Origin of the sequence: Citrobacter sp. CFNIH10 (assembly GCF_002934585.1) — a bacterium.
Classification (GTDB): Bacteria; Pseudomonadota; Gammaproteobacteria; order Enterobacterales; family Enterobacteriaceae; genus Citrobacter_A; species Citrobacter_A amalonaticus.
In genome coordinates this window covers 4,524,924-4,640,266 of the sequence record NZ_CP026216.1, presented here as the reverse complement: position 1 = coordinate 4,640,266, position 115,343 = coordinate 4,524,924, and the positions used below count along the sequence as shown (strand labels likewise).

Annotated in this window: 105 protein-coding genes and 1 pseudogene (2 of these 106 cut by a window edge); 58 read left to right on the top strand and 48 right to left on the bottom strand. The window is 53.8% G+C overall.

Annotation, left to right across the window (positions count from 1 at the left end):
- The 4 genes from cdd to C2U53_RS26695 form a co-directional block, all read right to left on the bottom strand.
- Window positions 1–871 carry the 5' portion of a cytidine deaminase gene (gene cdd / locus C2U53_RS26710; RefSeq protein WP_043000130.1) on the bottom strand. Its footprint begins 14 nt before the window's first position, so 871 of the gene's 885 nt are visible here — the first part of the coding sequence; the start codon lies at window positions 869–871; its stop codon lies beyond the left edge, outside the window.
- A gap of 129 nt (window positions 872–1,000) precedes the next feature.
- Window positions 1,001–1,696, bottom strand: a complete 696-nt coding sequence (locus C2U53_RS26705; RefSeq protein ID WP_104446721.1) for a CidB/LrgB family autolysis modulator — start codon at window positions 1,694–1,696, stop codon at window positions 1,001–1,003.
- Entirely contained in the window at window positions 1,693–2,091 is a 399-nt protein-coding gene (locus C2U53_RS26700; RefSeq protein WP_043000132.1) for a CidA/LrgA family protein, read from the bottom strand. Before C2U53_RS26700 ends, C2U53_RS26705 begins: the two co-directional genes overlap by 4 nt.
- Window positions 2,092–2,222: 131 nt before the next feature.
- Window positions 2,223–3,131 (bottom strand): LysR substrate-binding domain-containing protein, encoded by a 909-nt coding sequence (locus C2U53_RS26695; RefSeq protein ID WP_042317990.1) that lies wholly within the window; start codon window positions 3,129–3,131, stop codon window positions 2,223–2,225.
- A 126-nt stretch (window positions 3,132–3,257) separates the two neighbouring features.
- Between C2U53_RS26695 and C2U53_RS26690 the strand changes: the two genes are divergently transcribed.
- The 8 genes and pseudogenes from C2U53_RS26690 (at window position 3,258) to C2U53_RS26655 (ending at window position 11,684) form a co-directional block, all read left to right on the top strand.
- On the top strand, window positions 3,258–4,616 hold the full coding sequence (locus C2U53_RS26690; RefSeq protein WP_104446720.1) for an aromatic acid/H+ symport family MFS transporter: 1,359 nt from the start codon (window positions 3,258–3,260) through the stop codon (window positions 4,614–4,616).
- Between the two features lie 11 nt (window positions 4,617–4,627).
- Complete coding sequence (gene gtdA / locus C2U53_RS26685) at window positions 4,628–5,665, top strand: gentisate 1,2-dioxygenase (RefSeq protein ID WP_090049700.1); 1,038 nt, start codon at window positions 4,628–4,630, stop codon at window positions 5,663–5,665.
- Window positions 5,666–5,679: 14 nt separating this feature from the next.
- Window positions 5,680–6,381 carry a fumarylacetoacetate hydrolase family protein gene (locus C2U53_RS26680; RefSeq protein WP_044258653.1) on the top strand — a complete coding sequence of 234 codons (702 nt, stop codon included), beginning with the start codon at window positions 5,680–5,682 and terminating at the stop codon, window positions 6,379–6,381.
- 8 nt (window positions 6,382–6,389) lie between these two features.
- Window positions 6,390–7,034, top strand: a complete 645-nt coding sequence (maiA, locus tag C2U53_RS26675; RefSeq protein ID WP_043000136.1) for a maleylacetoacetate isomerase — start codon at window positions 6,390–6,392, stop codon at window positions 7,032–7,034.
- Between the two features lie 14 nt (window positions 7,035–7,048).
- Complete coding sequence (locus C2U53_RS26670) at window positions 7,049–8,242, top strand: 3-hydroxybenzoate 6-monooxygenase (RefSeq protein WP_043000137.1); 1,194 nt, start codon at window positions 7,049–7,051, stop codon at window positions 8,240–8,242.
- Between the two features lie 92 nt (window positions 8,243–8,334).
- A complete protein-coding gene (gene dusC / locus C2U53_RS26665) occupies window positions 8,335–9,273 on the top strand; it encodes a tRNA dihydrouridine(16) synthase DusC (RefSeq protein ID WP_044266169.1) in 939 nt (312 codons plus the stop codon).
- Between the two features lie 144 nt (window positions 9,274–9,417).
- Window positions 9,418–10,857 (top strand): multidrug resistance outer membrane protein MdtQ, encoded by a 1,440-nt coding sequence (gene mdtQ / locus C2U53_RS26660; RefSeq protein WP_104446719.1) that lies wholly within the window; start codon window positions 9,418–9,420, stop codon window positions 10,855–10,857.
- A gap of 67 nt (window positions 10,858–10,924) precedes the next feature.
- Window positions 10,925–11,684, top strand: a pseudogene (locus tag C2U53_RS26655) (SDR family oxidoreductase).
- A 5-nt stretch (window positions 11,685–11,689) separates the two neighbouring features.
- Here C2U53_RS26655 and C2U53_RS26650 read toward each other — a convergent pair.
- Window positions 11,690–12,259, bottom strand: a complete 570-nt coding sequence (locus C2U53_RS26650) for a DedA family protein (RefSeq protein WP_099433304.1) — start codon at window positions 12,257–12,259, stop codon at window positions 11,690–11,692.
- A gap of 163 nt (window positions 12,260–12,422) precedes the next feature.
- On the opposite strand from C2U53_RS26650, the gene C2U53_RS26645 reads away from it, so the two are divergent.
- Window positions 12,423–13,010, top strand: a complete 588-nt coding sequence (locus C2U53_RS26645) for a Yip1 family protein (protein WP_043000142.1) — start codon at window positions 12,423–12,425, stop codon at window positions 13,008–13,010.
- Between the two features lie 165 nt (window positions 13,011–13,175).
- On the top strand, window positions 13,176–14,123 hold the full coding sequence (gene pbpG / locus C2U53_RS26635) for a D-alanyl-D-alanine endopeptidase (RefSeq protein WP_099433303.1): 948 nt from the start codon (window positions 13,176–13,178) through the stop codon (window positions 14,121–14,123).
- Here pbpG and C2U53_RS26630 read toward each other — a convergent pair whose 3' ends face one another.
- Both C2U53_RS26630 and dld read right to left on the bottom strand, forming a co-directional pair.
- Complete coding sequence (locus C2U53_RS26630) at window positions 14,124–14,678, bottom strand: GNAT family N-acetyltransferase (RefSeq protein ID WP_043000144.1); 555 nt, start codon at window positions 14,676–14,678, stop codon at window positions 14,124–14,126.
- A 112-nt stretch (window positions 14,679–14,790) separates the two neighbouring features.
- Window positions 14,791–16,512, bottom strand: a complete 1,722-nt coding sequence (gene dld / locus C2U53_RS26625) for a D-lactate dehydrogenase (RefSeq protein WP_044258660.1) — start codon at window positions 16,510–16,512, stop codon at window positions 14,791–14,793.
- Window positions 16,513–16,728: 216 nt separating this feature from the next.
- On the opposite strand from dld, the gene bglX reads away from it, so the two are divergent.
- From bglX to C2U53_RS26600, 5 genes are all read left to right on the top strand, one after another.
- Window positions 16,729–19,026 carry a beta-glucosidase BglX gene (gene bglX, locus C2U53_RS26620; protein WP_043000146.1) on the top strand — a complete coding sequence of 766 codons (2,298 nt, stop codon included), beginning with the start codon at window positions 16,729–16,731 and terminating at the stop codon, window positions 19,024–19,026.
- A 141-nt stretch (window positions 19,027–19,167) separates the two neighbouring features.
- On the top strand, window positions 19,168–20,085 hold the full coding sequence (locus C2U53_RS26615) for an ABC transporter substrate-binding protein (RefSeq protein ID WP_043000147.1): 918 nt from the start codon (window positions 19,168–19,170) through the stop codon (window positions 20,083–20,085).
- A 15-nt stretch (window positions 20,086–20,100) separates the two neighbouring features.
- Complete coding sequence (locus tag C2U53_RS26610) at window positions 20,101–21,267, top strand: ABC transporter permease (protein ID WP_043000148.1); 1,167 nt, start codon at window positions 20,101–20,103, stop codon at window positions 21,265–21,267.
- Window positions 21,260–22,207: an ABC transporter ATP-binding protein gene (locus tag C2U53_RS26605; protein WP_043000149.1), complete on the top strand. Its 948-nt coding sequence runs from the start codon at window positions 21,260–21,262 to the stop codon at window positions 22,205–22,207. Before C2U53_RS26610 ends, C2U53_RS26605 begins: the two co-directional genes overlap by 8 nt.
- Window positions 22,191–22,922 (top strand): ABC transporter permease, encoded by a 732-nt coding sequence (locus tag C2U53_RS26600; protein ID WP_043000150.1) that lies wholly within the window; start codon window positions 22,191–22,193, stop codon window positions 22,920–22,922. The genes C2U53_RS26605 and C2U53_RS26600 overlap by 17 nt, the downstream gene beginning before the upstream one ends.
- Here C2U53_RS26600 and C2U53_RS26595 read toward each other — a convergent pair.
- Both C2U53_RS26595 and mlrA read right to left on the bottom strand, forming a co-directional pair.
- Window positions 22,903–23,010, bottom strand: coding sequence for a protein YohO (locus C2U53_RS26595; protein ID WP_042318015.1), 108 nt, complete (start codon window positions 23,008–23,010; stop codon window positions 22,903–22,905). The two genes, C2U53_RS26600 and C2U53_RS26595, sit on opposite strands and share 20 nt — an antisense overlap.
- 59 nt (window positions 23,011–23,069) lie before the next feature.
- Window positions 23,070–23,801 (bottom strand): HTH-type transcriptional regulator MlrA, encoded by a 732-nt coding sequence (mlrA, locus tag C2U53_RS26590; protein WP_043000151.1) that lies wholly within the window; start codon window positions 23,799–23,801, stop codon window positions 23,070–23,072.
- Between the two features lie 223 nt (window positions 23,802–24,024).
- On the opposite strand from mlrA, the gene C2U53_RS26585 reads away from it, so the two are divergent.
- The 3 genes from C2U53_RS26585 to C2U53_RS26575 are packed head-to-tail and all read left to right on the top strand — an operon-like array spanning window position 24,025 to window position 26,942.
- Window positions 24,025–25,713 carry a sensor histidine kinase gene (locus C2U53_RS26585; protein ID WP_043000152.1) on the top strand — a complete coding sequence of 563 codons (1,689 nt, stop codon included), beginning with the start codon at window positions 24,025–24,027 and terminating at the stop codon, window positions 25,711–25,713.
- On the top strand, window positions 25,706–26,425 hold the full coding sequence (gene btsR, locus C2U53_RS26580) for a two-component system response regulator BtsR (RefSeq protein WP_043000153.1): 720 nt from the start codon (window positions 25,706–25,708) through the stop codon (window positions 26,423–26,425). The genes C2U53_RS26585 and btsR overlap by 8 nt, the downstream gene beginning before the upstream one ends.
- Before the next feature lie 46 nt (window positions 26,426–26,471).
- Complete coding sequence (locus C2U53_RS26575) at window positions 26,472–26,942, top strand: DUF1456 family protein (protein WP_043001885.1); 471 nt, start codon at window positions 26,472–26,474, stop codon at window positions 26,940–26,942.
- 44 nt (window positions 26,943–26,986) lie between these two features.
- Here C2U53_RS26575 and C2U53_RS26570 read toward each other — a convergent pair whose 3' ends face one another.
- Together C2U53_RS26570 and metG are read right to left on the bottom strand one after the other, a co-directional pair.
- Complete coding sequence (locus C2U53_RS26570; RefSeq protein WP_043000154.1) at window positions 26,987–27,445, bottom strand: YehR family lipoprotein; 459 nt, start codon at window positions 27,443–27,445, stop codon at window positions 26,987–26,989.
- A gap of 203 nt (window positions 27,446–27,648) precedes the next feature.
- Window positions 27,649–29,682, bottom strand: a complete 2,034-nt coding sequence (gene metG, locus C2U53_RS26565; RefSeq protein ID WP_044266118.1) for a methionine--tRNA ligase — start codon at window positions 29,680–29,682, stop codon at window positions 27,649–27,651.
- A 165-nt stretch (window positions 29,683–29,847) separates the two neighbouring features.
- On the opposite strand from metG, the gene apbC reads away from it, so the two are divergent.
- Window positions 29,848–30,957, top strand: a complete 1,110-nt coding sequence (gene apbC / locus C2U53_RS26560) for an iron-sulfur cluster carrier protein ApbC (RefSeq protein WP_043000156.1) — start codon at window positions 29,848–29,850, stop codon at window positions 30,955–30,957.
- A gap of 212 nt (window positions 30,958–31,169) precedes the next feature.
- Here apbC and rcnB read toward each other — a convergent pair whose 3' ends face one another.
- Window positions 31,170–31,496: a Ni(II)/Co(II) efflux transporter accessory subunit RcnB gene (rcnB, locus tag C2U53_RS26555; protein ID WP_043000157.1), complete on the bottom strand. Its 327-nt coding sequence runs from the start codon at window positions 31,494–31,496 to the stop codon at window positions 31,170–31,172.
- Between the two features lie 729 nt (window positions 31,497–32,225).
- Between rcnB and C2U53_RS26545 the strand changes: the two genes are divergently transcribed.
- Together C2U53_RS26545 and C2U53_RS26540 are read left to right on the top strand one after the other, a co-directional pair.
- Window positions 32,226–32,669 carry a hypothetical protein gene (locus C2U53_RS26545; protein ID WP_246876143.1) on the top strand — a complete coding sequence of 148 codons (444 nt, stop codon included), beginning with the start codon at window positions 32,226–32,228 and terminating at the stop codon, window positions 32,667–32,669.
- Window positions 32,670–33,253: 584 nt separating this feature from the next.
- Complete coding sequence (locus C2U53_RS26540; protein ID WP_104446718.1) at window positions 33,254–34,717, top strand: SEC-C metal-binding domain-containing protein; 1,464 nt, start codon at window positions 33,254–33,256, stop codon at window positions 34,715–34,717.
- A 272-nt stretch (window positions 34,718–34,989) separates the two neighbouring features.
- Here C2U53_RS26540 and C2U53_RS26535 read toward each other — a convergent pair whose 3' ends face one another.
- From C2U53_RS26535 to C2U53_RS26480, 13 genes are all read right to left on the bottom strand, one after another.
- Entirely contained in the window at window positions 34,990–36,216 is a 1,227-nt protein-coding gene (locus tag C2U53_RS26535; protein WP_104446717.1) for a hypothetical protein, read from the bottom strand.
- 318 nt (window positions 36,217–36,534) lie between these two features.
- Window positions 36,535–36,723 carry a hypothetical protein gene (locus C2U53_RS26530; protein WP_104446716.1) on the bottom strand — a complete coding sequence of 63 codons (189 nt, stop codon included), beginning with the start codon at window positions 36,721–36,723 and terminating at the stop codon, window positions 36,535–36,537.
- Window positions 36,720–37,430, bottom strand: a complete 711-nt coding sequence (locus tag C2U53_RS26525; RefSeq protein ID WP_104446715.1) for a phage baseplate protein — start codon at window positions 37,428–37,430, stop codon at window positions 36,720–36,722. Before C2U53_RS26525 ends, C2U53_RS26530 begins: the two co-directional genes overlap by 4 nt.
- A gap of 38 nt (window positions 37,431–37,468) precedes the next feature.
- Window positions 37,469–37,594 (bottom strand): hypothetical protein, encoded by a 126-nt coding sequence (locus C2U53_RS30595; protein WP_256387526.1) that lies wholly within the window; start codon window positions 37,592–37,594, stop codon window positions 37,469–37,471.
- Between the two features lie 25 nt (window positions 37,595–37,619).
- Window positions 37,620–37,853: a hypothetical protein gene (locus C2U53_RS26520; protein ID WP_104446714.1), complete on the bottom strand. Its 234-nt coding sequence runs from the start codon at window positions 37,851–37,853 to the stop codon at window positions 37,620–37,622.
- On the bottom strand, window positions 37,846–38,052 hold the full coding sequence (locus tag C2U53_RS26515) for a hypothetical protein (RefSeq protein ID WP_104446713.1): 207 nt from the start codon (window positions 38,050–38,052) through the stop codon (window positions 37,846–37,848). Before C2U53_RS26515 ends, C2U53_RS26520 begins: the two co-directional genes overlap by 8 nt.
- Window positions 38,053–38,054: 2 nt before the next feature.
- Window positions 38,055–38,384 (bottom strand): hypothetical protein, encoded by a 330-nt coding sequence (locus C2U53_RS26510; RefSeq protein WP_104446712.1) that lies wholly within the window; start codon window positions 38,382–38,384, stop codon window positions 38,055–38,057.
- 149 nt (window positions 38,385–38,533) lie between these two features.
- Window positions 38,534–39,013 carry a hypothetical protein gene (locus tag C2U53_RS26505; protein ID WP_104446711.1) on the bottom strand — a complete coding sequence of 160 codons (480 nt, stop codon included), beginning with the start codon at window positions 39,011–39,013 and terminating at the stop codon, window positions 38,534–38,536.
- A complete protein-coding gene (locus C2U53_RS26500; protein WP_104446710.1) occupies window positions 39,010–39,360 on the bottom strand; it encodes a hypothetical protein in 351 nt (116 codons plus the stop codon). The genes C2U53_RS26505 and C2U53_RS26500 overlap by 4 nt, the downstream gene beginning before the upstream one ends.
- Entirely contained in the window at window positions 39,357–39,824 is a 468-nt protein-coding gene (locus C2U53_RS26495; protein WP_104446709.1) for a DUF5681 domain-containing protein, read from the bottom strand. The genes C2U53_RS26500 and C2U53_RS26495 overlap by 4 nt, the downstream gene beginning before the upstream one ends.
- A 602-nt stretch (window positions 39,825–40,426) precedes the next feature.
- On the bottom strand, window positions 40,427–42,340 hold the full coding sequence (locus tag C2U53_RS26490) for an AAA family ATPase (protein WP_104446708.1): 1,914 nt from the start codon (window positions 42,338–42,340) through the stop codon (window positions 40,427–40,429).
- A gap of 136 nt (window positions 42,341–42,476) precedes the next feature.
- A complete protein-coding gene (locus tag C2U53_RS26485) occupies window positions 42,477–42,680 on the bottom strand; it encodes an AlpA family transcriptional regulator (RefSeq protein ID WP_104446707.1) in 204 nt (67 codons plus the stop codon).
- A gap of 91 nt (window positions 42,681–42,771) precedes the next feature.
- Complete coding sequence (locus tag C2U53_RS26480; RefSeq protein WP_104446706.1) at window positions 42,772–44,043, bottom strand: integrase arm-type DNA-binding domain-containing protein; 1,272 nt, start codon at window positions 44,041–44,043, stop codon at window positions 42,772–42,774.
- A 194-nt stretch (window positions 44,044–44,237) separates the two neighbouring features.
- On the opposite strand from C2U53_RS26480, the gene thiM reads away from it, so the two are divergent.
- From thiM to C2U53_RS26465, 3 genes are read left to right on the top strand one after another with little or no spacing between them, the layout of a single operon-like run.
- Entirely contained in the window at window positions 44,238–45,026 is a 789-nt protein-coding gene (gene thiM / locus C2U53_RS26475) for a hydroxyethylthiazole kinase (protein ID WP_044266115.1), read from the top strand.
- Entirely contained in the window at window positions 45,023–45,823 is an 801-nt protein-coding gene (thiD, locus tag C2U53_RS26470) for a bifunctional hydroxymethylpyrimidine kinase/phosphomethylpyrimidine kinase (protein WP_043000159.1), read from the top strand. Before thiM ends, thiD begins: the two co-directional genes overlap by 4 nt.
- Before the next feature lie 41 nt (window positions 45,824–45,864).
- Window positions 45,865–46,611: a GntR family transcriptional regulator gene (locus C2U53_RS26465; protein ID WP_043000160.1), complete on the top strand. Its 747-nt coding sequence runs from the start codon at window positions 45,865–45,867 to the stop codon at window positions 46,609–46,611.
- On the opposite strand, the gene C2U53_RS26460 is transcribed toward C2U53_RS26465, so the two are convergent.
- From C2U53_RS26460 to C2U53_RS26450, 3 genes are read right to left on the bottom strand one after another with little or no spacing between them, the layout of a single operon-like run.
- Window positions 46,585–47,550 (bottom strand): PfkB family carbohydrate kinase, encoded by a 966-nt coding sequence (locus C2U53_RS26460; protein ID WP_043000161.1) that lies wholly within the window; start codon window positions 47,548–47,550, stop codon window positions 46,585–46,587. The two genes, C2U53_RS26465 and C2U53_RS26460, sit on opposite strands and share 27 nt — an antisense overlap.
- A complete protein-coding gene (locus C2U53_RS26455; protein WP_104446705.1) occupies window positions 47,547–48,551 on the bottom strand; it encodes an ADP-ribosylglycohydrolase family protein in 1,005 nt (334 codons plus the stop codon). Before C2U53_RS26455 ends, C2U53_RS26460 begins: the two co-directional genes overlap by 4 nt.
- Window positions 48,548–49,819 (bottom strand): nucleoside permease, encoded by a 1,272-nt coding sequence (locus tag C2U53_RS26450; protein ID WP_044326947.1) that lies wholly within the window; start codon window positions 49,817–49,819, stop codon window positions 48,548–48,550. Before C2U53_RS26450 ends, C2U53_RS26455 begins: the two co-directional genes overlap by 4 nt.
- A 250-nt stretch (window positions 49,820–50,069) precedes the next feature.
- Between C2U53_RS26450 and fbaB the strand changes: the two genes are divergently transcribed.
- On the top strand, window positions 50,070–51,122 hold the full coding sequence (gene fbaB / locus C2U53_RS26445) for a class I fructose-bisphosphate aldolase (protein ID WP_043000164.1): 1,053 nt from the start codon (window positions 50,070–50,072) through the stop codon (window positions 51,120–51,122).
- Here fbaB and yegS read toward each other — a convergent pair.
- The 8 genes from yegS to C2U53_RS26405 form a co-directional block, all read right to left on the bottom strand.
- The gene (gene yegS, locus C2U53_RS26440) at window positions 51,119–52,018 is read right to left on the bottom strand and encodes a lipid kinase YegS (protein ID WP_043000165.1); all 900 of its coding nucleotides are present in this window, start codon (window positions 52,016–52,018) and stop codon (window positions 51,119–51,121) included. The genes fbaB and yegS overlap by 4 nt on opposite strands.
- Before the next feature lie 283 nt (window positions 52,019–52,301).
- Window positions 52,302–53,663, bottom strand: a complete 1,362-nt coding sequence (gene yegQ, locus C2U53_RS26435; RefSeq protein WP_104446704.1) for a tRNA 5-hydroxyuridine modification protein YegQ — start codon at window positions 53,661–53,663, stop codon at window positions 52,302–52,304.
- A 166-nt stretch (window positions 53,664–53,829) separates the two neighbouring features.
- The gene (baeR, locus tag C2U53_RS26430; RefSeq protein ID WP_043000167.1) at window positions 53,830–54,552 is read right to left on the bottom strand and encodes a two-component system response regulator BaeR; all 723 of its coding nucleotides are present in this window, start codon (window positions 54,550–54,552) and stop codon (window positions 53,830–53,832) included.
- Window positions 54,549–55,952, bottom strand: a complete 1,404-nt coding sequence (gene baeS / locus C2U53_RS26425) for a two-component system sensor histidine kinase BaeS (RefSeq protein ID WP_043000168.1) — start codon at window positions 55,950–55,952, stop codon at window positions 54,549–54,551. The genes baeR and baeS overlap by 4 nt, the downstream gene beginning before the upstream one ends.
- On the bottom strand, window positions 55,952–57,364 hold the full coding sequence (locus tag C2U53_RS26420; RefSeq protein ID WP_043000169.1) for an MFS transporter: 1,413 nt from the start codon (window positions 57,362–57,364) through the stop codon (window positions 55,952–55,954). The genes baeS and C2U53_RS26420 overlap by 1 nt, the downstream gene beginning before the upstream one ends.
- Complete coding sequence (mdtC, locus tag C2U53_RS26415) at window positions 57,361–60,441, bottom strand: multidrug efflux RND transporter permease subunit MdtC (RefSeq protein WP_104446703.1); 3,081 nt, start codon at window positions 60,439–60,441, stop codon at window positions 57,361–57,363. The genes C2U53_RS26420 and mdtC overlap by 4 nt, the downstream gene beginning before the upstream one ends.
- The gene (gene mdtB, locus C2U53_RS26410) at window positions 60,442–63,564 is read right to left on the bottom strand and encodes a multidrug efflux RND transporter permease subunit MdtB (RefSeq protein ID WP_043000171.1); all 3,123 of its coding nucleotides are present in this window, start codon (window positions 63,562–63,564) and stop codon (window positions 60,442–60,444) included. It abuts the gene before it with no gap.
- The gene (locus C2U53_RS26405; protein WP_090049727.1) at window positions 63,564–64,811 is read right to left on the bottom strand and encodes an MdtA/MuxA family multidrug efflux RND transporter periplasmic adaptor subunit; all 1,248 of its coding nucleotides are present in this window, start codon (window positions 64,809–64,811) and stop codon (window positions 63,564–63,566) included. The genes mdtB and C2U53_RS26405 overlap by 1 nt, the downstream gene beginning before the upstream one ends.
- A gap of 278 nt (window positions 64,812–65,089) precedes the next feature.
- Here C2U53_RS26405 and C2U53_RS30145 point away from each other — a divergent pair, with 278 nt between their 5' ends.
- Complete coding sequence (locus C2U53_RS30145; protein WP_105887528.1) at window positions 65,090–65,149, top strand: type I toxin-antitoxin system Ibs family toxin; 60 nt, start codon at window positions 65,090–65,092, stop codon at window positions 65,147–65,149.
- Window positions 65,150–65,247: 98 nt separating this feature from the next.
- On the opposite strand, the gene yegD is transcribed toward C2U53_RS30145, so the two are convergent.
- Entirely contained in the window at window positions 65,248–66,600 is a 1,353-nt protein-coding gene (yegD, locus tag C2U53_RS26400; protein ID WP_104446924.1) for a molecular chaperone, read from the bottom strand.
- Between the two features lie 136 nt (window positions 66,601–66,736).
- On the opposite strand from yegD, the gene alkA reads away from it, so the two are divergent.
- Window positions 66,737–67,606, top strand: a complete 870-nt coding sequence (gene alkA, locus C2U53_RS26395) for a DNA-3-methyladenine glycosylase 2 (RefSeq protein ID WP_043001888.1) — start codon at window positions 66,737–66,739, stop codon at window positions 67,604–67,606.
- On the opposite strand, the gene C2U53_RS26390 is transcribed toward alkA, so the two are convergent.
- Window positions 67,574–70,903: a diguanylate cyclase gene (locus tag C2U53_RS26390; protein WP_054176021.1), complete on the bottom strand. Its 3,330-nt coding sequence runs from the start codon at window positions 70,901–70,903 to the stop codon at window positions 67,574–67,576. The two genes, alkA and C2U53_RS26390, sit on opposite strands and share 33 nt — an antisense overlap.
- Before the next feature lie 326 nt (window positions 70,904–71,229).
- On the opposite strand from C2U53_RS26390, the gene udk reads away from it, so the two are divergent.
- From udk to asmA, 3 genes are all read left to right on the top strand, one after another.
- Complete coding sequence (gene udk / locus C2U53_RS26385) at window positions 71,230–71,871, top strand: uridine kinase (RefSeq protein ID WP_042318055.1); 642 nt, start codon at window positions 71,230–71,232, stop codon at window positions 71,869–71,871.
- Between the two features lie 91 nt (window positions 71,872–71,962).
- Window positions 71,963–72,544 (top strand): dCTP deaminase, encoded by a 582-nt coding sequence (gene dcd / locus C2U53_RS26380; RefSeq protein ID WP_043000174.1) that lies wholly within the window; start codon window positions 71,963–71,965, stop codon window positions 72,542–72,544.
- 21 nt (window positions 72,545–72,565) lie between these two features.
- Window positions 72,566–74,419 (top strand): outer membrane assembly protein AsmA, encoded by a 1,854-nt coding sequence (gene asmA / locus C2U53_RS26375; RefSeq protein ID WP_054176022.1) that lies wholly within the window; start codon window positions 72,566–72,568, stop codon window positions 74,417–74,419.
- 110 nt (window positions 74,420–74,529) lie between these two features.
- Here the strand turns inward: asmA and C2U53_RS26370 are convergent, their stop codons facing one another.
- Entirely contained in the window at window positions 74,530–76,113 is a 1,584-nt protein-coding gene (locus C2U53_RS26370; protein WP_104446702.1) for a TerC family protein, read from the bottom strand.
- A gap of 676 nt (window positions 76,114–76,789) precedes the next feature.
- Here C2U53_RS26370 and C2U53_RS26355 point away from each other — a divergent pair.
- The 24 genes from C2U53_RS26355 (at window position 76,790) to neuC (ending at window position 104,195) form a co-directional block, all read left to right on the top strand.
- A complete protein-coding gene (locus C2U53_RS26355; protein ID WP_043000178.1) occupies window positions 76,790–77,926 on the top strand; it encodes a polysaccharide export protein in 1,137 nt (378 codons plus the stop codon).
- A gap of 5 nt (window positions 77,927–77,931) precedes the next feature.
- A complete protein-coding gene (gene wzb / locus C2U53_RS26350; protein WP_043000179.1) occupies window positions 77,932–78,378 on the top strand; it encodes a low molecular weight protein-tyrosine-phosphatase Wzb in 447 nt (148 codons plus the stop codon).
- Window positions 78,378–80,540 carry a tyrosine-protein kinase Wzc gene (gene wzc / locus C2U53_RS26345; protein WP_104446701.1) on the top strand — a complete coding sequence of 721 codons (2,163 nt, stop codon included), beginning with the start codon at window positions 78,378–78,380 and terminating at the stop codon, window positions 80,538–80,540. Before wzb ends, wzc begins: the two co-directional genes overlap by 1 nt.
- Before the next feature lie 57 nt (window positions 80,541–80,597).
- The gene (gene wcaA / locus C2U53_RS26340) at window positions 80,598–81,440 is read left to right on the top strand and encodes a colanic acid biosynthesis glycosyltransferase WcaA (protein WP_044258698.1); all 843 of its coding nucleotides are present in this window, start codon (window positions 80,598–80,600) and stop codon (window positions 81,438–81,440) included.
- Between the two features lie 2 nt (window positions 81,441–81,442).
- A complete protein-coding gene (gene wcaB, locus C2U53_RS26335) occupies window positions 81,443–81,931 on the top strand; it encodes a colanic acid biosynthesis acetyltransferase WcaB (RefSeq protein WP_104446700.1) in 489 nt (162 codons plus the stop codon).
- Entirely contained in the window at window positions 81,928–83,145 is a 1,218-nt protein-coding gene (gene wcaC, locus C2U53_RS26330; protein ID WP_104446699.1) for a colanic acid biosynthesis glycosyltransferase WcaC, read from the top strand. Before wcaB ends, wcaC begins: the two co-directional genes overlap by 4 nt.
- Complete coding sequence (gene wcaD / locus C2U53_RS26325) at window positions 83,120–84,340, top strand: colanic acid polymerase WcaD (protein WP_043000184.1); 1,221 nt, start codon at window positions 83,120–83,122, stop codon at window positions 84,338–84,340. Before wcaC ends, wcaD begins: the two co-directional genes overlap by 26 nt.
- Window positions 84,341–84,353: 13 nt before the next feature.
- The gene (wcaE, locus tag C2U53_RS26320; protein ID WP_043000185.1) at window positions 84,354–85,100 is read left to right on the top strand and encodes a colanic acid biosynthesis glycosyltransferase WcaE; all 747 of its coding nucleotides are present in this window, start codon (window positions 84,354–84,356) and stop codon (window positions 85,098–85,100) included.
- 16 nt (window positions 85,101–85,116) lie between these two features.
- Window positions 85,117–85,662 (top strand): colanic acid biosynthesis acetyltransferase WcaF, encoded by a 546-nt coding sequence (wcaF, locus tag C2U53_RS26315; protein WP_043000186.1) that lies wholly within the window; start codon window positions 85,117–85,119, stop codon window positions 85,660–85,662.
- Between the two features lie 144 nt (window positions 85,663–85,806).
- Window positions 85,807–86,928 carry a GDP-mannose 4,6-dehydratase gene (gene gmd, locus C2U53_RS26310; protein ID WP_043000187.1) on the top strand — a complete coding sequence of 374 codons (1,122 nt, stop codon included), beginning with the start codon at window positions 85,807–85,809 and terminating at the stop codon, window positions 86,926–86,928.
- Window positions 86,929–86,930: 2 nt separating this feature from the next.
- The gene (locus tag C2U53_RS26305) at window positions 86,931–87,896 is read left to right on the top strand and encodes a GDP-L-fucose synthase (protein ID WP_043000188.1); all 966 of its coding nucleotides are present in this window, start codon (window positions 86,931–86,933) and stop codon (window positions 87,894–87,896) included.
- 2 nt (window positions 87,897–87,898) lie between these two features.
- Complete coding sequence (locus C2U53_RS26300) at window positions 87,899–88,378, top strand: GDP-mannose mannosyl hydrolase (RefSeq protein ID WP_044258703.1); 480 nt, start codon at window positions 87,899–87,901, stop codon at window positions 88,376–88,378.
- Window positions 88,375–89,598, top strand: a complete 1,224-nt coding sequence (wcaI, locus tag C2U53_RS26295; protein WP_043000190.1) for a colanic acid biosynthesis fucosyltransferase WcaI — start codon at window positions 88,375–88,377, stop codon at window positions 89,596–89,598. Before C2U53_RS26300 ends, wcaI begins: the two co-directional genes overlap by 4 nt.
- A 3-nt stretch (window positions 89,599–89,601) precedes the next feature.
- Entirely contained in the window at window positions 89,602–91,038 is a 1,437-nt protein-coding gene (gene cpsB / locus C2U53_RS26290; RefSeq protein ID WP_043000191.1) for a mannose-1-phosphate guanyltransferase, read from the top strand.
- A gap of 193 nt (window positions 91,039–91,231) precedes the next feature.
- Window positions 91,232–92,602, top strand: a complete 1,371-nt coding sequence (cpsG, locus tag C2U53_RS26285) for a colanic acid biosynthesis phosphomannomutase CpsG (RefSeq protein WP_043000192.1) — start codon at window positions 91,232–91,234, stop codon at window positions 92,600–92,602.
- A gap of 54 nt (window positions 92,603–92,656) precedes the next feature.
- Window positions 92,657–94,051 (top strand): undecaprenyl-phosphate glucose phosphotransferase, encoded by a 1,395-nt coding sequence (wcaJ, locus tag C2U53_RS26280; protein ID WP_043000193.1) that lies wholly within the window; start codon window positions 92,657–92,659, stop codon window positions 94,049–94,051.
- A 9-nt stretch (window positions 94,052–94,060) separates the two neighbouring features.
- Complete coding sequence (gene wzxC / locus C2U53_RS26275) at window positions 94,061–95,539, top strand: colanic acid undecaprenyl disphosphate flippase WzxC (RefSeq protein WP_043000194.1); 1,479 nt, start codon at window positions 94,061–94,063, stop codon at window positions 95,537–95,539.
- A 35-nt stretch (window positions 95,540–95,574) separates the two neighbouring features.
- Complete coding sequence (gene wcaK, locus C2U53_RS26270; RefSeq protein WP_043000195.1) at window positions 95,575–96,855, top strand: colanic acid biosynthesis pyruvyl transferase WcaK; 1,281 nt, start codon at window positions 95,575–95,577, stop codon at window positions 96,853–96,855.
- Complete coding sequence (gene wcaL, locus C2U53_RS26265) at window positions 96,852–98,072, top strand: colanic acid biosynthesis glycosyltransferase WcaL (protein ID WP_104446698.1); 1,221 nt, start codon at window positions 96,852–96,854, stop codon at window positions 98,070–98,072. Before wcaK ends, wcaL begins: the two co-directional genes overlap by 4 nt.
- Window positions 98,073–98,083: 11 nt before the next feature.
- Window positions 98,084–99,487, top strand: coding sequence for a colanic acid biosynthesis protein WcaM (gene wcaM / locus C2U53_RS26260; protein WP_104446697.1), 1,404 nt, complete (start codon window positions 98,084–98,086; stop codon window positions 99,485–99,487).
- Window positions 99,488–99,664: 177 nt separating this feature from the next.
- On the top strand, window positions 99,665–100,558 hold the full coding sequence (gene galF / locus C2U53_RS26255) for a UTP--glucose-1-phosphate uridylyltransferase GalF (RefSeq protein WP_044266075.1): 894 nt from the start codon (window positions 99,665–99,667) through the stop codon (window positions 100,556–100,558).
- A gap of 457 nt (window positions 100,559–101,015) precedes the next feature.
- The gene (locus C2U53_RS26250) at window positions 101,016–102,206 is read left to right on the top strand and encodes a UDP-N-acetylglucosamine 4,6-dehydratase (protein WP_104446696.1); all 1,191 of its coding nucleotides are present in this window, start codon (window positions 101,016–101,018) and stop codon (window positions 102,204–102,206) included.
- A gap of 15 nt (window positions 102,207–102,221) precedes the next feature.
- The gene (locus tag C2U53_RS26245) at window positions 102,222–103,367 is read left to right on the top strand and encodes a LegC family aminotransferase (protein WP_104446695.1); all 1,146 of its coding nucleotides are present in this window, start codon (window positions 102,222–102,224) and stop codon (window positions 103,365–103,367) included.
- A 3-nt stretch (window positions 103,368–103,370) separates the two neighbouring features.
- The gene (gene neuC / locus C2U53_RS26240) at window positions 103,371–104,195 is read left to right on the top strand and encodes a UDP-N-acetylglucosamine 2-epimerase (protein WP_172740601.1); all 825 of its coding nucleotides are present in this window, start codon (window positions 103,371–103,373) and stop codon (window positions 104,193–104,195) included.
- Here the strand turns inward: neuC and C2U53_RS30815 are convergent.
- Both C2U53_RS30815 and C2U53_RS26235 read right to left on the bottom strand, forming a co-directional pair.
- The gene (locus tag C2U53_RS30815) at window positions 104,139–104,342 is read right to left on the bottom strand and encodes a hypothetical protein (protein WP_371415048.1); all 204 of its coding nucleotides are present in this window, start codon (window positions 104,340–104,342) and stop codon (window positions 104,139–104,141) included. The two genes, neuC and C2U53_RS30815, sit on opposite strands and share 57 nt — an antisense overlap.
- Complete coding sequence (locus C2U53_RS26235; protein ID WP_086550188.1) at window positions 104,324–105,304, bottom strand: IS5-like element ISKpn26 family transposase; 981 nt, start codon at window positions 105,302–105,304, stop codon at window positions 104,324–104,326. Before C2U53_RS26235 ends, C2U53_RS30815 begins: the two co-directional genes overlap by 19 nt.
- A gap of 53 nt (window positions 105,305–105,357) precedes the next feature.
- On the opposite strand from C2U53_RS26235, the gene C2U53_RS26230 reads away from it, so the two are divergent.
- The 4 genes from C2U53_RS26230 to wzzB all read left to right on the top strand — a co-directional run bounded on the left by C2U53_RS26230 (window position 105,358) and on the right by wzzB (window position 110,176).
- Window positions 105,358–106,047 (top strand): hypothetical protein, encoded by a 690-nt coding sequence (locus C2U53_RS26230; RefSeq protein ID WP_371415047.1) that lies wholly within the window; start codon window positions 105,358–105,360, stop codon window positions 106,045–106,047.
- 192 nt (window positions 106,048–106,239) lie between these two features.
- The gene (gene gndA / locus C2U53_RS26225; protein WP_044327333.1) at window positions 106,240–107,646 is read left to right on the top strand and encodes an NADP-dependent phosphogluconate dehydrogenase; all 1,407 of its coding nucleotides are present in this window, start codon (window positions 106,240–106,242) and stop codon (window positions 107,644–107,646) included.
- 236 nt (window positions 107,647–107,882) lie between these two features.
- Window positions 107,883–109,049, top strand: coding sequence for a UDP-glucose 6-dehydrogenase (gene ugd / locus C2U53_RS26220; RefSeq protein WP_104446693.1), 1,167 nt, complete (start codon window positions 107,883–107,885; stop codon window positions 109,047–109,049).
- Between the two features lie 143 nt (window positions 109,050–109,192).
- On the top strand, window positions 109,193–110,176 hold the full coding sequence (gene wzzB, locus C2U53_RS26215) for an LPS O-antigen chain length determinant protein WzzB (protein ID WP_104446692.1): 984 nt from the start codon (window positions 109,193–109,195) through the stop codon (window positions 110,174–110,176).
- 62 nt (window positions 110,177–110,238) lie between these two features.
- On the opposite strand, the gene hisIE is transcribed toward wzzB, so the two are convergent.
- The 7 genes in view from hisIE to hisD are tightly spaced (each overlapping or abutting the next) and all read right to left on the bottom strand, a layout consistent with a single transcriptional unit that may run on beyond the window.
- On the bottom strand, window positions 110,239–110,850 hold the full coding sequence (gene hisIE / locus C2U53_RS26210) for a bifunctional phosphoribosyl-AMP cyclohydrolase/phosphoribosyl-ATP diphosphatase HisIE (RefSeq protein ID WP_104446691.1): 612 nt from the start codon (window positions 110,848–110,850) through the stop codon (window positions 110,239–110,241).
- Window positions 110,844–111,620, bottom strand: a complete 777-nt coding sequence (gene hisF, locus C2U53_RS26205; protein ID WP_104446690.1) for an imidazole glycerol phosphate synthase subunit HisF — start codon at window positions 111,618–111,620, stop codon at window positions 110,844–110,846. Before hisF ends, hisIE begins: the two co-directional genes overlap by 7 nt.
- On the bottom strand, window positions 111,602–112,339 hold the full coding sequence (gene hisA, locus C2U53_RS26200; RefSeq protein WP_104446689.1) for a 1-(5-phosphoribosyl)-5-[(5-phosphoribosylamino)methylideneamino]imidazole-4-carboxamide isomerase: 738 nt from the start codon (window positions 112,337–112,339) through the stop codon (window positions 111,602–111,604). Before hisA ends, hisF begins: the two co-directional genes overlap by 19 nt.
- On the bottom strand, window positions 112,339–112,929 hold the full coding sequence (hisH, locus tag C2U53_RS26195) for an imidazole glycerol phosphate synthase subunit HisH (protein WP_043000211.1): 591 nt from the start codon (window positions 112,927–112,929) through the stop codon (window positions 112,339–112,341). Before hisH ends, hisA begins: the two co-directional genes overlap by 1 nt.
- A complete protein-coding gene (gene hisB / locus C2U53_RS26190) occupies window positions 112,929–113,996 on the bottom strand; it encodes a bifunctional histidinol-phosphatase/imidazoleglycerol-phosphate dehydratase HisB (protein WP_043000212.1) in 1,068 nt (355 codons plus the stop codon). The genes hisH and hisB overlap by 1 nt, the downstream gene beginning before the upstream one ends.
- A complete protein-coding gene (gene hisC / locus C2U53_RS26185) occupies window positions 113,993–115,072 on the bottom strand; it encodes a histidinol-phosphate transaminase (RefSeq protein ID WP_104446688.1) in 1,080 nt (359 codons plus the stop codon). The genes hisB and hisC overlap by 4 nt, the downstream gene beginning before the upstream one ends.
- On the bottom strand, window positions 115,069–115,343 hold the final stretch of the coding sequence (hisD, locus tag C2U53_RS26180; protein WP_054176356.1) for a histidinol dehydrogenase. Its footprint extends 1,030 nt past the window's final position; the window shows 275 of its 1,305 coding nt (coding positions 1,031–1,305); its start codon lies off the right edge, out of view; the stop codon is at window positions 115,069–115,071. Before hisD ends, hisC begins: the two co-directional genes overlap by 4 nt.

Below are 115,343 nucleotides of genomic sequence, written 5' to 3'. Positions count from 1 at the left end.
CGCGATCGATGTTGCTGCAGCCCAGCGCTTTCAGCGTGGCGGCGGTGGCATCCCACTGGATCAGCGGCGCGTCGGCTTTTTCCGCCAGCACCGCACGCTGAATATCGGCATAACCATAGCCGTTCAGATTCAACATAATCAGCGCGCCCTGTAGCGGTGGGATGGTCGGGTTAAATGCGGCGTTTTCGCCATAGCTTCCGCTAAAGATACGTCCATCTTTGCACTCCAGCGCTACACCGCTCGGTGACTGGCTGTACGGCATATGACTGCGGCTCGCGGCGGCAATGGCCGCTTGCGTCAGCGCATCTCCCTGAGGGGCGAAACCGTGATCCTGTTCGTCCATCAGTAGCGTTTTGATGTCGAGATCTTTCGGCCCAAACGCATCCGGCAAATAGTCGCGCAGCGTATGCGGTTCCCGACCGGGCAGGTGAATGCGCAGATCCAGCCCGCTGTTGAGTTCGTTCATAAACTGGCGGCAGTGGCCGCACGGGGTGTAGTTAACGGTGATTGCGGCGAGACCTTTCTCGCCGCGCAACCAGGCGTGGCTGATGGCGCTTTGTTCAGCGTGAACCGTTTGTTGCATCGTCGCGCCGAGGAATTCCATATTGGCGCCGAAATACCACGTTCCGCTCACGCCGCGCGCAATTGCGCCAACGTTAAAGTTCGACAACGGCGTACAGGCGCAGGCCGCCGCCAGCGGCAGCAGCGCGAATGCCAGTGCGTCTTCGTCCAGTCCCGTTGCGCTTTTAAGCATTGATACCTGCTCAGCCGTCAGCGACGCGGGGAAATGCGTATCTGCCAGAATGGGCGCCAGCGCGGATTGCAGGTTGTCCGCAAGTTGGCTAAACGCAGTGTGAAAACGTGGGTGCATGGCGTTGCCTCATAACAATGTATTGGGATCGTAGTGTACGGGCCTGTTATGGCTATATGTGTGATCTAATTCTCATTGTGTATGCAACTTATGAAACATAAATTAAAAATGCGCGACGTATCGCAAATTTTAGCCCACAACCGCGAGAATAACCGGAAACAGGAACGGGGCGATCAGCGAGGTAATAATCCCGCAAATCACCAGCGCCAGCGAACTGAATGCGCCTTCCTGATAATCCAGCTCCGCACAGCGGGCGGTGCCGAGGGCGTGGGACGCGGTGCCCATCGCCAGTCCGCGTGCGGCTTTGGTTTTAATGCGCATGGCGTTTAACAGGGTATGACCAAAGACGGCGCCGAGTATACCGACGAAAATCACGCACACGGCGCTGACCGCCGGAATGCCGCCGATGCTGCCGCCCACGGCCATCGCAATCGGCGTAGTGACGGATTTCGGTAAGACGGAGGCGGCGATTTCAGGCGTGGCGCCCATCAACAGCGCCACTGTGGTGCCGGTCACCATCGCCACAACGCTGCCAACAAAACAGATAGTAATGATTGACTTCCAGCGGGCGCGAATCTGATGCAGCTGTTCATACAGTGGATAGGCCAGCGCCACGACCGCCGGTTGCAGCAGGTCATTCAGCACTTCGCTACCTTTAAAATAGCTGTCGTAGGAGATGCCGGTCAGCAGGAGGAACGGGATAATCACCGCCATCGCCACCAGCAGCGGATTCAGTAAGGGAAATTTAAACCGTGTCGCCAGTTTGCGCGCACCGAAAAAAACCGCCAGCGTCAGCGGTAAAGACCACCAGATTGACGACATCATTCTTTAGATCCTTCCTGACCCACCACTTTCCGTTCACCGTGAACAAGATGTGAACTCCAGCTCACGACCAGAAACACCACCAGCGTACTGATCGCACACGACACCACCACCGGGCCAAACTGCGCGCGCAGCAGATCGAAGTACTGCATCACGCCGACGCCAATCGGCACAAATAACAGCGCCATATAGCGAATCAGCACATAGCAGCCAGGATTCACCCATTTCGCCGGGATAATTTGCAGCGCCAGCAGCACAAACAGGATCAGCATCCCGATGATGCTGCCAGAAATGGCGACAGGCAGCAGGGACGCAATAAAAATGCCTGCATACAGACAGGCATAAATCAGCACGAAAGCGCGTAAGTATTGCCAGATGATATTCAGTGTCTTGCTCATGTTGAAATTCCTCGAAGCGACGGATTCATCATACAATTAAACTTTAAAACGTGCTATCGATCACATCATGAATTCTTAGCATACTGAACATAGACAGCGGGAACATTGGGCAATATCCCCAATACGTGATGCTAAACTTGTGCCAGCAGTTGCAGAAAACGACTCAGCGCGCTGGACGGCGTCTCATTATTGCGCCAGAACACGCCCACGCTGCCTTTTTGTTCAATCTTCGGTAGGTTGAGGATCACCAGCTGTCCCTGGCTGGCATAGCGCTGCGCCAGCCGTAAAGAAAGGATAGAGATCATATCGCTGCTTTGCAGCAGGTTAGTACTGACGTTCATTGATGCCGACTCGATGGTGTTCTCCGGCAACATCACTCCGTTATCGACCAGCGCGTTATCAATACTCAGGCGGATAGGCGTTCCCGTCGGCCAGACGATCCAGCGCCAGTGCGCTAGATCGGCCCAGCTCAGGGTGTCAAACTTCGCTAATGGATGGTGGGGACGGGCGACAAAGCAAACGGGTTCGGTATACAGCACCTGATAATTGAGCGGAAGCTGCAGCGCTCGCCCACCGACGCGGCCGACCACGACATCCACGGAACCGGCAAGCAGGTCGTGCAGCAGCGGCGTCATGACCTTTTCTTCAATGTTAAGGTGCAGCGTCGGCATCTCCACGAGCAGATTAAGGATCGCCTGCGACACACAGTCGGTCGCCACTGGCGAGCAGCCAATCTTCAGGCTCCCTACCAGCCCGCCTTCTTTAAAGCGTGCCATTTCATACTGTGAACGCTCCATGTCATTGATTAAGCGCTGGGCGTGTTGCAGCAGCAACTTGCCGCCTTCCGAGGGGCGCAGGCCTTTACTGTGACGTTCAAAGAGCGTGATCCCCATCTCATCTTCGAGCTGTGACAGCCATTTCGACAGCGCGGGCTGGGTGATATTCATCATTCGTGCAACGTGCGTGAGATTCCCTTGTTCGCCCAGCGCCACCAGCATTTGCAGATGGTGCAGCTTCAGTTTTTGCGCCCAGTTTGCCATCAGCGATAACCTCCAGGTTATGTCTCTGCATGAAATGCCATTGTACATTTTATCGCCCAGTCTACAAACTCGTAACATACCAAAAACAAAACAACATCTGTCCCTACCTGCACCGAGGCATTCACTATGACTCAACGACGTGAACTACAAGCCCTGATCGATGCTGCTCCTGTCAGCAAGACACAGTGGCGGGTGATCATCTGCTGCTTTCTGGTGGTCATGCTTGATGGTTTTGATACCGCAGCCATTGGCTTTATTGCACCCGATATTCGTACCCACTGGCAGTTAACTGCCGGAGACCTCGCTCCGCTGTTTGGCGCAGGTCTGTTAGGACTTACCGCCGGCGCCTTACTTTGCGGACCGCTGTCTGACCGTTTCGGTCGCAAACGGGTGATTGAGCTCTGCGTGGCATTGTTTGGTGCGCTGAGCCTGATCTCCGCCTTTTCGCCGGATTTGCAAACGCTGGTTATCCTGCGCTTTCTGACCGGTCTGGGCCTCGGCGGTGCCATGCCCAACACCATCACCATGACCTCTGAATACTTGCCCGCCCGCCGCCGCGGTGCGCTGGTCACCCTGATGTTCTGTGGCTTTACGCTCGGTTCAGCGATGGGCGGAATTGTCAGCGCGCAGCTGGTGCCGGTTATTGGCTGGCACGGGATCCTGGTCCTCGGCGGCGTGTTACCGCTGATGCTGTTCTTCGTCCTGCTCGCGGTCCTGCCGGAATCTCCACGCTGGCAGGTCCGTCGCCAGTTGCCGCAGGCAACCATCGCCAGAACGGTCAGCGCGATCACCGGCGAACGTTACGACAATACCCAGTTTTACCTCCAGGAGGCGGCGGCGATAGCCAAAGGCAGCATTCGTCAGCTGTTTGTTGGCCGTCAGTTGCCCATTACCCTGATGTTATGGGTGGTGTTCTTCATGAGTCTGTTAATCATCTATCTGCTGTCGAGCTGGATGCCGACGCTGTTGAACCATCGTGGGATTGACCTGCAGCAGGCTTCCTGGGTGACGGCGGCGTTCCAGATTGGCGGTACGCTCGGCGCGCTGGCATTGGGCGCGCTGATGGATAAATACAATCCCTTCCGGGTGCTGGCTACGAGCTACGCGCTGGGAGCGGTATGCATTGTCATGATTGGCCTGAGCGAAAACGGTTTATGGCTGATGGCGCTGGCGATTTTCGGTACCGGGGTAGGTATCAGCGGATCGCAGGTGGGCCTCAATGCCTTAACCGCCACGCTCTATCCCACTCAGAGTCGGGCGACGGGCGTGAGCTGGTCCAACGCGGTGGGGCGCTGCGGAGCGATTGTCGGTTCGCTTTCCGGCGGCGTGATGATGGCGATGAATTTCTCTTTCGACACCTTGTTTTTCATTATCGCTGTTCCGGCGGCCATTAGCGCGGTGATGTTAGCCGTACTTACGGTAGTTGTCCGCCAGTCAGCCTCTGTCCCTGATGCTATGCCGCACGCAAGCGTCGTGAACGAATAAGGAGAATCCCTATGTCAGACCATAATCAGGATGTTAAAAACAGCCGTCAGCAGTTTTACCAGCATATTTCGGGGCAGAACCTGACCCCGCTGTGGGAATCGCTGCATCATCTGGTTCCACAAACGCCGAATCCGACCTGTGCGCCAGCATACTGGAACTACCAGGAAATTCGTCCGCTGCTGCTGGAAAGCGGCAACCTGATTGGCGCGAAAGAGGCGATTCGTCGCGTGCTGGTACTGGAAAACCCGATGCTGCGCGGTCAGTCCTCTATTACGTCAACGCTCTATGCGGGACTGCAGCTCATCATGCCGGGCGAAGTCGCTCCCAGCCATCGTCATAACCAGTCGGCGTTACGCTTTATTGTGGAAGGGAAAGGGGCATTTACCGCCGTGGACGGTGAACGCACCCAGATGCACACCGGCGATTTTATTCTGACCCCGCAGTGGCAATGGCACGATCACGGTAACCCTGGCGATGAGCCTGTCGTCTGGCTGGACGGTCTGGATCTGCCGCTGGTTAACATTCTGGGCTGTGGTTTTGCCGAGGATTACCCGGAAGATCAGCAGCCGGTTTCACGCAAAGAGGGCGACTATCTGCCGCGCTATGCCGCCAATATGTTGCCGCTGCGCCATCAGAAAGGCAATTCATCGCCAATTTTCAACTATCGCTATGACCGCAGCCGCGACGCGCTGCAAGACCTGACCCGTCTGGGCGATGCCGACGAGTGGGATGGCTACAAAATGCGCTATGTCAACCCGGTAACCGGTGGCTACCCGATGCCATCGATGGGGACGTTCCTGCAATTGTTGCCAAAAGGCTTTACCTCGCGGGTGGCGCGTACCACTGACAGCACCATTTATCACGTGGTTGAAGGGGCGGGTGATGTCACCGTCGGCAACGAGACGTTCCATTTCTCAGCCAAAGATATTTTTGTGGTTCCGACGTGGCACGGCGTGTCATTCAAAACCACCGATGAGACCGTTTTATTCAGTTTTTCGGACCGACCGGTACAGGAAGCCCTCGGGTTGTTCCGCGAAGCCCGCTATTAATTTGGGAGAGAACCATGACTCAGTATGTATTTGCACCACAGGCCCCCGTTACTGTCCCGGTTGTCGGCAGCGATGCGCAGTTCCCCGTCCGTCGCGTGTACTGCGTGGGGCGTAACTACGCCGCTCATGCCCGCGAAATGGGATTTGATCCGGACCGTGAGCCGCCGTTCTTTTTCTGTAAGCCTGCCGATGCGATTGTGCCGGTTGCCGCAGGCGAAACGTTAGCGCTGCCATACCCGGCGCAAACGGATAACTATCATTATGAAATTGAGCTGGTGGTCGCCATCGGCAAAAAGGGCAGCGATATCCCGTTAGAAAACGCTCATGAGTATATCTGGGGCTATGCCACCGGACTGGACATGACCCGCCGCGATCGCCAGATGGAGATGCGTCAGATGGGACGTCCGTGGGAAATCGGCAAAGCGTTCGATCTCTCTGCGCCCATCGCGCCGCTGCATAAAGCGGATGAAATTGCGGATATCACCTCTGCGCCCATCTGGTTACAGGTGAATGGCGACGATCATCAGCGCAGCGATATTCGCCATCTAATCTGGTCGGTAAATGAAACGATCAGCTATCTGTCCGGCTTCTTCGAACTGCAACCGGGCGACCTGATCTTCACCGGCACGCCGGAAGGCGTGGGTGCCGTAGTGAAAGGGGATGTGATCACCGGAGGCGTGGACGGACTGACGCCTATCGCTGTGAAGATTGTCTGAGGTGATGTATGAAGCTGTACAGTTTTTTTAACAGTTCGGCGTCGTACCGCGTGCGTATCGCGCTGGCATTAAAGGGCATCGACTACCACACGGTGGGCGTCAATATCCGTATTGGGCAGCAAAATGAACTGGCCTACCGGCGGATGAATCCGGTGGGGCTGGTACCAACGCTGGTAACCGATGATGGCGAAGCGCTGGGCCAGTCGCTGGCGATTATCGACTGGCTGGACCGGCATTTTCCGCAATCACGCTTGCTGCCCGTCAGCGATCCGGCGCGCACGCAGGTGCTGGAGATTGTCTATGCCATCGCTTGCGATATTCATCCGGTTAATAACCTGCGGGTGCTGCGCTATCTGAGCGAGGAACTGAAGGTCAGTGAAGAAGAGAAAAAACGCTGGTACGCGCACTGGATCCAGCAGGGGTTAAGCGCCGTTGAGCAGCTACTGCGTCAGAGTCAGTCGCAGAACTTCTGCGTGGGTAATGCACCGACGCTTGCCGACTGCTGTCTGGTCCCGCAATGGGCGAATGCGTTAAGAATGGGGTGCGATCTGAGCGGCTATCCGCGCTGCAAAGCCGTGTATGACGCCTGCACACAGCTCCCGGCGTTCATCGCCGCCGCCCCGGAAAATCAACAAGATAAAATCTCAGCCTGAGAAGGAGAATGACAATGGCTAAAGTGACGAGCGCAATTATCGTCGGCGGCGGAATTGGCGGGGCAGCCACCGCGCTTTCGCTGGCGCGTCAGGGTATCAAAGTGATGCTGCTGGAAAAAGCCCATGAAATTGGTGAGATCGGCGCGGGCATTCAGCTCGGTCCCAACGCCTTCTCTGCGCTGGACAGCCTCGGCGTCGGCGACGTCGCGCGTCAGCGTGCGGTGTTTACCGACCACATCACCATGATGGATGCCGTGAACGCGGAAGAAGTGGTGCACATCGAGACCGGGCAGGCCTTTCGCGACCATTTCGGCGGTCCGTATGCGGTTATCCACCGGGTCGATATTCACGCTTCCGTCTGGGAATCCGTACTGACTCATCCAAACGTTGAGTACCGGACCTCGACCAATGTGGTCGACATTCGCCAGACGGCGGACGACGTAACGGTGTTCGACGAGCAGGGGAATAGCTGGACCGCTGATATTCTGGTCGGTTGTGATGGCGTGAAGTCGGTGGTGCGTCAGAGTTTGCTGGGCGATTCGCCGCGCGTGACTGGACACGTCGTTTACCGTGCGGTGATTGACTGTGCGGACATGCCGGAAGACCTGCGCATTAACGCGCCAGTGCTCTGGGCCGGGCCGCATTGCCACCTCGTGCACTACCCGCTGCGCGGTGGCAAGCAGTACAACCTGGTCGTCACCTTCCACAGCCGCCAGCAGGAGGAGTGGGGCGTGAAAGACGGCAGTAAGGAAGAGGTGCTGTCGTATTTCGCCGGGATCCATCCGCGCCCGCGGCAGATGCTGGATAAACCCACGACCTGGCGTCGCTGGTCAACCGCCGATCGCGAACCGGTAGAGAAATGGGGCACTGAGCGCATCACGCTGGTGGGCGATGCCGCGCACCCGGTGGCGCAGTACATGGCGCAGGGTGCCTGTATGGCGCTGGAAGATGCTGTGACGCTGGGTAAAGCGCTGGAGCAGTGCGATGGCGATGCGGCGAAAGCCTTTGCGCTGTATGAGTCGGTACGCATTCCACGCACGGCGCGCATCGTCTGGTCGACGCGCGAAATGGGGCGCGTGTATCACGCAGCAGGCGTGGAGCGTCAGGTGCGAAACCTGTTGTGGAAAGGTAAATCGCAGGCGGAGTTTTATCGCGGCATGGAATGGCTGTACGGCTGGAAAGAAGATAACTGTCTTCTGCCACGCTGAGAATACAGGCGCTTTGCGCCGTCATCCGGCAAAAGGTTTTGCTCATCGCACAGAGGCGCTATGATAGCGCCTCTTTTTTTGCGGATAACGATATGCGTGTTTTACTGGCGCCGATGGAAGGCGTACTTGATTCACTGGTGCGTGAACTTCTGACGGAAGTGAATGACTACGATCTTTGCATCACCGAATTTGTGCGCGTGGTGGATCAACTCTTGCCAGTAAAAGTCTTTCATCGACTCTGTCCTGAACTGCTCAACGGTAGCCGGACCCCATCCGGCACCTTGGTGCGCGTGCAACTGTTAGGGCAGTATCCCCAGTGGCTGGCGGAAAATGCCGCCCGCGCCGTGGAACTCGGTTCTTACGGTGTTGATCTTAACTGCGGGTGTCCGTCAAAAATGGTCAACGGCAGCGGCGGCGGTGCGACGCTGCTGAAGGACCCGGAACTCATCTATCAGGGCGCGAAAGCGATGCGTGAAGCGGTGCCGGCGCATCTGCCGGTGACGGTGAAAGTGCGTCTGGGCTGGGACAGCGGCGACAAAAAGTTTGAGATTGCAGATGCCGTCCAGCAGGCCGGGGCGAGTGAACTGGTTGTACACGGGCGCACCAAAGAGCAGGGCTATAAAGCGGAACATATCAACTGGCAGGCGATTGGCGAAATTCGCGAGCGACTGTCTATTCCGGTGGTTGCCAATGGTGAAATCTGGGACTGGCAAAGCGCCCAGGAATGCCTGGCCGTCAGTGGCTGTGACGCGGTGATGATTGGCCGCGGGGCACTGAACATTCCCAACCTCAGCCGGGTGGTGAAGTATAACGAGCCGCGAATGCCATGGCCGCAGGTTGTCGAACTGCTGAAAAAGTATACCCGTCTGGAAAAACAGGGCGACACCGGTTTATATCATGTCGCACGTATTAAACAATGGCTGGGCTATTTGCGAAAAGAATATGAAGAAGCCACGGACGTCTTCCAGTCTATCCGCGCGTTAAATAATTCACCGGATATTGCCCGCGCGATCCAGTCGATTGAAATTTAATATTATTGAGCTGCATGTATTCTGCTTGGATATATTTTGCCAGGTGTGACTTTTCATTGCTGAAGATGTTATGCCACGCGTAACTAAAAAAGCGCGCACAACAACGGGTAAGCTCCGCGCAACTTTTCTTATCAGAATATTTTAATGACTCGTTACTCTTTTCACGCGCTGAAAGCGGGCTTTCCGCTGGTTATTCTGCTCGCGGGATGTGCTCCCATGCATGACACTCAACAGACGCTGACTCAGCAACTTCCCGCTTCTCACGTAGATTCGGCGCTGCCGCCAGCGTTGAAGAACGGGTGGCCCGGAAGCCAGTGGTGGCACGATTATCATGACGCACAGTTGAACGAGTTAGTGAAGAACGCACTTTCCCGTTCTCCGGATATGCAGGTGGCGGAACAGCGAATCAGACTGGCCGAAGCGCAGGCTAAAGCCGTTGAAGCCCAGGACGGGCCGCAGGTCGATTTCTCCGCCAATGCCGAACGGCAGAAAATGTCCGCGGAAGGCATCATGGGGCCGTTTGCCCTGAACGATCCGGCCGCAGGCACGACGGGGCCGTGGTACACCAACGGTACGTTTGGCCTGACGGCCGGTTGGGATCTCGATTTATGGGGCAAGAACCGCGCGGAAGTGACCGCGCGCATCGGGGCGGTGAAAGCGCGGGAAGCCGAGCGTGAGCAAACCCGTCAACTGTTAGCCAGCGGCGTGACGCGGCTTTACTGGGAATGGCAGACCGAGGCGGCGCTGAGCAAACTGCTGACCCAAATTGAACGGGAACAGCGTAACATCATTGCTAGCGATCGCCAGTTGTACAATAACGGCATCACCTCTTCGGTAGAAGGCGTGGAAACGGATATCGATGACAGTAAAACCCAGCAGCAGTTGAATGAGGTTGCCGGGAAGATGAAGGTGATTGAGGCGCGTCTGAGCGCGCTGACCAACACGCAGTCGGCGGCGCTGAAGCTGCATCCGGTGAGCCTGCCAAAAGTGGAAAGCCAGTTACCGACGCTGCTGGGCTACTCCTTACTGGCGCGCAGAGCGGATTTACAGGCGGCGCACTGGGTGATCGAATCGTCAATGAGCAGCGTGGAGGCGGCGAAGGCGGCGTTCTACCCCGACGTCAATCTGATGGCCTTTTTGCAACAGGATGCGCTGCATCTGAGCGATCTGTTCCGCAGTTCCGCCCAGCAGATGGGCGTGACCGCGGGCCTGACGCTGCCGATCTTCGACAGTGGCAGACTGAATGCCAACCTTGATATCGCTCAGGCGCAGAACAATTTGTCGATCGCCAGTTATAACAAAGCCGTCGTTGATGCGGTAAATGACGTGGCGCGCACGGCCAGTCAGGTGGCGACGCTGATGCAGAAAAATCAGCATCAGCAGCAGATTGAACATGACGCCGATCGAGTGGTCAGCCTGGCGCAGGCGCGCTATAACGCCGGGATTATCGCAGGCTCTCTCGTTAGCAAGGCCAGAATTCCCGCGCTGCGCGAGCAGAGTAACGGACTGATTTTGCAGGGACAGTGGCTGGATGCCTCCATCCAGCTTACCAGCGCGCTCGGCGGCGGTTACCATCATTCCTGATTATTTCGGTTGCTTCGAAGAGAGTTTCTATACTTAAGGCTCAGTTCTGTTGCAACCGGAGGATGATATGGCAAAAGCAGCAATCGTGACGGCTTCCGATTCAGGTATTGGCAAGGCGTGCGCCCTTCAGTTAGCGAAAGCGGGATTTGATATCGGCATCACCTGGCATTCAGACGAGCAGGGAGCGCGTGATACCGCCCGTGAGGTGGAAAGTCATGGCGTCCGGGCGGAGACCCTTCAACTGGACCTGAGCCAGCTGCCGCAAGGTGCACAGGTGCTGGAACATCTGATTGCGCTTTGGCCGGATCGACGTGCTGGTCAATAACGCGGGAACGATGAGCAAATCCGCATTCCTGGAGACCTCCTTTGACGACTGGCGGCAGATATTTACGGTCGATGTCGATGGGGCGTTTCTCTGCTCACAGCTGGCGGCCCGCAAGATGGTGAAGCAGGGACAGGGGGGGCGCATTATCAATATTACCTCGGTGCACGAACATACCCCGTTACCTGAGGCCAGTGCCTACACGGCGGCGAAACATGCTCTCGGCGGACTCACCAAAGCCATGGCGCTTGAGCTGGTCCGCCATAACATTCTGGTTAACGCTGTGGCGCCTGGGGCGATAGCCACGCCGATGAATGATATGGATGACAGTGACGTTAAGCCGGGAACCGAGCCGTCAATCCCGCTGGGAAGACCTGGGTCGACGCGGGAAATCGCCAGTCTGGTCGCCTGGCTGTGCTCGGAAGAGGCGGGTTATACCACCGGGCAATCGTTTATTGTGGATGGGGGATTTATGCTGGCCAATCCCCAGTTCAGGCCGGAATAACCCGCTTACCCCACCTGTTTACGGCTGCGGCGCTTCAACCACCAGCGAACGCTGATCACCAGCACCACCGCCAGAATCAGCCAGATCCAATGTTTGAGATGCTGATCGAGATGATGCAACCATGGCGCGACCACTTCACCTCCTGCATAACCCAGGGTGGTGAAGATCAGCGCCCAGACCAGCGCGCCGAGGATATTCAGCGGTAAAAAAATCTTTGGCGGCAGATGGCTGGCGCCAATCAACAGCGGGCCAATCACGCGAAACCCGTACATAAAGCGGGTGCCGATCACGAACAGATACGGGCGACGCTGGATCATCTTCTGCGCCTGACGAATTTTGTCACGATGACGTGCAAAGCGGCGCAGGATCCTGCCACCAAAGCGGCGTCCCAGCAGATACAGTAACTGATCGCCTATCATGCCGCCTAAGGCCACGGCCACGACCACGAGGGGGAACTTGAGTAATCCCTGATGCGCCGCTACGCCCCCCAGCAGAGTAATGGTTTCGCCTTCCGCCAGACTTCCAACCACCAGCGCGGCATAACCGTATTGCGCAATAAGACTGTTTATATCCATACGTATGTATGACCTCCACAATGGTAAGCATACACCCTCTGAATTCGTGATGCTCAAAAAGGGCCATCAGGCGCGGCGGCATTTCTTTATCTGTACAATAAATAATCGCAAAGCTGAATTATACTTGAAGTGTTAGGTTCACAGCTGACAACAAGGGGGCGGTATGAACCATGTCTGGGGGCTGTTTTCTCATCCCAATCGTGAAATGCAGGTGATCAACAGCGAGAACGAAACGGTTTCGCATCACTACACCCACCATGTGCTTTTGATGGCGGCCATCCCGGTCATTTGTGCCTTCATTGGTACGACGCAAATCGGCTGGAATTTTGGCGACGGCACTGTCCTGAAGCTTTCTCTGTTTACGGGCCTGGTGCTGGCTGTTCTGTTCTATGCCGTGATGCTGGCGGGCGTGGCGATCATGGGGCGCGTGATCTGGTGGATGGCGCGGAGTTATCCGCAGCGTCCGTCTTTGACGCACTGTATGGTGTTTGCCGGTTATGTGGCGACGCCGCTGTTTCTTAGCGGTCTGGTGGCGCTGTATCCGCTGGTGTGGCTTTGCGCATTTGTCGGGACGGTAGCGTTGTTCTATACCGGCTATCTGCTCTATGTAGGCATTCCGACATTCCTGAATATCAATAAGGACGAAGGGCTGAGCTTCTCCAGTTCAACCCTGGCTATCGGCGTACTGGTACTGGAAGTGCTGCTGGCGCTGACCGTCATCCTCTGGGGATACGGCTATCGCTTGTTCTGATTATCGTGCTGCGTTGCTGGTGTAAAAGCCAGCAACGCAGCATTTCCTGACGATTCTCTTCTGGCGGCAAGGTCATTAGCTCGCTATGATTCCACTGCTAGCCTGAGCCATCCTGACTTCGGCGGTGCGTGTCATCACGCGTGAATCATTTTCTGAAATCTCATCATGCTGAAATTCCGAGTTTCCATACTGAGCCTGGCGCTGATGCTGGCTGTGCCTTATGCGCCGCAAGCGCTGGCAAAAACGGCGGCGGCTGCCGCGGCGTCTCAACCTGAGATTGCCTCCGGTAGCGCGATGATCGTGGATCTGAACACCAATAAGGTGATCTATTCGAACCATCCGGACCTGGTGCGTCCGATTGCGTCGATAACCAAATTAATGACGGCGATGGTGGTGCTTGATGCACGGCTGCCGCTGAACGAAAAACTGAAAGTGGATATCAGCCAGACGCCAGAGATGAAAGGGATCTACTCTCGCGTGCGGCTGAACAGTGAAATCAGCCGTAAAGATATGTTACTGCTGGCGCTGATGTCCTCGGAAAACCGGGCCGCAGCAAGCCTGGCGCACCATTATCCGGGCGGCTATAACGCCTTTATTAAGGCGATGAACGCGAAGGCAAAAGCGCTGGGCATGACCCGGACGCGTTTTGTGGAACCAACCGGTTTGTCGATTCACAACGTGTCGACCGCGCGCGATCTCACCAAACTGCTGATCGCCAGCAAGCAGTATCCGCTGATTGGGCAACTGAGCACCACGCGTGAAGATATGGCTACCTTCGCCAACCCGGCGTATACACTGCCGTTTCGCAATACCAACCATCTGGTGTATCGCGACAACTGGAATATTCAGCTCACTAAAACTGGTTTCACCAATGCCGCAGGGCATTGCCTGGTGATGCGCACGGTAATCAACAATAAACCGGTGGCGCTGGTGGTGATGGATGCATTCGGCAAGTACACCCATTTTGCCGATGCCAGTCGTTTACGCACGTGGATCGAAACCGGGAAAGTGATGCCGGTTCCGGCGGCGGCATTGAGCTATAAAAAGCAAAAAGCCGCACAGATGGCTGCAGCGGGCGGCAATGCGGGTGAGCAGACGGCGCAAAACGATTAATTACTCTGGCAGCGTCCAGTCACCTTCGTTGAGTGGGCGCTGCATAATCAACGTATCCCGCCAGTCTCCTTTCTTATACCCGACGCTACGCAATTGTCCGGCAATCTCGAAACCGTGTTTTTTATGCAACCGCAGCGACCCGGGGTTGTTATGCCCGTCGCCAATCACCGCCACCATCTGCCGCCATGGCCCTTCCTCGCAGCGGGTGATTAACGTCTGCATCAGCAGGCTGCCAATGCCGCGTCCGGTCATGCTGGCATCGACATAAATCGACTCTTCCAGGGTATAGCGATAGGCCGGGCGTGGGCGATATTGTGTGGCGTAGCAATAACCGACAACCACGCCGCGATAGAGCGCCACCAGCCACGGCAGACCATACTGCGCGACCGTACGCATACGTCGGCGCATCTCATCGATCGTCGGAGGCGTTTCTTCAAAAGAGGCACGGCCATTCAACACATGCCACGCATATAACGAGGAGATCGCCTCTACGTCGTCGGGCAGCGCGTCGCGCACCGCAATATCGTTATCAGAAAGCGTATCGGCAACAGACATGGTTCTCACCTTTGCGAAGAAAACCGGAGTCCTCACGACTCCGGTACATCTGCTTACTTTTGCACGATATTTCGTGCAAATCCAGCCTGCGCCATTAAGCAGTTTACTGGAGTTAATCAGAAGAGGGGACTTTCCAGAATTTCTGCTTACTGGTCTTGCCTATTCCGGGATTCATACTATTGGTCGGGTCATTTTCGCGATAAAAACGGGTCAGCGCGGGCGGTGCTTCATACAGATGCCCGACGTTATGCTCCGCCGGATATTGCGCACCGCGCTGTTGCAGCAGTTCCAGCATTTGCTCTTTCAACGCGTGAGCATCCACGCCTTTCTTCACGATGTAATCCTGGTGGAAGACATAGCACATAAAGTGACCGTAATAGAGTTTATGTACCAGTTGGCTGTCGATTTCCGCCGGCAAATGTTCATACCATTCGGTGTCATTGCGGCGCAGGGCGATATCCAGCGCCAGAATATCCTCCACCTCATCGGCATGAACCGCCTGGTAGCGAATCGCTGCGCCAGCGGCTGCAAAGCGGTGCAGGAAGGCCTTGCTGCCTTCTTCCGGCGTGCAGGCAAAGAAGTCGCCTTCTGCGGTTTTAAAAAATTCCGTGAGCCAGTTTTGCGCTTCAGCGACGCCATCGCCCGCCATTTTTAACAGCAGATGATGTTCATATTTATCGCGCCAGCTTTTCATGCGCGGCGGCAGATGACTCGGGAACAGGTGACCAAACTTTTGCATCGCGCGGTCGGTAAAGTGCGGACGGAAGAATTTCACCTTTTCCAGCATCGCATCGGTGCGGCCCTTCAGCGTGAAGAAGAACGGCATTTTGTCGGTGCCGAGCTTGTCAATCATCAGGAAGGTGTCTTTGCCGTACTGTTCAGCAATGTCGTAGATATCGCGGTGCATGTATTCACCCGCGACCGGCAGATTGTCGAACGTCGACAGAATATGGCGACGGAGCGCTGTCAGCACCTCGGGTTGGTTGGTGCCAATGTAAAACACCTGCTGGTTTTTTTCCGCTTCAAAGGTGTCGAGACGCACGGCGAAGACCGCCAGTTTCCCGGCGCAGCCGGAGGACTCGAACAGGCGCTCCGGGTCAGCGTTATAGCGCGCGGGGGTGTCGGCATCAATGTCTCTGACGCGGGTGACGTAGTCGTGGTCATGCGCATGACGCCCGTCGTGGCGGACATTTTCCTCTTTGATCCGCTCATCGTCCAATTGACTCAGGATCTGCTCCGGCGTTTGTCCCAGATCGATCCCCAAATGGTTAACCAGTTGCAGCTTGCCGTTTTCATCAATGCGGGCAAACAGGGACATTTCGGTATACGCTGGGCCTCTTTGCACCAGCGAGCCACCGGAGTTATTACAGATCCCACCAATGACCGACGCGCCGATACATGATGAGCCAATCACCGAGTGCGGTTCACGCCCCAGGGGTTTCAGCGCTTTTTCCAGTGAGTACAGCGTGGTGCCTGGATACGCCAATACCTGCTCGCCTTTGCCCAACACGTGCAGTTTGTCGAGGCGCAGGGTGCTGATAATCACAATCTCGCGGTCATAGTCATTGCCGTTCGGCGTGGAACCTTCGGTCAGGCCGGTATTGGCGGCCTGCATCAGGATAATTTTATCGGCGTTGACGCAGGCGTTCAGCACGCGCCAGAGTTCCAGCAGCGATCCGGGAAAGACCACCGCCAGGGCGTCGCCCTGACCGGAACGGAAGCCCTTGCGATAGCGGGCGGTTTTAGCCGGTTCGGTAAGCAGGTGTGAATGTCCCACCAGACGGGCGAGCTCATTCAGGAAGGTTTTATTATCAGTTGTTGTAATGGAAGACATTTTCCACTCCTTGTGGTGGGACAAAATATCAGGTTCAAGCATAGCGCTTTGTATGACAATACGCTTTCTCATTCACGCTGTCTTTGAATTGGCGGCGTTGAAAATTAAGAGAATAACCTTAGCTTTCTGCCGCGCTGCCGTTTAGGCTTATGGCAAAATGCGGTTTTTGCTATATTTTCGCTGCCACGTCGGGCTTTAGAGGAAGAGAGAATCAACATGAAATGGCTATGTTCTGTAGGTGTCGCAGTTAGTCTGGCATTGCAACCCGCGCTGGCGGAGGAGCTGTTCGGAAACCATCCGCTGACGCCGGAAGCGCGGGACGCGTTTGTCACCCAGTTGCTGACGAAAATGACTGTCGATGAAAAGATTGGTCAGTTGCGTTTAATCAGCGTCGGTCCGGATAACCCGAAAGAAGCGATCCGCGAGATGATCAAAGACGGCCAGGTGGGGGCAATTTTTAACACCGTTACCCGTCAGGATATCCGCAAAATGCAGGATCAGGTGATGGAACTGAGCCGCTTGAAAATCCCTCTCTTTTTTGCCTACGACGTACTGCACGGCCAGCGTACCGTCTTCCCGATTAGCCTCGGACTGGCGTCCTCTTTTAACCTCGACGCGGTGAAAACCGTCGGACGCATCTCGGCGTATGAAGCCGCCGACGACGGCCTGAACATGACCTGGGCACCGATGGTCGATGTCTCCCGCGATCCGCGCTGGGGACGCGCCTCGGAAGGCTTTGGCGAAGATACGTATCTGACCTCCATCATGGGAAAAACGATGGTGGAAGCGATGCAGGGCAAAAGCCCGGCGGATCGCTATTCGGTGATGACCAGCGTTAAGCACTTCGCCGCCTACGGCGCCGTGGAGGGCGGTAAAGAGTACAACACCGTCGACATGAGCCCGCAGCGCCTGTTTAACGACTACATGCCGCCGTACAAAGCCGGTCTGGATGCAGGTAGCGGCGCGGTGATGGTGGCGCTGAACTCATTGAACGGCACGCCAGCGACCTCTGATGCCTGGCTGCTGAAAGACATTCTGCGCGACAAGTGGGGCTTCAAAGGTATTACCGTTTCTGATCATGGTGCTATCAAAGAGCTGATTAAACACGGCACCGCCTCCGACCCGGAAGATGCCGTCCGCGTGGCGCTCAAGTCCGGCATTAACATGAGTATGAGCGACGAGTATTACAGCAAATATCTGCCAGGGCTGATTAAATCCGGCAAAGTGACGATGGCGGAGCTGGATGACGCGACGCGGCATGTACTCAACGTGAAATATGACATGGGGCTGTTTAACGATCCGTACAGCCATCTGGGAGCAAAAGAGTCTGATCCGGTGGATACCAACGCCGAAAGCCGTCTGCACCGGAAAGAGGCGCGTGAAGTGGCGCGTGAAAGTCTGGTGCTGTTGAAAAACCGCCTCGACACGCTGCCGCTGAAAAAATCGGGGACGATTGCGGTTGTCGGCCCGCTGGCGGACAGCAAACGCGACGTGATGGGCAGTTGGTCCGCCGCAGGCGTTGCCGATCAGTCCATCACGGTGCTGACCGGTATTAAAAATGCTCTCGGTACAAAGGGTAAAGTGGTGTACGCCCATGGGGCCAACGTCACTAACGATAAAGACATTGTCACCTTCCTCAATCAGTACGAAGAGGCGGTGAAGGTGGATCCACGTTCACCTCAGGAGATGATTGATGAAGCCGTCAAGGCGGCGAAGCAGTCTGACGTAGTTGTCGCCGTAGTGGGTGAGGCGCAGGGCATGGCACATGAAGCGTCAAGTCGTACGGATATCACGCTGCCACAGAGCCAGCGCGATCTGATTGCGGCCCTGAAAGCGACCGGCAAACCGCTGGTGCTGGTGCTAATGAACGGTCGTCCGCTGGCGTTGGTGAAAGAAGATCAACAGGCCGATGCGATTCTGGAAACCTGGTTTGCCGGTACGGAAGGCGGCAACGCGATTGCCGACGTCCTGTTTGGCGACTACAACCCGTCGGGCAAACTGCCCATGTCTTTCCCGCGTTCGGTAGGGCAGATCCCGACCTATTACAGCCACCTCAACACCGGTCGTCCGTATAACGCCGACAAGCCGAACAAATACACCTCTCGCTACTTTGACGAAGCGAACGGTCCGCTCTATCCATTTGGTTATGGTCTGAGTTACACCACGTTTGACGTTTCTGACGTGACGCTCTCTGCGCCAACCCTGAAACGCGACGGCAGCGTGACGGCAAGTGTGAAGGTGACCAACACCGGTAAGCGTGAAGGTGAGACGGTGATCCAGCTGTACGTGCAGGACGTCACGGCTTCCCTGAGCCGCCCGGTGAAAGAGCTGAAAGGCTTTAAGAAAGTGAACCTGAAACCTGGTGAAACGCAAACCGTTAGTTTCCCGATTGATATCAATGCGTTGAAGTTCTGGAATCAGCAGATGAAGTTCGATGCCGAACCCGGCAAGTTCAACGTCTTTATCGGCGTCGATTCTGCCCGCGTGAAGCAGGGATCGTTTGAATTGCTGTAACGGTTACAGGGGGAACTGACCAATGGGTTCCCCCTTGTTGGTCCCGTGAAAATACGGAAATGTCGGGTTAACCGAATACTTTTCGACTATGCTTTCCCCTCAAGTCGCTGAAAAAGTCGGCAAAAAGATGAGGAAAGCTTCATGACAATCTCAAAGATTTGGGCCGGTTCGCTGGCGCTGTTAGCGGCAGTGAGCTTACCCTTGCAGGCGGCGTCGCCGGTGAAGGTCGGTTCGAAAATTGACACCGAAGGCGCGCTGCTCGGCAACATCATTTTGCAGGTGCTGGAAAGCCACGGCGTCAAAACGGTCAATAAAGTCCAGTTGGGCACCACGCCGGTCGTGCGCGGCGCGATCACCTCAGGCGAACTGGATATCTACCCTGAATATACCGGTAACGGCGCGTTCTTTTTCAAAGATGAAAACGATCCGGCGTGGAAAAACGCACAAGCTGGCTTTGAGAAAGTCAAAAAACTCGATGCTGAGCAAAACAAGCTGGTCTGGTTAACGCCGGCGCCAGCCAATAATACCTGGACTATCGCGGTGCGCAGCGATGTCGCCGAAAAAAATAAACTCACCTCACTGGCCGATCTCGGGCGTTATCTGAAAGAGGGCGGTACTTTCAAACTGGCCGCCTCCGCTGAATTTATCGAGCGTGCAGACGCGCTGCCCGCTTTCGAAAAAGCCTACGATTTCAAACTCAGTCAGGAGCAGTTGCTGTCGCTGGCAGGGGGTGACACCGCCGTGACCATCAAAGCGGCCGCGCAGCAAACGTCCGGCGTCAATGCCGCGATGGCCTACGGTACGGATGGTCCGGTCGCCGCGCTGGGGCTACAGACCTTAAGCGATCCTAAAGGCGTTCAGCCCATTTATGCGCCAGCGCCTGTGGTGCGTGAGGCGGTACTGAAGGAATACCCGCAGATGGCGGAATGGCTGCAACCGGTGTTTGCCAGCCTCGATGAAAAAACGTTGCAACAACTTAATGCCAGCATTGCCGTTGAAGGGTTGGACGCCAAAAAAGTGGCGGCGGACTATCTGAAACAAAAGGGATGGGTGAAGTAAACGGACTGAAAAAGGTTGGGTGACGTGTCAAAAGTCAGTATTCAGCGCGTACTGTTGCTGCTGGTTATTCTTTCAGCCGCTGCTGTCGCGCTGCCGTTTGTGAACTATGCGCCGAATCGCCTGGTATCGGGAGAGGGACGCCAGCTCTGGATGCTCTGGCCAGGTTCGGTGTCGATGCTCACCGGCGCGGGTTGCGCCATGTTGACCTTGTGCTTTGTGCCGGGAAGAAAGGGGGCCGTGTGCACGCTGGTGGTGGCGCAACTGCTGGTGATCCTGATGTTGTGGAGCGTCGGCAAGGCGGCGACGTATCTGGCTGAAACCGGGACGCCGCTGGCGCGAACCAGTGTGGGAAGCGGTCTGTGGCTGGGGCTTGCGCTCGGATTGCTCGCCTGCAGCGATGCCATCCGACGGATCACCGTGCAACCTCTCTGGCGCTGGGCGTTACATACGCAGATAGCGATTGTTCCCGTCCTACTCCTGTTGACGGGAACGTTCGACGATCTCTCGTTACTCAAAGAGTACGCTAACCGCCAGGATGTCTTTGATGATGCACTGGCTCAACATTTGACGCTGTTGTCAGGTACCGTATTGCCCGCGCTGGTGATTGGCATTCCCCTCGGTATCGGATGTTATTTTTTCCCGTCCCGCCAGGGACCGGTGTTTACCGTCCTTAATGTGATCCAGACCGTTCCTTCCGTTGCCCTGTTTGGCTTGTTGATTGCGCCGCTTGCCGGACTGGTAAAAGCGTTCCCCTGGCTTGCCACGGTGGGCGTGGCGGGAACCGGTTTGACCCCGGCGTTGATCGCGCTGGTGCTGTATGCGCTTCTGCCACTGGTTCGTGGCGTGGTGGCCGGGCTGAATCAGGTTCCCCGTGATGTTCTGGAAAGCGCACGCGCGATGGGCATGAGCACCGCTCAGCGTTTCCTTCACGTGCAGTTGCCGCTGGCGTTGCCGGTCTTTTTACGTAGCCTGCGGGTGGTGATGGTACAGACCGTCGGGATGGCCGTCATCGCGGCGCTGATTGGCGCTGGCGGTTTTGGCGCGCTGGTGTTTCAGGGACTGCTCAGCAGTGCCGTCGATCTGGTGCTGCTGGGGGTGATCCCGGTTATCGCGCTGGCGGTACTGATTGATGCGCTGTTTGATTTAGGGATCGCTCTGCTGAAGGTAACCCACCATGATTGAATTTAGCCACGTAAATAAAGCCTTTGGTGAGCACAACGCGGTTAGCAACCTGAACCTGCACATTCAGGAAGGCAGTTTCTCAGTACTGATTGGTACCTCGGGCTCGGGGAAATCCACGACCCTGAAAATGATTAACCGACTGGTGGAGCATGACAGCGGCAGGATCCGCTTTGCAGGTGAAGAAATCCGCAGTCTGCCGGTGCTGGAACTGCGCCGACGGATGGGCTACGCGATTCAGTCGATTGGCCTGTTTCCGCACTGGACGGTGGCGCAGAACATCGCCACCGTGCCACAACTGCTGAAGTGGCCGCGCAAAAAAATTGATGAGCGGGTGGCAGAATTAATGGCGTTGCTCGGGCTGGAAGAGGGATTGCGCGAGCGCTATCCGCACCAGCTTTCCGGTGGGCAGCAGCAGCGCGTGGGCGTGGCGCGGGCGCTGGCCGCCGATCCGCAGGTACTGCTGATGGATGAACCGTTTGGCGCGCTGGATCCGGTCACGCGTGGGGCGTTGCAGCAAGAGATGACCCGTATCCACCGTTTGCTGGGGCGAACCATTGTGCTGGTGACGCACGACATTGATGAAGCGCTGCGACTGGCGGAGCATCTGGTGCTGATGGACGGCGGCGAGATAGTCCAGCAAGGGACACCGTTGGCGATGCTGACGGCCCCGACGAATGATTTTGTGCAACAGTTTTTCGGTCGCAGTGAACTGGGGGTGCGACTGCTGTCACTGCGCACCGTGGCGGACTATGTTCGCCGGGATGAGCGCATTGACGGAGAGGCGCTGACGGAAGCGATGACGCTGCGCGATGCGCTTTCAGCGTTTGTCGCGCACGGCCGCGATGTGTTACCGGTGGTCAACCGGCAGGGCATGGTTTGCGGGACGCTGCATTTTCGCGATCTGCTATCGGAGACGCTGACGCATGAAACGACTGCGTGACCCGCTGCTCTGGCTGATCGCACTTTTCCTGCTGATGCTGGCAGGTTTACCGCACAGTCAGGCGATTTTCGCCAGCCTGTTTCCCGAACTTCCACGTCCGGTCTATCAGCAGGAGAGCTTTCTCGCGCTGGCGCTGGCCCATTTCTGGCTGGTGGCCGTGTCGAGCCTGTTTGCTGTGGTGATTGGTGTCGGCGCCGGGATTGTGGTGACCCGACCATGGGGAAGAGAGTTTCGTCCGCTGGTGGAGACCATTGCCGCCGTTGGACAAACCTTCCCGCCCGTCGCGGTATTGGCGATTGCGGTGCCGGTGATGGGGTTTGGTCAGCAACCGGCCATTATTGCGTTGATTCTGTACGGCGTGTTACCCATCCTCCAGGCGACGCTGGCGGGGATAGGATCGATCCCGGAAAGTGTGCGCAGCATTGCCAGTGGCATGGGAATGAGTCCGGGACAACAGTTACGCAAGGTTGAGCTGCCGCTGGCGGCACCGGTGATTCTGGCAGGTGTGCGAACGTCGGTGATTATCAATATTGGCACTGCGACTATCGCGTCGACGGTAGGTGCCAGCACGCTCGGTACACCGATTATCATTGGTCTGAGCGGGTTCAATACGGCGTATGTCATTCAGGGGGCGCTGCTGGTTGCGCTGGCGGCGATCATCGTAGACCGCCTGTTCGAACGGTTAGTGCAGCACCTTAGCCGGCACGCAAAATGAAGGTATAGCCTGCAAGCATCACGCCGCCAATACCGCCAATGGCCATGAGTAAAAAGAGGGTGATGACACCGATTTTCGCTACGCTCATGATGTTCTCCTTATGTTAACCCAGAGATTATACAGAGAAGCGTAGCTGTTAATGAATCATTAAATGCCAAGCGGGTAAATATCATGCCCTTCCGCACGCCAGGCATTCAGTTGCTGTTGCTGCGCCGATGTCTGATTTTCACCGCACCACACCAGTAAGGTGCGCCCTTCGAACAGGTCCGGGCGAAACTGGCTCAGCGAATGGGCCAGAACGTCAACCCGCCATCCCTGCTGACTGGCGACCCAGCCTTCCAGCCACAAACGCGTGGTATCGTGAATATTCCAGCCCACCACCAGCGCATCTTTCCCCTGTTTTTTTCTGGCTGAGGCGAGGCAAATGGCGACGTAATTGATCAGTACGCCATCAAGGATCCCCAGTAGCGCCAGTAGCGTCGGCTGTTGGCACTGCAATCGTCGACGTAGCGGAAGAAAAAGATGGGTGGTCAGCGTTTGCGCGGGGAAATCCTGGCCACGCTCTTTCAGCCAGACCCGCAGGTTGTGCAGATTGTTGTTTTGCAGATAGTGCAACAGGATTTCCTGTTGTTCACGCCAGCCGTTTTGCAGGTCTACGTTCTCATTGCTCAACAGCATTTTGACTTTGCTGACCTGCACCCCGTTATCTATCCAGTGCTTGATTTCGCGGATCCTGTCGATATCCGAATCATTGAACAGGCGATGCCCCCCGTCGGTACGCTGGGGTTTCAATAATCCATAACGCCGTTGCCACGCGCGAAGCGTAACGGGGTTAATATCACAAAGCAAAGCCACTTCACCTATGGTGTAAAGCGCCATTATTTTATCCTTGCTCGCGAGGTCCCAGTCTAACTTTAGTCGCTCTTTTTCGAACCAGGTAGTTTTGTCTGTTTTTTGTTCAGGTGAGGGGTGGTTTTATCAGTACACCGGTACTTTTTGTGTGATATCCCTTACTAATTTCTCATTTTATGCAACAGTTCAAAGACAGATCCCGCGAGTCGATGTATGTTACGCGGTTTTAGTTGATGTGTGGTCTGCAGGTATGTACGAGTTTAATCTGGTGTTGTTGCTGCTTCAGCAGATGTGCGTGTTCTTGGTTATCGCATGGCTGATGAGTAAAACTCGTTTATTCATACCATTGATGCAGGTAACCGTTCGTTTGCCGCACAAACTGCTGTGCTACGTAACCTTCTCCATTTTCTGTATCCTCGGCACCTATTTCGGTCTGCATATTGACGACTCTATCGCCAACACACGGGCAATTGGCGCGGTGATGGGCGGTCTGCTTGGCGGGCCGGTCGTGGGTGGACTGGTGGGGCTGACCGGGGGTCTGCACCGCTACTCAATGGGCGGCATGACGGCGCTCAGTTGTATGATCTCCACCATCGTGGAAGGGTTGCTGGGTGGCCTGGTGCACAGCGTGCTGACGCGGCGGGGACGCACGGATAAAGTCTTTAATCCGCTGACGGCCGGGGCGATCACATTTGTCGCCGAAATGGTACAGATGCTGATCATTTTGCTGATAGCCCGGCCGTTTGACGATGCTTACCGACTGGTCAGCAATATCGCCGCTCCCATGATGGTCACCAACACCGTCGGTGCGGCGCTGTTTATGCGTATTTTGCTCGACAAGCGGGCGATGTTTGAAAAATATACCTCTGCGTTTTCCGCTACTGCGCTGAAAGTGGCGGCCTCCACCGAGGGGATCTTGCGCCAGGGATTCAACGAAGTGAACAGCATGAAGGTGGCGCAGGTGCTGTACAAAGAACTCGATATCGGCGCGGTGGCAATTACTGACCGCGAGCGGCTGTTAGCCTTTACCGGGATTGGCGACGACCATCACCTGCCGGGCAGGCCGATCTCCTCCGGTTACACGCTGCGGGCCATCGAGACGGGCGAGGTGGTTTACGCTGACGGCAACGAAGTGCCGTATCGCTGCTCACTGCATCCACAGTGCAAGCTCGGTTCTACGCTGGTCATTCCCTTACGCGGAGAAAACCAACGGGTGATGGGCACCATCAAACTCTATGAAGCGAAAAACCGGTTGTTCAGTTCCATTAACCGAACGCTGGGTGAGGGGATTGCGCAGCTACTTTCCGCGCAGATCCTTGCTGGACAATATGAACGTCAGAAAGCGATGTTGACGCAGTCAGAAATTAAGCTGCTGCATGCGCAGGTCAATCCGCATTTTCTGTTTAATGCGCTCAACACCATCAAAGCGGTGGTGCGTCGCGACAGTGAACAGGCGAGCCAACTGGTACAGGATCTCTCTACCTTTTTCCGTAAGAACTTAAAGCGCCCGTCGGAGATCGTCACACTGGCCGACGAAATTGAGCACGTGAATGCCTATCTGCAAATTGAGAAAGCGCGATTCCAGTCGCGGTTGCAGGTGAGTTTAAACGTGCCGGATGCGCTGGCGCATCAACAGTTGCCAGCCTTCACCCTGCAACCCATAGTCGAAAACGCCATTAAGCATGGGACATCGCAACTACTGGGCACGGGGGAGGTGTCCATCACCGCCCGTCAGGAAGGGCAGTATTTGATGCTGGATATTGAAGATAACGCCGGGTTGTATCAGCCCTCCGCGAACGTCAGCGGTCTGGGCATGAATCTGGTGGATAAACGCCTGCGTGAACGGTTTGGCGATGATTATGGTATTAGCGTCGTCTGCGAACCGGATTGCTTTACCCGAATAACCCTACGACTGCCCCTGGAGGAGACGCATGATTAAAGTGCTGATTGTGGATGATGAACCGTTAGCGCGGGAAAATCTGCGGATCCTGTTACAGGAACAAAGTGATATCGAGATCGTTGGCGAGTGCGCCAACGCCGTAGAAGCGATTGGCGCGGTGCATCGACTGCATCCGGACGTGCTGTTTCTGGATATTCAAATGCCGCGTATCAGCGGGCTGGAAATGGTGGGTATGCTCGACCCGGAGCATCGGCCGTATATTGTTTTTCTGACCGCTTTTGACGAATACGCAATTAAAGCCTTTGAAGAACACGCTTTTGATTATCTGCTTAAACCGATAGAAGAGGCGCGGCTGGAGAAAACCCTTAGCCGCCTGCGCCAGGAGCGGAGCAAACAGGACGTATCGGTATTGCCGGAAAACCAACAGTCGCTGAAGTTTATCCCCTGTAGCGGCCATAGCCGGATCTATCTGCTGCAAATGGATGATGTCGCTTTCGTCAGCAGTCGCATGAGCGGTGTTTATGTCACCAGCAGCGACGGCAAAGAAGGCTTTACTGAACTGACGCTCAGAACGCTGGAAAGCCGCACGCCATTGCTGCGCTGTCATCGTCAATATCTGGTTAACATGGCGCAGTTACAGGAAATTCGTCTGGAAGATAACGGTCAGGCGGAACTGATACTGCGTAATGGGTTAACTGTTCCGGTCAGTCGCCGCTATCTGAAAAGTTTGAAAGAGGCGATTGGCCTGTAAAACTGATACACTGCGCGCCATTGCATTATCGACAGTTGAAGGCTCTATGCTAAGTAACGATATTCTTCGTAGCCTGCGCTACGCCCTGAAAGCCAATAATAACGACATGGTGCGCATTCTTGCGCTGGCCGACATGGAATCCACCTCTGCGGGTTTCGACACCTGGATGACCAGGGAAGATGAAGAGGGGTTTGTCCGCTGCCCGGATATTATCCTCTCCGGATTCCTGAACGGCCTGATTTACGAGAAGCGCGGCAAAGATGAGTCTGCGCCTGAACTGGCGCTTGAGCGTCGGGTGAACAACAATACGGTGCTGAAAAAGCTGCGTATCGCTTTTTCACTGAAAACGGATGATATTCAGGCGATTATGACCCAGCAGAACGTTCGCGTTTCAATGCCGGAAATCACCGCCATGATGCGTTCTCCGGATCATAAAAACTACCGCGAGTGTGGTGATCAGTTTATGCGTTATTTCCTGCGCGGATTGACGGCGCGTCTGCACGGCAATAAAGGCTGATAGAAAGCGACGACCCGGCTGGATGCCAGGTCGTCGTCGTTTGATTATTTCACTTCTTTAAAGCCAGCGGTTTCCAGCATTTTCTGGCTCTGTTTCATGCTAATGCCGTTGCTTGGGTCACCCGAGAATTGCGTACCCATCACGCCCTGCAGCTTTTTAAAGTCAACTTTTTCCATGTCAACAGAAACGGTTTCTTCCGCGTAGCCATCCTTATAGGTCAGCTTCTCTTCCACGCCAGGAATGTTTTGATATTTTTCGCTGATCGGATCGAGGATTTTCGCCGCATCTTCTTTGGTTTTTACCCCGATAGAGGCGTAGTTGATCTTGTTCTCTGAGGTCTGCTTAATGACTTTGTCACCCTTGTAGGTATAGGTCATTACGATCTCAGTGCCATTGACGTCCGCTTTGAATGTTTTGCTTTCTTCCTTGTCGCCACATCCTGCCAGAGAGAAAACGAGAACTGACGCAAAAACGACCGAAAAAAACGTATTTAATGCTTTCATGTAAAACTCCATTTTATTAAACGTCTGCTGCTCAAAAATAAACCTTGCAGGGTATGTATACCAGAAATGAGGCAGGAGAGGGGAAAATGGCTACTGAATATGTCTGATAATGATCATTGAAAAATCTGAAATCATGCGAGTTATTGCCTGGATTAATATGACGCAAAAGAAAAAGCGCCGTGAGAGCGGCGCTTTAGAGAGGCTTATTTAACCTGGTGTCCAGGCTTTGCGCCTTCATCCGGGGTCAGCAGGAAGATGTCTGTCCCGCCAGGACCTGCGGCCATCACCATCCCTTCTGAGATGCCAAAGCGCATTTTACGCGGCGCCAGGTTTGCCACCATGACCGTATGACGACCAATCAGCACCTGCGGGTCCGGATAAGCAGAGCGAATGCCGGAGAAGACGTTACGCTTCTCGCCGCCCAAATCCAGCGTCAGGCGCAGCAGTTTATCGGAGCCATCAACGAATTCAGCGTTTTCAATCAACGCTACGCGCAGATCGACTTTCGCGAAATCGTCAAAGGTAATGGTTTCCTGAATCGGGAAGTCCGCCAGTGGGCCGGTTACCGGAGCTGCCATAGCTTTCACCTCTTCTTTAGAGGCTTCCACCAGCGCTTCCACCTGCTTCATATCGATACGGTTATACAGGGCTTTGAAAGTATTGACCTTATGGCCCAGAAGCGGTTGCGCAATAGCATCCCAACGCAGTTCGCTGTTCAGGAATGCTTCAACGCGCTCGCTCAGCGTCGGCAGCACCGGCTTCAGGTACGTCATCAGCACGCGGAACAGGTTGATGCCCATCGAGCAGATCGCCTGCAGATCGGCGTCGCGACCTTCCTGTTTCGCCACCACCCACGGCGCCTGTTCGTCAACATAGCGGTTCGCGACATCCGCCAGCGCCATGATTTCACGGATCGCTTTGCCGAATTCACGGCTTTCCCACGCCTCGCCAATCACAGCCGCTGCATCGGTAAAGGTTTTATACAGCGCAGGGTCAGCCAGTTCAGCCGCCAGTACACCATCGAAACGTTTGTTGATAAAGCCAGCGTTACGGGAGGCGAGGTTAACCACCTTGTTGACGATATCGGCGTTTACGCGCTGGACGAAGTCTTCCAGATTCAGGTCGATATCATCAATGCGCGAAGAGAGCTTCGCAGTGTAGTAGTAACGCAGGCTGTCTGCATCAAAATGGTTCAGCCAGGTGCTGGCCTTAATAAACGTGCCGCGGGATTTGGACATCTTCGCGCCGTTGACCGTGACATAACCATGCACGAACAGGTTCGTCGGTTTACGGAAGTTGCTGCCTTCCAGCATGGCAGGCCAGAACAGGCTATGGAAATAGACGATATCTTTGCCGATGAAGTGATACAGTTCGGCAGTAGAATCTTTCTTCCAGTATTCGTCGAAGCTGACGGTATCGCCGCGCTTATCGCACAGATTTTTGAAAGAGCCCATGTAGCCGATTGGCGCATCCAGCCAGACATAGAAATATTTGCCCGGCGCATTCGGGATTTCAAAACCAAAGTAAGGGGCATCGCGGGAGATATCCCACTGCTGCAGGCCGGATTCAAACCATTCCTGCATTTTGTTCGCCACCTGCTCCTGCAGCGCGCCGCTACGGGTCCACGCCTGTAGCATTTCGCTGAAAGAGGGCAGGTCAAAGAAGAAGTGTTCGGAGTCACGCATCACCGGCGTTGCGCCAGAGACCACAGACTTCGGCTCGATCAGCTCCGTCGGGCTATAGGTCGCGCCGCACACTTCGCAGTTGTCGCCATACTGATCCGGTGATTTACATTTCGGGCAGGTGCCTTTCACAAAACGATCCGGCAGGAACATACCTTTTTCCGGATCGTAGAGCTGAGAAATGGTGCGGTTCTTAATAAAACCGTTCTCTTTCAGACGGGTATAGATGAGCTCAGACAACTCCCGGTTCTCGTCGCTGTGCGTGGAGTGGTAGTTGTCATAGCTGATGTTGAACCCGGCGAAATCCGTCTGGTGCTCCTGACTCATTTCACCAATCATCTGCTCCGGGGTGATGCCAAGCTGCTGTGCTTTCAGCATGATCGGCGTGCCGTGGGCGTCGTCGGCGCAGATGAAGTTGACCTCGTGGCCGCGCATTCGTTGGTAACGGACCCAGACATCAGCCTGGATGTGCTCCAGCATATGGCCGAGGTGGATTGAGCCGTTGGCGTACGGCAGCGCGCACGTTACCAGAATTTTCTTCGCGACTTGAGTCATAGTAGATGTTACTTCTTCTCTGTTGAAAGGGGGTTCTGATGTTACCTGAAAGGGAATAACTACGCCAAGAATTAAGGGCATCAAACCACAAATGAATAATTGTTACCGCTGGAGTACACTACCTCACTACAATTGACCTTTTCAGAACAACAAAAAGGAGTCGGGATGAACGCACAATCCCAGGCCAAATCACCAGAAACCCTGCGCGCCATGGTCGCCGGGACGCTGGCGAATTTTCAGCACCCCACCCTGAAGCATAACCTGACGACACTTAAAGCGTTACACCACGTCGCCTGGATGGATGACACGCTGCACGTTGAACTGGTCATGCCGTTCGTCTGGCACAGTGCCTTTGAGGTGTTAAAAGAGCAATGTAGCGCTGATCTGCTGCGAATTACCGGGGCGAAGGCGATCGACTGGAAGCTTTCTCACAACATCGCCACCCTGAAGCGCGTGAAAAATCAGCCGGGCGTGAACGGCGTGAAGAACATTATCGCCGTCAGCTCCGGCAAAGGCGGCGTCGGTAAATCGTCGACTGCGGTAAACCTGGCGCTGGCATTAGCGGCAGAAGGGGCGAAAGTCGGGATTCTGGACGCCGACATTTATGGTCCGTCGATCCCAACTATGCTGGGGGCGGAAAACCAGCGCCCAACCTCGCCGGATGGTACCCATATGGCGCCGATCATGTCTCACGGGCTGGCGACGAACTCCATCGGTTATCTGGTCACTGATGATAACGCGATGGTGTGGCGTGGGCCGATGGCCAGTAAAGCGCTGATGCAGATGCTACAAGAGACGCTGTGGCCGGATCTGGATTACCTCGTGCTGGACATGCCGCCGGGTACTGGTGATATCCAGCTGACGCTGGCACAAAACATCCCGGTCACGGGGGCCGTTGTGGTGACCACGCCGCAGGATATTGCGCTGATCGACGCTAAAAAAGGCATTGTCATGTTCGAAAAAGTCGAGGTGCCGGTGCTGGGCATTGTCGAAAACATGAGCATGCATATCTGCAGCAACTGCGGTCATCATGAGCCGATCTTTGGTACCGGTGGCGCGCAAAAACTGGCTGAGCAGTATCACACGCAACTGTTGGGACAAATGCCGTTGCATATTAGTCTGCGTGAAGATCTCGATCGCGGGACGCCAACCGTTGTCAGCCGTCCGGACAGTGATTTCACCGTAATGTATCGCGAACTGGCGGGACGTGTTGCCGCACAGCTTTACTGGCAGGGTGAAGTCATCCCAGGCGAAATTGCCTTTCGCGCCGTCTGATTTCGGCTAATCGGTTTTATTCTTTCTATTCACCGCATTGATTTTATATCGGTGTGGTGAATATCTAATTTGAATAACGCTATCTGAGTTATGCAGAGCCACTGAATAACGTGGGCGTTCTTCTTAAATCTGACCGTCTGTGCGGGGTTATCCTGATGACCTTAACGATAAAATAAGCGTTGGATTCCCCCTCAGGCCGAGGGGGGCGAACCTCAACGATGATAGAAAATCTCGCCGTCGTAAGCTTTAATAATTTTACCGTCAGCGTCATTGATCAGCACATAGGCACCGCCCATGTAGGTCCAGTGTGTCCCGGCATCTGGCGCAGGTAAATTACGCAGATTCCACTGTTTGATGGTGTACTCGTCAGTGCGATACATCTCTGGCACCGTATCGCCAGGCTTGAAGTGGGTAAAGTCGGCGATGAAACCACTGAGTTCATATTGATCAATCCCCTTCGCGGGGACGGCTGTAGCTGGTGCGGCCCAGACCGCGCTGGATGCGAGCAGCAGCGCGCCTACCACCAATTTATTCTTCATACTTCTACGCTCTCCACTGTTAGGACCCTCAAAATCAGTCGTGTATCTTTCCCGGCCTTCATGATAACTGACAAGCGCGGGTTTGTTAGATTCCCGAAAAATTCGTAAAAAATGTAAAATTTATTAGTCTGACATGCACTATAGAAGAAAATCGCCAAATACGGGGAGAGGGGCGATGCCTTTCGGAACACAGGCTAACAGTGGATTAGCCCCATATGCAAAAATGCAGACGTTCAGCGTACATCACGCCTGCAATAAAACCCGCACTGATAATAAGGGTGTGCAGGAAAAAATGAAAAATAATTAACTTCACTATCCGGAGGCTCATTTTTAAATACGTATTACAGACGATGTTGTTGAGAATTGTCTAGCTATAACAATTAATTAATGTCAACATATAAACAGATTGAAATAAAACTATGGATTATTCCTGAATTGTCAATATTGATAAAGATCATGGAAAACACGCTGAATAGTTATTAAGAATCATCGTTTTGATGACATTAGTCTTTTGTATTTGTTACGTTAATTAATTGCAAATTTGAAGACGGCGAATAACTATTTTCTTCGGATTTATCCTGGTGTCATGCATCCTCTAAGTTATTTGATCTTAATTTCCCTAAATTATATTGACAGATGAAAGCGGCCTAAATATTCTGCGCACTAAATAGTGATATAAAAACACGCTGCTTTTGCAGGGTGATATTATTTTGTTAATTAATGATGGTGATGGCAGTGATGAAACAGTTAACTATAAAAAAGGCGGTATTTTCGCTTTTGGTTGTCAGTATTCTGTCCGGCTGCGTGTCGGAAGAGCAGCGCCTGGCGCGCTGTGAAGCCAAAGGCGTCAGTCGTGATGTCTGCTATCAGGTAGAACAGTCTAATCAACAGATGATTATCAATAACGCGGAGCAAAACGCGTATGTGAATGCACGTGAAACGGTAAAGCAACACGCTCAGGCGGCAAAGAAAAAAAACATATATCACTTTGAAGGCATGGAAATTAAAAAGGTGAGCACCGGGCTTGATATTGATGGAGCTCATGCTGCGGTTATCGAGAAAGAGGAAAAAGCGACGGTCTATCAACAAGGGTTGCACTATTTTGTCGTGTACACCAACGGGCGGTTAGCCGTGCTGAACGAGCAGAGACAGTTTTTGGGGTGGGCGAAATGAGAGATTATCTGTTAGCGCTTATTCCGCTAACGTCCTTTTCCGCAGATGCTTCTGATATTGCGCAGGCACAACAAGCCGTTGCTCATGCCCAACTAATGGTTGACGCGGTATAAGAGGATGTTGCCGCCGTGCGGGTGGCGGCTTTCACTATTGATGTTCAGGCTGAACAGGTAAATGCAGAGTAGCGAAAGGGTTACAAATCGGGGCAGTGAGGGTATCATCACGCGAGTGACCTGACCGTCACGCAGAAAAATTTCGTTAATGACTCGGGGTGCCCCTTTTCACGAAGGGCTGAGAAATACCCGTACCACCTGATCTGGGGGATGTCATAGCCAGTATTGGCGGCATCCTTCGTTCTAATGCACCCAAAAAAGCACCCATCTTTGATTACAACCGGTAAACGCACTTTTTTGCACCAGCTCATTGAAAAGTCGATTGGAAGCGTTAGCCTATTGCAACAGATACAGCAATGAGAGCACGTCAGTATGATGAGCTTATAGCGAGAATCCTTTCAGGCTTCTAGGTGCTGTTCTTGAGGATTTATTAGCGCGTTATCGTGTTGTATTTTTATACAAAGGTGCACAATGTTAAAGGTAATTAAGAAAGGCCAAGGAATTAATAAAACTGAAAAAAGATTAATTGAGCTAGCGAACAATGCTTTCATAGGTCTATGGTCTTACCCTAATGTTTATAGCGACGAAGGATATTCCAAAAATAAATCAGGGAAAGAAGTCTGTGATTTATTAGTGGTATTTGAAAATAACGTAATAATATTCTCTGATAAAGATATTAAGTTCCATGAAGGAATTGATGTTTCTGTCGCATGGAAGAGATGGTTCAAAAAATCTGTGACTGAATCCGCAACTCAATTATATGGTGCGGAAAAGTTTTTGAAAGAAACTAAAGGGCGTCTATTTTTGGACAAGGAATGTAAACATCCTTTTCCGATAGAACTTGAAAAAAACATGCGTTTTTTTCTTGTTGCTGTAACAAGTAATAGCGCAGCGCCAGCATCCAAATATTTTGGACGTATCGCCGAGGGAAGTTCAGGCACGTTTATGAACATTTTCCTTTCTGACGTGAAGGAAACTCTAGATCTACCTTTCTCTGTTGGTGATATTAATCCAAATAAAACATTCGTTCATGTGCTAGACGAAGTATCGCTACAACTTTTACTTACTGAATTGGATACGATTTCTGACTTTGTTGCTTACTTAAAAGAGAAAGAACGTGTAATTCGTTCTGGATATCTTGGATTAAGCCCTGGAGAGGATGATACTTTGGGGGCTTACTTGAGCGGTCATGGTGAAATTGTCGACAAAAAAATAGTTCCAGATAATACATTTGTTCAAATTGCAGAGCATGAATGGGAAGGGCTGAAGAAATCTTCTAAGTATAATTACTATAAGGCATTGAAAAAAGGCAGTGTTTTTTGGGATGAAACTATTCAGCGTTTTTCCGATTCAATTCTTAATGCTACTGTAGGTTTGGGAATGGAAAACGATTTTCTAAGCCATGAGGAAACAGTAAGACAACTAGCATCAGAAAGTAGAAGATCGAGATACTATTTGTCCCATGCTTTTTTGGATAAGTTTAAACAAGTACCAACAAATAGAAGAAGTTCTCGAATTGTTCAGTCAATTGATGAAGAAGGGAAGTTTTATATATTTTTGTTCTTTCCGAAAGATGAGCTTTTGTCATATGAAAAATACAGAATGGAGCGTTTTTCCTGTATTCAAATGTACGCATTGGCAGCAAAATATAAATATAATGAAATAAAAAAACTAATAATTATTGCAACAGAAAGTAAAGACTCTGATGGACGATCAGAAGATGTCGTCTATTGCAAATTCGATAAGCCATTAACAAAAGAAGAGCGAGTGTTAGCTAAAATCGCTATGAAGGATTATAATGTGCTTACTGATTTCATTCCTAAGCCAAAAGATTCTTTTCAGATATCACCTACAGTTAATAATGAGAAAAAAATAGGAAGAAATGATCCTTGCTATTGTGGGTCTGGTAAAAAATTTAAAAAATGTCATGGATAGATGCGACCAATAATCTAATCAGATTTTTAGTAGGAAGCCCGCCTAAAGCGGGCTTTCATCGTTAATGGTTTGCGAATGACTGTTCACGCCGTTAATACGTAGTGCATGTTTCTGTACCGTTGCCGGATATGTGGCATCTCTTCGTGATCTTGCCGTACTTGCCTGTGCAGACCTTGTCGCCCGCCGAGTTAATCCGGCAACGTTCTGTTGTTTCGGCGAACGCGGATACCGTGAATACAGCCAGGACTACCGCTAAAAATAAACGTGCCATATTAAAAGCCCTCCGCTTTGCTTATTGCTTCACTACACCACGCATCCCAACGTTGCCAACCGTCGACAACTGCGGCGCTCTGCATATCGATGCGTAACTTCTGGTACGTGGTCGATGTTGTATCGGCGTTCTGCGGCGTATGCGCCAGCATCAGATCGACAGTTTCACGGTCTAACTTACATTCAGTGCGCAGCAATTCAGCCCACGACCGGCGCAGGTCGTGCACGGTGCACGGTACGACTACCGGTTCGCCGTTCTCGTCTTCGTAACTGGCCATCACGTTCAGCCGGTTTAATACCAGGTTCGGTGTTGTCGCGCCGACTTCCCATAAGCGCCCGATCTCGTTGGTGGAACGCGCCAGCACCGCGCGCAGGTTACTAAGGATCGGCACTTCCTGCGGCTTGCCGTTCTTCGTGCGCTTGCCAGGGATGACCCAAATGTCGCCGCGCAGTTCCTGCCGTGCCATCTCCGTGGCTTCACGCTTACGCCGACCTGTCAGCATAATGACCCGCAGCGCGTTACCGGCATCGTTGTCGGGTAGCTGGTTGAACAGTTCGCGGAATTGTCCCGCCGTTAAGGTGGCCTGTCGTGGTTCCGTCTTCGGTGGTAATTGGTTCTTATCGATGCTGGCCTTCAGCGTTTGCGGTACGGCGATCGGCTCGTCTTGTTCGTTGGCTATACCGTGTTTGAAGCCGTAAGCAAACATGCGCGGGATAAAGCGCGCACCACGGCTTAAGGCATTGGCCTGAACTTTGCCATCACGCTCAATCATACCGGCGCGCACGTTATTAACGATTTCCACAATGCGCCGGTAGTTCATTTCGACCGCTACCAGGTTGCCGCATACCGGCGACCAGTGCTTACGCCATAGGCGGGAAAGGTCGACCGCTGCGCCTGGCGTCCCTTCGGCGTCGATCCACTTGTTGAACAGCGTGTCCATTGTCCACCGTGGGCGCTCGTCAGCCGGTTTTACTTCGTTGCGTAGCACTTGTGCCACTAGTTCGCCGTAAAGCTCGCAGGCGGTCGCATAGGCCGTTTTTGAGTTGCCTACGGTATGACGCTTGCCGCCGTGCCTGAAAAACCACGTTAGCACTTCGCTACCGGCTGGCGTGACGCGTTTAAGCAGGTACAGCCCGCCAGCGGGCGCGATGGTTTTCACCGGCTGCGTGACGGACTTTTTACCTTCAGGGATCCGCAGTCGTGCGACGTCGCGGTCGTTTTTAATCATGGCGCTGTACCCCGTAGAACGGTTGGCATACAGGGAAGGGCGTTTGCTTGTAATGGACGACATCCAGCGCAGGCGGTAAAGTATCGATCAGTTTCACAGATGCTTACCTCATTTGTGAGATTAGAAGACGCCGTTACTGTTGACGCAGTAGCGGCGTTTTTGTGTTTAAGTGGCAACCACTTAAAAAACGTGTAACGAGTATATGATGCACATCGGCAAAGAATCAATGATGTAGATGCATTGAACAGTCATAATTAAACTGTAAGCACTAAAAAACCCGCTGATGCGGGCTGAATTACTGGCGGGACCGGTCGCGAATTATTGTGGGGCCGGCGTTCCATATCCGCCGATGATCATTGCGTCGCTATCCTCGTGGAATTGCAGCACCACGGCGACACCTGCGCGCACCATATCGGCGATCACGACTGCGCTTGCACCTGCCCGGACAAGCTCGCCGAGTGTGGCGGGACCAGTGTTAAGGCGTGCGGCGATTTGTTCGACGTTCATTTGTGATACCCCGTTTTTTCACCAGACATCGCGAGTAGCGCCGACCGGTGACGCTGGATGGGCTTCGGTACGTTCGGATCGTCCGCTTTCATAACTTTGCCGGTGGATTTACCCGCGTCGACCTTCGAACCTGCGCGCGTCTTCGTTGCGTTGTCGGACTGTGCGCCAGCCCTACCGATACCGGCAGGCACGGTGCCTGTTTGCGTCTTCACGATGGTGATTTGCCGGAAAACCATATCCACGACCAGCGCGTCGCCGTTGTCAGCAGTTCGCACGATAGAAACGTCCGCAAGCCCCATATTTTCGTAAACTTCGTAACGCGTCGTCACGGTTACAGGGATTTTCAGTTCCGACAGCGCCTTCAGTTGGTTGTAGGCATCCGCCGTACGCTTGCGCCCATTCATAAAGCGATCGGCAAAATTGGTTACTTCGTCAATCAGGCCGGTGATCGGCGTATTGCTGATAAAGCCGGTTAACGTCAGTTCACGCTGTTGCGGCCTAATGTTGTCCGTAATATCGACGTCGCCTTCAGTCGGGAACGCCGTTATTGCGTTCGACCAGTGATGCCGCTCGTCGTCGACGCAGTCGAACGACATCGACGCTAAGTTCGTGCCGTCGATACGGAAGATACTGTCGCCCGCATCATTGAACAGGAAATTAACGGGCGACCATTTACGATCCCCCAGGTATTGCGATAAGTCAGTCATAAGCGATTGTCACTTTATCGAAGAAAGAAAAAGCCGCCTTAATTGGCGGCTTCGTTGGTGTTTGTTGCGGCGCGTTCTCTTTCCGCTCGCCGTTTCATTGCAAAGCGGATGGTTCGTGCGATCTCTGCGCGGCTGCGGCGGTAAATGTAGCGGCGTGCTGTCATGGTGGTTTAGTCTCCGTTTGACTGTTTAAGCGCGTGTCAGGCGCTGTAAAGCGTCTACAAACATCATCATTTCAACGCCTGCAACGTAGTTTGCTTCTTCCTTCTCGCTGTCGAAGTTGCGGCATCCGATCTTCTCAATAAATAGATCGTTCATACGGTCATCAAGCTTGTCTGCGTCCATAACAAGCGCTTCAGGCATACCATTAGCCATAAGAATGATCATGTTACGGCGTGCGCGTAATTCGTTCTCATTAACCATGTTTAGCCGCCTTAATAGCTGCGCTTTGTGCAAGGGCGTAACCTTCGTGTTCATCGAAACGGATCTCCGGATGATGTTGCGCCATATACGCCGCGTAATACGCTTCGATAAGGTCGCCGCTGTCGTTATGGTAGTGGTATTTTTTTCCTGGTTGCGCCTGAAGTATTGCGCGTTTAGCTTCTACTGTGTTTCTGCTCATTGTTAAGCATCCTTAAGTCTAAATTCGTTGTGACCTAAACCGACTGTCTCGCCGTACTCGTTGCGCTGTAGCCCTGCATATACCTTGATGCTACGGCGTTCGGCTGCGCGCCGAAATTCCCTGATCAGGGATTCAGGTGCGCGGGTCAGTAAGAAGCGTTCGCCTTTTGCTACGCGGTCAGCCAGTACGCGTGCAAGCTGCATACAGACATCAGATTCAGCAGACGGCGGAAGATGTGAACAATCAATTGTTCTGGATAGGTCAAGAGTGACTTCGTTATCGCTACCGCGATCGAAGGTAACAACGTCTTTTTCTTTCGTAGGGATCTGCATGGTGGTTTCTTCCGATTGGTGGCCTTACTTGCGGGCATCCAGGGGAACCAGACGCCCGCTTTCGGGTACGACAGACGATAATCAACAGTGACAGATTACGGACGAATTACGGACAAATCAAATTAAAACAAGGAGTTACGGGATATATTTTACATCATGTTACATATCTTTTTTACAGAAGTGCGGATTTCTGTCGATGCGGTGCCAGCAGGAAGAAGGGTGACCAAGAAAGCCATCTCATTATCAAGTGATGCCCATTGCTCGCCGTGGAATTTAATCTGTGGTGTTCCGTCGTGGTAACGATAATCCGCTATGCTGCGCAGAATAGCCGTCACGCTGTTTTCTTCCTCATGGGCGTGTTTCCCTATGTCTTTTTGCTCATGGTTTACCAGCGTGCGCCTTGTGCGTTTTTTCTCGATGGCTCGCCATAGTTTTTCGTTGCTTGCTTCAGCATTTTGAATATCGCCAATGTGTGCGGGTGTCTCGTCTATTTCCGCCAGCGTCGCCAGCACACGCATCCGTAAATCCTGCATTGACGCGATCCGGCTTTGTTCTGCCTGCCTTTCTTTAAAGGCTTCGTGACTGTTGTGACTCGCCGGTCTTTGTGGCTGGTGGGTGTTAATGATCATGCTGAGGTGTCCTTCTTATGCTGGCGGACGACCATTTCGCCGAACGACCACGACGGATGGTTAAACTCTTTCGCGTCGGCCTGCCGGTGCTGCGTAAATTCACGTTGCAGGTCGCGATCTGGGTAGCCTGCCATCATGACTTCCCACGGAAGGAAGAACGCTTCCCAATCGGGGCCGAAAATATCAACCGGATCGCCGATATAGATTTTAAATTCGCGTACCGCTTCGACGAACTGCGGATGCGTGTTCCAGGTCGGCTTACCAACGGCAAGATCCCGCTCTGCGTTCGCCGCTACCAGGCGCTGGCGAATGTTCTTAAGGCGTGCTGCGGTTGTTCCTGTTCTCATTTGCTTAATGCCTCCAGTGCGCGGCGTTCGGCTTCAGCGGCGCGAATATCGGAAAGACGCTGCACGCAGTCGAGCGCGAATTTAATGCTGTCCGGGTTAGCGCCGCCGAATAACTGCCCGACAAGGCGTTCCGTCAGACCGTCCAGATCGCTTAAATCGACCTCGTCCATGTTGATTGGATCAATAGACGGCTTCGGCATATGCGACAGCAACGCTTTAAACACGGTTTCCGCTTTCGCGCTGGATGCCCGCTTGCCGATATCTTTAAGCAGGCCGGAAGCGTCCAGCGGCGCATCGGGGTGTTCTGCGTTGTGGTCGGCGACCCATAACCGGATCATTCGATCGAAGTTCATGCGACCCGCCGGTCTGCCCGCCGGATTACCCGACCGGCCTTTCTGGAATTGAGTTTTAGCCCGACCGTTAGCGGTTGACTGTTTAACAGGTTGTTTCGGCGCGCGTGGCATCGTTGTGATTCCTTTTTGCAGTGGTGTACGCCGTCAAGCGTACAATGGCCATCGCGGATGCCTGAAATTTGTATTTGACCTGTTAATGACCTGTTCGACCTGTTCCACGTTGTCGAACAGGCGGACGCGGATCTGTCAGTGTCGTAGTGATGTATATATGAATAAGTGGTTGTCATTATTTATGGTTGTCGCTTTTAATCTTTTACCTTTAAAAGCGGGTTTTGCTCTTGTGTTACCTACGTGGTGGGTAACACAAACTGTTGGTAACGCAACAAGTGTAATTTTGCCGGAAGGTGGGTAACACAAATATGCTTTGCTTCAGCGTAACTAAACCTTTTACTTGCTTATTCTATGTTTGTGCTCCGTTTGTGTTACCTACAATAAAAGGGTGGGTAACACAAAACACATAAAGCCAGTAATGGCGCGGTTCATAGTGTTACCTACACGTTGGTAACACAAAGCGATACCTACGCAGATCGACAGCCCAATCACCAATAAAAAACCCCTATAAAGGGGTTTTATTATGTTGGTGTATTTTTGTGTGTTTGTTTGTGTTACCAACGCAGATCTCTATACGTTGGTAACACAAAAGGTAACACAAACTAAACCAACTGATATTTAGCGCCGTTACGCCCTGCGGCAGGTTCGACGCATTTAATGATACAGCTTGCTTCCATCGTCTTAAGATAGTCGTTAGCAATGCGCCGTGACACGCTGAACTCCATGACGATATTGTTAGCGGACACCGGTTTGTTAACACTCGCCATGTATTCGCGCACTTCCTTCATGCGATCAAGTCGTCCGTCTTTCTTTGCTGCGTTTGCGGAAATAGCACCGCGCTTAACTTCGAAAGCATCGAACAGCTTCGGATAGACGGTTTTAGCGTGGGTCTGTGGGCCGGTGTCGAACGACGCGCCGCTTATGCCGTGCTCTGGTGCTTTATGACAATCGGATCGCATCGTTTCGCCGAACCATTCGTCGGCATCGGCGATCGCTGTCTTCTCTTCGTCGGCTGTCATGATCCTGACGTCGACGAACTCGATACCATAATACAAGCCTTTCGGCATACCATTACCGCGCCGTTTGGTCGCTGCAAGGTTTAAGCAATTAGGCTTACTCTTATCCGGCACGGTTAGAACAAATGCGGACGTAACACCGGCTTCGAGTGCACCGCCACCGGACATCACTTCTTCGTTTGCTTTGGTAGTGTGGTGTAGCGAAAACGTCGCGCCGTTCATACGACAGGAGATACGCATCATTGCGTTGGCGATGACGGTCATATCGTCGTTACCGTTTTCCTTCAGCGGCTGGCCCGACAGCGTCGAGTTACGCGCCGCTTTGCGCTGTGTATCGATGATCACTAACGCTGGCTCGTTGTTCGTCTTTGCGCGCATTTTAACGCACCAGGCGTCTACTGCTTCGTCGTTCCCCAGGTCGGGCAAGGTGTTTACTATATGGAAGCGATCGCGCCAGCCGGTGCGCGCGCCGTGGTGTTCTTCACAGGCTTGTAACATACCATCGATATTGTTGAACTCAAGATCGGCGTAAATTACATGTGCACGCTTAGAACGCATAAAGCCAAGCATTTCCATCCCGTTTGCCACACAATAGCCAAGGTATGCCGCGAAAGTAGTTTTACCAGTGTTCGGCGGACTGTAAATAACGCCGTAGTCACCGATCTGAATCATACCGTCGACCAGTGGGCGTCCTTTATCCGGCGCTTGTTGGATGTCTTTCGGCGTGCTGCGGTCTTCTAAACAGTTAAATCTTGTCTGTAAGCCCCAATAACGCGCCGTAGCGGTGCCATCAAGTAACTCGCCGTCATAAATTTCTACGTCTTCCAGGCTGCGGATTTTAGCTGTATATCCTAACAACGACGCTTGCTTATTAAAGCTTAAAGACGGGACATCCATCAGGTGCAGCGGGTACAGCACGCCGTCTCGCAATCTGACGCTAAATTCGTCAGAAATATCAACAGGGATGCCGGTATGGGGAATCATTAGCAGCGCGTGTCGGTTGTTTTTACCATCACGGTAATAAGCAACCATGAAACGGAAGCCTTTAAGATAGTGCGCTATTTGCGATCCTAAGACGTCATAGCGTTCAGGTAATACAATATCAACCATAGATACGGTTACGCTGCTTCCGCTGGCATTGCGTTTAATATCGGTGACGTGTTCTAACTGATCAACGAAATCTTCCGGATCGTGAATAATGGTCGATGTAAAATTGATGCCTTTATCAGTCGACAAGTTAACCACGACGTCACGCTCATCTGACGCAGCGATCATTTCTGGTCGCGTCCAGGCGTTGTCTAAAAAGGCATCGTTTTCGGCATTTTCCAGTAAGGCATCAATGATTCCGTCATTGCTGTCGTATTCGCGGGTAAGCTCTGCGCGCGCTTCGTCAACGCTCAGCGGCTTAAAAAAGTTTACGACGTTTGCGTCCTGCTTGCGTGGTGTACGGCCTTTACGGGATTGTGTATTCGTAGTAGTCTTATCAATAGCGGTTGTCATTTATTGACCCTCCGCCGACAGGTTATAACTTGTTCTGCAATATGACCGGTCATATAATTAATCTCGTTGATCGCGTGATTGATACCAATTAAAAAAGCTCGTCTGGCAGGACGGGCTTTTTTATTTCCCTTTTTACTCATGCTGCGCGGCCTCTGTTCGGCGGGTTTACGGCTTCACTACGTGCTAACGCCCAGGCGTTAAGCCGTGCGGGATCCCATAAACGCCGCGACGATGCCAATTGTACCGGTTTGGGGAATGTTGGGTCGCTTCCCAGGATTTTATAAAACAGGGTGCGACCAATACCGATGTGTTCGGCGGCTTGTTTGGCATTTAAAAACATGTTCGTTACCTTGCTTTGTGGTTAAGACAGATACGAACATATGCGAACACTTTACAGACATCAACAAAAATAACTACTATATATCAATGTGTTACGGGATATCGATTACCTCTTTTTCTAGCCATTTCTGATATTTAGCGATTGCATCAGTAACCATTTTTTGAAGCGTTTCAGGTTGATAGGTAGACGCAATAGCGCTAGCCTGGCTCTTAGCACCTTTAACGTGATTCAAAATAAGATCCGCTTCAATAAACGTCAGCCCGCTTCCGGGATTATTCAGCTCATCGTTTGCGGATAGCTGCGAAGCTGTTCGACGTAGATCATGCACAGTCATAACGGCGTTACCGCAGGCCGCGCGCATATCTGGCAAACGGTGATTAATCGCCGTTGGGCTGATACCAAAAATAAAACCGCCGTCTACGCACGCACGTGCAGCGGTGAAAATCTCTTTCATTGCTGGGCTGATCGGTACATTGAGCGGGAAACCTGTTTTAGTTCGTGAACCAGGGATCCGCCACAAGCCGGCGTCTTCGTCGATTTCTTCCCATCGACCGCCGACAACTTCACCTTTGCGCAATGGCGCACAGATAAGCATACGCGCTGCCAAATGTGCCGGTCTGGTTTCGTCTTCGCACAAATACCGCCATAACGTGCGTAGCTGGTTTTTTTCCAGATAGTTTGTACGTGGCTGTAAAGAGCGTTCAAGATCGGCGTTATTTTTGCCTAACAGTTTTTGCAACGTCATCAGCGTTTCGAACGTCTCGATGTCAAACTGACTTTCAAGGTAGTTACGCAAGGCCATCAGAATGTCGCGAATTTTTTTGGCTGTGTTAACACTGTGTTTTTCGGCGATAGTTCGGATCAAGGTGTGTGCGCCTGCACGCGTGAAGTTTTCGATCGTGGTTTCGCCGTAAGACGACAACCGGTTACAATGTTTCTCCCAGGTGCTTACGTACGTTTTAACAGTGGAATCGGCAGGCGCGAACGCCGGATTGTTAATATAAACCCTGAAGAGGGCGTTAAGATCTTGAGGAACGACGACCTTTTCCGCCCTGGCATCGACACCGCGCTTTATGTTACTCATGATCTCGCGGTGGCGTTCCTGCGCCGCTGCTAGCGTCCATGACGAGCGCGGACCGATCGATATGTCTTTACCCTCTCTGCGGGTGATATAGCTACCAGTGACGCCACCGGAAGACGTACGGCGCAGGACAAGTGACAGGCCAGGTAAAGCACCGTTTAGCACAGATACCCGCATAACGTTTTTGTCGGCGGGCAGCGTCAGCGCGTCTACCTGTGCCTGTTTGGTGATTTTCTTCGGTGCTTTCATTTCAATTACCCATTTTTTGAAATAGGCACCCATTAAAGCACCCAATTTGATAGTGTTTCAATGTGTTTTTTAATGTTCGGATGTGTTCTCGTTTGTTCTCAGTGCCTGTGTTTGTTACGGGATGCTGTGTGCGGGGATTAAATCCGTATTTCCTGATCTGGATAATGCCAGCGTAGGGAAGTCAGACACTGCTCGTGTCCCTTCTTCGCGCGGGCAGGAGCGTAACCATGCAGCCTGACCTGCACAGCCGCGAACATGCGGTTCGTACCTTACAAGATTTTCGTACCCTTTCTCCGTTAACACATTGTATGACCAATGACGTCGTGCAGAGTTTTACCGCCAATACGCTACTGGCGCTGGGGGCTTCTCCGGCGATGGTGATTGAGCCCGAAGAAGCTCGCCAGTTTGCAGCCCTTGCCAGCGCGTTGCTCATCAACGTCGGCACGTTGACACAACCGCGTGCACATGCAATGCGGGCGGCGGTTGAGCAGGCAAACAGCGCCAAAACTCCATGGACACTGGACCCGGTTGCCGTAGGCGCGCTTGAATACCGTCGCCGTTTCTGCCTAGAACTCCTTGCCTTAACACCGGCTGCCATTCGCGGTAACGCCTCTGAGATCCTGGCGTTAGCCGGTGAAAGCGCTGGCGGGCGTGGAGTGGATGCTACCGACCCGGTTGCAACGGCTCTGCCGGCGGCGCAGATTCTGGCACGCCACACCGGCGCTGTTGTGGTAGTCACCGGCGAAGTGGATTACATCACCGACGGCGAGTGCACTCTGAGCGTCACCGGCGGCGATCCGCTGATGACGAAAGTCGTGGGCACTGGCTGTGCGCTTTCCGCCGTGGTCGCCGCCAGCTGCGCGCTACCCGGAAACCGGATCGAAAACATCGCGTCCGCCTGTGGATGGATGAAACTGGCAGGACAGCACGCCAGCAAAATCTGTCACGGACCCGGCAGTTTTCTTCCGGCGTTTCTTGATGCGCTCTACACCCTGGATGCGGAGGTCGCAGCATGAAGCGGATTAACGCACTGACCATTGCCGGTACCGATCCCAGCGGCGGCGCCGGTATTCAGGCCGATCTGAAAACCTTCTCGGCGCTCGGCGCTTACGGCTGTGCGGTAATTACCGCGCTGGTGGCGCAGAATACACGCGGCGTGCAGTCGGTGTATCGCATTGAACCGGATTTTGTCGCCGCCCAGCTCGATTCGGTGTTCAGCGATGTGCGCATTGATACCACCAAAATCGGTATGCTGGCGGAAACCGATATCGTTGAGGCGGTGGCGGAGCGACTGGAACGCCATCAGGTGCAGAATGTCGTACTCGACACAGTCATGCTGGCGAAAAGTGGCGATCCGTTATTGTCGACTTCCGCCGTTGAGACATTGCGCAGGCGACTGTTGCCACAGGTTTCACTCATTACGCCCAATCTGCCTGAAGCGGCAGCGCTGCTGGATTGCCCGCACGCACGAACAGAAAAAGAGATGCTGGAACAGGGGCGGGCGTTGCTGGCGATGGGCTGTGGTGCAGTGTTGATGAAAGGCGGTCATCTGGACGATGAACAAAGTCCTGACTGGCTCTTTACAGCGACCGGTGAACAGCGCTTTACCGCACCGCGGGTGATGACCAAAAACACGCACGGCACCGGATGTACGCTCTCTGCGGCGCTGGCCGCGCTGCGTCCACGACATGCTGACTGGGCCGGGGCGGTGCAGGAGGCGAAAGTCTGGCTGTCGGCGGCGCTCGCGCAGGCTGACACACTGGAGGTTGGACACGGCATCGGGCCGGTTCATCATTTCCACGCGTATTGGTAGCGTATATACTGGCAGCAGACTGGCAGTCAGGAAAAAGACTCATGGAACAAGCGCATACTCAACTTATCGCGCAACTGAACGAACGTATTTCAGCGGTGGATAATACCCCACTGTATATCAAGTTTGCCGAAACGGTGAAAAATGCCGTGCGCAGTGGTGTGATTGCGCATGGCAACATTTTGCCTGGCGAACGCGATCTCAGTCAGTTAACGGGCGTTTCGCGCATCACGGTGCGCAAAGCGATGCAGGCGCTGGAAGAAGAAGGCGTGGTGACGCGTGCTCGCGGCTACGGCACGCAGATCAACAACATCTTTGAATATTCGCTGAAAGAGGCGCGTGGGTTTTCTCAACAGGTGGTGCTGCGCGGGAAAAAACCGGACACCTTATGGGTCAACAAACGGGTGGTTAAGTGTCCGGAAGAGGTGGCGCAACAGCTGGCGATTGCCGCCGGCAGCGATGTGTTTCTGCTTAAGCGCATCCGCTACGTTGATGAGGACGCGGTTTCTATCGAGGAGTCGTGGGTACCCGCGCATCTTATTCATGATGCCGATGAAATTGGCATATCGCTGTACGACTATTTCCGCAGCCAGCATATCCATCCCCAGCGCACGCGCTCACGGGTGAGTGCAAAGATGCCGGATGCTGAATTCCAGTCGCATATCCAGATGGACAGCAAAGTGCCGGTGCTGGTGATCAAACAGGTAGCGCTTGACCAACAGCAGCGGCCCATCGAGTACAGCATCAGCTACTGCCGAAGCGATTTATACGTCTTTGTGTGCGAGGAGTAACGCCTCGCGAAACGGCGCACAGTCACCGCCGCGATGTCCTACCACCCACGATGCCACGGCGTTGCCGAGCAGCACGGCATCCGCCAGCGACCAGCCCGACGCCAGCCCGGCCAGCATGCCGCCCGCGTGGCTGTCACCGGCGCCAATCGTGTCAACGACCGTTGTCGGGAAGGCGGGGACGCATCCGGAAGATTGCGCGCTGAAGTACCAGGCGCCTTCTTTGTCATGGCGCACGATTAACGGCGCAGAAAATTGCTTCACCCATTGCGCACCTAAGTCTTCCACATCCTGGCTGAGACCAAACCGCTCCGCCGCGATTTCGGCTTCCTGACGATTGAGCGACACCAGAGGGCGACAAGCCAGAATGCGTGACATCAGTGCATCAGGAATATCGCCAATGCGCGGGCCAAAATCGATAAACGGCATAACGCGATCCAGCCCTTCCAGCCACTGCACCAACAGCTCGCCGCAGGGTGAGGAGAGTTGATAGCCCGAAAGATAAATCAGGCTGTCAGGTGGGATGGTGAGCTGGGCCAGCCAGTCGGTATTCCACTGGTTCTCCACGCCGCTGAATGACATAAACGTGCGCTCGCCATCCGGTTCGACCAGCGCAAGGCACCAGCCGTTGTCACCTTGTGTGGTCTCGATGAGGCTGTGTAACCCTTCTTTCGCCATCCGGTTACGAATGATCTCGGCCCATACGCCCTGGCCCAGCGGCAGGGCGTTACCGGCATCAATACCCAGCCGTTTCAGCGCCACGGCGATGTTCAGCGCGCAGCCGCCGACGTTAACGCCTTGCTGTTTCAGTTCAATGTCACACCCGCGCCAGGGCAGGGCATAGGCATCAGCGATGACATCGATGACCGCCGCGCCGATAACCGTGACCGGATGGCGGGTCGTTAACCCCGGCAACAGTTCGGCTAAACGTGAAGTGTTCATGACGCCTCCCGACGTTGGCGCAGACGAGCAAGCGCCGTCGCATAGCGGTTGAAATCGAGCTGATTGACCGTATCCAGCTCTTGTTTCCATACCGGGTTGATGGCACCTATACCCTGCAACGCGCCGCAAATGGCCGTTGCCATTGCTCCAATGGTATCGGTATCGCCGCCGAGGTTGGCACACAAAATGGCGCAGCGATTGGGATCCGTTTGCGCCAGTTCGACCATCGCGATGGCGCAGGCCACCGATTCGATCGTGCTGGTTCCGGCGCCAATCACCTGATACAACTGTTCGCTGGCCGCTTCGGCTCCGTCAGCATTGCGCACAATTTTCAGCGCCATCTCCAGACGCGCACAAAGCGATGCGCTGAACGTAGTAATGCGCTTTTGCTGGGCGTGCAGGGCGATGGCGGGAAGCGAGTCAACAATTGCGGCCCAGGAATCACCCTCAATCGCCCGTGAAATCGCCCATGCCACCACCACCGCACCGGCGATAGCCAGATCGGATTTGTGCGTCGGGCTGGAGGCCAGCGCGATATCCTCAATAAACGTATCCAGATCGCGGGCGGGCAGCAGGCATCCCAATGGCGATACGCGCATGGCCGCGCCGTTGGTGACGCCGTTATTCTCCAGTTCTGCTACCGGTTTCCCGTCGCGAATCGCGTTCAGGGCGATTTTCGACGTCGGCCCGAGAACGTTTTTATTGAAGGCGTCAAAGCGCAACGCCCAGTCGAGAATGTTCCGTCCAATCAGGTCCGGGTCGATCTCGCCGTCGCGTTCCAGCAGAGCATCCGCCAGACAGAGCGCCATTGAGGTATCGTCGGTAAATTCTGCGCGGCCAAAATAACAGGCCGCATTATTTTCTTTTGGGCCCGGCAGAAAGCGGTCAATCCAGCCAAAGTGTGCTTTGACGCGGGTTCTTGGCCACAGTTCTGACGGCATACCCATCGCATCCCCTAACGCCTGCCCGTAAAGAGCACCGAGAATACGTTCTGCTTTCATTTTACTTCCCCTTGTGTCAACGCAGTCTCGCGAACTTCAATAGCGGTAATTTCTTTGTCCGATTCGCGAAAGAAAATCATGAATAGTACGGCTATCACGGCGATCATCACCGCCCCGAATGTCCACATGCCCGCCCAGTTGAAGGTCAGGCCATTGACCGGCTCCGGATAAGCAAACATTTTTTCCATCATCACGCCGCCGAGACGGTAGCCCAGCAGGCTGCCGAAGCCCTGACAGCAGAGCGTAATCAACCCCTGTGCGGCGGTACGCATATGCACTGGCGCTTTTTTATCGACGTAGATGTACGCCGTCACGTAATAGAAGTCATAGCTCACGCCGTGCAGCAAAATACCGAGGAACAGGAGGGCATAGGTGAAATATTCGTCTGCGCTGCCGTAGATGAAAAAGCCGTAGCGAATCGCCGCGGTGATAAGACCAAGTAGCAATACCTTCTTAATACCAAAGCGTTTCGTAAAGAAAGGCAGCGCCAGCATAAAGAAGATTTCGGAGAACTGACCGAGGGTCATCCAGCCGGTGGCGTTTTTCATCCCCACTTCGGTCAGATACCCATTGGCGAAGATGTAATAGAACGCCAGTGGCATCGCGAAAAGGAACGAGCAGAAGAAAAAGACGAGGAAGTTTTTATCACGCAGCAGGATCAGCGCATCCAGGCCCAGCATGACTTTGACGTCCATCTTGCCGGTGCTTTTCGGCGGGGTATCCGGCAGAAAGAAGGCAAACACACCCAGCAGCGCAGAGCTGGCCGCCGTCACCAGCAGCGGGATGTTGGTTGGCGAGATGTCATTATAGCCCAGCATCTGTGGCAGGAATCCACAGGCGAGACCAGAGGCAATCCAGCCGATGGTGCCCATTACGCGGATGCGCGGGAAGTCACGCTCCACGTCCGGCACGTTAGCAAACGCGATGCTGTTGGTCAGCGCAATGGTTGGCATATAGGTGAGCGAATAGGCCAGCAGCAGTGGGAAGAATCCACCGAACGTCGTCTGCTGAGCGGCAAAATACATCAGTACCGCACCGGCGAACATCAGTACTGCCAGCACTTTTTGCGCCGAGAAGAAACGGTCGGTCAGCGAGCCCACGAGGATCGGCGACAGAATTGCGGCGATCGCCGTACAGGCATAAGACCAGCCAATCTCACCGGCGGTAAAACCACTTTTACTCAACCAGAGCCAGAGCGGAACAAACCAGGCTCCCCAGATAAACCATTCAACGAACATCATGAACGACAGTTTCACTGTAGTTTTCATCTTTAAATCCTTCATGACAGGTAAGGTACGCCATGACAGTACCATTTAATGATACCTTTTAAATACCTTTGAGGTGAAACCTTGACCGTCTTAACACTTTATCGTCAGTGAATCGTGCCAGCAGATAGCGCTGAAAAATCCCCGAAAGATGGAAAAAATGGTCGGTCGGTACCAGACTTATGGCTGCCCGCAAAACGCGGGTCAGGACAATCCACATTCCGACGCATTCGGAACTTACGGGAGCATAACTATGACTGATATTGCGCAGTTGCTTGGCAAAGACGCCGACAGCCTCTTACAGCATCGTTGCATGACCATACCCTCAGACCAACTCTATCTGCCCGGACATGATTACGTCGACCGCGTGATGGTGGACAACAACCGTCCGCCTGCGGTACTGCGTAACATGCAGACGTTGTATAACACCGGGCGTCTGGGGGGAACGGGTTACCTGTCCATTTTACCGGTCGATCAGGGAGTGGAACACTCGGCAGGGGCGTCGTTTGCCGCCAACCCGCTCTATTTCGACCCGAAAAACATCGTTGAACTGGCGATCGAAGCCGGATGTAACTGTGTGGCCTCAACCTATGGCGTACTGGCTTCCGTCTCGCGTCGTTACGCGCATCGCATTCCGTTTCTGGTGAAACTCAACCATAACGAAACCCTCAGCTATCCGAATACCTACGACCAGACGCTGTATGCCAGCGTAGAGCAAGCGTTCAATCTGGGGGCGGTGGCCGTAGGCGCAACCATCTACTTTGGTTCAGAAGAGTCACGTCGGCAGATTGAAGAGATTTCCGCCGCCTTTGAACGGGCGCATGAGCTGGGTATGGTCACCGTACTGTGGGCCTATCTGCGAAATGCCGCGTTCAAAAAAGAGGGCGTCGATTACCACGTCTCCGCCGACTTAACCGGGCAGGCGAACCATCTGGCGGCAACGATTGGTGCGGATATCGTCAAACAGAAAATGGCGGAAAATAACGGCGGATACAAAGCCGTGAATTATGGCTACACCGACGATCGCGTCTACAGCAAACTGACCACAGAGAACCCGATCGATCTGGTGCGCTATCAACTGGCAAACTGCTACATGGGGCGTGCCGGGTTGATTAACTCCGGCGGCGCGGCAGGCGGCGAAACTGACCTGAGCGACGCGGTACGTACGGCGGTAATCAACAAACGTGCAGGCGGGATGGGGTTGATTCTGGGTCGTAAAGCTTTCAAAAAATCGATGGCTGACGGCGTGAAATTGATCAACGCCGTGCAGGATGTCTATCTCGATAACAAAGTGACGATTGCTTAACGCAGTAGCGGGCAATCTGGCGGCAGTCGACACCGCAATGCAGCGGGCAGGATTTCGATATGAAATTCCTGTCCGCTCAGCGGTTCGCCATCAAGATTAAAGGTAATGTCATGCGGTGCCCGGATATCAAACCAGGCCGAAGCGCCGTCGATGATATTGGGGTTTTCCTCCTGTGGTTTCAGGGTGGAAAATAGCGCGGGCAGGATCTCTTCCCCGGTGAAAATCCGCAGTTGCAGCAAACCGTCGTTGATCAACGCATTCGGACACAACTGCTGACCGCCGCCAGCCTGACGCCCATTACCAATCCCAATCACCAGCGCATCACCCTGCCAGTGGAAGTTCTCACCACGGATTTCGCAACGGTCCGGTTTTAGCGTATCCATGCGCATCAGGCCGTGAATGATGTATGACACGCCGCCCAGCGCCGCTTTCAGTTTTTCCGGCGTCTCGGTGGTGATGCGCGTACCAAAACCACCGGTTGCCATATTGATAAAACAGGTTTTATCGTTGACTTGCGCCATATCAATCTCAATGGCGTTACCGACAATCGCCAGCTTCAGCGCCTTATCTAACTCCTCGGGGATCCCGACGCTGGTGGCAAAGTCATTGGCGGTGCCCAGTGGCAGAATGCCCAGTGCGGGAATATCGGCCCCCTCACACTGGATCAGCGCTGTCGATACTTCGTTAATCGTGCCGTCACCGCCGCCGGCGATCACCGTTTCAACGCCCAGACGACGAGCCTCTTCGACATAGCGCTGCGCATCGCCTTTTTCCCAGGTAACGCGAACGTGAATCTCTACTCCTTCGTCACGGAGCAGCCCAATGGCGTCCCGCAGTACGGGGTTATCAGCACTTTTACCATTCAGAATCAATACGCTGGAGGGAAAATGATCCATTCCTTTTTTGCCTGTTTGTTTTTGGAATCTATGAAGAAAGTGTATAGCAGAAACGAAAAGGGGAGGTCAGAACAGGCTTAAAATACGCACACAATATACGATTCAGGCCGCAAAAAAATAAGCCTGCGTAAGGGAGATTACGCAGGCTAAGGAGGTGGTTCCTGGTACAGCTAGCATTTATGGGTTATGTTTTTCAGCGAAACGGATAATACCCTTAATGAACGAAGCGGTATGTGATCGGTTTCTAAGATTCCTCCTGGCGTGAAAAAATAACCCTGATTAACTATTTAGCGTGCGGATTTCGCGTCGATTCGCCGGAAAAATTGCGCATTAACAGTGCATAATCTAGCATCAGATCCTGTGGAACAGGGATCCATACGGTATAACCGTCCCCCGGCGCCACTGGCATTGGCTCGCCTTTGGCGTTTTCCATCTGCGCTAACGTGAAGTTCACGTTGCCCTGTGGAGTCATCAGTTCCAGGCTGTCGCCGACGGAGAATTTATTTTTCACTGCCACGGCCGCGAGGTCGCCATTGCGCTCACCGGTAAACTCACCCACGAACTGCTGACGCTCGGATACCGAGTAACCGTATTCGTAGTTCTGATAATCGTCATGGGTGTGGCGACGCAGAAAACCTTCGGTGTAACCACGGTGCGCCAGACCTTCCAGCGTTTCCAACAACTGCGGATCAAACGGCTTACCGGCAGCGGCGTCGTCAATCGCTTTACGATAAACCTGTGCGGTACGCGCGCAGTAGTAGAAGGATTTGGTGCGGCCTTCAATTTTCAGCGAGTGCACGCCCATCTGCGTCAGGCGTTCAACGTGGGCAATGGCACGCAGATCTTTCGAGTTCATGATGTAAGTGCCGTGCTCGTCTTCGAACGCGGTCATGTATTCGCCCGGGCGCTGGGCCTCTTCAATCATAAACACTTTATCGGTTGGCGCGCCGATACCCAGCGTCGGCTCCACGTTTTGTACCGGAATCGGCTCGTATTTGTGGACGATATTACCGACCACATCTTCTTTGCCTTCCTGTACGTTATATTCCCAGCGGCAGGCGTTGGTACAGGTGCCCTGGTTCGGGTCGCGCTTATTGATGTAACCGGAAAGCAGGCAGCGACCAGAATAGGCCATGCACAGTGCGCCGTGAACGAAGATCTCAATCTCCATCTCCGGTACCTGGTTGCGGATCTCTTCAATCTCTTCCAGCGACAGTTCGCGCGACAGAATCACACGGGTCAGCCCCATCGATTGCCAGAATTTTACCGTCGCCCAGTTCACGGCGTTGGCCTGGACCGAGAGGTGAATCGGCATTTCCGGGAAATTATCACGTACCAGCATGATAAGACCCGGATCGGACATGATCAGGGCATCCGGACCCATTTCCACCACTGGCTTCAAATCGTGGATAAAGGTTTTCAGCTTCGCATTGTGCGGGGCGATGTTGACCACCACGTAGAATTTTTTCCCCAGCTCATGGGCTTCATTAATGCCGCGCTGCAGATTCTCGTGGTTGAATTCGTTATTGCGCACGCGCAGCGAGTAGCGCGGCTGGCCCGCATAGACGGCATCTGCGCCATAGGCGAAAGCGTAACGCATATTTTTCAGCGTTCCCGCCGGGGAAAGGAGTTCCGGTTTAAACATAATGTTCTCGTTCTGATGACAGGTCAGATCCGCTTCACCTGATGAAGCGGCTAGAGGAGAGTCCTCACGTTAAGGGCGGGCATTGTAGCGCTGCGGGCAAATGAGGTAAAGGAAAACGCCGGGCCCGATAACGTGGCGTTATCGGGCCACTATTTGCGCTACCGTGTCAGACAATCCGGCAGGCATCCGCTTCCCAGCGATAGCCGACGCCATACACTGCACGGATAAACGACTGCTCTTCGTCAAGCGCTTCCAGCTTGCGACGCAGGTTTTTGATATGACTGTCGATGGTGCGGTCGGTCACCACGCGATAATCATCATAGAGATGATTCAGCAACTGCTCACGGGAAAACACTTTCCCCGGTTCGTGAGACAGCGTTTTCAGCAGGCGGAACTCCGCAGGCGTCAGGTCGAGCATTTTATTACGCCAGGAGGCCTGGAAACGGCTTTCATCGACGATCAGCGGGCTTTCGGCGTCCAGTTGCTGTAATTCACGCTGCGGCTTACAGCGGCGCAGAATGGTCTTCACGCGGGCGACCACTTCGCGCGGACTGTAGGGTTTGCAGATGTAATCATCCGCACCAATTTCCAGCCCCAGCAGGCGGTCGATCTCCTCAATTTTGGCGGTGACCATCACGATTGGCACCTCGGAGAAACGACGGATTTCGCGACACAGGGTCAGGCCATCGGTACCCGGTAGCATCAGATCCAGCAGGATTAAATCCGGCGGCGTCTGGCGCACATAAGACAGTACCTGATCGCCATGGCTAATCAGCGTCGGGGCATAGCTCGCGGCGCGCAGATAGTCGATAAGTAACTGTCCCAGCTTGGGTTCATCTTCCACAATCAGAATGCGTGGCGTGTTTTCATCAATGGGTAACTCAGTCATACGTCTCTCTGTAAATCGCGTTCCAGCGGTAATTCTACTGTAATGCTTACCCCGCCAAAAGGCGAATGGGCAGCGTGGATGCGGCCATTGTGGGCCTCGACGATGTTGACACAGATCGCCAGACCCAGTCCGGACCCTCCGCTGGCGCGGTTGCGCGATCCTTCGGCGCGGTAGAATCGCTCGAACAGTTTCTTAAGCTGATCGTCACTGACGCCCGGCGCGGAGTCGGCGAAGGTGATCAGCACGCGCTTGTCGCGCTGCTCTGCGCTGATACGTAAGCTGCCGCCGCTGTCGGTGTAACGAAGGCTGTTTTCTAACAGGTTGTTGAATAACTGCATCAGGCGATCGCGATCGCCGAACACGGTAACGCTATCGGGCAGGGAAAACTGTAGCGTCAGATCCCGGCTGGCAAAACGTTCGCGGAATGCGCCGCCCGCCACTTCCAGCAGTGGGATCACGTCGACGGTAGTTTTTTGGTAGGCCAGCGCGCCTTCGTCAGACATCGAAAGCTGGTGCAGATCGTCGACCAGTTTGGTCAGTGTCCCCACTTCCGCCTGTAACGAGGCCACCGATTCCGGCGTGAATTTTCGCACGCCGTCCTGAATCGCTTCCAGTTCACCGCGCAGGACTGCCAGCGGTGTGCGCAGCTCATGCGAGATATCGGCCATAAAATCGCGGCGCATCTGCTGATTCTTTTCCAGGGTACTGGCGAGCTGGTTAAAGTCCTGCGCCAGTTTGCCCAGCTCATCGGCGCTGGTGGCGGCAACACGGGTGGTGAAATCCCCCGCAGCCAGTTTGTGCGTGCCTTCGACCAGCCGTTTGACCGGGGCCAGCAGTCCGCGCGCGAGTGGAAAGGTCGCCAGCGCTGCCAGCAGGGTTGAGAGCGCCACAATCAGCCAACTGGTGCGCCGCTGCTGTTTATCGAAATTAATGTCGGTGTTACGCGTCAGACGTTCAACAGGGGAGGCAATGACGGCGCCGACCTCCTGACCGTTAACCAGAATGGGCCGCCGCGTGCCGTCTGCGGGAACCGGGCCGCGCGGGCCAACCATGACATGCGCATCCTGGTCCACCACCCAGAACTGCGTGCGCCAGCCGTGTGGCGGCATACCAGGGCCTTGTTTATCATCGTCTTTGTCATGTTCAAAGGAGCGGAGGATCTGAAACACAAAGCGGTCATTATTGCGCAAAAAGCGCCAGCTGCCGTGCTGTTGGTACTGTTCACCTAACGCGTCGCTGAGCATGGTCAGACGCTGCTCGTTGCCGTTTTTGATGTAGTCAATGAACCCTCGCTCGAAGCTGACGCGCACCGCCCAGTGCATACTGATCAACAACACAATGCAGGTGGCGAAAATCGCCAGAAACAGTTTGCCGGTAATGCCGGGTCGCCAGAGCTTCATCAGGTTCTCCTTTTGCGTCGCGCAATGACGACATTTTTATGGGTATCGTTTGGGACGCGGGCAAAGATCACGGCGGGCAACGCGATGATAAAAGCCATGCACAGCCAGGTGTACATAAAGACGGTATGCGACGTTCCGCTATCCACCGTAATCTGTTGCTGCCCGAACATCCCTAGCAGCAGACCAGCAACGGTGACGCCGATACTCATTGAGAGTTGCATAATCATCGACAGCAGGCTGTTCCCGCTGCTGGCCAACTCATCCGGCAGATCTTTCAGGGTCAGGGTGTTCATGGAGGAGAAACGCGTCGAATTGACCATGCCCTGAACAAACAGCACCAGCGGCAGCACGTAATACCAGCCCAGCAGCGCAGTGGACATAAACAGCAGGGTTACCACCGACAACCCAAGCGTCGTGGCGACCAGCACCCGACGGTAACCAAAGCGGTTAACCACCTGTACAACAATGCGTTTCATGCCCATGCTACCCAGCACCATCGGGATCATCATCAGCCCGGCGTGAAACGGGGAAAAGCCGAGACCAATCTGCAAAAAGACCGGCGTCATGAAAGGCAACATGCCGCTGCCGATGCGTCCGGCAAAGCTGCCGAACAGCCCCAGCGAGAAGGTTGGCGTGCGGAACAGGTGGAGACTGAACAGCGCTCGCGGGTTAGCTTTGGCGTGTTTCAGGTAGAGCAAAATGGCCGCCACGCCGCACACTACCAGTGCACCGAGCGCGAACGACGACATCCCCATCCCTTTGCTGCCGTCCAGCGCGATGGTCAGAACCGCCATCCCCGTCGCCAGTAGCAGAAAACCCGAGAGATCAAAGCGTCGGGTTTGCATGGTGTAGTTGGGCATCAGCAGCAGCGTGGCGATCGCGCCGACAATACCGACCGGCAGATTAATCAGGAAAATCCAGTGCCAGGAGGCATATTCCACGAGGATCCCGCCCAGCGCCGGGCCCAGCAACGGGCCTATCTGACCCGGCAGCGTGACAAACGTCATCGCCGCCATGTACTGTTCGCGCGGGACAATCTTCATCACCGTCAGTCGACCGACCGGTACCATCATGGCACCGCCAACGCCCTGTAACACCCGCGCCATGACCAGTTCATTGAGCGTGCCGGAACCGGCACAAAACAGCGAGCCCAGGGTAAACAGCACAATGGCGGTAAAGAAAATATTCCGCACACCGATTTTGTCTGCCAGCCACCCGCTGGCAGGCAGCATGACCGCCACGGTCAGCACATACGAAACCACGACCATGTGCATATGCAGCGGGCTTTCCCCGAGGCTTTTTGCCATCGAGGGAAGCGCGGTATTGACGATGGTGGTATCCAGCGACTGCATAAAGAAGCCGAATGCCACAATCCACAGTTGCCAGCGGGTGCTGTTGGGAAGTTCTGTCATGTCTCTGTTATCGGTTTACGGTGTTTACGCGAAAAACGCAGCCGCAGACGGTCGAAGAAGAGGTACACCACCGGAGTGGTATAGAGTGTTAACAACTGGCTCATCACCAGACCGCCGACAATGGTAATCCCCAGCGGCTGACGCAGTTCAGAACCGTCACCGCCGGAAAGCACCAGCGGCAGCGCGCCAAACAGCGCGGCCAACGTGGTCATCATAATCGGGCGAAAACGCAGCAGACAAGCCTGGAAAATCGCCTGTTCTGGCGTGAGGTTGCCATGCCTTTGCGCCTCCAGCGCAAAATCGACCATCATGATGGCGTTTTTCTTCACGATGCCAATTAAGAGCATGATCCCTATCAGGGCGATGAGGCTGAACGGGGCATCGAAAATCTCCAGCGCTAAGAGCGCGCCCACCCCCGCGGAGGGAAGCGTGGAGAGGATGGTTAGCGGGTGGACATAACTTTCATACAGCATGCCAAGCACAATATAGACCGTGGCGATCGCGGCAATAATCAGGATCACCTGGGAATTCATGGTTTCCTGGAAGACCTGCGCGGTCCCGGCAAAACTGCCGCGCACGGTAGACGGCACGCCCAGTTGGGTCATCGCCCGATTAATGGCGTCACTGGCTTCTGACAACGAGGAACCCGTAGGCAGGTTGAAAGAGACGGTGGACGCTGCCGACAGCCCCTGATGATTCACCGACAATGGCGCGTTCGCCGGTTGCCATTTGGCAAACCAGGAGAGCGGAATCGCCTTACCGTCACTGTTAATGACGTACATTTTCTCCAGCGCGCTGATGTCCTGGGTGTAAAGCGGGTCGACTTCCATCACCACTTTATATTGGTTCATCGGCTGATAGATGGTGGAGATCTGCCGCTGACCAAAAGCGTTGTTTAACAGGCTGTTTGCCGCCTGCACGTCAATACCCAGGCGCGCCATGGTTTCACGATCGTAGGTAAGATTCATCTCCGCGCCGTTATCCTGTTGATCAGAGTTGACGTCCGCCAGTTGGGGCAGGGCGGCTAAGGCTTTACGAATCTTCGGTTCCCATTCGCGCAGCGCCGCCAGATCGTCTGACAGCAAGGTGTACTGATAGCTGGCATTGGACTGGCGTCCGCCGACACGAATATCCTGCACTGCCATCAGGAACAGATTGGCACCGGGCTCTTTTGCCAGTTTCACCCGCAGACGGTCGATCACCTGCTGCGCGGTCTCCCGGCGTTCATCACGGGACTTAAGGGTGATAAACATCATCCCGCTGTTGACTCGCGAGCCGCCGGTAAATCCGGTGACATTATCCACTGCCGGATCATCGCGAATAATCTTCATAAAGTCCTGAAGCTTACCGCGCATCGCCTGAAACGAGATGCTCTGGTCAGCCTGAATCCCGCCCATCAGTACGCCGGTGTCCTGTTCCGGGAAGAAGGTTTTCGGAATCGAAATGTAGAGCCAGATATTCAGCGCAATAGTGCCGAGCAGCACCACGCCGACCAGTCGCGTATGGTTGAGCACCCATTTCAGCGACTTACCGTAGCCCTGTTGCAGCGCGACCAGCATGCGGCCAAATCCGCGCAGCCGCTTCTGTTCTCGAGGCTGGCTGGATTTTAGCATCCAGCCGCACATCATCGGGGTGAGCGTGAGCGACACCAGCAGCGAGATACCAATCGCCACCGACAGCGTGACGGCAAATTCACGCAGTAATCGTCCCGGCAGCCCGCCCATCAGCAGCAGCGGCAGGAACACGGCGACCAGTGACAGACTCATGGACAGCACGGTAAAGCCCACTTCACGCGTGCCCTGAAGCGCGGCCTGCAAAGGTTTCATTCCGGCTTCCAGGTGGCGCGAGATATTTTCCAGCACCACGATGGCGTCATCGACCACAAAGCCGGTGGCGATGGTCAGCGCCATCAGCGACAGGTTATTGAGACTGAATCCGCACAGATACATCGCGGCAAAGGTGCCAATTAACGAAACCGGAACCGCCACGGCGGGGATCAGCGTGGCGCGTCCGGATCGCAGGAACAGAAAGACCACCAGAATGACCAGCGCCACGGAAATGACCAGCGTCTGCTCAACTTCCTCCAGCGAGGCACGGATGGTCGGCGAGCGATCCTGCGCGATTTGCATATTAATCGACGCCGGGATGGTGGACTGCAACTCCGGGAGTCTGGCCCGAATGCTGTCGACCGTCTGGATAATGTTGGCTTCCGGCAGTTTGCGGATCATCAGCAAAATCGCCGGCTTGGCGTTGGTCATCCCGGCGTTGCGGACATCCTGTACCGAGTCCGTCACCGTGGCGACATCACCCAACCGTACGGCGCCGCCATTGTTGTAGTGAATCACCAGTGGCTGATATTCCGCCGCCGTTTTGAGTTCGTCATTGGTCTGGATCTGCCAGCGGTGCGTGGAATCTTCCAGCGCCCCTTGCGGTTTGCGCACGTTGGCGTTGCTGATAGCGGTGCGTACCTCATCCAGCGAGACGCCCTGGTTAAACAGCGCCTGCGGATTCAACCCGACGCGCACGGCGGGCAGCGAGCTGCCGCCTACGTCGACGTCGCCGACACCGTCGATTTGCGCGATGGTCTGTGCCAGTTGGGTTGAGGCGAAGTCGTAGAGCTCACCTTGTGAGTATGTCTCCGAGGTTAGCGTCAGAATCATGATCGGCGCGTCGGACGGATTGGCTTTGCGGTAAGTTGGGCGGCTCGGCATACCACTTGGCAGCAGACTTTGCGCCGCATTTATCGCGGCCTGCACATCTCGCGCCGCGCCGTTGATATCGCGATCGAAGTTAAATTGTAAAATGATGCGCGTGCTGCCGAGGGAACTGCTTGAAGTCATCTCACTGACGCCGGCAATGCGCCCCAGTGAGCGCTCCAGCGGCGTTGCGACGGATGACGCCATGGTCTCCGGCGAGGCTCCGGGCAGCGAGGCACTGACCATAATCACCGGAAAATCAACCTGCGGCAGCGGGGCGACAGGCAACAGTCGAAATCCCAGCACGCCGCAGAGCGTGATGGCGAGAGAAATTAAAATCGTCGCCACCGGGCGGTAAATGAAGAGAGCGAAAAACTTCATTTACGCCTCCTCTTCCCGGTGAGAGAAGCGGTTTTTCATATACAGTGACAGGCGGTCAAACAGCAGATAGATAACCGGGGTGGTGAACAGCGTCAGCACCTGGCTGACCAGTAAGCCGCCCACCATACCGATCCCCAGCGGACGGCGCAGTTCTGCCCCCACGCCGGTGCTCAGCATCAGCGGTAGTGCGCCCAGCAGTGCCGCAAGCGTGGTCATCAGGATCGGACGAAAACGCAGCAGACAGGCCTGGAAAATCGCCTCGCGCGGCGCCATCCCTTGTTCGCGCTCAGCGGCAAGGGCAAAGTCGATCATCATGATGGCATTCTTCTTCACAATGCCGATCAGCAAAATAATGCCGATAATGGCGATCACGCCGAGTTCACTACCGGCAATCATTAGCGCCAGCAGCGCGCCGACTCCAGCCGTGGGCAGCGTAGAGAGAATGGTGATTGGGTGAATAAAGCTTTCGTACAGCACGCCGAGCACGATATACATCGCCACCACCGCCGCGACAATCAGCCAGATGGTGCTGCTCAGCGCCGCCTGGAAGGCGAGGGTGCTACCCTGGAACTGAGTGGTGATATCCACTGGCAGATTCAGCGTTTTTTCGCTGTCCAGAATCGACTGGACCGCATCGCCCAGCGAATAACCGTCCGGAACGTTGAACGAGATAGTGGTGACCGGGAATTGATCCAGATGGTTAATCGAGAGCGGCGCAAAGCGTTGTTCAACCTTAGCGATCGCGCTGAGCGGCACCATGCCGCCGTCGCTGCTGGTCAGACGGATTGAATCCAGCGCCGCCAGTCCAGGCGTCGTTTCCGTATTGTGTTCCAGCACCACGCGATACTGATTCGCCTGAGTGTAGATCGTGGAAATCAGGCGCTGACCGAAAGCGTTATACAGTGCGTTATCGACATCCGCCATGCTGATCCCTAGCCGACTGGCGCTGTCGCGATCGACATTCACATACGCCACCAGCCCCTGATCCTGCCAGTCGCTGCTGACGTCAGAAAGCTGCGGCAACGCCTGTAGTTTTTCCATCAGTTGCGGCACCCAGGTGCTGAGGGCATCCAGCGAGGTGGCCTGCAGCGTGAACTGATACTGCGTGCGGCTGACCTGTGTATCGATCGTCAGATCCTGCGTCGGTTGCAGATACAAGTCGACGCCCGGCACTCTCGCCACGGCGTCCTGCAAACGGGCGATCACTTTCTGGACGCGGTCATCACGTTCGTCGAGCGGTTTCAGGTTGATTTGCAGACGCGCGCTGTTCAGCGACGGGTTGGTGCCATCGACGCCCACGAAGGCGGTCAGACTCTCAACCGCCGGATCTTTCAGTATCACGTCCGACACCTGCCGCTGGCGCTGGGCCATACTGGTAAAGGAACTGGACTGCGGTGCCTGCAACGTGCCCTGAATGATGCCGTTATCCTGGATCGGGAAGAAGCCCTTCGGAATAAACACCCACAGCATGATGCTTAACAGCAGGGTGCCGAGCGCCACGCTCAGCGTCAGCCACGGATGGTTCAGCACCTTCGCCAGCCAGTGTCCGTAACCGGCAATCACCCGGTCAAACATTTTCTCCGATGCGCGGGAGAAGCGGTTTTGCTTACGCAGTGACTCCTGGCTCAGCATTCTGGCGCACATCATCGGCGTCAGGGTTAACGACACCACGGCAGAGATTAAAATCGCCACTGCCAGCGTCACAGCAAATTCGCGGAACAGACGTCCGACGATATCGCCCATGAACAGCAGCGGGATCAGGACCGCAATCAGCGAGAAGGTCAAGGAGATGATGGTAAAACCGATTTCTCCGGCTCCTTTCAGCGCGGCTGTCAGCGGCTTTTCCCCTTTTTCGATATAGCGCGAAATGTTTTCGATCACCACAATCGCATCATCCACCACAAAGCCGGTGGCAATGGTCAGCGCCATAAGCGTCAGGTTGTTGATGGAGAAATCGAGAAACACCATTACCGCAAACGTGCCGATCAGCGACAGCGGGACGGCGACGCCCGGAATAATGGTGGCGGGAATATTGCGCAGGAACAGATAGATAATCATCACAACCAGCGCAATAGCCAGCATGAGCTCAAACTGCGTGTCGCTGACCGAGGCGCGGATGTTAGTCGTGCGGTCAGACAGTACCGTCACGTTTACCGATTTTGGCAGGCTCTCTTTAAGCTGTGGCAACATCTGATGAATGCTGTCCGCCGTTGAGATGATGTTCGCGCCAGGCTGGCGCTGGACGTTCATCACAATAGCCTGTTCTTTATTTGCCCATGCGCCGAGCCAGCTGTTTTCCGCCCCTTGTTCTACGGTCGCGACATCGCCCAGACGAACCGGCGCGCCGTTCTGGTAAGCAATAATGAGCTGACGGTATTCGTCGGCAGACTGCATCTGATCGTTCGCCGAGAGCGTCACCGCGCGGGTGGGGCCATCAAGGCTACCTTTGGCGGAGTTGACGTTTGCGCCGGTAATCGCCGTGCGGACGGTTTCACTGGTCAGGCCCAGCGCGGCAATGGCCTGTGCATTGAGCTTCACGCGGACCGCCGGACGTTGACCGCCGGAGAGCGTCACTAACCCGACGCCGGAGACCTGGGAGATTTTCTGCGCCACGCGGGTTTCGACCATGTCTTCGACCTGGGTCATCGGCATGGCGGTAGAGGTCACCGCCAGCGTCATGATCGGCGGATCGGCAGGGTTGACCTTGCTGTAGACCGGCGGGTTCGGCAGGTCGCTCGGCAGCAGGTTGGTGGCGGCGTTAATGGCCGCCTGAACTTCCTGTTCGGCCACATCCAGCGGCAGGGTCAACTGGAACTGGAGCGTCACCACCGACGCGCCGCCGGAACTTTGCGACGACATCTGTTTCAGCCCGGACATCTGGCCGAACTGGCGTTCCAGCGGCGCGGTGACCGCAGAGGTCATCACATCCGGGCTGGCGCCAGGATACAACGTCACCACCTGAATGGTGGGATAGTCCACCTCCGGTAGCGCGGAGACGGGCAGAAAACGATAGCCGATGATCCCGGCGAGGAGAATCGCCACCATCAGCAGCGTGGTGGCGACAGGACGCATAATAAACAGGCGCGACGGGCCGCCTGTGCTGCTCGGAGGTAACACCTGCATCAGGAGCGCGCTCCTTTCTGACCGTATTCACGGCTGGTGGCTTTTGTATCGGTGGTGACGGCGGCTTGCGCTTCCACCACTTCCACTTTCGCCCCTTCCGTCAGGCGGTCAATCCCGTCGGTGACGACGCGGTCACCGGCCGAAATCCCGGCGCTGATCACCACCTTCTGACTGTCCTGAATGCCCGTTTTGACCAGATGCTTACTGACTTTGTTTTCATCGTTCAGCACCCAGACGAAGTGTCCTTCGTTGCCCATTTGTAGAGCGGCTGTCGGGATCACCACGGCGTTTTGTTCCGTGTCGACCAGCATCCGGGCATTCACAAACTGATTCGGGAACAGCGCGTCATCCTGGTTATCAAAGCGAGCTTTTACTTTGATCGTCCCGGTCGTGACGTCGATCTGGTTGTCCAGACTCAGCAATACGCCCGCGCTGAGCTTTTTCGAATTGGTGCGATCCCAGGCTTCAACAACCAGCGGTTGTCCGCTTTTTTGCGCCTGCACGACGGTGGCGATATCGCTTTCCGGTAGGGTGAAAATCAGGTCGATGGGATGCGTCTGGGTGATCACCACAATACCGTTGGTATCACCACTGGAAATCTGATTGCCGACATCTACCTGTTTCAGACCAACCCGACCATCAACCGGTGCGGTGATGCGGCTCCAGTCAAGTTGTAGCTGCGCGCTGGCGACGCTGGCCTCATCGGCCTTAATCGTACCTTCGGATTCGCTCACCAGCGCCTGCTGGGCGTCCAGCTCCTGGCGGGAGACTAAGTTGCTTTTGACCAGTTGCTGGTAACGAGCCAGATCGCGACGCGCGTTAGCGAGGGTGGCTTTGTCTTTCGCAAGGACGCCCTGCGCCTGTGCCAGTGCCACTTTAAACTGGCTGGGATCGATCTCCGCCAGCAGGTCACCGGCTTTAACCTGTTGACCCTCCTGGAAATGAAGCGCCAGTAGTTGTCCATCCACGCGGCTACGTACGGTGACGGTGTTGGCTGCGGTCATCGTGCCCAGACCGGTGAGATAACGCGGAACGGCCTGCTCCGTGGCGGTCGCGGCCTGTACCGGCGCGAGTGGACCTGAGCGCATACCACGACGACCTGCGCCAGCCGTGGGTTTCGCTTGTCCGGTTGCGCCGGGCGCGCTGCTCTGCGGTTCGCTCCGGTTCTGCCAGAATCCGTATGCGGCGATGGCGGCGATGACCACCACGATGGTGATTACCCAGCGGGATTTGTGACTGCCTTTCATCGTTATGAGTTTCTCATCCTGAAACGTTTCGCGGAATGATACTAGTTTAGCCAGCCATCAAGGGAGAAAAATGGAGGAATTATGAAAACCTGTACGGATTCATCCGAATGGCGGCGCGCTTTGCGAGGCGTTACGCAACAATCATCGCTGAAAAAGGCGCATGAAAAATTGTGCGCTACAGTGGCGGCACGGCAAAAAGGAGGTAAGCCATGGATTTCAGCAGGACGCTGAAACGGGAAAGCCCCTCCCGAGGAAGGGGCCAAAATAAGGAAAGGGTTATGATGAAGGTAGTCATCATACTGGTGATACTCTTAGTCATTAGCTTACCGGCTTACTAAGACACCAGGGGGAGGGGAAACCCTCCCTTACCCTCACTCCTGAAACTAAGCCACATGAACCTTAATGTCAATCCATCTGCGTTCAGCTTGCGAGGCGTTTAGCGGAATACCACCTCAGCCCAACGCGCCAGACCGGCGGTGACGGAGCCGAAGTCATCGCCACCGGCAATGGGAATACCCGGCAGTTTGGCGGCCAGCGCTTTTTTGATCAGCGGCGAGCGTGCGCTGCCACCGGTCAGATAGATGACGTCTGGCTTTTCCTGGGCGTTATCCAGCGCCAGTTGCACCTGTTCCAGTATCCGGGAAAGCGGCTGATCCAGCGCGTTCTCCAGCCCCTGTTGGCTGATGACGGCGGCCAGATCGTCGCGGATAAACGGGAGCGCTGCATTAACTTCGGCTTGTGCAGACAGCGTAATTTTGCTCTCTTCGGCGCTGCGGACCAGCCGATAACCGAGACGCTGACGCCAGACTTTCAGCAGCAGCGCCACCTGTTCCGGTTCGCGGGCATCGCGTACCAGGTCGTTCAGCAGACGCCCCGTGGCGCTGCTGTAGAAATCGCTTTGTGCCGGAACGTCGTTGATCGCCACCGCGTTCCACCACGGGAGCACCGGTAGGGCGATCCCTTTCTCGGTTTCGCCCCCCATCCCCAGCAGCGGCATCAGGTGTTTAAACGCCAGCGCGATATCCAGATCGTTCCCGCCAACGCGACAGCCGCTGTGACCCAGCAGGCTGGATTCGCGGTCAGCGCGGTGATGCCATTGTGGCCCCATCAGCAGTAACGAACAGTCGGTGGTCCCCCCGCCGATATCCACCACCAGGACGCGTTTCTCTTCCTGTAATGTCGCTTCGTAATCCAGTCCCGCCGCCACCGGCTCATACTGGAAAACGACATCCTGAAAGCCAGCTCGTTTTGCCGCTCGTTCCAGAATACCCTGCGCCTGGCTGTTCGCCTCATCGCCGCCTAATCCCTGGAAGTTAATGGGACGTCCGATCACGGCCTGGGTGATGGCTTCGGGGAGCTGGTTTTGTGCCTGTTGACGAATGTGTAGCATCATTGCGCAGACTAAATCTTCGAACAGCGCGACCTGTTGCGGTTTTAATCCGCTGGCGCCGAGGAAGGATTTCGGCGACTTAACGAAGTACACCTCTTCCGGGTCATCAATATAGTGTCCAAGCGATGACAGGCCAAACTGTACGCTGCTGGCGTGAACGTCAATGTCCTCGTCGCGATTGAAGCGAATGGCCCGACGCAACAGCGCCTGCGTTTCATCGTCTGGTGTCGGAACATCATGATGGCGGTAGAGCCATTCGCTCACCGATTCACGCGTCGGCGCGCAAAGCATGGAAGGCAGCAGCGTACTGCCATTTTCCATTTTCAGCAGTTGCGGCTTGCCGTCGCGCATGACGGCGACAGAACAGTTAGCGGTACCGTAATCAAATCCAATAAACACCTTGAAAATCCCCATGCCAGTGAAGAAGGGGCGTGACTTTAGCGAAATGTCGTCGTCGCGACAACTGGAATATGAAAGCAAAGCACAACGCCTGAATAGCGATTATGCTGAAGGTTTGCAGAAAAAGGAGAGGATGATGTTTACCCTGAACTGGCAACCGCCTTATGACTGGTCATGGATTCTGGGTTTCCTTGCCGCCCGTGCGGTCGACGGGGTAGAAACCGTCGAGGCGTTACGCTACACGCGAAGCCTGGCGATAGGACAACATAAGGGAATCATCGCCGCCGTTCCCGACACCGCGACGAACACGCTTCAGGTAACGCTGAGTGAAGGGCTATTGCCGGTCGCGGATATCTGCCTTGAAAAAATGGAGCGACTGTTTGATTTGCGCTGTAAACCACAGCAGATCAGCCATGCGTTAGGTGAACTGGGCGCGGCGCGTCCGGGACTGCGCCTGCCCGGTTCGGTGGACGCCTTTGAGCAGGGCGTCCGGGCGATTCTGGGCCAACTGGTGAGCGTGGCGATGGCGGCAAAGCTGACGTCGAAGGTTGCACGATGGTATGGCGACGTGTTAGCGGACAGCCCGGAGTACGTCTGTTTCCCTACGCCTGAACAGCTAGCCGCAGCCGATCCGCTGGAACTGAAAGCGTTGGGCATGCCGCTGATGCGCGCCAACGCGCTTATCTATCTGGCGCAGGCCGCCCGGGATGGAATACTGGTAACCCAGCCGCCGGAAGATATTGAACAGGGAATCAAAATGCTACAGGGATTTCCGGGGATTGGTCGCTGGACGGCAAACTATTTTGCCCTGCGCGGCTGGCAGGCGAAGGACGTGTTTTTGCCTGACGACTATCTGATCAAACAACGTTTCCCGGGGATGACTCCCGCGCAGATCCGTCGCTATGCGGAGCGCTGGAAACCCTGGCGCTCCTACGCGTTATTGCACATCTGGTATACCGAGGGATGGCAGCCGTCAGTTGATCGCGAAATAACTGGTGTTGAGTAGCAGATCCAGCGGTTGCGCTTCGGCGATGATATCGCCATAAATCTGGTCGATACCAATACCTGACAGCGTATCCATGACGATCGGCGTTTGCACCGGCCCGGCAATGGTTTTCATCCCCAGGCGCTGGGCGTGGCCCTGGATGATCGACACCAGCATTTCATCCATCATGTTGCCGTGAATGCTGGCGCTCAACTCACTGTCGAGCAGCAGGTAATCCGCCAAACTTTTGGTCATCAGATTGAAGATCTGCAGATCGCGGCCAATCTGGCTCACAATGATGTGACACCCTGCCTGGCGCAATGTCTGAATTGCTTTGGTGCTCTCCTGTGGGTTCAGTAACAGCGCTTCCGCAGGCACAATCAGATGTAGCAGGCGTCCCGGCAGAGTGCTCTGCTCCAGTTGAGCCAGAAGTTCGTCAATCAGCGTTGTGCTGATTAATCCCGCCACCGAAAGCGGCAGGGCGACGCTGAGTCCTTTGCTGGCAACCGCCGGCGCTGCATGATGGAAAAATTCATGGAGCACGCGGCGATCCAGCGCATGGCTGAGCGCCGGATCGGCTAAGCTTGCCCGAAAGGCCTGCTCTTCCATGACTTCTCCTTCACTGGTCCACAGTCGCAGCGAGATCAGCCAGAAATTACGTGCTTCGGGAATGCGTGGTGACGCAACGCCGCGGGCGACCATCAGCAAGTGGTTATCTTTAATCATCCGCCATTGCTCATCCAGCGACATCATCGCGCGCTCGTGATGCGCCTGCTCTTGTTGTGGTTCATACACGGTCACCTGGCCGCGCCCGCCATTTTTAGAGGCATAGCAGGCGATATCTGCCTGCGACATCACCTCAACCGCCTGGCAATTGTTCTCGTCGATGAGCGTGATCCCGGCGCTGGCACCAATGCGATGCAGGCGGCCTTCCCACATAAAGTGGTAATCATTGACGGCGTTAACGATCCGCGTGGCGATAAAGCGCGCGCTTTCAATATTACACTCCGGCAACAGCAGGCCGAACTCATCACCGCCCAGACGCGCCAGCACGTCGCTGGAACGCAACATGCTGAGCATCAGTTGCGCCAGTTCGCGCAGCAGCGCATCGCCCGCCGCGTGACCGGCGCTGTCATTTACCGCTTTAAAACGATCAAGATCGATAAAGACCAGCGCGTGGCGCTGATGCGCACTGCGGACGGTTTGCAGCAGCAGTTTCAGCTTGTTTTCAAAACTAGCCCGATTGGTCAGGTGGGTGAGGGCGTCGTGGGTGGCGCTGTAGCTTAGCTGGCGCAACATCTTACGTGACTCGGTGACATCCTGAATCACCAGCACTGAACCGATATTTCCACCGTCCAGGGTGCTAAGCGGGGTTATGCTGTAGTGAATGTCGTAACTGCCGCCGTTGCGACAATGGAGAACCACATCCTGTTCGATGGCGGAGCGGGACATATCAGCACTGTAGATGTTCTCCATCAGCGGGCCGTTATCGCCAAAGGTGATGCGCAGTACCGTCAACAGCGGTACGCCAATGGCATTCTCCTGCTGCCAACCGCTCATCTTCTCGGCGACCGGGTTCATAAAGGTAACTTTCAGATCAACGTCAATACACACCACCGCTTCCCCGATGGAGTCGAGGGTAATGTGCAAACGCTCTTTTTCCTGAAACAGCGCTTCATTCAACTGCTTCACTTCGGTCATGTCCATATTGATACCGAGCAGTCGTTCGACTTCGCCATCTTTATTTAACACCCGATTCGCCAGCGAGCGGATATGGCGGACGCCGTCTTTCACCGCAATGCGGAATTCCATCTTAAAAGGCAGGCGCGCGGCTAAGGAGTCACGAACCACCTTTTCTGCATACTCGCGGTCTTCCGGGATAACGCAGTCGTACCAGAGCGACCAGGTGGGCTTAACATGAGCGGGAACCTCATACAGTTCGAACATACGCTTATCCCAACTGATGACGTCGGGTTGCAGTTCCCATTCCCAGATCCCAATGCCGCCAGCTTCGTTTGCCAGCGTGATGCGTTCCATCAGCCGTTTGTTAACCCATTCGGTATGTTTGAGATCGTTGATATCTTCAATTTGGGCAATAAAGTAAAGCGGCGTGCCGTCAGAATGGCGGACCAGCGAGACGGTCAGCAGCGCCCAGACGATCTCGCCCGTACGGGTGTAATAGCGTTTCTCCATCGAATAGCTATTAATGTCGCCGCTCACCAGCATGGTGAGTTGCTCCAGATCTTTATGCAGGTCTTCCGGCCAGGTGAGCTGCTGAAAGGTCAGTGCGCGTAACTCATCCTGGTTATAGCCGAGAAACTGGCATAACGCTTTGTTGGCCTGCAGCCATTGCCCTTCTGTACCGACCAGCGCCATACCGATCGCTGAATACTCCATCGCGTTGCGAAAACGTTCTTCGCTTTCCGTAATGTGCTTACGTTCGGCGCGAAAGGCGTACATCACCATGGTCATGATGTTCGCGGGTAAGAGAATCATTAAGAACGGCAGCCACGGCAGGTTGTTCATGACATGTACTTTGGGGGTGACCAACAGTGACGGGTCGGCCGCCATCATCAGCGATACCATCATGACGGTAGCGAGGAAGATGAGAAAGGCTTCCATCCGTGGCAACCGCACGGCGCTCCACATCAGCAATACGATCACTAACGTAAAGGGCCATGGAACATACTTCATGGCGAACCAGCTCAGAACCAGGGTGACGACTAGCGTCAGCAATGTTTCCAGGAGCAGACGCGGGTTGCGGTGGCGCAACAGGTAGTGTGGTTTGAACAATAATCCCAACGGTACCAGCGCCAGCGCGCCGATGGATTCCGACAGCACCCAAATCAGAAACGCTTTCAACGGCGTTTCATTCGGCGACATAATCCACACCAGAATACCGCCCAACAGCGGCGGGATAACCGCACTGCCGAAGGCAAGACGTAGCCAGTCATTGAGATTCTGTAACGGGTTGTACCAGGGTAACAGCTTACGTAACAGCATAGCGCCGACGACGGCTTCAATGATGTTGATCGCGGTGTAGGTAAAATTCAGCGCGCTGGGCGGGAACAAGACCAGCGATGCGCCAATGCTCCCTAACGAACAGGCGAGCGCAATTCCGGGCCACATCCGTCCGGCGTGACGGTAAAAGGCCACCATCATGATCGACGTCGGGAACCAGAGCGGGGCGAGTTGGGTGCCAAACTGGGATAATTCCAGTGAGAAAAGGGTAAAAATAAAAGCCGTCAGCCCTAAACTGACGAAGCGCAGCAGAGGATGCGGCAAGGTAACTAAAACATGTTGGGATGGTTTACTCATTACCCTGTATCCGAGTGGCCGGAACGTCGCGGAACGCCCGGACGCATCGTGATATTCTCTGTTTATGCTAGTACAAACAATTTACAATTTATATCCCGGTTGCTCATTATTTGACATTATATGGCGATTAATTACTGCGAAACCGGGTTAATTCCGCGGGGTGCTCTAAATCTGAACAAATAAATTTGCGACAGGGAAACGTTGGGCGCGAAATACACTCTCTGCTATCTCGACTGGTATCGCACGCCCGAAATCCCTATAATTGCCGCGTTTGACGCCCATGCGGCGTCGTCCTTCCTAACCAGGTTATTCAGGTCGCTAAATTTATGACTGATCAGTCCCATCAGTGCGTCATTATCGGTATTGCTGGCGCATCGGCTTCCGGCAAGAGTCTTATTGCCAGTACCCTTTATCGCGAGTTGCGTGAACAAGTCGGTGACGAACATATCGGCGTTATTCCCGAAGACAGCTATTACAAAGATCAAAGCCATCTGTCGATGGAAGAACGCGTTAAAACTAACTACGACCATCCGAATGCGATGGATCACAGCCTCCTGTTTCAGCACCTGCAGGCCCTCAAACGGGGTTCGGCGATCGAACTACCGGTATACAGCTACGTCGAACACACCCGCATGAAAGAGACGGTTCGTGTTGAGCCAAAGAAAGTCATCATTCTTGAAGGGATTTTGCTGCTGACCGACGCGCGTTTACGCGAAGAGATGAACTTCTCTATTTTTGTCGATACCCCGCTGGATATCTGCCTGATGCGCCGTATCAAGCGTGATGTTAACGAACGCGGTCGTTCAATGGATTCCGTCATGGCGCAGTATCAGAAGACCGTGCGTCCGATGTTCCTGCAATTTATTGAACCGTCTAAACAATACGCCGATATTATCGTGCCGCGCGGTGGGAAAAATCGCATCGCCATTGATATTCTGAAAGCGAAAATCAGTCAGTTCTTTGAATAAGCCCGGCGAATTGTGTACCGTTCAGTGATAACCTGGTTTGCCCTTAATGCACAATGCGTTAAGCGCCCGATGCACGAAAGGAGAAAGTGCCATGCGTCTGTGTGACCGAGATATTGAAGCCTGGCTTGATGAAGGCCGTTTGTCGATCAACCCGCGTCCGCCCGTTGAGCGCATTAATGGCGCAACTGTGGATGTGCGCCTGGGCAATAAATTTCGTACATTTAGTGGACATACCGCTGCCTTTATCGATTTAAGTGGACCGAAGGCAGAAGTGAGCGCTGCGCTGGATCGCGTTATGAGCGATGAGATAGTCCTGGCGGAAGGGGATGCATTTTACCTGCATCCTGGCGAACTGGCGCTGGCAGTGACCTATGAGTCGGTGACCCTGCCGGCGGATCTGGTGGGGTGGCTGGACGGTCGCTCTTCACTGGCGCGCCTGGGTCTGATGGTTCATGTGACCGCGCACCGTATCGATCCGGGCTGGTCTGGCTGTATCGTGCTGGAATTCTATAATTCCGGTAAATTGCCGCTGGCTCTGCGCCCAGGGATGCTGATCGGCGCGTTGAGTTTCGAGCCGCTATCGGGGCCTGCGCTTCGACCTTACAACCGTCGTGAAGATGCGAAGTATCGCGATCAGCAGGGCGCTGTCGCCAGCCGGATTGATAAAGACTGAGTCTACTCCATTGAGGATAGCATGAGACGATTTCTGACGACGCTGATGATTTTGCTGGTCGTGTTGGTGGCCGGCTTCTCCGCGTTAGTATTGTTAGTCAATCCGAATGATTTCCGCGCTTATATGGTGCAACAGGTGGCTGCGCGAAGCGGTTATCAACTGCAACTGGACGGCCCACTGCGCTGGCACGTCTGGCCGCAACTCAGCATCCTCTCCGGGCGTATGGTGTTAACGGCAGAAGGGGCCGCTGAACCCCTGGTTCGTGCGGATAATATGCGTCTGGATGTCGCACTGTGGCCGCTGCTGAGCCATCAGCTCAGTGTCAAACAGGTGATGCTCAAAGGCGCAGTGATTCAGCTAACGCCGCAAACGGAAGCGGTACGCCGTGAAAACGCCCCGGTGGCCCCGAAAGACAACACCTTGCCAGATGTTGCTGAAGATCGCGGTTGGTCGTTTGATGTCGCCAGCCTGCGTGTAGCGGACAGCGTACTGGTCTTTCAGCATGAAGATGATGAACAGGTAACCGTTCGCGATATTCGTTTGCAAATGGAGCAGGATGCACAGCATCGCGGCACCTTCGAATTTTCAGGCCGGGTGAATCGCGACCAGCGCGACCTTACCCTTGCTTTCAACGGTACCGTTGACGCTTCCGACTATCCGCATAACTTCACCGCGGGTATTCAACAGTTAAGCTGGCAGTTACAGGGCGCCGATCTGCCGAAACAGGGCATCCAGGGGCAGGGACAACTGCAGGCGCAGTGGCAGGAAGAGAAGAAAACGCTCACCTTCAGCCAACTCAATGTGACGGCGAACGACAGCGCCCTGACCGGAAACGTGCAGGTGACGCTGAAGGAACAACCGGCATGGCTCGTCAACCTGCAATTTGCCCGCCTGAATCTGGATAACCTGTTAGCGCCGCCCGAAAATGCCAGCAGCGCCAACGGCGCGGTGGCGCAGGGGGGAAGTCAGCCGCCGCTGGCGCGTCCGGTGATTTCAAGTCGTGTGGATGAACCCGCCTATCAGGGGCTGAAAGGCTTTAGTGCCGATATCGCGCTGAAAGCGGATAACGTGACATGGCGTGGGATGAATTTTACCGACGTCAGTAGCCGTATGACGAATCAGTCCGATGTGCTGACGATCGCCGAACTGCAAGGCAAACTCGATGGCGGGATGATATCGCTGCCGGGGACGCTGGATACGCGTGCGCAAACGCCACAAGTGGTATTCCAGCCGCGTCTGGACGACGTCGAAATCGGTACGATCCTCAAGGCATTCAACTATCCGATTGCCCTGACCGGCAAGATGTCGCTGGCGGGAGATTTTTCCGGTGCGGATATCGATGCCCAGTCATTCCGTCACAGCTGGCAGGGGAAAGCCCATGTTGACATGCGCGACACGCGGATGGAGGGCATGAACTTCCAGCAGTTGATTCAGCAGGCCGTGGAACGCAGCGGCGGCGATGTACAGTCGATGCAAAGCGTTGATAACGCGACGCGTCTGGCCCGCTTTGTCACGGACCTGACGCTGGATCACGGTAAACTGACGCTGGATAACATGGCAGGCGAGTCCGCAATGCTGTCCCTGACGGGGCAGGGGACGCTCGACCTGGTCGGGCAAACCTGTGATACGCAGTTTAACGTGCGGGTGCTGGATGGCTGGAAGGGCGAAAGCAAGCTGATCGATTTCCTGAAGGCGACTCCGGTTCCGCTGCGGGTTTACGGTAACTGGCAGGCGCTGAATTACAATCTGCAGGTGGATCAGTTACTGCGTAAGCATATGCAGGATGAAGCGAAGCGTCGTCTGAACGACTGGGCGGAGCGAAATAAAGATTCCCGCAACGGCAAAGATGTGAAGAAGCTGCTGGATAAACTCTGATTCGGTAGGGCGTGTGTACCGGATGGCGACGCTTCGCGTCTTAATCCGGCCTGGAAACGGATAATGGCCATATGCCGGGCGGCACATTCGTCACCCGGCATTGTTTTATATTAAACCTCGTAATCCATCTCATCCTCATTGCGTAAAGGCATAATTTGAACCTTCTGTACGCGATGGCTTTCCACCTGCAACGTTTTGAGCAGGAAATCGCCCACCTGGACTTCTTCTCCCGGCTTCGGCACGCGCTGCAATTCTTCCATCAGCAGACCCGCAATGGTGTGATATTCCCGTTTTTCATCAAGCGGCAGCGGGACATATTGCACCAGATCTTCCAGCGGCATGTGGCCGTTGACGGCCCATGAGCCGTCCGGGTTTTTCTGGATGTCATGGCGGGCATCTATCTCTTCCGCCTCGTTCGGCAGATTACCGGCAATGGTTTCCGTGACGTCACTGAGCGTCACGATCCCTTCCACTGAGCCGAATTCATCGACGACAAAAGCAAAGTGCGTTCGCGCATTGCGGAACTGTTCCAGCGCCGGAAGCAGAGGTAGCGTTTCCGGGAACACCAGCGGCTGACGAATCAATACCCGCAGGTTCAGAGGTTCACCGCGCAGCGACTGCTGCAGCAGGTCAATCACGTGCACCACGCCCAGCAGATCTTCCTCATCGTGACCACCGGTCACCACCAGGCGCGTATGCTGGTTTTTATCCAGCAGCGAGCGAATCTCTTCTTCCGGGGCGGTGAGGTCGATATGCTCGATGTCATGGCGCGAGGTCATAATACTGCTGACCGTGCGCTGATTGAGGTTGAGTACGCGCTCAATCATTCGACGCTCTTGCGGGTTGAAAATCTGGCTGTCGTCATGGTCAACCAGCAGCGAGGCGGTTTCCGCATCCAGTTCGGCTTCTTCTTTCTGGCCGCTCAACAGACGCATTACCGCCTCGGTCGTCCGTTGGCGCAGGGTGTGATTGGCCGACAGGAAACGACGACGGTTAAAGATAGCCAACTGGTTCAACGCTTCGATCATTACCGAGAAGCCAATGGCGGCGTACAGATACCCTTTCGGGATCCGGAAGCCGAAGCCTTCCGCCACCAGACTGAAGCCGATCATCAGCAGGAAGCTGAGACAGAGGATGACAATGGTCGGGTGGCTGTTCACAAAGCGGGTGAGCGACTTACTCGCCAGTAGCATCAGGCTGATGGCAATAATCACCGCCGCCATCATCACCGCCAGGTGATCCACCATACCGACGGCGGTGATCACGGAGTCGAGCGAGAAGATGGCATCCAGCACCACAATTTGCGCCACCACACCCCAGAATTTCGCCCCTTTACGCTGAGTGGGGTTGTTGCTGTCTTTCCCTTCGAGCCGTTCGTTCAGCTCCATTGTGGCTTTAAACAGCAGGAAGAAGCCCCCAAACAACATGATCAAATCGCGGGCGCTAAAGCTCAGACCGTGCACGCTAAACAGCGGTTTGGTCAGCGTGACCAGCCACGAGATTGATGCCAGCAGCAGCAGACGCATCAGCATTGCCAGGATAAGCCCGGTCACGCGCGCACGGTCGCGCTGCGCAGGCGGCAGTTTCTCTGCGAGGATGGCAATAAAGACTAGGTTATCAATGCCGAGGACTAATTCGATCACGACCAGCGTGACCAGTCCGGCCCAGATTGACGGATCGGCGATCCATTCCATAGTAAATGTAATACCTTTCGTTATATGACAATTGTCACAATTCGATCATGGATAAAGCGGACGGAAAATGCAATGGCGAGAGGGGATTTCTCATGTATTCACCTTGCTGATTGCGCTGAAAATAACCATAAAGTTTCTGTCGGGAATAATTAAATATGGCAAAAAGCTATTTAGGAAATATCGCAGGGTGAATAGAGGAAATAGATTCTGTCAACATCAAGTAATTCCTAAAATCTGGCCAATATATCGCTTAATATTAATCTTAAAAACAGAGAATAGCAGGCGTGTTACCTTGCCTGCAATTACGTTAGCTGTAACAATTCTTCCAGCGTTAATGATGGACGAGTAAATATATTACGTGGGGTTCCGGTTCATTAATGGCTGACATTCAGAATGCCTTAACATTTTCTCTGTTACGACAAACAGTGAAATAACAAGGCTTATAAAAACATAACCTAATCAGTGTATTGGTAGCTAAAAAGCCAGGGGCGGTAGCGTGCCTGAACGCCTGATGACGAGTCTGCATTATTCTGTCAATAGCTTACGGATGAATTCAATTTTTTTAGGACTGATGCCAGTTAAATTTCTTTTCAATTAACTGCAATGTAAATGTGTACGGCGAAGTCGCTATTTAAATTGCACAGGATAATTACTCTGCCAAAGTGATAAATAATCAATGATGAAATCCAAAATGAAATTGATGCCATTATTGGTGTCGGTAACCTTGATAAGCGGTTGCACAGTACTTCCGGGCAGCAATATGTCTACGATGGGCAAAGACGTGATTAAACAGCAAGACGCTGACTTTGATCTCGACCGGATGGTGAACGTGTATCCACTCACGCCACGACTGGTAGAACAATTACGCCCGCGCCCGAATGTCGCCCAGCCGAATATGTCGCTGGACCAGGAGCTCGCCAGCTATGAGTACCGTGTCGGGGCAGGGGATGTGCTGAGCGTGACCGTCTGGGATCACCCGGAACTCACTACGCCTGCGGGCCAATACCGTAGCTCCAGCGATACCGGTAACTGGGTTCAGCCCGATGGCACCATGTTTTACCCGTACATCGGCAAGGTCAGCGTGGTCGGAAAAACCCTGGCAGAAATCCGTAGTGATATTACCGGGCGCTTAGCGAAGTACATTGCTGACCCGCAGGTGGACGTTAATATCGCCGCTTTCCGTTCGCAAAAAGCCTACATCTCCGGGCAGGTGAATAAATCCGGGCAGCAGGCGATCACCAACGTGCCGTTGACCGTGCTGGACGCCATTAACGCCGCCGGCGGCCTGACGGAAGTGGCTGACTGGCGCAACGTGGTGCTGACGCACAAAGGTAAAGAACAACGCATTTCACTGCAGGCACTGATGCAAAACGGCGATCTCAGCCAGAACCGTCTGCTTTATCCCGGCGATATTCTCTATGTGCCGCGCAATGACGACCTGAAAGTGTTCGTGATGGGTGAAGTGAAAAAACAGAGCACCCTCAAAATGGACTTCAGCGGCATGACGCTGACCGAAGCGCTGGGTAACGCCGAAGGCATCGATCTGACCACCTCCAACGCCAGCGGCATCTTCGTGATCCGTCCGCTGAAAGGCAAAGGCCCTGGCGGCAAGATTGCCAACATCTATCAGCTCGATATGTCTGATGCGACCTCTCTGGTCATGGCGACGGAATTCCGTCTGCAGCCGTATGACGTGGTATATGTCACCACCGCACCGGTCGCGCGCTGGAACCGTCTGATCAATCAGTTGCTGCCGACCATCAGCGGTGTCCGTTACATGACGGATACGGCCAGCGACCTTCATAACTGGTAATCGTCATGTTTAACAAAATATTAGTGGTTTGCGTGGGGAACATTTGCCGTTCCCCGACGGCAGAGCGTTTGCTTAAACAATATCACCCGCAGATAACGGTGGAATCCGCCGGTCTGGGCGCGCTGGTGGGAAAAGGCGCTGACGCTTCAGCGGTGAGCGTGGCGGCAAGTCATGATCTTTCTCTGGAAGGACACTGCGCGCGTCAGGTCACCGGGCGGTTGTGCCGGGACTATGACCTGATCCTGGCGATGGAAAAAAGACATATCGCCTCTCTGCACGAACTGGCGCCCGAGATGCGTGGCAAGGTCATGCTTTTCGGGCACTGGGACGATGAACGCGAAATTCCCGACCCGTATCGTAAAAGCCGTGAGGCGTTTGAAGCGGTGTACGCCTTACTTGAACGGTCTGCTCGCCAGTGGGCGCAGGCATTGAACGCAGAGCAGGTAAAATAATGACAGAAAAAGTAAAACAGTCTGCCGCACCGGTAACGGGCAATGATGAGATCGATATCGGTCGTCTGGTGGGAACCGTTATTGAAGCGCGCTGGTGGGTGCTGGGCATTACGGCGGTCTTTGCGCTATGCGCGGTGATTTACACACTCTTCGCCACGCCTATCTACAGTGCGGATGCGCTGGTACAGATTGAACAAAACACCGGCAACTCGCTGGTGCAGGATATCGGCTCTGCGTTATCCAACAAGCCGCCGGCTTCGGAAGCGGAAATTCAGCTCATCCAGTCGCGTCTGGTATTAGGCAAAACGGTGGACGATCTGGATCTGGATATTTCGGTCACCAAAAACACCTTCCCGCTGTTCGGCGCGGGCTGGGAACGGCTGATGGGGCGACAGAATGAATCGGCAAAAGTCACCACCTTTACCCTGCCGAAAGGGATGAACGAGCAGACCTTCACTCTGACGGTGCTAAGTGACAAAGACTACCAACTGACCAGCGACGGCGGCTTCAGCGCGCGCGGACAGGTCGGGCGGACGCTGAGCAAAGACGGCGTCACGATAGTAGTCAGTGAAATTCATGCTCGACCGGACACGGAATTTACTGTCACCAAATTCTCCACGCTGGGGATGATCAATAACCTGCAAAACAACCTGACGGTAGTCGAAAACGGCAAAGATACCGGCGTGCTCAGCCTGAGCTTTACTGGCGAAGACCGCGATCAGATCCGCGACATTCTCAACAGCATTACCCGAAATTATCTGGAACAGAACGTTGAGCGCAAATCTGCCGAGGCGGCGAAAAGCCTGGCCTTCCTGGCGAAACAGCTGCCGGAAGTGCGCCAGCATCTGGACGTGGCAGAGAATAAACTCAATGCGTTTCGTCAGGATAAAGACTCCGTCGATTTGCCGCTGGAAGCGAAAGCCGTGCTGGACTCAATGGTTAACATTGATGCGCAGCTTAACGAACTGACCTTTAAAGAAGCGGAAATATCGAAACTCTTCACCAAAGCGCACCCGGCGTACCGCACGCTGCTGGAAAAACGTCAGGCGCTGGAAGATGAAAAAGCCAAACTGAACGGGCGCGTGACGGCGATGCCGAAAACGCAGCAGGAGATTGTGCGCCTGACGCGTGACGTTGAGTCGGGTCAGCAGGTCTATATGCAATTGCTGAACAAACAGCAGGAGCTGAAGATCACCGAGGCCAGCACCGTGGGTGACGTGCGGATCGTTGACCCGGCCATTGCCCAGCCTGGCGTGCTGAAGCCGAAGAAAGCGCTGATCATTCTCGGCAGCATCATTCTGGGCCTGATGCTCTCTATCGTTGGCGTGCTGCTGCGTTCACTGCTCAACCGCGGTATCGAAAGCCCGCAGGTGCTGGAAGAGAATGGCATCAGCGTATACGCCAGCATTCCGCTGTCGGAATGGCAGAAAGCGCGGGATAGCGTCAAGACCATTAAGGGTGTTAAGCGTTACAAGCAGAGCCAACTGCTGGCAGTGGGTAACCCGACCGATCTGGCGATTGAAGCCGTGCGCAGCCTGCGCACCAGCCTCCACTTCGCCATGATGCAGGCACAAAACAATGTCCTGATGCTCACCGGGGTTAGCCCGTCTATCGGGAAGACCTTTGTCTGCGCCAACCTTGCGGCGGTGATCAGCCAGACCAACAAGCGTGTACTGCTGATCGACTGCGATATGCGTAAAGGCTATACCCACGAACTGCTCGGCACCAATAACGTCAACGGTCTGTCCGAGATTCTGGTCGGCAAAGGGGATATCGCCTCCTGCGCGAAACCGACGTCCATTCCTAATTTTGACCTTGTACCGCGCGGTCAGGTACCGCCAAACCCGTCTGAGCTGCTGATGAGCGAACGCTTTGCTGAACTGCTGCGTTGGGCGAGTAGCCACTATGACCTGGTGCTGATCGATACGCCGCCAATCCTGGCCGTCACCGACGCCGCGATTGTCGGACGTCACGCAGGCACGACGTTGATGGTCGCTCGCTATGCCGTCAATACCCTGAAAGAGGTGGAAACCAGCCTGAGCCGTTTTGAGCAAAACGGCATTCAGGTGAAAGGGGTGATCCTCAACTCCATCTTCCGGCGCGCCACCGGGTATCAGGATTACGGGTACTACGAGTACGAATACAAGTCCGACACAAAATAAAAAATCGTGAGTGGCCTACACGTTGGGCCCTCCGGCATCACTTCCTGGGAAAAGAGCATGAATACAGAAAATCCGCTGATCTCCATTTATATGCCAACCTGGAACCGGCAGCAGCTCGCCATTCGGGCAATTAAATCGGTGCTGCGTCAGGACTATCCCCACTGGGAGATGATCATTGTTGATGATTGCTCTTCCTCTTATGAACAGCTACAGCAGTTTGTTGAGGGATTAAACGACCCGCGCGTACGTTACACCCATAATGAGATCAACTCTGGCGCCTGCGCGGTGCGTAATCAGGCCATCGTCCAGGCGCAAGGGCATTACATCACCGGTATTGATGATGATGATGAGTGGACGCCAAACCGTTTGAGCGTGTTCCTTGCCCATAAACATCAACTGGTGACTCACGCTTTTTTGTACGCCAACGATTATGTCTGCGAAGGCGAAGTTTACTCGCAGCCGGCGAGCCTGCCGCTGTATCCGAAATCCCCTTACTCGCGCCACCTGTTCTATAAACGCAACATCATTGGCAATCAGGTCTTTACCTGGGCGTGGCGGTTTAAAGAGTGCCTGTTCGATACCGAACTGAAAGCCGCGCAGGATTACGACATCTTTCTGCGGATGGTGGTGGAGTATGGCGAACCGTGGAAGGTGGAGGAGGCGACGCAGATCCTGCACGTTAATCATGGCGAAATGCAGATCACCTCGTCGCCGAAGAAATTCTCTGGCTACTTCCATTTTTACCGCAAGCACAAAGATAAATTTGACCGCGCCAGTAAGAAATATCAGCTGTTTACGCTCTACCAGATCCGCAATAAGCGCATGACCTGGCGCACGTTGCTGACGCTGTTTTCACTGCGCAACGGCAAGCGTCTGGCTGACGGGCTGCGAGGACGTTAAGCATGCTGGAAGATATTCGCGCGAACAGCTGGAGCGTACGCCCGTGCTGCATGGTGCTGGCCTACCGGGTTGCTCATTTCTGCTCCGTCTGGCGCAAAAAAAACGTGCTGAACAATCTGTGGGCCGCGCCGGTGCTGGTGCTGTATCGGCTGATAACCGAATGCCTGTTCGGCTATGAAATCCAGGCGGCGGCCACCATCGGACGGCGCTTCACCATTCATCATGGTTACGCCGTGGTGATTAACAAAAACGTGGTGGCCGGTGACGATTTCACGGTTCGTCATGGCGTCACTATCGGCAATCGTGGTGCTGACCGCCAGGCCTGTCCGGTGATAGGCAACGGCGTGGAACTGGGTGCCAACGTGATCGTGCTGGGTGACATCCGCATCGGAAATAACGTGACGATTGGCGCAGGCAGCGTGGTGCTCGACAGCATCCCGGACAATGCGCTGGTGGTGGGCGAGAAGGCCCGGGTGAAGGTAATTAAATGAATATTGTGCAATTTAATGTGCGACTGGCGGAAGGTGGTGCGGCTGGAGTGGCATTAGATCTGCATCAGCGCGCACTGCAAAAAGGGCTGACTTCGCAATTTATTTACGGCTACGGCAAGGGCGGGAAAAAGAGCGTCAGCCATAGCCACTATCCTCATGTCATCAAACAGACGCCGCGTCTGACGTCAGTGGCTAACATCGCCCTGTTTCGCCTGTTCAATCGCGATCTGTTTGGCAATCTGAACAATCTCTATCGTACCGTGACCCGCACGTCAGGCCCGCTGGTGCTGCATTTTCACGTTCTGCACAGCTACTGGTTGAATCTGGCTGACGTGGTAGCGTTCTGCGAAAAGGTGAAAAACCACAAGCCGGACGTCACGCTGGTCTGGACACTGCACGATCACTGGAGTGTGACCGGGCGCTGCGCCTTTACCGACGGCTGCGAGGGGTGGAAAACCGGCTGCCAGAAATGCCCGACGCTGAGTAATTATCCGCCGGTGAAAGTTGACCGCGCGCATAACCTGGTCGATGGAAAACGCCAACTGTTCCGCCAGATGCTGGCGCTGGGTTGCCAGTTTATCTCTCCAAGCCAACACGTTGCCGATGCGTTTAACAGCCTGTACGGCGCGGGGCGCTGCCGCATTATCAATAATGGGATTGATGTGGCGACCGAAGCGATTCTGGCAGAATTGTCTCCGGTCAATGAGACCCCGGGGAAACCGAAAATTGCGATTGTGGCTCATGACCTGCGCTATGACGGAAAAACCAATCAGCGTCTGGTGCGCGACATGATAGCGCTGGGCGATAAGGTTGAACTGCATACCTTTGGCAAATTCTCGCCGTTTGACGGGGCAAACGTGGTGAATCACGGCTTCGAAACCGACAAACGCAAACTGATGAGCGCGCTCAACCAGATGGACGCGCTGGTGTTCAGCTCCCGCGTGGACAACTATCCGCTGATTTTATGTGAAGCGTTGTCAATCGGCGTGCCGGTGATCGCCACCCACAGCGACGCGGCGCAGGAAGTGCTGCGCAAGGCGGGCGGAAAAACGTTTGCCGCTGAAGAGGTGCTGTCACTGGTGCAGATGAACAAAACTGACATCGCGCAGACGGTTTTTGGTACCTCGCTCAGCGCCTTCCGCGAGCGCAGTCGTGCGGCGTACAGTGGTCAACAGATGCTGGAGGAATATGTCTCGTTCTATCAGAATCTGTAGCTATCTGCTGCTGCCGCTGATCTACCTGCTGGTCAACGTCAAAATTGCCCAACTGGGCGAAAGTTTCCCCATCACTATTGTCACTTTTTTACCCGTTTTATTGCTGCTGTACGTTGAACGAATCAGCATTAAGAAGCTGATGATTGCATTAGGGATTGGTGCAGGGCTGACGGCGTTTAACTATCTGTTCGGTCAGTCACTGGACGCCAGCAAATACGTCACCTCGACGATGCTGTTTGTCTATATCGTGATCATTATCGGTATGGTCTGGAGCATTCGCTTCAAAACCATCTCGCCGCATAACTACCGTAAGATCCTGCGCTTTTTCTATCTGGTAGTGGCGTTGGTGGTGGTGCTGGCGGCGGCGGAAATGGCGCAAATTATCCTGACCGGCGGCAGTAGCCTGATGGAAAGCATTTCGAAGTACCTTATTTACAGCAATAGCTATGTGTTGAATTTTATTAAATTTGGCGGCAAGCGAACCACCGCGCTCTATTTCGAACCGGCATTTTTTGCTCTGGCCTTAATCTCAATTTGGCTCAGCATCAAACAGTTTGGTATCAAAACGCCTAAAACCGATGCTATGATTCTGGCAGGGATAATATTATCAGGATCGTTTTCAGGAGTAATGACATTTATCCTGTTTTACCTGCTGGAATGGGCGTTTCAGTATCTGAATAAGGATGCGATAAAGAAAAAACTGCCGCTGGCGATAATCTCATTAGCCGTGTTTTTAGTAGGGGTGATATTTGCATTTCCTTATATCTCCACACGTCTTGGAGATTTAGGAACGGAAGGGTCGTCTTCTTATTATCGTATTGTCGGCCCGTTAGTGATGGTCGGTTATTCTTTAACCCATATCGATGGCGTCGTCAGATTTGGCTCACTTTATGAATATGTCGCATCATTCGGAATCTTTAACGGTGCAGATGTCGGGAAAACAATAGACAATGGTTTGTATCTGCTGATTATTTATTTTTCCTGGTTCGCGGTGTTAATGACGCTGTGGTACATGTGGAAAATCTTAAAAATGACGTTAAATGCATTTGGCGATAATCGGAATTTTCGGGTGCAACTTTATCTTTTTACACCGGTGTCACTGTTTTTTACCGGTTCGATATTTAGCCCGGAATATGCATTTTTAATCGTTTGTCCGTTTATTTTGCGCAAGGCGCTGAATATGACAAAAGTATGATGAGGTTAATTCTATGCTGCTCAGTATTATCACCGTCGCGTTTCGCAATCTGGACGGCATCGTCAAAACCCATGCGTCGCTGGCGCATCTGGCGAAGGCGACCGACATCCGCTTTGAGTGGATCGTGGTGGACGGCGGTTCAAATGACGGTACGCAAGAATTTCTGGAAAACCTCTGCGGTAACTACCACTTACGTTTTGTCAGCGAACCGGATAACGGCATCTATGATGCGATGAACAAGGGCATTGAAATGGCGCGCGGCAAGTTCGCGCTGTTCCTTAACTCCGGCGATATCTTTCATCCGGATGTCGCCCACGTTGTACGTCAGTTACAGACACAAAAAGATGACGTGATGATTACCGGTGATGCGCTGCTCGATTTTGGCGATGGTCATAAAACGAAGCGTAGCGCGAAACCCGGTTGGTATATCTATCACAGCCTGCCGGCCAGCCATCAGGCGATCTTTTTCCCGCTGGCGGGACTAAAAGTCTGGCACTACGACCTGCAATATAAAGTGTCATCGGATTATGCGCTGGCCGCCAGATTGTATAAAGAAGGTTATGACTTTAAAAAACTGGACGGTCTGGTCTCTGAATTTTCAATGGGCGGTGTGTCAACGACGAATAATCTGGAATTATGCGAAGACGCCAAAAAAGTGCAGCGTCAGATATTACGCGTGCCGGGTTTTTGGGCTGAATTATCGAAGCTATTACGCTTACGTACGACAGGTAAAACGAAAGCCTTATATAACAAAGCCTGAAATATAAGGATTAATGATGCAGGATTTACGTGGTTTCTCCGTACCGAAAGGATTTCGCGGCGGAAATGTAATTAAAGTGCAATTGTGGTGGGCCGTACAGGCAACATTATTTTCCTGGTCACCGCAGGTGTTATATCGCTGGCGCGCTTTTTTGCTCCGTCTGTTTGGCGCGAAAATAGGAAAAAACGTAGTCATTCGACCGTCGGTGAAAATTACCTATCCGTGGAAATTAACCATTGGTGATTATGCCTGGGTAGGGGATGACGTCAATTTATATACGCTCGGCGATATTACGATTGGTGCCCATGCGGTGGTTTCGCAGAAAAGCTATTTGTGTACCGGCAGTCACGATCATACCAGCGCGCATTTTGATATTAACGCCACCCCGATTGTGATTGGCGATAAATGCTGGCTGGCAACGGATGTGTTTGTGGCGCCAGGCGTAACGATAGGCGATGGCACTGTCGTCGGTGCGCGCAGCAGTGTTTTTAAATCGCTACCGGCAAATATGATTTGCCGTGGCAATCCCGCAGTTGTGATACGCGAACGCGTTGAAAAGTAATCAGTTTCCCCGTCATGTTTCGGGCTGTAGCAGTGTTGGCTTTCCTTGATTATCCGGTCACTTACTTCTGTAAGCTCCTGGATAAGCGGCGTCACCGCCTTGCTATAACCCGAACGATTTAGGGGATAATTAAGAGGTAATAAAATGTCTAAAGTCGCTCTCATTACCGGCGTTACCGGGCAGGATGGTTCTTACCTGGCAGAACTTCTGCTGGAAAAAGGTTATGAGGTTCACGGTATTAAGCGTCGTGCGTCTTCATTTAACACCGAGCGCGTGGATCACATCTATCAGGATCCCCATGCGAGCAACCCGAAATTCCATCTGCACTACGGTGACCTGACGGACTCCTCCAACCTGACGCGTATTCTGCAGGAAGTGCAGCCGGATGAAGTCTACAACCTGGGTGCGATGAGCCACGTTGCGGTTTCCTTCGAATCGCCGGAATACACCGCCGATGTGGATGCGATGGGAACGCTGCGTCTGCTGGAAGCCATCCGCTTCCTCGGTCTGGAAAAGAAAACCCGTTTCTATCAGGCATCGACCTCTGAGCTGTACGGTCTGGTGCAGGAAATCCCGCAAAAAGAGACCACGCCATTCTACCCGCGCTCGCCGTATGCGGTCGCCAAACTTTACGCCTACTGGATCACCGTCAACTACCGTGAATCCTATGGTATCTACGCCTGTAACGGCATCCTGTTTAACCATGAATCGCCGCGTCGTGGCGAAACCTTCGTCACCCGTAAAATCACCCGCGCGATTGCTAACATCGCTCAGGGGCTGGAGTCCTGCCTGTATCTCGGCAACATGGATTCCCTGCGTGACTGGGGCCATGCGAAAGACTACGTCAAAATGCAGTGGATGATGCTGCAACAGGAACAGCCGGAAGACTTCGTGATCGCGACCGGCGTGCAGTACTCCGTGCGTCAGTTCGTCGAAATGGCGGCGGCCCAGCTGGGGATCAAACTGCGCTTTGAAGGCGAAGGCGTGGAAGAGAAAGGGATTGTGGTTTCTGTCACCGGTCATGACGCGCCAGGCGTGAAACCGGGTGATGTGATTGTGGCCGTTGATCCGCGCTACTTCCGTCCGGCAGAAGTGGAAACTCTGCTGGGTGACCCGAGCAAAGCGCATGAGAAGCTGGGCTGGAAACCGGAAATTACGTTGCAGGAAATGGTCTCCGAGATGGTCGCTAAAGATCTGGAAGCGGCGAAGAAACACTCCCTGCTGAAATCTCATGGCTACGAGGTTGCCATCGCGCTGGAGTCCTGAGAATGAGCAAACAACGTATTTTTATCGCTGGTCATCGCGGAATGGTGGGTTCCGCGATTGCCCGCCAGCTTGCGCAGCGTGGTGATGTGGAGCTGGTGCTGCGCACCCGCGATGAGCTGAACCTGCTGGACAGCAAGGCAGTGCTGGATTTCTTTGCCACTGAGCGTATCGATCAGGTTTATCTGGCGGCGGCGAAGGTGGGCGGTATTGTTGCCAATAACACGTATCCGGCCGATTTCATCTTTGAAAATATGATGATGGAAAGCAACATTATTCACGCCGCGCATCTGCATAACGTGAATAAGCTGCTGTTCCTCGGTTCGTCCTGTATCTATCCCAAACTGGCAAAACAGCCGATGGCGGAGAGTGAACTGTTGCAGGGCACGCTGGAACCAACCAACGAGCCGTATGCCATTGCCAAGATTGCCGGTATCAAACTGTGCGAGTCATACAACCGCCAGTACGGGCGCGACTATCGTTCCGTGATGCCGACCAATCTGTATGGTCCACATGACAACTTCCATCCGAGCAATTCGCACGTGATCCCGGCGTTGCTGCGTCGTTTCCACGAAGCGACCATGCAGAATGCGGCGGACGTGGTGGTGTGGGGCAGCGGGACGCCGATGCGTGAGTTTCTGCACGTCGATGATATGGCCGCCGCCAGCATCCACGTGATGGAACTGGACAGCGAAGTCTGGCAGGAGAACACCCAGCCGATGCTGTCGCACATTAACGTCGGTACGGGCGTGGATTGCACCATTCGCGAACTGGCGCAGACCATCGCTCAGGTTGTGGGCTACAAGGGCCGCGTGGTGTTTGACGCGACGAAGCCGGACGGTACGCCGCGAAAACTGCTGGATGTGACCCGTTTGCATCAGCTGGGCTGGTATCACGAGATCTCACTGGAAGCGGGCCTTGCCAGCACATATCAGTGGTTCCTTGAGAATCAGCATCGGTTCCGGGGGTAAACATGTTTTTACGTCAGGAAGATTTTGCCACCGTCGTGCGTTCCACGCCGCTTGTCTCCCTCGATTTGATCGTGGAAAACGCGCAGGGGGAATTTCTGCTGGGTAAACGACTGAACCGACCGGCGCAGGGCTTCTGGTTCGTGCCCGGTGGCCGGGTGCAAAAAGATGAGCCGCTGAGTGCGGCCTTCGAACGCCTGACCGAAGCCGAACTGGGGCTACGTTTGCCGCTGTCTGCCGGGGAGTTTTATGGCGTCTGGCAGCATTTCTATGACGACAACTTTTCCGGTGAAGACTTCTCAACGCATTACATCGTGCTCGGTTTCCGTCTGCGGGTGCAGGCGCATGATGTGCCTCTGCCTGACGCGCAGCACGGCGCTTACTGCTGGCTGACGCCCGCGGCGTTGCTGGCTAGCGACAACGTCCATGACAACAGTCGGGCGTATTTTTTGCCGGAATGTCAGGCTAAGGCGCTGGGATTATGAGGATCCTTGTGTATGGCATCAACTACTCACCGGAATTAACCGGCATCGGTAAATACACCGGTGAAATGGTGGAGTGGATGGCGCGCGAAGGCCATGACGTGCGGGTTATCACCGCGCCGCCGTATTACCCGCAGTGGAAAGTGGGCGAGCGCTATTCAGCCTGGCGCTATCGCCGGGAAGAGGGGGATGCCACTGTCTGGCGCTGCCCACTGTATGTGCCAAAGCAGCCGTCAACACTGAAACGATTACTGCATCTGGGCAGCTTCGCCCTCAGCAGCTTTTTCCCGCTGATGGCGCAGCGTCGCTGGAAGCCGGATCGCATTATTGGCGTGGTGCCCACGCTGTTTTGTACGCCGGGAATGCGGCTGCTGGCGAAACTCTCAGGCGCCCGCACGCTGCTGCACATTCAGGATTATGAAGTCGATGCGATGCTGGGGCTCGGTCTGGCAGGCAACGGTAAAACCGGCAAAGTGGCACAGCTGGCGACCGCTTTCGAGCGTAGCGGTCTGCATAACGTCGACAATGTCTCCACCATCTCCCGCTCAATGATGAATAAAGCCCAGGCGAAAGGGGTGGCGGCAGAGAAAGTGATCTTCTTCCCTAACTGGTCAGAAGTCGCCCGTTTTCAGAATGTTAACGATGACGAGGTTATCAGCCTCCGCCAACAGCTTGGTTTGCCGGATGACAAAAAAATCATTCTTTACTCCGGCAATATCGGCGAGAAGCAAGGGCTGGAAAACGTTATTGCGGCGGCGGAACAACTGCGTGAGCAGCCGCTGGTTTTCGCTATCGTCGGGCAGGGCGGCGGCAAAGCGCGTCTGGAGAAAATGGCCCGCGAGCGCGGTCTGCGCAACGTTCTGTTTTTCCCGTTGCAGCCTTACGAGGCGCTACCTGCGCTATTGAAGATGGGCGATTGCCACCTGGTGGTGCAAAAACGCGGGGCGGCGGATGCCGTTCTGCCCTCCAAGCTGACCAATATTCTGGCGGTGGGCGGCAATGCGGTGATTACCGCAGAACCGGAGACGGAACTCGGCCAGCTTTGCGACCGCTATGCAGGCATTGCAGTGTGCGTTGAGCCGGAATCGGTCGATGCGCTGGTGGCAGGGATAACGATGGCGCTCACCATGCCAAAAAACAACACGGTGGCACGTGAATATGCCGAACGCACGCTCGATAAAGAGAATGTGCTACGTCAATTTATGAATGATATTCGGGATTAAATTATGAGTCAGACAACACTCTATCCGGTTGTGATGGCCGGTGGCTCCGGTAGCCGCTTATGGCCGCTTTCCCGTGTACTTTATCCTAAGCAGTTCCTGTGCCTGAAAGGCGATCTCACCATGCTGCAAACGACCATTTGTCGTCTTAACGGTGTGGAGTGCGAAAGTCCGGTGGTGATCTGCAACGAGCAGCATCGTTTTATCGTCGCGGAGCAATTGCGTCAGCTTAATAAACTGACGGAGAACATTATTCTTGAACCGGCGGGACGTAATACCGCGCCGGCCATTGCATTAGCGGCGCTGGCGGCAAAACGTCACAGTCCGGACTGCGACCCGCTGATGCTGGTGTTGGCGGCAGACCACGTGATTGCCAACGAAGAGGCCTTCCGCGACGCGGTGCGCAACGCAATGCCGTACGCCGAAGCCGGAAAGCTGGTCACGTTTGGTATCGTTCCGGATCTGCCGGAAACGGGCTACGGCTATATCCGTCGTGGCGATGTCACCCCCGGCGTTAACGATGCCGTGGCGTTTGACGTTGCGCAGTTTGTGGAAAAACCGAGTCTGGAAACAGCGCAGGCCTATGTCGCCAGCGGTGATTATTACTGGAACAGCGGGATGTTTCTGTTCCGCGCCGGACGCTATCTGGAAGAGCTGAAAAAATACCGTCCCGATATCCTGGAAGCCTGCGAAAACGCGATGAGCGTGGTCGATCCGGATCTCGATTTCATTCGCGTGGATGAAGCATCATTCCTGGCGTGTCCGGAAGAATCTGTCGATTACGCAGTAATGGAACGCACGGCGGATGCGGTGGTGATGCCGATGGATGCGGGCTGGAGCGATGTCGGCTCCTGGTCCTCGCTGTGGGAAATCAGCGCCCATACCGCCGAGGGAAACGTCCATCACGGCGACGTCATCAGCCATAAAACCGAAAACAGCTACGTCTATGCCGAATCGGGACTGGTGACCACCGTCGGCGTGAAAGACCTGGTGGTGGTGCAGACCAAAGACGCGGTGCTGATTGCCGACCGTAACGCGGTGCAGGACGTCAAAAAAGTGGTTGAACAAATCAAAGCCGATGGCCGCCACGAACACCATATTCACCGCGAAGTGTACCGTCCGTGGGGGAAATATGACTCCATCGACGCCGGTGACCGCTATCAGGTCAAACGCATCACCGTGAAACCAGGGGAAGGGCTGTCGGTACAGATGCACCACCACCGCGCCGAACACTGGGTGGTGGTGGCGGGTACCGCCAAAGTCACCATTGACGGTGAGATCAAACTGCTCGGTGAAAACGAGTCTGTCTACATTCCGCTGGGAGCCACCCACTGTCTGGAAAACCCAGGGAAAATTCCACTCGATCTGATTGAAGTGCGCTCAGGTTCTTACCTCGAAGAGGATGATGTAGTGCGGTTTGAGGATCGCTACGGCCGGGTGTGACGCCCTAACCATCATCTTTCGCGCCGCAGATGCGTTGGCTTCCTTTACGCACCCCGGTCACTTCGTTGACTAAGCTCCCGGGGATACGCGCAGTCGCCGCCTTCCTGCAACGCGAAATCTAATGGTTATGTACTTTACAAAAAATATCTCCAGTCCGGAGAGGGACAACTGTTGCCTGAATAAGGGTAAAAACATGACAAAATTAACCTGTTTCAAAGCCTACGATATTCGCGGCAGGCTGGGCGAAGAGCTGAACGAAGAGATTGCGTGGCGGATTGGTCGCGCTTACGGCGAATTTTTGAAGCCGAAAACCATTGTGCTGGGCGGCGACGTGCGTCTGACCAGTGAGGCGCTGAAGCTGGCGCTGGCAAAAGGGTTGCAGGATGCCGGCGTTGACGTGCTGGATATCGGCCTGTCGGGCACCGAAGAGATCTACTTCGCGACTTTCCACCTTGGCGTGGACGGCGGGATTGAAGTCACCGCCAGCCACAACCCGATGGACTACAACGGCATGAAGCTGGTGCGCGAAGGCGCGCGTCCCATCAGTGGCGATACCGGTCTGCGTGACGTGCAGCGTCTGGCCGAGGCCAACGACTTCCCGCCGGTGAACCCCGCGCAGCGCGGAAGCTATAAGCAAATCTCCCTGCGTGATGCCTATATCGACCATCTGTTCGGCTACATCAATGTTAAAAACCTCACCCCGCTGAAGCTGGTGATCAACTCCGGTAACGGCGCGGCAGGCCCGGTGGTGGACGCCATCGACGCGCGCTTTCAGGCGCTGGGCGTGCCGGTAGAATTGATCAAAGTGCATAACACCCCGGACGGCAACTTCCCGAACGGCATTCCTAATCCGCTGTTGCCGGAGTGTCGCGCCGATACCCGCAATGCGGTGATTGAACATGGCGCGGATATGGGGATTGCCTTTGACGGTGATTTCGACCGCTGCTTCCTGTTCGACGAGAAAGGCCAGTTCATCGAGGGTTACTACATTGTCGGCCTGCTGGCGGAAGCGTTCCTCGAAAAACAGCCGGGCGCCAAAATCATTCACGACCCGCGTCTGTCCTGGAACACGGTGGATGTGGTGAAAGCGGCGGGCGGCACGCCGGTGATGTCGAAAACCGGTCACGCTTTCATTAAAGAGCGGATGCGCCACGAAGACGCCATCTACGGCGGCGAGATGAGCGCCCACCACTATTTCCGTGATTTTGCTTACTGCGACAGCGGAATGATCCCGTGGTTGCTGGTGGCGGAACTGGTGTGTCTGAAGGGACAGTCACTGGGTGAACTGGTACGAGACCGGATGGCGGCATTCCCGGCGAGCGGCGAAATCAACAGCAAGCTGGAGGAACCGGCGGCAGCGATTTCTCGGGTGGAACAACACTTTGCCAGCGAGGCGCTGGCGGTGGACAGAACCGACGGGATCAGCATGTCGTTCGTCGACTGGCGTTTCAACCTGCGCTCCTCCAACACCGAACCGGTGGTACGCCTGAACGTGGAGTCACGCGGCGATATTCCGCTGATGGAAGCGCGAACGCGCACTCTGCTGGCGTTACTGAATCAGTAAGGTCAGATCTTCCCTTACCCGCTGGCGGGTAAGGGGCTAATAACAGGAACAACGATGACAAATCTAAAAAAGCGCGAACGGGCCAAAACCAATGCATCGTTAATCTCTATGGTGCAACGCTTTTCAGATATCACCATCATGTTTGGCGGGCTGTGGGTTGTCTGCGAAGTCAGTGGACTGCCTTTCCTGTATATGCACCTGTTGGTGGCGCTGATCACGTTGGTTGTTTTCCAGATGCTGGGTGGCATAACCGATTTCTATCGCTCATGGCGCGGCGTCAAAATTTCCACTGAACTGACTCTCCTGCTGCAAAACTGGACGCTGAGCCTCGTCTTTAGCGCCGGTCTGGTGGCATTCAATCAGGATTTCGATAACCGCCTCGCGGTCTGGCTGGCGTGGTATCTGCTGACCAGCGTCGGACTGGTCTTCTGCCGATCGTTTATTCGCATCGGTGCAGGATGGCTACGCAACCGTGGCTACAACACGCGCCGGGTGGCCGTCGCGGGCGATCTGCCTGCCGGACGGGCGTTGCTCGATAGCTTCCGCAACGAACCGTGGTTAGGTTTTGAGGTAGTTGGCGTTTATCACGATCCGAAACCGGGCGGCGTTACCTCTGACTGGGCAGGTAACCTCGAACAACTGGTTGAAGACGCGAAAGCGTCACGCATCCATAACGTCTACATTGCGATGGCGATGTGCGACGGCGCGCGGGTGAAAAAACTGGTGCGCGAACTGGCGGATACCACCTGTTCGGTGATCCTCATTCCGGACGTGTTTACCTTCAACATTCTGCATTCCCGCATCGAAGAGGTGAGTGGCGTGCCGGTGGTGCCGCTGTATGACACGCCGCTGTCGGGTATCAACCGTCTGCTTAAGCGTGCGGAAGATATCGTGCTGGCGTCGCTGATCCTGCTGCTGATCTCCCCAGTGTTGTGCTGCATTGCGCTGGCGGTGAAGTTGAGTTCGCCGGGGCCGATCATCTTCCGTCAGACCCGTTATGGCATGGACGGTAAACCGATCAACGTGTGGAAATTCCGCTCAATGAAGGTGATGGAAAACGACAAGGTCGTCACACAGGCGACGCAGAACGATCCGCGCGTCACCCGAGTGGGGAATTTCCTGCGTCGTACCTCGCTGGATGAACTACCGCAGTTTATTAATGTGCTGACCGGTGGCATGTCTATCGTCGGGCCGCGTCCGCATGCGGTGGCGCATAACGAACAGTATCGTCAACTGATTGAAGGCTACATGCTGCGCCACAAGGTGAAGCCGGGGATCACCGGTTGGGCGCAAATCAACGGCTGGCGCGGTGAAACTGACACGCTGGAGAAAATGGAAAAACGCGTGGAGTACGATCTGGAGTACATCCGCGAGTGGAGCGTGTGGTTCGACATCAAGATCGTTTTTCTGACGGTGTTTAAGGGCTTTGTTAACAAAGCGGCGTACTGAGGAACGGTCATGAGCTTACGTGAAAAAACCATCAGCGGCGCGAAGTGGTCGGCGATTGCCACGGTGATCATTATCAGCCTTGGGCTTATCCAGATGACGGTACTGGCGCGGATCGTCGATAACCACCAGTTCGGCCTGCTGACCGTGTCGCTGGTGATCATTGCGCTGGCCGATACGCTGTCTGACTTCGGTATTGCCAACTCCATTATTCAGCGCAAGGCGATAAGCCATCTTGAGCTGACCACGCTGTACTGGCTGAATGTCGGGTTGGGAATCATCGTCTGTGTGGCGGTCTTCCTGCTTAGCGATGTGATTAGCAATGTGCTGCATAACCCGGATCTGGCGCCGCTGATTAAAACGCTGTCGCTGGCGTTTGTGGTGATCCCGCACGGGCAGCAGTTCCGCGCGCTGATGCAGAAAGAGCTGGAGTTCAACAAGATTGGAATGATTGAAACCAGCGCTGTACTGGCAGGTTTTACATTTACCGTTGTCAGCGCGCATTTCTGGCCGCTGGCGATGACGGCCATACTCGGTTACCTGGTAAATAGCGCGGTGCGCACGCTGTTGTTTGGCTATTTTGGCCGCAAGATCTACCGTCCGGGTCTGCACTTTTCGCTGGCGTCCGTTTCGTCGAATTTGCGCTTTGGTGCGTGGCTGACGGCGGACAGCATCATCAACTACGTCAACACCAACCTTTCCACGCTGGTGCTGGCGCGTATTCTCGGTGCCGGCGTCGCAGGGGGTTATAACCTGGCGTATAACGTGGCAGTGGTGCCGCCGATGAAGCTCAACCCCATCATCACCCGCGTGCTGTTTCCGGCATTTGCCAAAATTCAGGACGACACCCAGAAGCTGCGCGTGAACTTCTACAAACTGCTTTCCGTGGTGGGCATTATCAACTTCCCGGCTTTGCTGGGCCTGATGGTGGTTGCTAATAATTTTGTGCCGCTGGTCTTTGGCGAGAAGTGGAACAGCATCATTCCTGTGCTGCAACTGCTGTGCGTGGTGGGGTTACTGCGCTCGGTTGGTAATCCGATTGGTTCGCTGTTGATGGCGAAAGCGCGGGTAGACATCAGCTTTAAATTCAATGTGTTTAAAACGTTCCTGTTCATCCCGGCGATTATTGTCGGCGGGCAGATGGCGGGCGCAATTGGTGTGACGCTGGGCTTCCTGCTGGTGCAAATTATCAACACCATTCTGAGCTATTTCGTGATGATCAAACCGGTGCTGGGTTCCAGCTACCGCCAGTACATTCTGAGCCTGTGGCTGCCGTTCTATCTCTCATTGCCGACGCTGGCGGTGAGCTACGGTCTGGGTATCGCGTTACAGGGACATCTGTCGCTCGGTGTACTGCTGGCGACGCAGATTGCCGCCGGTGCGCTGGCGTTCGCGGTGATGATCGTGCTCTCACGCCATCCGCTGGTGGTGGAGATGAAGCGCCAGTTTTGTCGCAGTGAAAAAATGAAAACCTTGCTTCGTGCAGGATAAGTTTTGCCGGATGGCAACGATTTTAAGAGGGTGAAATGAAATTATTGATTCTGGGCAACCATACCTGCGGCAACCGTGGCGACAGTGCGATTTTACGTGGTCTGCTGGACGCCATTCACCGCCTCGAACCTGACGCGGAAGTGGATGTGATGAGCCGCTACCCGGTGAGTTCGTCCTGGCTTTTGAATCGCCCGGTGATGGGCGATCCGCTCTTTTTACAGATGAAACAGCACAACAGCGCGGCTGGCGTAGTGGGGCGGGTGAAAAAAATCCTCCGTCGTCGCTATCAGCATCAGGTGCTGCTTTCCCGCGTTACTGATACCGGCAAGCTGCGTAATATCGCGATTGCTCAGGGTTTTACCGATTTCGTGCGTTTGCTTGCGGGTTATGACGCTATCGTTCAGGTGGGCGGTTCATTCTTCGTCGACTTGTACGGTGTTCCGCAGTTTGAACACGCGCTGTGTACCTTTATGGCGAAAAAACCACTGTACATGGTCGGTCACAGCGTCGGTCCGTTCCAGGATCCGCAATTTAATCAACTGGCCAACTATGTTTTCGGCCACTGTGATGCACTGATCCTGCGGGAGTCGGTCAGCCTGGAGCTGATGAAACGCAGTGACATCACCACCGAAAAAGTGGAGCACGGCGTGGATACCGCCTGGCTGGTGGATCATCATGATGAAGATTTTACGCCGGGCTATGCCGTTCAACACTGGCTGAGCGTAGCGGCGCAGCAGAAAACGGTGGCAATTACTCTGCGAGAACTGGCGCCGTTTGATAAACGCCTGGGCACCACGCAGGAGGCTTATGAGAAGGCCTTCGCCGGTGTGGTCAACCGCATTCTGGATGAGGGCTATCAGGTTATCGCACTGTCTACCTGTACCGGCATTGACAGCTATAACAAAGATGACCGCATGGTGGCGCTGAATCTGCGCCAGTACGTCAGCGACCCGGCGCGTTACCACGTGGTGATGGATGAACTCAATGATCTGGAGATGGGCAAGATCCTCGGCGCATGCGATCTGACGGTTGGCACACGCCTGCATTCCGCCATTATCTCGATGAACTTCGCGACGCCTGCTATTGCGATTAATTACGAGCACAAATCGGCGGGCATCATGCAGCAACTGGGGATGCCGGAGATGGCGATAGATATCCGTCATCTGCTGGATGGCAGTCTGCAAGCGATGGTGGCGGATACGCTCGGACAGTTGCCGCAGATCAATGAGCGTCTTGCGCAGGCGGTGCGTCGCGAGCGTGAACAGGGATACCGTATGGTGGAGTCGGTGTTAACGCGCATCGGGGAGGGGAAATGAAGGCCAGCTTTTTTTTACTGAAATTTCCGCTGTCGTCGGAAACCTTCGTCCTCAACCAGATTACCGCGTTTATCGACATGGGTTTTGACGTTGAGATTGTCGCCCTGCAAAAAGGTGACACGCAAAATACGCATGCCGCCTGGGAAAAATATGGCCTGGCGGCCAGAACGCGCTGGCTACAGGACGAGCCGCCGGGACGTCTGGCAAAGCTGCGCACTCGGGCAGTGAAAACGCTGTCAGGACTGCACCGGGCGACGACGTGGAAATCGCTCAATTTTTCTCGCTACGGCGATGAATCACGTAACCTGATCCTCTCATCAATCTGTGCGCAGATAAGTCAACCCCTGCGTGCGGATGTCTTTATCGCCCACTTTGGTCCGGCGGGCGTAACGGCGGCGAAGCTGCGTGAGCTGGGCGTTATTCAGGGCAAGATTGCGACGATTTTTCACGGTATTGATATTTCCAGTCGGGAAGTTCTTAACCATTACACGCCGGAGTACCAGCAATTGTTCCGTCGTGGCGATCTGATGTTGCCGATTAGCGATCTCTGGGCTGGAAGGCTGAAAAGTATGGGCTGTCCACCGGAGAAGATTGCCGTTTCGCGGATGGGCGTGGATATGACGCGCTTTACGCACCGGCCAGTGAAAGCACCCGGTACGCCGCTGGAGATTATCTCTGTTGCGCGACTGACTGAGAAAAAAGGACTGCATGTGGCGATAGAGGCCTGCCGCCAGTTGAAAGAGCAGGGTGTGGCGTTTCGTTATCGCATTCTGGGTATGGGTCCCTGGGAGCGGCGATTGCGCACGTTGATTGAGCAGTATCAGCTCGATGATGTGATTGAGATGCCGGGATTTAAGCCCAGCCATGAAGTGAAAACGATGCTGGATAACGCGGATGTCTTTCTGTTGCCGTCAATTACCGGCACGGATGGCGACATGGAAGGCATTCCCGTTGCGTTGATGGAAGCGATGGCGGTGGGGATCCCGGTGGTCTCTACCGTTCACAGTGGGATCCCGGAGCTGGTGGATGCCGGGGAATCCGGCTGGCTGGTACCGGAAAACGACGCCCATGCGCTGGCGCAACAGCTCGCGTTGTTCAGCCAACTTGACCACCAGACGCTGGAACCCATCATCCAGCGTGCGCGTGAAAAAGTTGAACATGATTTTAATCAGCAGGTGATCAATCGTCAGTTGGCCAGCCTGCTGCAAACGATGTAAACCGAGGTTGTATGCCAGAGAAAACACTCTCCCGACGTACCTTCCTGACGGCAAGCTCCGCGCTTGCCGTACTTCCTGTCCTCCATTCACCTTTTGCCCGCGCCGTTGCGTCCCGCAAAACCGTCAATATTCAGGATTACAATGCGAAAGACTGGATTGCCTCCTTTCGACAGGCCTTCAGCGACGCAGAGACCGTGGTGGTGCCAGCGGGACTGGTGTGCGAGAACATCAATACCGGCATTTTTATCCCACCGGGAAAAACGCTGCATGTGCTGGGCCGCCTGAGCGGTAATGGGCGTGGTCGCTTTGTGTTGCAGGAGGGATGTCAGGTCACTGGCGAGAAGGGGGGGAGCCTGCACAATATTACGCTGGATGTACGCGGTTCCGATTGTGTGATTACCGATCTTACGATGAGTGGTTTCGGGCCGGTGACGCAAATTTATATCGGCGGGAAAAAGCCGCGCGTGATGCGCAATCTGGTCATCGATAATCTCACCGTGACCCAGGCCAACTATGCGATTCTGCGTCAGGGATTCCACAATCAGGTTGATGGCGCGCGTATTACCCACTGTCGTTTCAGCGATTTGCAGGGTGACGCCATCGAATGGAATGTCGCTATTAACGATCGCAATATCCTGATTTCTGACCACGTCATTGAACGGATCAACTGTACCAACGGCAAGATTAACTGGGGGATTGGCATTGGGCTTGCGGGGAGCACCTACGACAACACCTATCCGGAGCAGCAGACGGTTAAAAATTTTGTGGTCGCCAACATTACCGGATCAGATTGTCGGCAACTGGTACATGTCGAGAACGGCAAACATTTTGTGATTCGCAATGTGAAGGCGAAGAACATCACCCCGGATTTCAGCAAGAAGGCCGGCATCGACAATGCGACGGTTGCCATTTACGGTTGCGATAATTTTGTGATTGATAATGTCGATATGGTTAACAGTGCCGGGATGCTCATTGGCTATGGCGTGGTCAAAGGGAAATATCTCTCCATCCCGCAAAATTTCAAACTCAACCATATCTCCCTTGATAACACGCAGCTTGAATATAAATTGCGCGGCATTCAAATATCGTCGGGTAATGCCACCTCCTTCGTTGCACTGACTAATATCGAGATGAAACGCGCGACGCTGGAGTTGCATAATCAGCCGCAGCATCTTTTTCTGCGCAATATCAAGGTGATGCAAGAGTCAGCAACGGGACCGGCGCTGAAGATGCACTTTGATCTGCGCAAAGACGTGCGCGGTAAGTTTATGGCGAAAGATGACACGCTGCTGTCGTTGGCAAACGTACATGCGGTGAATGAGAAGGGGCAAAGCTCAGTGGATATAGACCGCATAAACCATCATGTGGTGAACGTTGATGCGATCAACTTCCGCTTACCGGTGGGGAGGGGGTGAATTTGCGACCATTCCTGGCGAAATCGGTCCATACTTAAGATTATGGCTACTGCAATTTATCAGTGACCGGCGTAGCATCAGTGACAAAGCAGCGATGATTTCCTCTAACTAATTCATGCTGGCTAAAACGAGTCAAAAGGCTATAATTCAGCAACCATTTTACAGGTGGATGAAATAATGAGTAATTTGAAAGCAGTTATACCGGTAGCGGGTCTGGGTATGCACATGTTGCCTGCCACCAAGGCAATTCCCAAAGAGATGCTACCGATCGTCGACAAACCCATGATTCAGTATATCGTTGACGAAATCGTAGCTGCAGGGATCAAAGAAATCCTCCTGGTCACACACGCGTCTAAAAACGCCGTTGAGAACCATTTCGACACCTCTTATGAACTTGAGTCACTCCTTGAGCAACGCGTGAAGCGTCAGTTGCTGGCGGAAGTGCAGTCCATTTGTCCTCCGGGCGTGACCATTATGAACGTGCGCCAGGCGCAGCCGCTGGGGCTGGGTCACTCCATTCTTTGCGCGCGTCCGGCGATTGGCGATAATCCTTTTGTGGTGGTATTGCCTGATATCGTTATTGATACCGCCAGTGCTGACCCGCTGCGTTATAATCTCGCCGCGATGGTTGCGCGTTTTGAAGAAACCGGACGTAGCCAGGTGCTGGCGAAACGTATGCCGGGTGACCTTTCCGAGTACTCCGTCATCCAGACGAAAGATCCGCTGGATAATGAAGGCAAGGTGAGTCGCATTGTTGAGTTTATTGAGAAACCGGATCAGCCGCAAACGCTGGATTCCGATCTGATGGCGGTAGGGCGTTATGTCCTCTCAGCGGATATCTGGGCCGAACTCGAAAGAACCGAACCGGGCGCCTGGGGCCGTATCCAGTTGACCGATGCAATTGCAGCACTGGCGAAAAAACAATCCGTTGACGCCATGCTAATGACCGGCGACAGCTACGACTGCGGTAAAAAATTGGGCTACATGCAGGCGTTTGTGAAGTACGGACTGCGCAATCTGAAAGAAGGACCGAAGTTCCGTAAAGGTATTGAGAAGTTGCTTAGCGAGTAAATTGAAAAATCGACGGTCCGGCAGGTCGTAAAAACACATAACGGTAGTTAACATTCGACGCGGTGATGCAGATATGCCCGGAATGTTGCTACCGTTTTTTCATTTTCGAAAAATATTTATGATTTCATTGGGTTAACTACAAAATTTAGCACCGCTTTTTATAAGATTTCTTCTTGTTTCTGACATCAATTGGTAAGACAATTAGGGTTTGAGTTTAGCAGCTTTGCGCGAGAGAAAGCAGAGCTCAACACGTCTGTGAGAGTACGCAGTGCACTGGTAGCTGTAAAGCCAGGGGCGGTAGCGTGTTAATCTTCTGGTCTAATGAAAATTAATAACCGAAGGTTTTCCTCCGGTTTATTAAGAATATCATTTTATATAGAAAACGATTACAGTCATGCTTTTTTTTGACTGAAATTCTTTTAACCGGAATATAACGAGTAATAAACTGGATTTAGAAATGAATAATATTCTCCAATTGATTGGTCGTAATAAAGAACTATTCAGTGATGATATTTCTGAAAATGAAAAAGAATTAAAAAAAATTGTTTCCGAATCACGCTTCCTTGTACTTGGTGGTGCTGGTTCTATTGGTCAGGCTGTAGTAAAAGAAATATTTAAACGCAACCCACAGAAGATTCATGTGGTTGATATCAGTGAAAACAATATGGTTGAACTGGTGCGCGATATACGTAGCTCCTTTGGTTATATTGAGGGTGATTTCCAGACGTTTGCGCTTGATATCGGATCTATAGAATACGACGCATTTATCAAAGCTGACGGTAAATATGATTATGTTCTGAATTTATCTGCGCTGAAACATGTTCGTAGTGAGAAAGATCCTTTTACCCTGATGCGTATGATTGATGTCAACATCCTCAATACTGACAAAACAATTGAGCAGTCTATCGCTGCAGGTGTTAAAAAATTCTTCTGCGTATCGACCGACAAGGCCGCGAATCCAGTAAATATGATGGGCGCGTCTAAACGTATCATGGAAATGTTCCTGATGCGTAAAAGTAAACAAATTGCCATCTCTACTGCGCGTTTCGCAAACGTTGCCTTTTCCGATGGTTCTCTTCTGCATGGGTTCAATCAACGCCTCCACAAGCAGCAGCCGCTGGTGGCACCGAATGATATCAAGCGTTACTTTGTCACCCCTCAGGAGTCAGGTGAGCTCTGCCTAATGTCATGTATATTTGGTGATAATCGTGACATATTTTTCCCGAAACTGAGTGAAGCTCTCCATCTTATTTCTTTTGCTGATATCGCAGTTCTATATTTAAAACAGCGTGGTTATGAACCGCATATTTGCGAGAATGAAGATGAGGCGCGTAAGCTGGTAAAAACGTTGCCAGCTCAAGGGAAATGGCCATGTTTATTTACTTCAAGTGATACGACTGGTGAGAAGGATTTCGAAGAATTCTTCACCGATGAAGAAACTCTCGATATGGAACGCTTTATTAATCTCGGTATAATTAAGAATGAGCCACTTTATGATTCAGCACTGTTGGCGCATTTTGAAGAAAAAATCCAGGAAATGAAGATATCTCATGAATGGAATAAAGAAGATATCGTTAAACTTTTTTTTGAAATGATTCCAGATTTTGGTCACAAAGAAACCGGGAAATACCTCGATAGTAAAATGTAAGCAAGGCATCCTCGAATGAATATCAAATCAATAATCGAATTTGTTCGCGACGTATACAAAACGGATGAGTTTATTCCTTTGCATGCGCCAGTTTTCAATGGCAATGAGAAACAATATGTGCTCGATACACTTGAAAGTACATTTGTCTCAAGCGTAGGCAAATATGTCGACGATTTTGAGCGAAAGATGGAAGCCTATACTGGAACGGCACGTGCTGTCGCAACAGTGAATGGCACCGCAGCGCTTAGTGCTGCACTGTACCTGGCTGGCGTTAAGCGTGGCGATTTGGTGGTAACTCAGGCGTTGACTTTTGTCGCCACATGTAATGCTCTCTACCATCTGGGAGCGGAGCCTGTTTTTACTGATGTTTCTTCGGTGAGTATAGGACTTTGTCCTGTAGCACTGGATAACTGGCTAACAGAGAATGCTGAATTAACAGATCAGGGTTGTGTTCACCGCAAAACGGGACAGGTAGTGCGTGCTGTTGTCCCTATGCATACTTTCGGTCATCCGGTAGAACTGGATGAGCTAATTGCGGTATGCGGCAAATGGCATATTATTCTGGTCGAAGATGCAGCTGAAAGCCTGGGATCCTTCTATAAAGGAAAACATACCGGAACGTTGGGCGACTACGGTGCGTTAAGTTTCAATGGCAATAAAATTATAACCACTGGTGGCGGTGGAATGGTTTTCTGTAGAACACCGGAAACTGGTGTACGTGCAAAACACGTAACGACAACAGCAAAAGTTCCTCATCCTTATGAATTCTATCATGATGAGCCTGGTTTTAATTATCGCATGCCGAACATCAATGCTGCACTTGGCTGCGGTCAAATGGAATGTCTTGACTCTTTTCTTCAGCAAAAGCGTGTGCTGGCACACCATTACGAAGCATTCTTTTCCGGTTCGGAATTCCATTTCGTAAAAGAACCTGAATATGCACAATCAAATTATTGGTTAAACGCAGTTATTTGTGAAAATAGTGATTCCCGCGATGCACTCCTTGCACAAATGAATGAAGCGAAAGTAATGACTCGCCCAATCTGGAAATTGATGCACCGGTTACCGATGTTTGATAAAGCGATGCGTGACGATCTTAAGAATTCAGAGTTAATAGAAGCGCGCTTGGTAAATTTACCGAGCTCACCTGTGAGATTTTAGGATATGGCTAAAACAATAGCTGTGTTTACTGGAACCAGAGCTGAGTATGGGCTCCTATACTGGCTGATGAAAGATATTGATGCTGATACTGATTTTAAACTTCAAATTATCGCTAGCGGAGCTCATTTTTCACCAGAGTTTGGTTTGACCTGGCGTCAAATAGAAAATGATGGCTTTAAAATTGATGCAACTGTGGAAATGCTCCTTTCATCAGATACTCCTGCTGGGGTTGTTAAGAGTATGGGGGTTGCCCTTATTGGCCTCGCCGATGCCTACCAAAGATTGAATCCTGATTATATTGTTATCCTGGGCGATAGGTATGAAGCGCTTGCAGCAGCAGAAGCTGCGATGCTGATGAGAATACCTGTAATTCATCTTCATGGCGGTGAAGTCACTGAGGGTGCCTATGATGACGCTATTCGACATGCAATAACAAAACTGAGCTACTTACATTTTACTGCAACCGAGCAGTATCGACAGAGAGTCATACAGCTTGGCGAAGCGCCAGAGCGCGTGTTCAATGTTGGTACAATTGGTAATGAGCATTTACATAGAACTCAAATGATGTCTCTGGACGAGTTAGAGATGTCATTAAATTTCAAAATTAGCAAGCCATTCTTTGTAGTCACCTATCATCCAGTGACGCTTGCAGACGAACCTGCACAAGAGAGTTTCAGAGCATTGCTTGAAGCCTTAGATCAATTCCCGGAATATCAGGTTTTGATCACATATCCAAATGCGGATGATGGCGGCAGAAGTATTATCCCTCTGTTAGAGGAATATGCATTTCGCCAACCTGAACGTGTTAAGGAAGGTGCGAATAAGTAGGTCATTTCTTCCCAAGCTGACTCGCTGATTAAAATTTCGCGGATCTGGGCCGATTTTTTTCCCGCAAACACATCGAATCAGCCTATTTAGGCTATTTTTTCCACCATTTCTGGCGTTATTTCCGGTTTTTACTGAGATCTCTCCCACTGACGTATCATTTGGTCCACCCGAAACAGGTTGGCCAGGGTGAATAACATCGCCAGTTGGTTATCGTTTTTCAGCAGCCCCTTGTATCTGGCTTTCACGAAGCCGAACTGCCGCTTGATGATGCGAAACGGGTGCTCCACCCTGGCACGGATGCTGGCTTTCATGTATTCGATGTTGATGGCCGTTTTGTTCTTGCGCGGATGCTGCTTCAAGGTTTTTACCCTGCCGGGACGCCCGGCGATCAGCCAGTCCACATCCACCTCGGCCAGCTCCTCGCGCTGTGGCGCTCCTTGGTAGCCGGCATCGGCTGAGACAAATTGCTCCTCTCCATGAAGCAGATTACCCAGCTGATTGAGGTCATGCTCGTTGGCCGCGGTGGTGACCAGGCTGTGGGTCAGGCCACTCTTGGCATCGACACCAATGTGGGCCTTCATGCCAAAGTGCCACTGATTGCCTTTCTTGGTCTGATGCATCTCCGGATCGCGTTGCTGCTCTTTGTTCTTGGTAGAGCTGGGTGCCTCAATGATGGTGGCATCCACCAAAGTGCCTTGGGTCATCATGACGCCTGCTTCGGCCAGCCAGCGATTGATGGTCTTGAACAATTGACGGGCCAGTTGATGCTGCTCGAGCAGGTGGCGGAAATTCATGATGGTGGTGCGATCCGGCAGGGCGCTATCCAGGGATAATCGGGCAAACAGGCGCATGGAGGCGATTTCGTACAGGGCATCTTCCATGGCACCGTCGCTCAGGTTGTACCAATGCTGCATGCAGTGAATACGCAGCATGGTCTCCAGCGGATAGGGCCGTCGGCCATTGCCCGCCTTGGGATAAAACGGCTCGATGACAGCGGTCATATTCTGCCATGGCAGAATCTGCTCCATGCGGGAGAGGAAAATCTCTTTTCGGGTCTGACGGCGCTTAGTGCTGAATTCACTATCGGCGAAGGTGAGTTGATGGCTCATGATGTCCCTCTGGGATGCGCTCCGGATGAATATGATGATCTCATATCAGGAACTTGTTCGCACCTTCCCTAGTCTCTGATGAAACTGGTAATTGGTTACGTGGCGATTTACTGGGTTTACTGACGGCAAGCGAGCTAGGTATTGAAGCACTTGCCATTCCTGTAAGTTGTAACACAGCTGTCGAATTATCTAATAAATTCAAATCAGTGACGCGTACAAAAATTGGTTCCCCGTACGTTATCGCAGAGTTTGATTCTCTGGCGAATCGCTATTCAACCGTTGCAGGATTCGAAGCTAATGGTGGTTTCTTGCTGGCGTCGGACTTAACGATCAATGGTAAACGTCTAGGTGCTTTGCCTACGCGAGACGCGGTACTGCCTGCGTTGATGTTATTGGCTGCTTCCAGAAACAAGAAAATTTCGGAGCTTGTCGACCAGTTGCCTCAACGATTTACCTGGTCTGACAGAGTGAAAGATTTCCCTTCAGAGAAAAGCAAACAAATAATTAATGATGCGCTGATCTCGCCTGAGCAACTTTTAATTAAGCTCGGATTAGTTTCTGTTAATTGTGTTAGTATTGATCAAACTGATGGTGTGAGAATAACGCTCGATTGCTCGGATATTTTCCATCTTCGTCCATCAGGTAATGCCCCAGAATTACGCTGTTATGCGGAAGCGAATACAGAAATAAAAGCTAAAGACTACGTTGAGAAAATTCTGCACAAAATTATTACACTGAACTGATCTATATCATTATGTAATAATATATAAACCCGCGCAAATCCTTTATTCCGTTGTTGTATGCGCTGCTAAGAGGCGATTTCATAAGATAAGGGCATCTTACACTACACAGTCTTCTACAACATGAGTTAACATCTGTAATACATTCAAGCCGCGCATGCGTCGCGCGGTGACCACACCTGACAGGAGTATGTAATGTCCAAGCAACAGATCGGCGTCGTCGGCATGGCAGTGATGGGGCGCAACCTGGCGCTCAACATCGAGAGCCGTGGTTATACCGTCTCCGTGTTCAACCGCTCCCGTGAAAAGACCGAAGAAGTGATTGCCGAGAACCCGGGCAAGAAACTGGTGCCTTACTACACGGTGAAAGAGTTTGTTGAATCCCTCGAAACGCCTCGTCGTATCCTGTTAATGGTGAAAGCAGGCGCGGGTACCGATGCTGCCATTGATTCTCTGAAACCGTATCTGGATAAAGGCGATATCATCATTGATGGTGGTAATACTTTCTTCCAGGACACCATTCGTCGTAACCGTGAACTTTCTGCTGAAGGTTTCAACTTCATTGGCACCGGTGTTTCCGGTGGTGAGGAAGGTGCGCTGAAAGGGCCGTCTATCATGCCGGGTGGGCAGAAAGAAGCCTACGAACTGGTGGCACCAATTCTGACTAAGATCGCAGCAGTCGCAGAAGATGGCGAGCCTTGTGTGACCTATATCGGTGCTGATGGCGCAGGCCATTACGTGAAAATGGTACACAACGGTATCGAATATGGCGATATGCAGCTCATCGCTGAAGCCTATTCTCTGCTCAAAGGCGGCCTGAATCTCTCTAATGAAGAGCTGGCCAGCACCTTTACGGAATGGAACAACGGCGAGCTTAGCAGCTACCTGATTGACATCACTAAAGACATCTTCACCAAAAAAGATGAAGAGGGTAAATACCTCGTTGATGTCATTCTGGACGAAGCGGCAAACAAAGGTACCGGTAAGTGGACAAGCCAAAGTTCTCTGGATCTCGGCGAACCGCTATCTTTGATCACTGAATCCGTTTTTGCGCGTTACATCTCCTCGCTGAAAGACCAGCGTGTTGCGGCTTCTAAGGTCCTGACCGGTCCGAAAGCGCAGCCTGCGGCTGATAAAGTTGAGTTTATTGAGAAAGTTCGTCGTGCGCTGTATCTCGGCAAAATCGTTTCCTATGCGCAGGGCTTCTCTCAGCTGCGTGCGGCGTCCGATGAGTACAACTGGGATCTGAATTACGGTGAAATCGCGAAGATTTTCCGTGCAGGCTGCATTATTCGTGCGCAGTTCCTGCAGAAGATCACGGATGCCTACGCGAAGAATGCAGGCATTGCCAATCTGCTCTTAGATCCGTACTTCAAGAACATCGCTGATGAATATCAGCAGGCGCTGCGTGATGTTGTTGCCTACGCTGTTCAGAATGGCATCCCGGTACCGACCTTCTCTGCGGCCGTTGCCTACTATGACAGCTATCGTGCTGAAGTATTGCCAGCTAACCTGATCCAGGCACAACGTGATTACTTCGGTGCGCATACCTATAAGCGTACTGATAAAGAAGGTGTTTTCCATACCGAATGGATGGATTAAATACATAGTTTGTCAGAAGCCCGGTCTAAAGACCGGGCTTTTTTTTATCCTGATTCTTATTGCATAATCTTCATCGCTTAATATTAACTTAATATTGTCCCTTTAGGATGATAAAGATAATCCTAATTGTATTAGGCTTCGTTGACACCTTATTCGCTCAGACGCTAAAACAATAATAACGTGTCAGGATGTGAATACATCATGATGTCTAATTAAGTTAATTCTGAGAGCATGCAATGAAAATCACCATCTCCGGTACCGGATATGTCGGGCTGTCCAACGGTCTGCTAATCGCACAGCATCATGATGTGGTTGCGTTAGACATCATCCCCTCTCGTGTTGAAATGTTGAATGATCGGATATCTCCGATTGTCGATAAAGAAATTCAGCAGTTCTTAATGTCGGAGAATATTAATTTCAAAGCCACACTGGATAAGCATGACGCCTACCGAAACGCAGATTATGTTATTATTGCGACACCGACCGATTATGATCCCAAGACTAATTACTTCAATACTTCAAGCGTCGAGTCTGTCATTCAGGATGTGATAGCGATTAATCCAAATGCGGTAATGATAATTAAGTCTACCGTCCCGGTTGGGTTTACCGCTGCGATGGGTAAGAAATTTAAAACGCAAAATATTATTTTTTCCCCTGAATTTTTGCGTGAAGGTAAGGCGCTCTATGACAACTTATATCCGTCGCGTATTGTCATCGGCGAGCGCTCTGAACGGGCAGAGCGGTTTGCCGCTTTGCTTCAGGAAGGGGCGGTGAAGCAAGATATTCCTACGCTGTTTACGGATTCTACTGAAGCAGAAGCGATCAAGCTTTTTGCTAACACCTATCTGGCGATGCGCGTGGCCTATTTTAACGAACTCGATAGCTACGCTGAAAGTTTAGGTTTAAATACCCGCCAGATCATCGAGGGGGTTTGTCTGGATCCGCGTATTGGAAATCACTACAACAATCCCTCATTTGGTTACGGCGGTTATTGCCTGCCAAAGGATACCAAGCAGCTTCTGGCTAATTATCAGTCAGTCCCGAATAACATTATTTCAGCGATCGTTGATGCCAACCGCACCCGTAAAGACTTTATCGCTGATGCCATTCTCGCCAGAAAACCAAAGGTTGTAGGGATATATCGTCTGATCATGAAAAGCGGCTCGGATAACTTCCGCGCATCGTCCATTCAGGGGATCATGAAGCGCATTAAAGCCAAAGGTGTGGAAGTGGTGATTTATGAACCTGTGATGCAGGAAGAGATGTTTTTCAATTCGCGTATTGAGCGTGATTTGACACAGTTTAAACAACAGGCTGACGTCATTATCTCGAACCGGATGGCTGAAGAACTCAAAGACGTATTCGAGAAAGTCTATACCCGAGACCTTTTCGGTAGTGATTGATAAGTCAACTGAGGGGAAGGGAGTCCCTGATAATGGGTTAAAGACCTACCAGAATTTTCGCAATCTTGTCAAATTTCCTATGGCATAAATTACGTTTCCCGATAAACTGTGGCGAGTTTAGAGCTTTCTTGTTTAAGGCAATGATGACAGTGGAAAATAACAACCTATCCGGGCGCAGTAACGAACCGGAACAGATTGATTTGATTGACTTAGTGATTCAGATTTGGCGCGGTAAAGTGACAATAATCATCTGCGTTATTGTGGCTATCGCTCTGGCCGTGGGTTACCTGGCGGTAGCGAAAGAAAAATGGACCTCAACGGCGATTATTACTCAACCTGACGCTGGCCAGTTGGCAACGTATACCAATGCCATGAGTATCCTTTACGGTCAGGATGCGCCAAAAGTGAACGATGTTCAGTCGGGTGTGATTGGACGTTTTAACTCGGCATTTTCCGCGCTTTCTGAAACGCTTGATAATCAGCAACAGCCAGAGAAGCTGACCATCGACCCGTCTGTAAAAGGCCAGCCTCTTCCGTTGAAAGTTTCCTATCAGGCAACCTCGGCTGAATCTGCGCAAAAAACGCTGGCGCAGTACATTCAACAGGTTGATGAAGCGGTCTCCAAAGAAATTAATACTGACCTCGCGATGAGCATTAAAACACGTGCTTCTGACTTAGAGCATTCGCTCGTAGCGCAGGAAAAGGTCGCTCAGGAACAAAAAGCACTGCGCATTGCCCAGATCACCCAGGCGCTTTCCGTTGCGAAACAGGCCAACATCAAGCTGCCGCAGGTCCAGCAGGCCGATCAGGTCTCCCAGGACACCATGTTTATGCTGGGGAGCGATGCGCTTTCATCGATGGTGAATAACGAAGCGACCCGCCCGCTAACGTTTTCGGATGACTACTACCTGACCCGTCAGAATCTCTTAGCGGTTAAGGCGCTGAAAGTGCAGCCTGACAGTATTCATGCCTATCGCTACGTGATGAAGCCGACATTGCCGATTCGTCGCGATAGCCCGAAAAAAGCGATTACCCTGGTACTGGCGGTACTGCTCGGTGGAATGATTGGTGCCGGCGTGGTGCTGGGGCGTAACGCGCTGCGTAACTACAAACCCAAAGCGCAGTAATATTACCCCCTCAAGAAAAAACCGGGCCAGTTGAACTGGCCCGGTTTTTTTACGCCTTACGATCACTGATGGCGCTTGCGCAGATTCTCAATGACCGTCGTCAGGTCGAGATCCTGATCCTGCAGCAGGACCAACAGGTGATACATCAAATCCGATGCTTCGTTGGTCAGTTCGAATTTGTCATGTACCGTGGCTGCCAGCGCGGTTTCGACACCTTCTTCACCCACTTTTTGTGCGATGCGCTTGGTGCCGCTGGCATACAGTTTCGCGGTATAGGAACTTGCCGGGTCGGCTGTTTTGCGTGCAGCGAGTAGCTGTTCAAGTTGATACAAGAACAACCACTGATGACTGGTCTCGCCGAAGCAGCTACTGGTGCCTTTATGGCAGGTGGGTCCGACAGGATCCACCAGCACCAGCAGGGTATCGTTATCACAGTCTGGCGCAATGCTGACCACGTTCAGAAAGTTGCCCGACGTCTCGCCTTTGGTCCACAGACGCTGTTTGGTGCGTGAGAAAAAGGTGACTTTGCCGGTTGCAAGGGTTTTATCCAGCGCGTCTGGGTTCATATAGCCCAGCATCAACACTTCACCGGACACCGCGTGCTGTACGACGGCAGGCATCAGTCCGTCGGTCTTTTCCCAGTCCAGTTGGCTGCGTTGTTGCTCTGTTAACATATCCTGATCTCCACGCCCTGCGTTGCCAGGTACGCTTTTAATTCACCAATATTGATTATCTGTTTGTGGAAGACGGAGGCGGCAAGCGCGCCATCGACATCGGCATCGCGGAAAGCCTCGAGGAAGTGTTCCATGGTTCCCGCACCGCCGGACGCGATCAGCGGTACGCGGCAAACGTCACGTACCTTTTTCAACTGTTCGAGGTCGTAACCGTTACGCACGCCGTCCTGGTTCATCATGTTGAGGACGATTTCTCCGGCACCGCGCTTTTGCACTTCCTGTACCCAGTCAAGAGTTTCCCAGGTGGTAACGCGGGTGCGGCTTTCGTCGCCGGTATACTGATTGACATGGTACTTACCGGTTTCAGCGTCGTGCCAGGTATCAATACCCACCACAATACACTGTACGCCAAAGCGATCTGCCAGACGGGTAATCAGCGTCGGGTCAGCCAGGGCTGGCGAATTGATGGAGATTTTGTCTGCACCAAACGAGAGAATTTTGGCCGCGTCGTCAACCGACTTGATCCCGCCCGCCACGCAGAAAGGAATGTCGATCACTTCCGCGACGCGCGAAACCCAGCTTTTATCGACCACACGACCATCGCTGGACGCGGTAATATCGTAAAACACCAGTTCATCGGCACCTTCATCGGCGTAGCGTTTCGCCAGCGGGACGATGTCGCCGATGATTTCGTGATTACGGAACTGCACGCCTTTCACGACCTGACCATCGCGAACGTCGAGGCAAGGGATTATACGTTTTGCCAGCATTGGATCGCCTCCTTAACGGTGAATTTGCCTTCCAGCAGCGCACGCCCGACGATCACGCCGCGCACGCCGGTTCCGCGCAGGGCCGCAACGTCATTGATGTCGCCAATGCCACCGGAGGATTGAAAGGCAATTTGCGGGTATTTTGCACAGACTTCTTCATACAAGGAGACATTCGAGCCCGCCAGCGTGCCATCGCGAGAAATATCCGTACAGAGCACATGTTTCAGGCCCTCTGGCAGATAGGTTTCGACCAGTTCTTCGAGCGAAACGCCGGAGTTTTCCTGCCAGCCGCTCACCGCCACCTGTTTGTTTCCTTGCACATCTATGCGTACGTCGAGCGCCAACACCAGGGCATCAGCGCCAAAACGCGCGAACCAGCCTTTCACCATGTCTGGCGACTTTACCGCCGTGGAGCCAACCACCACACGAGCGACACCCGCTGCCAGCAGGGCCGCAACGTCGTCTTCAGTACGTACGCCGCCACCGACCTGGACCGGTACGTTCACGCCAGCTACCAAGGTTTTGATCAGCGGGATCTGTCGTTTCGCCGGATCTTTCGCGCCGGTTAAGTCAACCAGGTGTAACACCTCGGCACCCTGCGCAGCGTAATCCTGTAAACGCGGTAGTGGGTCGGTGCCATAATCGCGCTGCTGTGCATAATCGCCCTGATGGAGACGCACGACGGTGCCGTCGATCAAATCTAAAGCCGGAATAATCATCACATCTCCAGAAAGTTTTTCAGCAACTGTGCGCCAGCGGCACCCGAACGCTCCGGGTGGAACTGCACGCCAAAGAAGTTATCTTTTTGTACGGCGGCGGTGAACGGTTCGCCGTAGTGGCATTGGGCGATGGTCCACGGATTGACCGGCATGGCATAGCTGTGCACAAAATAGAAATACGCGCCGTCTTCAATGCCCTGGAATAACCGGTTGCCTGCCTGCGGGTAGACGCGGTTCCAGCCCATATGCGGCAGCGGTAAACCGAAATCGGTCATCTTCGGTACGTCCTGATCGACGATGCCCAGCAGGTCGACGCCGTTCGTCTCCTCACTTCGCCGCCCCAGAATTTGCATTCCGAGGCAAATGCCCAGCACTGGCTGCGTGCAAGCTTTTATCAGCTCGATCAGTTCGCGCTCGCGTAACTGGTCCATTGCCGCCTGTGCCGTACCGACGCCGGGGAGAAAAAGTTTATCGGCCATTAACACCACGTCCGGGTCGCGGCTGACCACCGGATCATAACCGTGACGCGCGACTGCGGATTTCACCGAGTTCAGGTTGGCGCAGCCGGTGTCGAGGATCACCACGTTCATCACAGCACTCCTTTGGAGGAGGGAAGGGTATCACCCTCAACGCGAATGGCCTGGCGCAGGGTACGGCCGAAAGCTTTGAACAGACTCTCCACGCGATGATGGTCGTTTTTACCTTTGGTCTTCAGATGCAGCGTCACGCCCATGGTGTAGGAGAGTGAACGGAAGAAGTGTTCGATCATCTCGGTACTCAGATCGCCGACGCGCTGATAGGTGAACTCGGCACGGTATTCGAGGTGCGGACGCCCAGAGATATCCAGCGCACAGCGCGCCAGGCATTCGTCCATCGGCAGCACAAAGCCAAAACGGTTGATACCGCGCTTATCACCGAGCGCCAGTTTTAACGCTTCGCCCAGCGCCAGACCGGTGTCTTCCACGGTGTGGTGATCGTCAATGTAAAGATCGCCTTTGACGGTAATCTCCATGCGGAACCCGCCGTGTGTCGCAATTTGATCGAGCATATGGTCGAAGAAGCCGACGCCGGTGTTAATTTTGCTGCCGCCTTCACGGTCCAGCCACACTTTGACGTCAATCTGTGTCTCTTTGGTGACGCGCTCAACGTGGGCGTAGCGATCGCGTTTCGTCAGTTGCTCGCCGATTGCCGTCCAGTTCAGCGTCTCGCGATGGTAACGGAGCCCGGTAATCCCCATGTTTTCAGCCAACTGGATATCGGTAGCGCGATCGCCAATCACGTAGCTGTTGGCGCTGTCCATCGCCTGCTCAGCGAGATAGCGTTCGACCAGCTTCACTTTCGGCTTACGGCAGTCGCACTCATCTGCAGGCAAGTGCGGGCAGATCAGCACTTCATCAAACTGCACGCCCTGAGAGGTCAGGATTTGCATCATCAGATTATGCGGGCCGTCGAAATCGGCTTGCGGGAAGCTTTGCGTTCCCAGACCGTCCTGATTAGTGATCATCACCAGCTTAAAGCCCGCGTTTTGCAGCTTCAGCAGCACCGGCACTACGTCGGGCTCGAAGGCGAGTTTGTCAAAGCGATCCACCTGGAAATCGCTCGGCGGTTCGGAAATCAGGGTTCCATCACGATCGATAAAGAGATACTTCTGGCTCATACTTGCTCCGCACGTAAAGCGTCAATGACGCGCTGGCTTTCTTCACGGGTACCAACAGTAATACGCAGACAGCCGCTTAAAGAAGGTTGCTTGTTCTGGTCTCGTAAGATAATGCCCTGATCCCACAAAGATTTAAATACGCTACTGGAGGCGGTAAAGCGCGCCAGAATGTAGTTGGTTTCGGAGTCAAAAACCTGTTCAACACAGGCAATCTCTTTAAGCGCCTTCACCAGGTACTGACGCTCAAGCAGGATCTGCGCCACGCGTTCGCGCATAGCATTGACGCCTTGCGGGCTCAGCGCTTGTTCGGCAATGTCGGCAACAGGGGTAGAAAGCGGGTAGGGAGCGATCACTTTCAACAACAGGTTAATCACCTCCTCATTCGCCAGCGTAAAGCCGCAGCGCAGACCAGCGAGGGCAAACGCCTTGGACAGCGTGCGCAGAATGACGAGGTTAGGATACTCAGAAAGCCAACCCGCCAGCGTTGCCTGCGGGCAAAACTCGATATAGGCCTCGTCGGCGACCACAATGGCTTTGCCACGTGTCAGTTCCAGCAGCGTGCGCAGATCCTGCGGGTTAATCAGTTGTCCGGTGGGGTTATTGGGACTGCACACATAGACCACCTTCACGCCATCCAGATTGTCAGAAATGGCCTGCATATCCAGTTGCCAGTCGGCGAGCGCCGGTACGGTACGGCATTCGACGCCAATGGTTTCGGCGCTGACGCTATACATCCCATAGGTGGGCGGGCAGAAGAGAATCGCGTCTTTCCCCGGTTCGCAGAAGGCGCGGATAAGCAGCTCAATGCCTTCATCTGCGCCACGACTGACCAGTACCTGCTCCGGTTTAACTCCGGCGTACTGCGCATAATTTTCAATCACCGCTTTCGGCTGGCATTCCGGGTAACGGTTCAACGTTTGCCGGGTGAGTTGATATTCAACCGCTGTCGGGAATTCGTTGGCATTGAGCCAGACGTCGCCGTTGCCGCCCAGACGACGAGCAGATTGATACGGCGTCAGATTGCGGACGTTTTCACGGGCTAAGTCGGTGACGCTGAACGTGTTTTCAGTGCTCATGCTTGCTCCTTCAGGGCGTTAACGCGCAGGGTGACGGCATTTTTGTGAGCGGTCAGGCGTTCCGCCGCCGCCAGTGTCTCGATGGTTGAAGCCAGCGCGGAGAATCCCGCTTTCGACAGTTCCTGAACCGTCATGCGCTTCTGAAAATCCGCCAGCCCGAGGCTGGAACAGGTGGCGGTATAGCCGTAGGTCGGCAGCACGTGGTTAGTCCCGGAGGCGTAATCGCCCGCTGATTCCGGCGACCAGTCACCGAGGAACACCGAACCGGCAC

What these genes read in the sequence shown, in the direction of transcription:
- dusC (WP_044266169.1), top strand. Translation starts at nt 8,335, where the DNA reads ATGCGTGTTTTACTGGCGCCGATGGAAGGCGTACTTGATTCACTGGTG.
- C2U53_RS26570 (WP_043000154.1), bottom strand. Translation starts at nt 27,445, where the DNA reads ATGAAAGCATTAAATACGTTTTTTTCGGTCGTTTTTGCGTCAGTTCTC.
- apbC (WP_043000156.1), top strand. Translation starts at nt 29,848, where the DNA reads ATGAACGCACAATCCCAGGCCAAATCACCAGAAACCCTGCGCGCCATG.
- maiA (WP_043000136.1), top strand. Translation starts at nt 6,390, where the DNA reads ATGAAGCTGTACAGTTTTTTTAACAGTTCGGCGTCGTACCGCGTGCGT.
- mdtC (WP_104446703.1), bottom strand. Translation starts at nt 60,441, where the DNA reads ATGAAGTTTTTCGCTCTCTTCATTTACCGCCCGGTGGCGACGATTTTA.
- C2U53_RS26510 (WP_104446712.1), bottom strand. Translation starts at nt 38,384, where the DNA reads ATGCAGATCCCTACGAAAGAAAAAGACGTTGTTACCTTCGATCGCGGT.
- C2U53_RS26480 (WP_104446706.1), bottom strand. Translation starts at nt 44,043, where the DNA reads ATGGGTGCCTATTTCAAAAAATGGGTAATTGAAATGAAAGCACCGAAG.
- C2U53_RS26630 (WP_043000144.1), bottom strand. Translation starts at nt 14,678, where the DNA reads ATGTCTGTTGCCGATACGCTTTCTGATAACGATATTGCGGTGCGCGAC.
- C2U53_RS26525 (WP_104446715.1), bottom strand. Translation starts at nt 37,430, where the DNA reads ATGACTGACTTATCGCAATACCTGGGGGATCGTAAATGGTCGCCCGTT.
- mdtB (WP_043000171.1), bottom strand. Translation starts at nt 63,564, where the DNA reads ATGCAGGTGTTACCTCCGAGCAGCACAGGCGGCCCGTCGCGCCTGTTT.
- C2U53_RS26495 (WP_104446709.1), bottom strand. Translation starts at nt 39,824, where the DNA reads ATGCCACGCGCGCCGAAACAACCTGTTAAACAGTCAACCGCTAACGGT.
- C2U53_RS26690 (WP_104446720.1), top strand. Translation starts at nt 3,258, where the DNA reads ATGACTCAACGACGTGAACTACAAGCCCTGATCGATGCTGCTCCTGTC.
- gmd (WP_043000187.1), top strand. Translation starts at nt 85,807, where the DNA reads ATGTCTAAAGTCGCTCTCATTACCGGCGTTACCGGGCAGGATGGTTCT.
- C2U53_RS26670 (WP_043000137.1), top strand. Translation starts at nt 7,049, where the DNA reads ATGGCTAAAGTGACGAGCGCAATTATCGTCGGCGGCGGAATTGGCGGG.
- wcaJ (WP_043000193.1), top strand. Translation starts at nt 92,657, where the DNA reads ATGACAAATCTAAAAAAGCGCGAACGGGCCAAAACCAATGCATCGTTA.
- C2U53_RS26450 (WP_044326947.1), bottom strand. Translation starts at nt 49,819, where the DNA reads ATGAAAACTACAGTGAAACTGTCGTTCATGATGTTCGTTGAATGGTTT.
- C2U53_RS26300 (WP_044258703.1), top strand. Translation starts at nt 87,899, where the DNA reads ATGTTTTTACGTCAGGAAGATTTTGCCACCGTCGTGCGTTCCACGCCG.
- C2U53_RS26245 (WP_104446695.1), top strand. Translation starts at nt 102,222, where the DNA reads ATGAATATCAAATCAATAATCGAATTTGTTCGCGACGTATACAAAACG.
- mlrA (WP_043000151.1), bottom strand. Translation starts at nt 23,801, where the DNA reads ATGGCGCTTTACACCATAGGTGAAGTGGCTTTGCTTTGTGATATTAAC.
- C2U53_RS26390 (WP_054176021.1), bottom strand. Translation starts at nt 70,903, where the DNA reads ATGAGTAAACCATCCCAACATGTTTTAGTTACCTTGCCGCATCCTCTG.
- hisF (WP_104446690.1), bottom strand. Translation starts at nt 111,620, where the DNA reads ATGCTGGCAAAACGTATAATCCCTTGCCTCGACGTTCGCGATGGTCAG.
- C2U53_RS26370 (WP_104446702.1), bottom strand. Translation starts at nt 76,113, where the DNA reads ATGGAATGGATCGCCGATCCGTCAATCTGGGCCGGACTGGTCACGCTG.
- hisH (WP_043000211.1), bottom strand. Translation starts at nt 112,929, where the DNA reads ATGAACGTGGTGATCCTCGACACCGGCTGCGCCAACCTGAACTCGGTG.
- wzb (WP_043000179.1), top strand. Translation starts at nt 77,932, where the DNA reads ATGTTTAACAAAATATTAGTGGTTTGCGTGGGGAACATTTGCCGTTCC.
- C2U53_RS26250 (WP_104446696.1), top strand. Translation starts at nt 101,016, where the DNA reads ATGAATAATATTCTCCAATTGATTGGTCGTAATAAAGAACTATTCAGT.
- C2U53_RS26530 (WP_104446716.1), bottom strand. Translation starts at nt 36,723, where the DNA reads ATGAACGTCGAACAAATCGCCGCACGCCTTAACACTGGTCCCGCCACA.
- wcaC (WP_104446699.1), top strand. Translation starts at nt 81,928, where the DNA reads ATGAATATTGTGCAATTTAATGTGCGACTGGCGGAAGGTGGTGCGGCT.
- mdtQ (WP_104446719.1), top strand. Translation starts at nt 9,418, where the DNA reads ATGACTCGTTACTCTTTTCACGCGCTGAAAGCGGGCTTTCCGCTGGTT.
- wcaB (WP_104446700.1), top strand. Translation starts at nt 81,443, where the DNA reads ATGCTGGAAGATATTCGCGCGAACAGCTGGAGCGTACGCCCGTGCTGC.
- baeS (WP_043000168.1), bottom strand. Translation starts at nt 55,952, where the DNA reads ATGAAGCTCTGGCGACCCGGCATTACCGGCAAACTGTTTCTGGCGATT.
- yegQ (WP_104446704.1), bottom strand. Translation starts at nt 53,663, where the DNA reads ATGTTTAAACCGGAACTCCTTTCCCCGGCGGGAACGCTGAAAAATATG.
- C2U53_RS26700 (WP_043000132.1), bottom strand. Translation starts at nt 2,091, where the DNA reads ATGAGCAAGACACTGAATATCATCTGGCAATACTTACGCGCTTTCGTG.
- C2U53_RS26595 (WP_042318015.1), bottom strand. Translation starts at nt 23,010, where the DNA reads ATGAGCGTAGCGAAAATCGGTGTCATCACCCTCTTTTTACTCATGGCC.
- wzxC (WP_043000194.1), top strand. Translation starts at nt 94,061, where the DNA reads ATGAGCTTACGTGAAAAAACCATCAGCGGCGCGAAGTGGTCGGCGATT.
- baeR (WP_043000167.1), bottom strand. Translation starts at nt 54,552, where the DNA reads ATGACTGAGTTACCCATTGATGAAAACACGCCACGCATTCTGATTGTG.
- metG (WP_044266118.1), bottom strand. Translation starts at nt 29,682, where the DNA reads ATGACTCAAGTCGCGAAGAAAATTCTGGTAACGTGCGCGCTGCCGTAC.
- pbpG (WP_099433303.1), top strand. Translation starts at nt 13,176, where the DNA reads ATGCTGAAATTCCGAGTTTCCATACTGAGCCTGGCGCTGATGCTGGCT.
- C2U53_RS26505 (WP_104446711.1), bottom strand. Translation starts at nt 39,013, where the DNA reads ATGATCATTAACACCCACCAGCCACAAAGACCGGCGAGTCACAACAGT.
- C2U53_RS26455 (WP_104446705.1), bottom strand. Translation starts at nt 48,551, where the DNA reads ATGAAAGCAGAACGTATTCTCGGTGCTCTTTACGGGCAGGCGTTAGGG.
- neuC (WP_172740601.1), top strand. Translation starts at nt 103,371, where the DNA reads ATGGCTAAAACAATAGCTGTGTTTACTGGAACCAGAGCTGAGTATGGG.
- thiD (WP_043000159.1), top strand. Translation starts at nt 45,023, where the DNA reads ATGAAGCGGATTAACGCACTGACCATTGCCGGTACCGATCCCAGCGGC.
- hisA (WP_104446689.1), bottom strand. Translation starts at nt 112,339, where the DNA reads ATGATTATTCCGGCTTTAGATTTGATCGACGGCACCGTCGTGCGTCTC.
- alkA (WP_043001888.1), top strand. Translation starts at nt 66,737, where the DNA reads ATGTTTACCCTGAACTGGCAACCGCCTTATGACTGGTCATGGATTCTG.
- C2U53_RS26615 (WP_043000147.1), top strand. Translation starts at nt 19,168, where the DNA reads ATGACAATCTCAAAGATTTGGGCCGGTTCGCTGGCGCTGTTAGCGGCA.
- C2U53_RS26405 (WP_090049727.1), bottom strand. Translation starts at nt 64,811, where the DNA reads ATGAAAGGCAGTCACAAATCCCGCTGGGTAATCACCATCGTGGTGGTC.
- hisC (WP_104446688.1), bottom strand. Translation starts at nt 115,072, where the DNA reads ATGAGCACTGAAAACACGTTCAGCGTCACCGACTTAGCCCGTGAAAAC.
- C2U53_RS26420 (WP_043000169.1), bottom strand. Translation starts at nt 57,364, where the DNA reads ATGACAGAACTTCCCAACAGCACCCGCTGGCAACTGTGGATTGTGGCA.
- hisB (WP_043000212.1), bottom strand. Translation starts at nt 113,996, where the DNA reads ATGAGCCAGAAGTATCTCTTTATCGATCGTGATGGAACCCTGATTTCC.
- C2U53_RS26485 (WP_104446707.1), bottom strand. Translation starts at nt 42,680, where the DNA reads ATGTTTTTAAATGCCAAACAAGCCGCCGAACACATCGGTATTGGTCGC.
- C2U53_RS26515 (WP_104446713.1), bottom strand. Translation starts at nt 38,052, where the DNA reads ATGAGCAGAAACACAGTAGAAGCTAAACGCGCAATACTTCAGGCGCAA.
- btsR (WP_043000153.1), top strand. Translation starts at nt 25,706, where the DNA reads ATGATTAAAGTGCTGATTGTGGATGATGAACCGTTAGCGCGGGAAAAT.
- wcaA (WP_044258698.1), top strand. Translation starts at nt 80,598, where the DNA reads ATGAATACAGAAAATCCGCTGATCTCCATTTATATGCCAACCTGGAAC.
- wcaK (WP_043000195.1), top strand. Translation starts at nt 95,575, where the DNA reads ATGAAATTATTGATTCTGGGCAACCATACCTGCGGCAACCGTGGCGAC.
- C2U53_RS30595 (WP_256387526.1), bottom strand. Translation starts at nt 37,594, where the DNA reads ATGACAGCACGCCGCTACATTTACCGCCGCAGCCGCGCAGAGATCGCA.
- gndA (WP_044327333.1), top strand. Translation starts at nt 106,240, where the DNA reads ATGTCCAAGCAACAGATCGGCGTCGTCGGCATGGCAGTGATGGGGCGC.
- wcaI (WP_043000190.1), top strand. Translation starts at nt 88,375, where the DNA reads ATGAGGATCCTTGTGTATGGCATCAACTACTCACCGGAATTAACCGGC.
- wzc (WP_104446701.1), top strand. Translation starts at nt 78,378, where the DNA reads ATGACAGAAAAAGTAAAACAGTCTGCCGCACCGGTAACGGGCAATGAT.
- fbaB (WP_043000164.1), top strand. Translation starts at nt 50,070, where the DNA reads ATGACTGATATTGCGCAGTTGCTTGGCAAAGACGCCGACAGCCTCTTA.
- gtdA (WP_090049700.1), top strand. Translation starts at nt 4,628, where the DNA reads ATGTCAGACCATAATCAGGATGTTAAAAACAGCCGTCAGCAGTTTTAC.
- wcaD (WP_043000184.1), top strand. Translation starts at nt 83,120, where the DNA reads ATGTCTCGTTCTATCAGAATCTGTAGCTATCTGCTGCTGCCGCTGATC.
- C2U53_RS26460 (WP_043000161.1), bottom strand. Translation starts at nt 47,550, where the DNA reads ATGAACACTTCACGTTTAGCCGAACTGTTGCCGGGGTTAACGACCCGC.
- C2U53_RS26520 (WP_104446714.1), bottom strand. Translation starts at nt 37,853, where the DNA reads ATGGTTAATGAGAACGAATTACGCGCACGCCGTAACATGATCATTCTT.
- bglX (WP_043000146.1), top strand. Translation starts at nt 16,729, where the DNA reads ATGAAATGGCTATGTTCTGTAGGTGTCGCAGTTAGTCTGGCATTGCAA.
- ugd (WP_104446693.1), top strand. Translation starts at nt 107,883, where the DNA reads ATGAAAATCACCATCTCCGGTACCGGATATGTCGGGCTGTCCAACGGT.
- C2U53_RS26585 (WP_043000152.1), top strand. Translation starts at nt 24,025, where the DNA reads ATGTACGAGTTTAATCTGGTGTTGTTGCTGCTTCAGCAGATGTGCGTG.
- C2U53_RS26650 (WP_099433304.1), bottom strand. Translation starts at nt 12,259, where the DNA reads ATGGATATAAACAGTCTTATTGCGCAATACGGTTATGCCGCGCTGGTG.
- C2U53_RS26605 (WP_043000149.1), top strand. Translation starts at nt 21,260, where the DNA reads ATGATTGAATTTAGCCACGTAAATAAAGCCTTTGGTGAGCACAACGCG.
- cpsG (WP_043000192.1), top strand. Translation starts at nt 91,232, where the DNA reads ATGACAAAATTAACCTGTTTCAAAGCCTACGATATTCGCGGCAGGCTG.
- asmA (WP_054176022.1), top strand. Translation starts at nt 72,566, where the DNA reads ATGAGACGATTTCTGACGACGCTGATGATTTTGCTGGTCGTGTTGGTG.
- C2U53_RS26355 (WP_043000178.1), top strand. Translation starts at nt 76,790, where the DNA reads ATGATGAAATCCAAAATGAAATTGATGCCATTATTGGTGTCGGTAACC.
- C2U53_RS26545 (WP_246876143.1), top strand. Translation starts at nt 32,226, where the DNA reads ATGGCAGTGATGAAACAGTTAACTATAAAAAAGGCGGTATTTTCGCTT.
- C2U53_RS26540 (WP_104446718.1), top strand. Translation starts at nt 33,254, where the DNA reads ATGTTAAAGGTAATTAAGAAAGGCCAAGGAATTAATAAAACTGAAAAA.
- wcaM (WP_104446697.1), top strand. Translation starts at nt 98,084, where the DNA reads ATGCCAGAGAAAACACTCTCCCGACGTACCTTCCTGACGGCAAGCTCC.
- C2U53_RS26500 (WP_104446710.1), bottom strand. Translation starts at nt 39,360, where the DNA reads ATGAGAACAGGAACAACCGCAGCACGCCTTAAGAACATTCGCCAGCGC.
- yegS (WP_043000165.1), bottom strand. Translation starts at nt 52,018, where the DNA reads ATGGATCATTTTCCCTCCAGCGTATTGATTCTGAATGGTAAAAGTGCT.
- C2U53_RS26645 (WP_043000142.1), top strand. Translation starts at nt 12,423, where the DNA reads ATGAACCATGTCTGGGGGCTGTTTTCTCATCCCAATCGTGAAATGCAG.
- C2U53_RS26680 (WP_044258653.1), top strand. Translation starts at nt 5,680, where the DNA reads ATGACTCAGTATGTATTTGCACCACAGGCCCCCGTTACTGTCCCGGTT.
- C2U53_RS26235 (WP_086550188.1), bottom strand. Translation starts at nt 105,304, where the DNA reads ATGAGCCATCAACTCACCTTCGCCGATAGTGAATTCAGCACTAAGCGC.
- udk (WP_042318055.1), top strand. Translation starts at nt 71,230, where the DNA reads ATGACTGATCAGTCCCATCAGTGCGTCATTATCGGTATTGCTGGCGCA.
- thiM (WP_044266115.1), top strand. Translation starts at nt 44,238, where the DNA reads ATGCAGCCTGACCTGCACAGCCGCGAACATGCGGTTCGTACCTTACAA.
- wcaF (WP_043000186.1), top strand. Translation starts at nt 85,117, where the DNA reads ATGCAGGATTTACGTGGTTTCTCCGTACCGAAAGGATTTCGCGGCGGA.
- C2U53_RS26695 (WP_042317990.1), bottom strand. Translation starts at nt 3,131, where the DNA reads ATGGCAAACTGGGCGCAAAAACTGAAGCTGCACCATCTGCAAATGCTG.
- C2U53_RS26490 (WP_104446708.1), bottom strand. Translation starts at nt 42,340, where the DNA reads ATGACAACCGCTATTGATAAGACTACTACGAATACACAATCCCGTAAA.
- wzzB (WP_104446692.1), top strand. Translation starts at nt 109,193, where the DNA reads ATGACAGTGGAAAATAACAACCTATCCGGGCGCAGTAACGAACCGGAA.
- dcd (WP_043000174.1), top strand. Translation starts at nt 71,963, where the DNA reads ATGCGTCTGTGTGACCGAGATATTGAAGCCTGGCTTGATGAAGGCCGT.
- C2U53_RS26465 (WP_043000160.1), top strand. Translation starts at nt 45,865, where the DNA reads ATGGAACAAGCGCATACTCAACTTATCGCGCAACTGAACGAACGTATT.
- galF (WP_044266075.1), top strand. Translation starts at nt 99,665, where the DNA reads ATGAGTAATTTGAAAGCAGTTATACCGGTAGCGGGTCTGGGTATGCAC.
- C2U53_RS26600 (WP_043000150.1), top strand. Translation starts at nt 22,191, where the DNA reads ATGAAACGACTGCGTGACCCGCTGCTCTGGCTGATCGCACTTTTCCTG.
- C2U53_RS26705 (WP_104446721.1), bottom strand. Translation starts at nt 1,696, where the DNA reads ATGATGTCGTCAATCTGGTGGTCTTTACCGCTGACGCTGGCGGTTTTT.
- C2U53_RS26535 (WP_104446717.1), bottom strand. Translation starts at nt 36,216, where the DNA reads ATGATTAAAAACGACCGCGACGTCGCACGACTGCGGATCCCTGAAGGT.
- cpsB (WP_043000191.1), top strand. Translation starts at nt 89,602, where the DNA reads ATGAGTCAGACAACACTCTATCCGGTTGTGATGGCCGGTGGCTCCGGT.
- C2U53_RS26305 (WP_043000188.1), top strand. Translation starts at nt 86,931, where the DNA reads ATGAGCAAACAACGTATTTTTATCGCTGGTCATCGCGGAATGGTGGGT.
- dld (WP_044258660.1), bottom strand. Translation starts at nt 16,512, where the DNA reads ATGTCTTCCATTACAACAACTGATAATAAAACCTTCCTGAATGAGCTC.
- hisIE (WP_104446691.1), bottom strand. Translation starts at nt 110,850, where the DNA reads ATGTTAACAGAGCAACAACGCAGCCAACTGGACTGGGAAAAGACCGAC.
- wcaL (WP_104446698.1), top strand. Translation starts at nt 96,852, where the DNA reads ATGAAGGCCAGCTTTTTTTTACTGAAATTTCCGCTGTCGTCGGAAACC.
- wcaE (WP_043000185.1), top strand. Translation starts at nt 84,354, where the DNA reads ATGCTGCTCAGTATTATCACCGTCGCGTTTCGCAATCTGGACGGCATC.
- C2U53_RS26575 (WP_043001885.1), top strand. Translation starts at nt 26,472, where the DNA reads ATGCTAAGTAACGATATTCTTCGTAGCCTGCGCTACGCCCTGAAAGCC.
- rcnB (WP_043000157.1), bottom strand. Translation starts at nt 31,496, where the DNA reads ATGAAGAATAAATTGGTGGTAGGCGCGCTGCTGCTCGCATCCAGCGCG.